98 protein-coding genes and 5 pseudogenes (2 of these 103 running past the window's edge) are annotated in these 115,343 nt (G+C 64.2%); 53 read left to right on the forward strand and 50 right to left on the reverse strand.

What is annotated here, in order from left to right; genetic code table 11:
* The 8 genes and pseudogenes from NX775_RS13120 to NX775_RS13155 all read right to left on the reverse strand — a co-directional run.
* Positions 1 to 360: the 5' end (the start) of an O-antigen ligase family protein gene (locus NX775_RS13120; protein ID WP_258836405.1), read on the reverse strand. It extends 984 nt beyond the left edge of the window; the window shows 360 of its 1,344 coding nt (coding positions 1-360); it begins with the start codon at positions 358 to 360; the stop codon falls past the left edge of the window.
* A complete protein-coding gene (locus tag NX775_RS13125; protein ID WP_258836406.1) occupies positions 350 to 1,552 on the reverse strand; it encodes a glycosyltransferase family 4 protein in 1,203 nt (400 codons plus the stop codon). Before NX775_RS13125 ends, NX775_RS13120 begins: the two co-directional genes overlap by 11 nt.
* Before the next feature lie 17 nt (positions 1,553 to 1,569).
* Entirely contained in the window at positions 1,570 to 2,925 is a 1,356-nt protein-coding gene (gene murJ / locus NX775_RS13130) for a murein biosynthesis integral membrane protein MurJ (protein WP_258836407.1), read from the reverse strand.
* Between the two features lie 267 nt (positions 2,926 to 3,192).
* Positions 3,193 to 4,209: pseudogene (locus NX775_RS13135) on the reverse strand (SDR family oxidoreductase); the annotation flags it as partial.
* Between the two features lie 63 nt (positions 4,210 to 4,272).
* Entirely contained in the window at positions 4,273 to 5,481 is a 1,209-nt protein-coding gene (locus NX775_RS13140; protein WP_258836408.1) for an MraY family glycosyltransferase, read from the reverse strand.
* Positions 5,482 to 5,830: 349 nt separating this feature from the next.
* Positions 5,831 to 7,408, reverse strand: coding sequence for a GNVR domain-containing protein (locus NX775_RS13145; RefSeq protein ID WP_258836409.1), 1,578 nt, complete (start codon positions 7,406 to 7,408; stop codon positions 5,831 to 5,833).
* Complete coding sequence (locus NX775_RS13150; protein ID WP_258836410.1) at positions 7,405 to 8,421, reverse strand: LysR family transcriptional regulator; 1,017 nt, start codon at positions 8,419 to 8,421, stop codon at positions 7,405 to 7,407. Before NX775_RS13150 ends, NX775_RS13145 begins: the two co-directional genes overlap by 4 nt.
* Positions 8,422 to 8,732: 311 nt before the next feature.
* Positions 8,733 to 11,621: an insulinase family protein gene (locus NX775_RS13155; protein ID WP_258836411.1), complete on the reverse strand. Its 2,889-nt coding sequence runs from the start codon at positions 11,619 to 11,621 to the stop codon at positions 8,733 to 8,735.
* Between the two features lie 210 nt (positions 11,622 to 11,831).
* On the opposite strand from NX775_RS13155, the gene NX775_RS13160 reads away from it, so the two are divergent.
* From NX775_RS13160 to NX775_RS13185, 6 genes are all read left to right on the forward strand, one after another.
* On the forward strand, positions 11,832 to 12,179 hold the full coding sequence (locus NX775_RS13160) for an ArsR/SmtB family transcription factor (RefSeq protein WP_258836412.1): 348 nt from the start codon (positions 11,832 to 11,834) through the stop codon (positions 12,177 to 12,179).
* A complete protein-coding gene (locus NX775_RS13165; RefSeq protein ID WP_258836413.1) occupies positions 12,160 to 12,591 on the forward strand; it encodes a YeeE/YedE family protein in 432 nt (143 codons plus the stop codon). The genes NX775_RS13160 and NX775_RS13165 overlap by 20 nt, the downstream gene beginning before the upstream one ends.
* Positions 12,592 to 12,601: 10 nt before the next feature.
* The gene (locus NX775_RS13170) at positions 12,602 to 13,018 is read left to right on the forward strand and encodes a YeeE/YedE family protein (protein ID WP_258836414.1); all 417 of its coding nucleotides are present in this window, start codon (positions 12,602 to 12,604) and stop codon (positions 13,016 to 13,018) included.
* A 22-nt stretch (positions 13,019 to 13,040) separates the two neighbouring features.
* Positions 13,041 to 13,790 (forward strand): MBL fold metallo-hydrolase, encoded by a 750-nt coding sequence (locus NX775_RS13175; protein ID WP_258836415.1) that lies wholly within the window; start codon positions 13,041 to 13,043, stop codon positions 13,788 to 13,790.
* A gap of 117 nt (positions 13,791 to 13,907) precedes the next feature.
* The gene (locus tag NX775_RS13180) at positions 13,908 to 14,606 is read left to right on the forward strand and encodes a dienelactone hydrolase family protein (RefSeq protein WP_258836416.1); all 699 of its coding nucleotides are present in this window, start codon (positions 13,908 to 13,910) and stop codon (positions 14,604 to 14,606) included.
* A gap of 90 nt (positions 14,607 to 14,696) precedes the next feature.
* Complete coding sequence (locus tag NX775_RS13185) at positions 14,697 to 15,938, forward strand: PrpF domain-containing protein (RefSeq protein ID WP_258836417.1); 1,242 nt, start codon at positions 14,697 to 14,699, stop codon at positions 15,936 to 15,938.
* Positions 15,939 to 16,197: 259 nt separating this feature from the next.
* Here NX775_RS13185 and NX775_RS13190 read toward each other — a convergent pair whose 3' ends face one another.
* The 3 genes from NX775_RS13190 to NX775_RS13200 all read right to left on the reverse strand — a co-directional run bounded on the left by NX775_RS13190 (position 16,198) and on the right by NX775_RS13200 (position 18,972).
* Positions 16,198 to 16,458, reverse strand: coding sequence for a hypothetical protein (locus NX775_RS13190; RefSeq protein ID WP_258836418.1), 261 nt, complete (start codon positions 16,456 to 16,458; stop codon positions 16,198 to 16,200).
* A gap of 244 nt (positions 16,459 to 16,702) precedes the next feature.
* Positions 16,703 to 18,295, reverse strand: a complete 1,593-nt coding sequence (locus tag NX775_RS13195; protein WP_258836419.1) for a Na+/H+ antiporter — start codon at positions 18,293 to 18,295, stop codon at positions 16,703 to 16,705.
* Between the two features lie 5 nt (positions 18,296 to 18,300).
* On the reverse strand, positions 18,301 to 18,972 hold the full coding sequence (locus NX775_RS13200) for an HAD family hydrolase (protein WP_258836420.1): 672 nt from the start codon (positions 18,970 to 18,972) through the stop codon (positions 18,301 to 18,303).
* Positions 18,973 to 19,513: 541 nt separating this feature from the next.
* On the opposite strand from NX775_RS13200, the gene NX775_RS13205 reads away from it, so the two are divergent.
* Complete coding sequence (locus NX775_RS13205; RefSeq protein WP_258836421.1) at positions 19,514 to 20,482, forward strand: TerC family protein; 969 nt, start codon at positions 19,514 to 19,516, stop codon at positions 20,480 to 20,482.
* Here the strand turns inward: NX775_RS13205 and NX775_RS13210 are convergent, their stop codons facing one another.
* The 7 genes from NX775_RS13210 to NX775_RS13240 form a co-directional block, all read right to left on the reverse strand.
* Positions 20,483 to 23,173 carry a nitrate reductase gene (locus tag NX775_RS13210; protein WP_258836422.1) on the reverse strand — a complete coding sequence of 897 codons (2,691 nt, stop codon included), beginning with the start codon at positions 23,171 to 23,173 and terminating at the stop codon, positions 20,483 to 20,485.
* Positions 23,174 to 23,184: 11 nt separating this feature from the next.
* Positions 23,185 to 24,414 carry an NAD(P)/FAD-dependent oxidoreductase gene (locus NX775_RS13215; RefSeq protein WP_258836423.1) on the reverse strand — a complete coding sequence of 410 codons (1,230 nt, stop codon included), beginning with the start codon at positions 24,412 to 24,414 and terminating at the stop codon, positions 23,185 to 23,187.
* Positions 24,411 to 24,758 carry a nitrite reductase small subunit NirD gene (gene nirD / locus NX775_RS13220; protein ID WP_258836424.1) on the reverse strand — a complete coding sequence of 116 codons (348 nt, stop codon included), beginning with the start codon at positions 24,756 to 24,758 and terminating at the stop codon, positions 24,411 to 24,413. Before nirD ends, NX775_RS13215 begins: the two co-directional genes overlap by 4 nt.
* Before the next feature lie 11 nt (positions 24,759 to 24,769).
* Positions 24,770 to 27,334 (reverse strand): nitrite reductase large subunit NirB, encoded by a 2,565-nt coding sequence (gene nirB, locus NX775_RS13225; protein ID WP_258836425.1) that lies wholly within the window; start codon positions 27,332 to 27,334, stop codon positions 24,770 to 24,772.
* Between the two features lie 11 nt (positions 27,335 to 27,345).
* Entirely contained in the window at positions 27,346 to 28,653 is a 1,308-nt protein-coding gene (locus tag NX775_RS13230) for an MFS transporter (protein WP_258836426.1), read from the reverse strand.
* 256 nt (positions 28,654 to 28,909) lie between these two features.
* The gene (locus tag NX775_RS13235) at positions 28,910 to 30,061 is read right to left on the reverse strand and encodes a CmpA/NrtA family ABC transporter substrate-binding protein (protein WP_258836427.1); all 1,152 of its coding nucleotides are present in this window, start codon (positions 30,059 to 30,061) and stop codon (positions 28,910 to 28,912) included.
* A gap of 33 nt (positions 30,062 to 30,094) precedes the next feature.
* The gene (locus tag NX775_RS13240; protein ID WP_258836428.1) at positions 30,095 to 30,739 is read right to left on the reverse strand and encodes an ANTAR domain-containing response regulator; all 645 of its coding nucleotides are present in this window, start codon (positions 30,737 to 30,739) and stop codon (positions 30,095 to 30,097) included.
* A gap of 651 nt (positions 30,740 to 31,390) precedes the next feature.
* Here NX775_RS13240 and NX775_RS13245 point away from each other — a divergent pair.
* On the forward strand, positions 31,391 to 33,781 hold the full coding sequence (locus NX775_RS13245) for a S9 family peptidase (RefSeq protein ID WP_258836429.1): 2,391 nt from the start codon (positions 31,391 to 31,393) through the stop codon (positions 33,779 to 33,781).
* A 121-nt stretch (positions 33,782 to 33,902) separates the two neighbouring features.
* The gene (locus NX775_RS13250; RefSeq protein ID WP_258836430.1) at positions 33,903 to 35,609 is read left to right on the forward strand and encodes a vWA domain-containing protein; all 1,707 of its coding nucleotides are present in this window, start codon (positions 33,903 to 33,905) and stop codon (positions 35,607 to 35,609) included.
* A 4-nt stretch (positions 35,610 to 35,613) separates the two neighbouring features.
* Here the strand turns inward: NX775_RS13250 and NX775_RS13255 are convergent, their stop codons facing one another.
* Positions 35,614 to 36,849, reverse strand: coding sequence for a M20/M25/M40 family metallo-hydrolase (locus NX775_RS13255; protein ID WP_258836431.1), 1,236 nt, complete (start codon positions 36,847 to 36,849; stop codon positions 35,614 to 35,616).
* A complete protein-coding gene (locus tag NX775_RS13260; RefSeq protein ID WP_258836432.1) occupies positions 36,846 to 38,090 on the reverse strand; it encodes a urate hydroxylase PuuD in 1,245 nt (414 codons plus the stop codon). Before NX775_RS13260 ends, NX775_RS13255 begins: the two co-directional genes overlap by 4 nt.
* A 162-nt stretch (positions 38,091 to 38,252) precedes the next feature.
* Here NX775_RS13260 and NX775_RS13265 point away from each other — a divergent pair, with 162 nt between their 5' ends.
* From NX775_RS13265 to NX775_RS13275, 3 genes are all read left to right on the forward strand, one after another.
* Positions 38,253 to 39,191, forward strand: a complete 939-nt coding sequence (locus NX775_RS13265; protein WP_258836433.1) for a LysR substrate-binding domain-containing protein — start codon at positions 38,253 to 38,255, stop codon at positions 39,189 to 39,191.
* Positions 39,192 to 39,287: 96 nt separating this feature from the next.
* Positions 39,288 to 41,045 carry an allantoate amidohydrolase gene (locus NX775_RS13270; protein WP_258836434.1) on the forward strand — a complete coding sequence of 586 codons (1,758 nt, stop codon included), beginning with the start codon at positions 39,288 to 39,290 and terminating at the stop codon, positions 41,043 to 41,045.
* Positions 41,046 to 41,128: 83 nt separating this feature from the next.
* Entirely contained in the window at positions 41,129 to 41,851 is a 723-nt protein-coding gene (locus tag NX775_RS13275; RefSeq protein ID WP_258836435.1) for a hypothetical protein, read from the forward strand.
* Positions 41,852 to 41,887: 36 nt separating this feature from the next.
* Here NX775_RS13275 and NX775_RS13280 read toward each other — a convergent pair whose 3' ends face one another.
* Positions 41,888 to 42,379, reverse strand: a complete 492-nt coding sequence (locus tag NX775_RS13280; RefSeq protein ID WP_258836436.1) for a hypothetical protein — start codon at positions 42,377 to 42,379, stop codon at positions 41,888 to 41,890.
* A gap of 130 nt (positions 42,380 to 42,509) precedes the next feature.
* Here NX775_RS13280 and NX775_RS13285 point away from each other — a divergent pair, with 130 nt between their 5' ends.
* From NX775_RS13285 to chrA, 8 genes are all read left to right on the forward strand, one after another.
* Positions 42,510 to 42,878 (forward strand): TetR/AcrR family transcriptional regulator, encoded by a 369-nt coding sequence (locus tag NX775_RS13285; RefSeq protein WP_258836437.1) that lies wholly within the window; start codon positions 42,510 to 42,512, stop codon positions 42,876 to 42,878.
* A 2-nt stretch (positions 42,879 to 42,880) separates the two neighbouring features.
* Complete coding sequence (locus tag NX775_RS13290) at positions 42,881 to 43,261, forward strand: hypothetical protein (protein ID WP_258836438.1); 381 nt, start codon at positions 42,881 to 42,883, stop codon at positions 43,259 to 43,261.
* 114 nt (positions 43,262 to 43,375) lie between these two features.
* A complete protein-coding gene (locus NX775_RS13295) occupies positions 43,376 to 43,939 on the forward strand; it encodes a GNAT family N-acetyltransferase (RefSeq protein WP_258836439.1) in 564 nt (187 codons plus the stop codon).
* A 20-nt stretch (positions 43,940 to 43,959) separates the two neighbouring features.
* On the forward strand, positions 43,960 to 44,574 hold the full coding sequence (locus NX775_RS13300) for a TonB family protein (RefSeq protein ID WP_258836440.1): 615 nt from the start codon (positions 43,960 to 43,962) through the stop codon (positions 44,572 to 44,574).
* Positions 44,575 to 44,735: 161 nt separating this feature from the next.
* Positions 44,736 to 45,014, forward strand: a complete 279-nt coding sequence (locus NX775_RS13305) for a hypothetical protein (protein WP_258836441.1) — start codon at positions 44,736 to 44,738, stop codon at positions 45,012 to 45,014.
* Positions 45,015 to 45,017: 3 nt separating this feature from the next.
* Entirely contained in the window at positions 45,018 to 45,923 is a 906-nt protein-coding gene (locus NX775_RS13310) for a sensor histidine kinase (RefSeq protein ID WP_258836442.1), read from the forward strand.
* 19 nt (positions 45,924 to 45,942) lie between these two features.
* Positions 45,943 to 46,716, forward strand: coding sequence for a LytR/AlgR family response regulator transcription factor (locus NX775_RS13315; protein WP_258836443.1), 774 nt, complete (start codon positions 45,943 to 45,945; stop codon positions 46,714 to 46,716).
* Positions 46,716 to 47,954 (forward strand): chromate efflux transporter, encoded by a 1,239-nt coding sequence (chrA, locus tag NX775_RS13320; protein ID WP_258836444.1) that lies wholly within the window; start codon positions 46,716 to 46,718, stop codon positions 47,952 to 47,954. Before NX775_RS13315 ends, chrA begins: the two co-directional genes overlap by 1 nt.
* 13 nt (positions 47,955 to 47,967) lie before the next feature.
* On the opposite strand, the gene NX775_RS13325 is transcribed toward chrA, so the two are convergent.
* Complete coding sequence (locus NX775_RS13325) at positions 47,968 to 48,861, reverse strand: SDR family oxidoreductase (RefSeq protein ID WP_258836445.1); 894 nt, start codon at positions 48,859 to 48,861, stop codon at positions 47,968 to 47,970.
* 89 nt (positions 48,862 to 48,950) lie between these two features.
* Between NX775_RS13325 and NX775_RS13330 the strand changes: the two genes are divergently transcribed.
* Complete coding sequence (locus NX775_RS13330) at positions 48,951 to 49,775, forward strand: helix-turn-helix transcriptional regulator (RefSeq protein ID WP_258836446.1); 825 nt, start codon at positions 48,951 to 48,953, stop codon at positions 49,773 to 49,775.
* 20 nt (positions 49,776 to 49,795) lie between these two features.
* On the opposite strand, the gene NX775_RS13335 is transcribed toward NX775_RS13330, so the two are convergent.
* Positions 49,796 to 50,467, reverse strand: coding sequence for a DUF2076 family protein (locus tag NX775_RS13335; protein ID WP_258836447.1), 672 nt, complete (start codon positions 50,465 to 50,467; stop codon positions 49,796 to 49,798).
* Between the two features lie 112 nt (positions 50,468 to 50,579).
* Between NX775_RS13335 and NX775_RS13340 the strand changes: the two genes are divergently transcribed.
* Positions 50,580 to 50,990: a VOC family protein gene (locus NX775_RS13340; RefSeq protein WP_258836448.1), complete on the forward strand. Its 411-nt coding sequence runs from the start codon at positions 50,580 to 50,582 to the stop codon at positions 50,988 to 50,990.
* A gap of 91 nt (positions 50,991 to 51,081) precedes the next feature.
* Positions 51,082 to 51,618, forward strand: a complete 537-nt coding sequence (locus NX775_RS13345) for a DUF2058 domain-containing protein (RefSeq protein WP_183557442.1) — start codon at positions 51,082 to 51,084, stop codon at positions 51,616 to 51,618.
* 53 nt (positions 51,619 to 51,671) lie between these two features.
* Here the strand turns inward: NX775_RS13345 and NX775_RS13350 are convergent, their stop codons facing one another.
* The 7 genes from NX775_RS13350 to xapA all read right to left on the reverse strand — a co-directional run bounded on the left by NX775_RS13350 (position 51,672) and on the right by xapA (position 59,433).
* Entirely contained in the window at positions 51,672 to 51,995 is a 324-nt protein-coding gene (locus NX775_RS13350; protein WP_258836449.1) for a hypothetical protein, read from the reverse strand.
* A gap of 124 nt (positions 51,996 to 52,119) precedes the next feature.
* The gene (locus NX775_RS13355) at positions 52,120 to 52,524 is read right to left on the reverse strand and encodes a cytidine deaminase (protein WP_183557437.1); all 405 of its coding nucleotides are present in this window, start codon (positions 52,522 to 52,524) and stop codon (positions 52,120 to 52,122) included.
* 10 nt (positions 52,525 to 52,534) lie between these two features.
* Positions 52,535 to 53,857, reverse strand: coding sequence for a thymidine phosphorylase (deoA, locus tag NX775_RS13360; protein ID WP_258836450.1), 1,323 nt, complete (start codon positions 53,855 to 53,857; stop codon positions 52,535 to 52,537).
* Positions 53,858 to 54,024: 167 nt separating this feature from the next.
* Positions 54,025 to 56,403, reverse strand: a complete 2,379-nt coding sequence (locus NX775_RS13365; protein WP_370660582.1) for an aldehyde dehydrogenase family protein — start codon at positions 56,401 to 56,403, stop codon at positions 54,025 to 54,027.
* A gap of 13 nt (positions 56,404 to 56,416) precedes the next feature.
* On the reverse strand, positions 56,417 to 57,373 hold the full coding sequence (gene deoC, locus NX775_RS13370) for a deoxyribose-phosphate aldolase (RefSeq protein WP_258836451.1): 957 nt from the start codon (positions 57,371 to 57,373) through the stop codon (positions 56,417 to 56,419).
* The gene (locus NX775_RS13375) at positions 57,370 to 58,563 is read right to left on the reverse strand and encodes a phosphopentomutase (RefSeq protein ID WP_258836452.1); all 1,194 of its coding nucleotides are present in this window, start codon (positions 58,561 to 58,563) and stop codon (positions 57,370 to 57,372) included. Before NX775_RS13375 ends, deoC begins: the two co-directional genes overlap by 4 nt.
* A 27-nt stretch (positions 58,564 to 58,590) precedes the next feature.
* Positions 58,591 to 59,433, reverse strand: a complete 843-nt coding sequence (gene xapA / locus NX775_RS13380; RefSeq protein ID WP_258836453.1) for a xanthosine phosphorylase — start codon at positions 59,431 to 59,433, stop codon at positions 58,591 to 58,593.
* Between the two features lie 247 nt (positions 59,434 to 59,680).
* Here xapA and NX775_RS13385 point away from each other — a divergent pair, with 247 nt between their 5' ends.
* The 8 genes from NX775_RS13385 to crtB all read left to right on the forward strand — a co-directional run bounded on the left by NX775_RS13385 (position 59,681) and on the right by crtB (position 68,866).
* Positions 59,681 to 60,787, forward strand: coding sequence for a carbohydrate kinase (locus NX775_RS13385; RefSeq protein WP_258836454.1), 1,107 nt, complete (start codon positions 59,681 to 59,683; stop codon positions 60,785 to 60,787).
* Positions 60,788 to 60,800: 13 nt separating this feature from the next.
* Entirely contained in the window at positions 60,801 to 61,718 is a 918-nt protein-coding gene (locus NX775_RS13390) for a pseudouridine-5'-phosphate glycosidase (RefSeq protein WP_258836455.1), read from the forward strand.
* A gap of 19 nt (positions 61,719 to 61,737) precedes the next feature.
* Positions 61,738 to 62,646 (forward strand): LysR family transcriptional regulator, encoded by a 909-nt coding sequence (locus tag NX775_RS13395; RefSeq protein WP_258836456.1) that lies wholly within the window; start codon positions 61,738 to 61,740, stop codon positions 62,644 to 62,646.
* A gap of 160 nt (positions 62,647 to 62,806) precedes the next feature.
* Complete coding sequence (locus tag NX775_RS13400) at positions 62,807 to 63,808, forward strand: polyprenyl synthetase family protein (RefSeq protein WP_258836457.1); 1,002 nt, start codon at positions 62,807 to 62,809, stop codon at positions 63,806 to 63,808.
* Positions 63,809 to 63,845: 37 nt separating this feature from the next.
* Positions 63,846 to 65,147, forward strand: coding sequence for a glycosyltransferase (locus NX775_RS13405; protein WP_258836458.1), 1,302 nt, complete (start codon positions 63,846 to 63,848; stop codon positions 65,145 to 65,147).
* Complete coding sequence (gene crtY / locus NX775_RS13410; RefSeq protein WP_258836459.1) at positions 65,140 to 66,351, forward strand: lycopene beta-cyclase CrtY; 1,212 nt, start codon at positions 65,140 to 65,142, stop codon at positions 66,349 to 66,351. Before NX775_RS13405 ends, crtY begins: the two co-directional genes overlap by 8 nt.
* Positions 66,348 to 67,874 carry a phytoene desaturase gene (locus NX775_RS13415; RefSeq protein WP_258836460.1) on the forward strand — a complete coding sequence of 509 codons (1,527 nt, stop codon included), beginning with the start codon at positions 66,348 to 66,350 and terminating at the stop codon, positions 67,872 to 67,874. Before crtY ends, NX775_RS13415 begins: the two co-directional genes overlap by 4 nt.
* Positions 67,871 to 68,866: a 15-cis-phytoene synthase CrtB gene (gene crtB / locus NX775_RS13420; protein ID WP_258836461.1), complete on the forward strand. Its 996-nt coding sequence runs from the start codon at positions 67,871 to 67,873 to the stop codon at positions 68,864 to 68,866. The genes NX775_RS13415 and crtB overlap by 4 nt, the downstream gene beginning before the upstream one ends.
* Here crtB and NX775_RS13425 read toward each other — a convergent pair.
* Positions 68,772 to 69,296 (reverse strand): sterol desaturase family protein, encoded by a 525-nt coding sequence (locus tag NX775_RS13425; RefSeq protein WP_183557398.1) that lies wholly within the window; start codon positions 69,294 to 69,296, stop codon positions 68,772 to 68,774. The genes crtB and NX775_RS13425 overlap by 95 nt on opposite strands.
* Before the next feature lie 141 nt (positions 69,297 to 69,437).
* On the opposite strand from NX775_RS13425, the gene NX775_RS13430 reads away from it, so the two are divergent.
* On the forward strand, positions 69,438 to 69,851 hold the full coding sequence (locus tag NX775_RS13430; protein WP_258836462.1) for a DUF2141 domain-containing protein: 414 nt from the start codon (positions 69,438 to 69,440) through the stop codon (positions 69,849 to 69,851).
* 6 nt (positions 69,852 to 69,857) lie between these two features.
* Here the strand turns inward: NX775_RS13430 and pcp are convergent, their stop codons facing one another.
* The 4 genes from pcp to NX775_RS13450 form a co-directional block, all read right to left on the reverse strand.
* On the reverse strand, positions 69,858 to 70,508 hold the full coding sequence (pcp, locus tag NX775_RS13435) for a pyroglutamyl-peptidase I (RefSeq protein ID WP_441295285.1): 651 nt from the start codon (positions 70,506 to 70,508) through the stop codon (positions 69,858 to 69,860).
* Positions 70,509 to 70,510: 2 nt separating this feature from the next.
* Complete coding sequence (locus NX775_RS13440; protein WP_258836464.1) at positions 70,511 to 71,467, reverse strand: DUF979 domain-containing protein; 957 nt, start codon at positions 71,465 to 71,467, stop codon at positions 70,511 to 70,513.
* A complete protein-coding gene (locus NX775_RS13445) occupies positions 71,464 to 72,168 on the reverse strand; it encodes a DUF969 domain-containing protein (protein WP_258836465.1) in 705 nt (234 codons plus the stop codon). Before NX775_RS13445 ends, NX775_RS13440 begins: the two co-directional genes overlap by 4 nt.
* An 89-nt stretch (positions 72,169 to 72,257) precedes the next feature.
* Positions 72,258 to 72,560, reverse strand: coding sequence for a YciI-like protein (locus tag NX775_RS13450; RefSeq protein ID WP_258836466.1), 303 nt, complete (start codon positions 72,558 to 72,560; stop codon positions 72,258 to 72,260).
* Positions 72,561 to 72,770: 210 nt separating this feature from the next.
* On the opposite strand from NX775_RS13450, the gene NX775_RS13455 reads away from it, so the two are divergent.
* The 9 genes from NX775_RS13455 (at position 72,771) to NX775_RS13495 (ending at position 82,169) form a co-directional block, all read left to right on the forward strand.
* Positions 72,771 to 73,709 (forward strand): alpha/beta hydrolase, encoded by a 939-nt coding sequence (locus NX775_RS13455; protein WP_258836467.1) that lies wholly within the window; start codon positions 72,771 to 72,773, stop codon positions 73,707 to 73,709.
* 245 nt (positions 73,710 to 73,954) lie between these two features.
* On the forward strand, positions 73,955 to 74,971 hold the full coding sequence (locus NX775_RS13460; RefSeq protein WP_183557378.1) for a BMP family lipoprotein: 1,017 nt from the start codon (positions 73,955 to 73,957) through the stop codon (positions 74,969 to 74,971).
* Between the two features lie 96 nt (positions 74,972 to 75,067).
* Positions 75,068 to 76,597, forward strand: coding sequence for an ABC transporter ATP-binding protein (locus NX775_RS13465; RefSeq protein WP_258836468.1), 1,530 nt, complete (start codon positions 75,068 to 75,070; stop codon positions 76,595 to 76,597).
* Positions 76,594 to 77,700 carry an ABC transporter permease gene (locus NX775_RS13470; RefSeq protein ID WP_258836469.1) on the forward strand — a complete coding sequence of 369 codons (1,107 nt, stop codon included), beginning with the start codon at positions 76,594 to 76,596 and terminating at the stop codon, positions 77,698 to 77,700. Before NX775_RS13465 ends, NX775_RS13470 begins: the two co-directional genes overlap by 4 nt.
* Before the next feature lie 3 nt (positions 77,701 to 77,703).
* Positions 77,704 to 78,669 carry an ABC transporter permease gene (locus NX775_RS13475; RefSeq protein WP_183557370.1) on the forward strand — a complete coding sequence of 322 codons (966 nt, stop codon included), beginning with the start codon at positions 77,704 to 77,706 and terminating at the stop codon, positions 78,667 to 78,669.
* Between the two features lie 243 nt (positions 78,670 to 78,912).
* Positions 78,913 to 80,526, forward strand: a complete 1,614-nt coding sequence (locus NX775_RS13480) for a methyl-accepting chemotaxis protein (protein ID WP_258836470.1) — start codon at positions 78,913 to 78,915, stop codon at positions 80,524 to 80,526.
* Between the two features lie 383 nt (positions 80,527 to 80,909).
* The gene (locus NX775_RS13485) at positions 80,910 to 81,407 is read left to right on the forward strand and encodes a hypothetical protein (protein WP_258836471.1); all 498 of its coding nucleotides are present in this window, start codon (positions 80,910 to 80,912) and stop codon (positions 81,405 to 81,407) included.
* A 193-nt stretch (positions 81,408 to 81,600) separates the two neighbouring features.
* The gene (locus tag NX775_RS13490) at positions 81,601 to 81,879 is read left to right on the forward strand and encodes a type II toxin-antitoxin system RelE/ParE family toxin (RefSeq protein ID WP_258836472.1); all 279 of its coding nucleotides are present in this window, start codon (positions 81,601 to 81,603) and stop codon (positions 81,877 to 81,879) included.
* Positions 81,880 to 81,893: 14 nt separating this feature from the next.
* A complete protein-coding gene (locus tag NX775_RS13495) occupies positions 81,894 to 82,169 on the forward strand; it encodes a HigA family addiction module antitoxin (RefSeq protein ID WP_258836473.1) in 276 nt (91 codons plus the stop codon).
* 46 nt (positions 82,170 to 82,215) lie between these two features.
* Here the strand turns inward: NX775_RS13495 and NX775_RS13500 are convergent, their stop codons facing one another.
* The 13 genes from NX775_RS13500 to NX775_RS13560 form a co-directional block, all read right to left on the reverse strand.
* On the reverse strand, positions 82,216 to 83,079 hold the full coding sequence (locus NX775_RS13500; protein WP_258836474.1) for a MipA/OmpV family protein: 864 nt from the start codon (positions 83,077 to 83,079) through the stop codon (positions 82,216 to 82,218).
* 101 nt (positions 83,080 to 83,180) lie between these two features.
* The gene (locus tag NX775_RS13505) at positions 83,181 to 84,254 is read right to left on the reverse strand and encodes a S1/P1 nuclease (RefSeq protein WP_258836475.1); all 1,074 of its coding nucleotides are present in this window, start codon (positions 84,252 to 84,254) and stop codon (positions 83,181 to 83,183) included.
* A 16-nt stretch (positions 84,255 to 84,270) separates the two neighbouring features.
* Positions 84,271 to 85,956 carry a bifunctional metallophosphatase/5'-nucleotidase gene (locus tag NX775_RS13510; protein ID WP_258836476.1) on the reverse strand — a complete coding sequence of 562 codons (1,686 nt, stop codon included), beginning with the start codon at positions 85,954 to 85,956 and terminating at the stop codon, positions 84,271 to 84,273.
* Between the two features lie 199 nt (positions 85,957 to 86,155).
* Positions 86,156 to 89,572, reverse strand: coding sequence for a TonB-dependent receptor (locus NX775_RS13515; protein WP_258836477.1), 3,417 nt, complete (start codon positions 89,570 to 89,572; stop codon positions 86,156 to 86,158).
* A 511-nt stretch (positions 89,573 to 90,083) separates the two neighbouring features.
* Complete coding sequence (locus NX775_RS13520; RefSeq protein ID WP_258836478.1) at positions 90,084 to 91,577, reverse strand: amidohydrolase family protein; 1,494 nt, start codon at positions 91,575 to 91,577, stop codon at positions 90,084 to 90,086.
* Positions 91,578 to 91,605: 28 nt separating this feature from the next.
* A complete protein-coding gene (locus tag NX775_RS13525; protein ID WP_258836479.1) occupies positions 91,606 to 91,878 on the reverse strand; it encodes a hypothetical protein in 273 nt (90 codons plus the stop codon).
* Positions 91,879 to 91,896: 18 nt separating this feature from the next.
* Positions 91,897 to 93,201 (reverse strand): guanine deaminase, encoded by a 1,305-nt coding sequence (gene guaD / locus NX775_RS13530; protein ID WP_258836480.1) that lies wholly within the window; start codon positions 93,199 to 93,201, stop codon positions 91,897 to 91,899.
* Positions 93,201 to 94,193: a xanthine dehydrogenase accessory protein XdhC gene (gene xdhC, locus NX775_RS13535; RefSeq protein WP_258836765.1), complete on the reverse strand. Its 993-nt coding sequence runs from the start codon at positions 94,191 to 94,193 to the stop codon at positions 93,201 to 93,203. Before xdhC ends, guaD begins: the two co-directional genes overlap by 1 nt.
* 2 nt (positions 94,194 to 94,195) lie before the next feature.
* Positions 94,196 to 96,529 (reverse strand): xanthine dehydrogenase molybdopterin binding subunit, encoded by a 2,334-nt coding sequence (xdhB, locus tag NX775_RS13540; protein ID WP_258836481.1) that lies wholly within the window; start codon positions 96,527 to 96,529, stop codon positions 94,196 to 94,198.
* A gap of 10 nt (positions 96,530 to 96,539) precedes the next feature.
* Complete coding sequence (gene xdhA, locus NX775_RS13545; RefSeq protein WP_258836482.1) at positions 96,540 to 98,009, reverse strand: xanthine dehydrogenase small subunit; 1,470 nt, start codon at positions 98,007 to 98,009, stop codon at positions 96,540 to 96,542.
* A 204-nt stretch (positions 98,010 to 98,213) separates the two neighbouring features.
* Positions 98,214 to 99,167 carry an allantoinase PuuE gene (puuE, locus tag NX775_RS13550; RefSeq protein WP_258836483.1) on the reverse strand — a complete coding sequence of 318 codons (954 nt, stop codon included), beginning with the start codon at positions 99,165 to 99,167 and terminating at the stop codon, positions 98,214 to 98,216.
* An 85-nt stretch (positions 99,168 to 99,252) separates the two neighbouring features.
* The gene (locus NX775_RS13555; protein ID WP_258836484.1) at positions 99,253 to 100,425 is read right to left on the reverse strand and encodes a sigma-54-dependent transcriptional regulator family protein; all 1,173 of its coding nucleotides are present in this window, start codon (positions 100,423 to 100,425) and stop codon (positions 99,253 to 99,255) included.
* Entirely contained in the window at positions 100,425 to 100,796 is a 372-nt protein-coding gene (locus NX775_RS13560) for a response regulator (protein WP_258836485.1), read from the reverse strand. The genes NX775_RS13555 and NX775_RS13560 overlap by 1 nt, the downstream gene beginning before the upstream one ends.
* 222 nt (positions 100,797 to 101,018) lie before the next feature.
* On the opposite strand from NX775_RS13560, the gene uraH reads away from it, so the two are divergent.
* The 12 genes and pseudogenes from uraH to NX775_RS13615 form a co-directional block, all read left to right on the forward strand.
* Positions 101,019 to 101,372 carry a hydroxyisourate hydrolase gene (uraH, locus tag NX775_RS13565; RefSeq protein WP_258836486.1) on the forward strand — a complete coding sequence of 118 codons (354 nt, stop codon included), beginning with the start codon at positions 101,019 to 101,021 and terminating at the stop codon, positions 101,370 to 101,372.
* Position 101,373: 1 nt separating this feature from the next.
* Complete coding sequence (locus tag NX775_RS13570; protein WP_258836487.1) at positions 101,374 to 103,125, forward strand: DUF4153 domain-containing protein; 1,752 nt, start codon at positions 101,374 to 101,376, stop codon at positions 103,123 to 103,125.
* 213 nt (positions 103,126 to 103,338) lie between these two features.
* Positions 103,339 to 104,577, forward strand: coding sequence for a porin (locus tag NX775_RS13575; RefSeq protein WP_258836488.1), 1,239 nt, complete (start codon positions 103,339 to 103,341; stop codon positions 104,575 to 104,577).
* A 9-nt stretch (positions 104,578 to 104,586) separates the two neighbouring features.
* A complete protein-coding gene (locus NX775_RS13580; RefSeq protein ID WP_258836489.1) occupies positions 104,587 to 104,988 on the forward strand; it encodes a type 2 periplasmic-binding domain-containing protein in 402 nt (133 codons plus the stop codon).
* A 66-nt stretch (positions 104,989 to 105,054) separates the two neighbouring features.
* The gene (locus tag NX775_RS13585; RefSeq protein ID WP_258836490.1) at positions 105,055 to 106,623 is read left to right on the forward strand and encodes a methyl-accepting chemotaxis protein; all 1,569 of its coding nucleotides are present in this window, start codon (positions 105,055 to 105,057) and stop codon (positions 106,621 to 106,623) included.
* 301 nt (positions 106,624 to 106,924) lie between these two features.
* Positions 106,925 to 108,649, forward strand: coding sequence for a type IV-A pilus assembly ATPase PilB (gene pilB, locus NX775_RS13590; protein WP_258836491.1), 1,725 nt, complete (start codon positions 106,925 to 106,927; stop codon positions 108,647 to 108,649).
* Positions 108,650 to 108,669: 20 nt separating this feature from the next.
* Positions 108,670 to 109,902: a type II secretion system F family protein gene (locus NX775_RS13595; RefSeq protein WP_258836492.1), complete on the forward strand. Its 1,233-nt coding sequence runs from the start codon at positions 108,670 to 108,672 to the stop codon at positions 109,900 to 109,902.
* A gap of 202 nt (positions 109,903 to 110,104) precedes the next feature.
* A pseudogene (locus tag NX775_RS24180) lies at positions 110,105 to 110,197 on the forward strand (IS5/IS1182 family transposase); the annotation flags it as partial.
* 44 nt (positions 110,198 to 110,241) lie between these two features.
* A pseudogene (locus NX775_RS24185) lies at positions 110,242 to 110,436 on the forward strand (IS5/IS1182 family transposase); the annotation flags it as partial.
* Between the two features lie 79 nt (positions 110,437 to 110,515).
* The gene (locus NX775_RS13605) at positions 110,516 to 110,932 is read left to right on the forward strand and encodes a hypothetical protein (protein WP_258836493.1); all 417 of its coding nucleotides are present in this window, start codon (positions 110,516 to 110,518) and stop codon (positions 110,930 to 110,932) included.
* Positions 110,932 to 112,095, forward strand: coding sequence for a KfrB domain-containing protein (locus NX775_RS13610; protein WP_258836494.1), 1,164 nt, complete (start codon positions 110,932 to 110,934; stop codon positions 112,093 to 112,095). Before NX775_RS13605 ends, NX775_RS13610 begins: the two co-directional genes overlap by 1 nt.
* A gap of 46 nt (positions 112,096 to 112,141) precedes the next feature.
* Positions 112,142 to 112,333, forward strand: a pseudogene (locus NX775_RS13615) (type II secretion system F family protein); the annotation flags it as partial.
* Positions 112,334 to 112,381: 48 nt separating this feature from the next.
* Here NX775_RS13615 and NX775_RS13620 read toward each other — a convergent pair.
* Positions 112,382 to 112,981: a 4'-phosphopantetheinyl transferase family protein gene (locus NX775_RS13620; RefSeq protein ID WP_258836495.1), complete on the reverse strand. Its 600-nt coding sequence runs from the start codon at positions 112,979 to 112,981 to the stop codon at positions 112,382 to 112,384.
* 8 nt (positions 112,982 to 112,989) lie between these two features.
* Positions 112,990 to 115,343: pseudogene (locus NX775_RS24190) on the reverse strand (Pls/PosA family non-ribosomal peptide synthetase) (it continues 1,677 nt past the right edge of the window).

A 115,343-nucleotide genomic window follows, 5' to 3' on the forward strand; every position in this document is an offset into this window, starting at 1 on the left:
TGCCGCACCGCCAACGTCGGCACTGGCAGGAAAACCCGCCAGATGAATCATGTTCAAGAAAAATAATAATAATGCCCATAAGGCAAATGGCGACACCAGATAATCGCATAGCGCTTGCCACCGTATGATCATCAGCGGCGCGATGAATGCAAAGATGCCGAAATAAATAAATTTGGGCAACAACCGCGTATCGAGCACATATAAATATACCGGCAGGTTGGCGTACATGGCGCCAAGCGCGATCGCCATCAACAGCGTGTGGTACCTGACAAAAAAACGGCGATCAATGCGGGGCGGGGTTCGTGGCGCATGGCAGCTGGGCAGCCTCGCTTCGCTGTCGGCGGCGAGTTCATGGTTCATGGGCAGCGTCCTTCATGACGGCCGACTGGCTGCCTGCATGGCTGCCTGCATGGCCGGTTTCGTGGACCGGCGCCTGACTGCCGCACAGCGCCAGGAACAATGTTTCCCACATTTGCCCGATATTCGCGACCGAAAAGCGCTCCCTTGCTTCCACCGAACGACTCGCCAGCTGTCCGCGCAAGGTAGCGTCGCCCATCACACGGGCCAGCGCGTCGCTCAGGGCGGCGATATCATCTGGCGGGACCAGGAGACCGTCGATACCGTGGCGGATGATGTCGCGCGGCCCTGTATTGCAATCGACGCTGACCGCAGGCACGCCGTGGGCCATCGCTTCGGCCAGAGCGTTGGGAAAGCCCTCGGAACGCGAGGTCAGCGCAAACAGATCAGCCTCGCCATACCAGTACGCAACATTGCCGGCCACGCCGGGCAGGGCCACGCGCTGCACCAGTCCCATGCACCTGATCGTCGATGCCAGGCGGGCGCGCTCGGGCCCTTCGCCAAGAATGATCAGATCCCAGTCGGGAAAGGCACGCGCCAGGCGCGCGAAGGCACGGATCAGGACGTCGAAGTTTTTCACGGGCTCAAGGCGCCCCACGGCAAGCAAAAGTTTGCGCTGAGGCTGGCACAGCCTGGGCAGCGTGCGCCGCGGCGGATTATCCGGCAGCGGCCAGGCGATGGCATTGGGAATGACGACCACCCGTGACGCCGAGGTGTGTGTTTCGATCCAGTGCGCGCACTCGCCCGTCAAGGCCACCATGGCCGACAGCCGGCCGTACAGCGTGCGGCGCAGGACGTGCCACAGGCGACCGAGCGCTGCGTGCGGTGGATAGCAACGCTCTGAACCGATCGTCTGCAGCGTTGGCAGCCACAGGCTGGCAAGCGCCAGCAGCACATTTGGCGTGCTCATCATCGCGAGCGCAATGTCTGGCCGCAGACTGCGCAGCAGGCGCCGCAACGCCACCACACGCTTGACGTTCTGCCACAGGCCATGGAGCGCATGGTGACTGGCCCCGGCCAGATCGAGCGAAATGCGCCCCACCCTGCGATCGAGCGGATAAAAATCGGCGCTGACCGGGGTCAGCGTGACGATGTTTACGTCGCGCCCGCTGGCCGCCCAGAAATTGGCTAACGTGCACGCAGCACGCTCAGCGCCGCCAGCGGACAAGCTATGCATCAGCAACAGGATTTTCACTGGTTGCGCTCCATCGCTCAAAGACATGGCGCAGGGCGCCTTGGTGGTGACTGGCGTCGCAACGCTAGCCAGAAAAACAGCGCGTTGAGCCCGTATATCCCCATTGTCGCCAGCGCGATGCCGTTGACGCCAAGACGTGGCACCAGCAAGAGGTTGCCGAGTACCTTGCCGCCACAGCCGATGGCGCCGGACCAGGCAATCAAGCCATAGCGGCGCTGACTGAGTGCGTAGCTCACCAGCACCATCGACGCAAAATAGAAAGGCAACTGCGGCAAGCCATAACGCAACACCTCGGCCACCTGCGCCGTGTTGGTGGCGTCGAACTGGCCGCGCTCGAACAGAAGCCGTATCGTCCACGGGGCGACGAGGTAGCTCAGCAGCATGACGGCGACCCCACCGGCGAACATCAGGCGCGCCCACGACATGGCGACACGGTAGACCTGCCCGGTGGCATCGGCGCCGGCCTGCGAGAACACCGGCAGCGTGGCGCGCGAGACGGCGATCGCCGCCAGGCCGAGAATCAACGACAGCACCCGGTTCGCGTAGCCCAGCATGGCGAGCGCCCCGGTGCCGAGGCCGACCGCGTAAAACTGATCGATGATCACGGTAAGGCTCATCAAGGCCTGACCAGCGAGCATGATGCCGAAGCCTTGCCAGAACCATTGCCACTGGGCGGAATCTCTGGTGAAGACAGGGGGTTCGAGCTCGCGGCGCATTGACATCGGCGTCAGGAGCGTTAGCAGGTGGCAGGCGCAGCCGGCAATCGTGCCCCAGACAAGGGGGCGGATACCGCCGCCGGCACATAGCAGGACTGCTGCTGTAATGAACAACGTCGGCACGCATTCGAGCAAAGTGTTGACGTGCCGCTGCGCCGCAAGCAACCATGTCGACAGCAGCGCGACCAGCAGGCCCAGGGGCAGCATGAAGATCAGGCCTGGAAGCGCCGCCGCAGCGAGCTGCGCCGAGTGCGCCGGCAAGCCGCTCCCGTCGAACCGCAACAAGGCGCCGATGCCCAACCAACCAAGCAGCGCCAGCGCCGTGCCCAGCACAAGTGTCAAACCGGCCAGTTCGGCGCGAAAGCGCGGGATCGCCTGCGGACTGGACACGCGCATGCGCGCCACCAGCGGCACCAGTACTGCAGTGAGCACGCTGGCCCAGATGCCGAGCGGCCAGGACACCAGGTTGTACACGAACTGATAAGCATCCACCTCCGCAGCCAGACCATAGCGATAGGCGACTGCCATTTCCTTCGCCGCGCTCATCAGCTTGCCGAGCAAGGTGAACAGCGCCACGGTCAGCAGCCCGCGAAAAATCGCAAGATGCTGCGGATCGGCGATGCGGCACCTTGCGCCGAGCGTATCGAGCAGGCTCACTTGCCCCCCGCGTCGCGGCTGAACGGCATCGTCAGCGCCCGTGACAGATGTTTAGCGAACGTGTGCATGGTTCACACCCGCGCTTGTCATGACGTTGGCACTGGTGCCAGTGCTGGCGACAGTGCTGGTGACGTCGCACCCCACAGCACCGGCGACTTCATCCACAGCCGTGCTCACAAGCTCGCCGGCAACGGCGCTGACAACTTCGTTGTCAACAGCGCCGGAAAGTCGGCTGTCAACAGCACCCGCGCCCAACGCCGGATTGCCGAGATGCTTGCGATACCACGGCACAGCCGCTTCGAGGCCGGCATCGATGCGGTATGCCGGCGCATACCCGAGTTCACGCATGGCCTTGCTCACATCCGCCTGAGAATGGCGCACATCGCCGGTGCGAAATGCCGTGTGAAGCGGGTCCATGATTGCACTTACACCGTGTGCTGTGAGAATGGTCTTTAGAGAGGCGAACAACTGGTTCAGCGTAGTTGCTTCGTTCACGGCCACGTTGTAGACCGCACTGCCGGCCTCGACCGGCACCATCGCCGCCAGCAAATTCGCTTGCACTGCATTGTCGACATAGCAGAAGTCGCGGCTCGTGCTGCCATCGCCATGGATCTGCACCTGGCGACCTGCCATCATCGCCGCGATCCAGGTTGGAATCACGGCGGCATAGGCGCCGTTCGGATCCTGCCGCTTGCCAAACACGTTGAAGTAGCGCAGTCCCACGGTGCGCAGCCCGTAGCAACGGAAAAATACATCCGCATACAGCTCGTTGACATACTTTGTCAGCGCATAAGGCGACAGCGGTTTGCCGATGCGCTCTTCTACTTTGGGCAAGCCGGGATGGTCGCCGTAGGTCGAGCTGGACGCCGCATACACGAACGATGTCACCTGCGCATCGCGTGCAGCCACCAGCATGTGAAGAAAACCGTTGATATTGGCGTCGCTGGTGGCGACCGGGTCCGCAATCGAGCGCGGCACCGAGCCCAGCGCGGCCTGGTGCAGGACCTTGTCGACACCGGCGACGGCCTGCCGGCACATGCCCGGATCGCGGATATCGCCATGCAGGAACGTGAAGCGCCGCCATTGGCTGGCGGTCACCAGACTGCGCACTTCATCCAGATTGCGCTGAAAGCCGGTCGACAGATTGTCCAGGCCAACGACGGTCTGGTCGAGTTTTAACAGCGTTTCGAGCAGATTGGAACCGATGAAGCCTGCGCAGCCGGTGATCAGCCATCGCTGGGGATGCGCGCGCAGCGCCTTCTGGAGAGCGTCGAAGTTGGGCATGAACCTGTTCCTGTCAGGGGTGGTGAATGAAATGGATGTGCTGGGTACGCGAGGCCGCATCGGTCAGATCGCTCTGCTTCTGGGCTGGGGCCGCAGACCAAGAATGACGGCGGGATGACGGCAGCGCCCCCAATGGCCCCGCACGAGGCGCATGTAGACCGCCACGTAGACCACCACCTGGGCCATGACCAGCGCCACTGCGGCGGGCACGGTATCACCGAGCAGCACGGCGGCGATCGTCGCGGCGCTGAGCCAGGCGGTGACGAAGCAGGCCACACCTGCATTGCGGCGCCATGCATGGCGGGCGATACGGATCTTGTTGCAGGCAACGCGGCGGTAAAACAGCGAATGCAGATGCAGGCGGTCCGGCGCGCCGACCAGGGCGCTGCGCAAGAACTTCCGGCGATACATGCTGAACAGGACCTCGATCACCGGGTAAGCGTAGATGGCAAGAATCTGCCACGCGTTGATGGCGGGATTGCGGACAATCGTCAGCACTGCCACTTCTGCGGCCCAGAAGCCGATGAAATACGCGCCGCCGTCGCCCATGAACAGGCGGCCCGTCGGGTAATTGAGCAACAAGAATCCGATGGTGGCACCCATCCCGGCCAGGGCCAGCAGGGTGACGATGAGATCCCCTCCCTGCCACGCCAGAAAACCTGTGCCGGCGAGAATGATAACGACGGTGCCACCGGCGACGCCGTGAAAGCCGTCGACGATGTTGATGGCATTGGAGACCCCCGCCACCGCAAACGCGGTCACGGCAAACGACACCGGCAGCCAGTGCAGAACGCCGTCGAGCGCCCAGATATCCAGGCGCGGCAGATGCGCTTCTACCAGCCAGGCAGCGAGCATGGCGCTGGTCAGGATGGCGCACAGGCGGAGACGGACCGACACTTGCTTGGTCAGGTCTTCGGTGATGCCAGCCAAAAACGCAGGCAGCGCTGCCAGCAGCAGCAACAAGATGAGCGCGTTTGTTTCGGTTTGCAGCGCCAGCGGGTAGCCAACCAGACTGCCATAGAACGGCACTGCCAGTACGCCTGCAACCATGGCCACGCCCCCGGTGCGTGAAACCATGTTCTTGTGAACTTTCTGGACACCGTTGACATCGATATCGAATGAAAACCTGCCGTGCCAACGCTCGGTAAGGATATTGAGCATGCAAATGAACAGGCTGAACAATAATGCCAATGAAAACGTTTCGAGAAGCGGGAGCATGACTTCAGGCGGAAACACGGATTCAACACCATTGACATTCTTATTCATCGCCATCACGCCCTCCGTTTTGATCTGACAAACGTCCGACAGGCACAGCACGGTTCGGAATCACGATGCTATCGATCGACCCGATATTCGCTCATGCCGCCTTCACACTGGCGTTTACTCTAGCAAAATAGGGAATAAGAAAACGTTGAAAATATCGATACATCTGACGGCTCAGCTCCGTCATCAGATGCATTTTTATGATTGGTTTCTTTAGCGACCAATCCAATAAAAAATATCGAAAGAAATATGCTCGCGATGGCGGGCTGTCTTAATAAGCAGAAATAGAAATTCGTATGCCAAATTGCCACGGGCGCGATGACAGCGCAACTCAGGCGTAGGGGATCCGCAGGGCAGCTCACGCCTGCGTGCTGGTCGCCGGCGCCTCACCCCTGGCGCTGCGGACGGCACCTTCGCCCTGCCCCGCAGCCGGCGGCGCAGCGTCCTGCGGGGCCACATTGCCTTCGTCCAGCGGCGCCTGCGTACCGATCGCGAGGCGTCGCACACCCCAGGCCGCGCTACCACGGTGTTTGCGCCGCATGAGCGCATTTTTCAATAACGACGCGCCGACACCGCCTGCCAGGCCCATCAGACAAGCCAGCACGAGCATGACCGGCAAGCCGAGCGTGACCGACTGCAGCGGTATCTGCGCCCGGTCGACCACGCGCACGTTGACGTGATTGGACAGCATCAATGCATCGAGCTTGTGGCGCGTATTGAGCAGCTCGAAACTCATCTGGCTGTGCGCCAGCTTGTCGCGATTGACCGCAAGTATTTCTTGCTGGGCTGCACCGAAGCCCTTGCGCCTGCCCTCGATATCGGCCAGGTCACGGCGGATCGAGGCGATGTGCCGCGTCACCACCACCATATCCGGATGCCGGTCACCGAAGCGGCCCGACAACGCGATTTTTTGCTGTTCCTTTGCCGTCAGCTCGGCCTGCAGCACCAGCGATTGCTGGGCCAGGATACGGGCGTCCTCGCTCAGGTCAGAAGCGCCGTGCTGCTGCAGGAGCTCGTTGAGCCTGGCATCGAGTTCACGGATGCGGCGTTGCGCTTGCGCGACTTGCTGGTCGTAAAACACCAGCTGATTTTTCACTTCATCGTTTTTTTGGGTGGTTTGCTGCTGGATATACTGGTCGCCGATTTCATTGAGGATCCGGCTGACCAGCTCGGGCCTGGCACCCTGCAGCGACACGCCGATCACATTCGACAGCCGCCCCTTTTCGGCAATCGCCAATGACCGTTGCAGCCTGTCTACCGCCTGCCCCTGGCGACTGCGATGGAGTGTGAACGCCGCGCCCGGTCTGGCGTGGATATGGGCGACCAGAATCTCCAGCGGGCCCGCGAGCAACCTGGCGTGCAGCCGCTGGCCAACCTTGCCGTGCACCCGTATGCCCGCCTCTTGCTGGATGAGCGTATAGGTAGCCGGGCCGCTGACGACCAGATTGAAGGGCTGGTCCAGCAGCGCTTCAGGTACATTGAAGGTGTCCACCCGCACCTGTTCGTTTCCCCAGACATAGCCGCCGACGCCGAACAGGCCAGGGTCGGACAAGCCTGGATTGCTGCGCGCGATGAAGGCGCCCACGACGGGAAACAGGGTCGGCTCGACGGCGATATCGAGGTGCAAGGCGTTGACGACCCGCGTCAGGATCGAACGCGAACGCAGGATCTCGATTTCGGTAATGGCCGGGGTTTCCGTCTGCACGTCGGCCGACGGCGGCGCATTACGCGTGATCTGGATCAGGATGTTCGATTCATAGACCGGCTTCACACCCAGTGCAACGGCGATGGCGAGGAGAGCGATCGCGCCCCCCACGGCTGCAATCAGCCAGCCGTTGCGCAGCACGTGCCGGAACCCGAGCAGGGCCGCGGACGCATCACCCTCTCTGCTGCGCCGCGACAGCGGCGTGGCCATCGGCTGCAGGGCGCGTTTCATGCCTGGCCCATCCCTGCGTGGTGGCTGCGCGCGCTGCATTCATGCAGCGCATCGGCAAATTGCCTGGCCACCGATCCCGCTGCCACCGACTGTGCGCACATCAGGTACAGGCGTGTGCCGTGATGGGGCGCGCCAGACAGCGGCAAGGCGCGCAAGTGCCGCGCATCCAGCGCCTGTTGGACCTGATACCTGGGCAACCACGCATAACCCACGCCCTGCCGCAGGATACCGATGGCGCGCTCAGGATTGCACACACGCCAGGAACCCGGATGATACGGCGCCGACTCGCCCGTGCTGGCGCCGCCACCGTGTTGCGCCGGGGCGATGACGACCTGGGAATGCGTGTCGAGCTCATCGTGCGTGATGTCACGCTTGCCTGAAAACAGCGGATGGGCGGGATGGGCCACGGCGATGTGCTCGACCTCGAGCAGGAAACTGGCAGCAAAGCCCAGGACTGGTTGCGCGCCGATGACAATGTCTGCCTCGCCTGCATGCAGCGCGCGCCGGGCGCCTTCGGGTGTGACTTCGCTGATGCTCAGGCGCAGGTCGTGTACCGACGGCGAGCACTGCCGCACGGCCTGGATCAACAGGTCGGATGGAAAGCCGGGGTCCATCGCCACACGAACGTCCGGCCCCCAGCCCTGGTGCAGCGTATCGGCCAGCGCCTCAAGTGCATTGGCATGCCTGACCAATTCGCGCGACTTTTCCAGCAAACATTGACCTGCGGCGGTGATCTGCGCTTTGCGCCCTTTGAGTTCCAGCAGCGCGACGCCGAGTTGCTCTTGAAGCTTGGCAACGGCGTGGCTGACGGTGGACTGCGTCACGTGCAATTGATCGGCGGCGCCATCGAAACCATCGTAATCAATTACTGCATGAAACATATTCCACTGCTTGAGACTGATACGTGGCGTCCTTGTTTTACAGCACCGAATAGCGCCGGATGGCGATCTGACGTCAATATCGATCACCTGCGCGACATTCGGAAAAATATCCAATGGTTCAAACAGTTTCATGGCGTATCCCAATTACATTATCCGTGTAGATATTTAATTGAAAAAATCTTTGAAACATCGCGCGCGTACACGCCATACCATTCGATGATATGCAGGACATCCCGAGCGGATTCTGCGTACCGTCAATGCATGGAAATGGCGAAAAAAATAAAACAACGATTCAGGGCTGACTGAACCCGACAGCAGGCATTGCACCTGCCAAATGTGCAAAAAGAAATTCCCTATTAAATATAGTATTTAAACTATTTTAATAGGGAATCAGTATTACCAGCGGCTACCGAAGGCAGCCGTCTGCCATCAACGAACCGCCATCAAGCGCCGGCCAGCACCGACAAATCCACCACGGCCAAGCCGCCCAGATCCTGCTCGGTATTGCCGGCGAACGCCGCGCGGCTCGCCGTACCGTTCTTGAGGTACTTCTGCACGACCGCCTTCACCTGCGCCTGCGTACAACCGAGCACGCCCTTGCGGAAACGCTCGCGCGTGGCCATGTCGGTACCGCGCCGGAACATGCGCCAGCCCAGGCGCACCGCATCCCATGGCGCTTCCGGCTTGTCGAGCTTCTTGATGACGCCAATGATGGCTTCCTCGAGCTGCTCGTCGCTGTAGTCGGACGCCAGGATGGTGTCGACTGCCGCATCGAAATCGCGGTAGGTAGCCGCCAGGCGCGGGTCGCGGAATGACGCCATCGAGAACACGCCCGAATCGCCCGCATATGAGGCGCTGCCGCCATACGCGCCGCCCGCTTCGCGCAGCGCAGTATGCAACACTTGATTGGTGAACAGCTCGGCAGCTACGCTCAGGGCGCCGGCGTCATCGTCGTGCGACATCGGCACTGCCCAGGCGATATTGCAGTGATTGACCTGGCCTGCTGCGTGCAGCGCGACATTCGCCGGGGCTTGTAGTGCGGCTTCTGCAGACTCGTCAGGCGCCGCAGCTGCACCCGTGGTGGCGCCGGACGTCGGCCACGCCGCCGCCAGCAGGCGCGCCAGCTCATGGCCATCGTCGCCACTGCCGGCGCACAGCATGCTCGGACGCTGCGCCACGATGGCGGCGTGGATGCGCGCCAGTTCGGCCGCGACCTGCGCTACGCCTTCCGGCGTTGCAGCCAGGGTTTTGAGGCGGGCGTTGAATGCCAGCGCCGTCGGTCCGGCAATGGCATCCTGGAAGCGCCGCACCTGCGCCAGCGGCGCGCTCACGGCCATGGACGCATAGTGGCTACCAGCCTGCGCCAGGTCGTCCAGCGTGTTTTCCACCTTGCGCTCGAGCAGGTAACGCAGGCGCACGGCCTCGTCGAAACGCGGCCGTGCCATATAGGCGTCGAGCACCGCGACGATATTGGCGTGCTCTTCGCGCAGGGCGTTGGCCGATACCGTCAGGTCGATGCGCAGCGCGCCGTCCGGCAGCTGGAACGGCTGCAGGTCGAAGCCGAACGACGGCACCATGCGCTGGCGCCAGGCGCCGGCCTCGGCGTAGTCCTGGCCCTCCAGACCCAGGTCGTCGCGCAGCTGCGTGTACAGCGCCAGCCATGGCCAGTCGGCGGCCGGGATGGCCGACACGTCATACACGATGCTGGCCGACGAAATGCCGTTGGAACCGATGCTGAACGCGTAGATGTCGTCGGCGGTCGGTGCAAACGCGGGCAAGGCGCGCGGCTGCGTGCTCACGTCACCGGGTCGGATACGCGGCAGCACCTGCGAATCGAAGGCCGTTTTCTGATGCGCTTCGAGGGCCACGGTATCGGCTGCGATGCGCGCACGGTCGGCATCGGTCAGCTGGGCCGAGGCCTGCGCCAGGCGCGCGCTTTCCACGGCGTCGCGGTCGGAGAAATAGGCGGCGTCCGGCACGATGGTCGAGACCAGGCGGCCAGGCGACGTCAACAGGTTACGCACGAGCGCCTTGAAGTAAGCCGGATCGGCGATATCGCTTTCCATCGCCTGCAGGATCGCATCGCTGTCGAAGGCGGTGACGACGTCGCCGTCGCGCATCGCGACCGGCAGCGCGGTCAAGAGGCGCTCGAGCACATTCGGCATGCTGCCGCTGCGGGTATTGCGCTGCTGGTATTTCAGGTCACGCAGCGCAGCCTGCAGCGTGGCATGCTCCACGCCCTGCTCGGCCACCTGCTCCAGCGTGGCCCAGATCAGTGCTTCGGCCATGGGCGCCTGGGCCTCGGTGAGACCCTCCATGCCAACATGGAACAGCATCTGGCGCGCACTGTCGTCATGGCCATTAAAGCCCGACGGCCGGCCATAACCCGCCGTCTCCATCGCCTTCATCAGCGGTGCAGCGGCATCGCCCAGCAGGCCGGCCGACAGCAGGCTCGCTTCAAACGCCACTTTTGGGATCGCCGACTCGCCCATCAGCCACGTCATTTGCAGCCCGAATTCATTGTCGCGGCCCTGCTGCGACGGAATGCGCACGGTATTGCGCTGCGGCGCTGCGAAGGCGCTGGCGAGTTGTGGCACGCGCCGTGCCGAGACATCGATCTGGCGCGCCAGCACGCGCTCGGCAATGCGGGCCTGGACCGCAGCAGCGGGCAATGGCCCGGCCGTCATGAAGACCGCCTGCGACGGATGGTAATGGCTGGCGTGGAAGTCCTTGAGCATCTGGTGCGTGAGCTCTGGAATGGCCAGCGGATCGCCGCCTGAATCGACTTCGTAGGTGGTGCCGCTCAGGATCGTGGAAGTCAGGCCCTTGTACAGCGCGTGCCCCGGGTCGGCGAACGCACCCTTCATTTCATTGAAGACCACGCCCTGGTAACCGAGCACGCCATCGGTGAGCGTGTAGCGCCAGCCCTCTTGCAGGAAGTTCAGGTAATCGAGCTTCGGGAAAAAGGCCGCGTCGAGGTACACGTCGAGCAGGTTGTAGAAATCGTTTTCGTCGGTGCTGACGAACGGATACACGGTGCGGTCGGCATAGGTGAACGCATTCATGAAGGTCGCGGTGGAGCGGCGCAGCATGGCGAAGAACGGATCGCGCACCGGATAGCGCTGCGAGCCGCACAGCGCCAGGTGTTCGAGGATGTGCGCGCGGCCATCGCTGGCGTCGGGCACGGTGGGGAAACCCACCAGGAAGGCCATGTCGGCGCCGCTGGTGGTCAGGTGGATGTGGCGCGCGCCGGAAGCCGGCGCGACATACTCTTCCATCGTGGCCTGGAGTGCAGGAATGGCGTGACTGCGGAGGTGCTCGAAATGACTCATGTACGGTTCTTTCAGAATATGGCAATGGTCGTGGTGGGCCATGAAGACGTTCGACGACGGCATGACGACCACAATGCCCTGAAATTCTACCCCGTGCCGGGCACACGCGTCGGCGCCGCCCAAACCTTCGCCACGAACCCATCAATATATTAAAAGATATTTTGTTTTTCGATATAGTGTGATTCAATGGGGTCTGACGAAAGCGATACCATGAACCATCCTCCAGAACCATTCAACCTGCTTGAGATGCAAGCCGCCGCCGTGCGCGCCTGCGCGTTGCTCAAGACACTGGCCAACCCGGACCGGCTGCTGCTGCTGTGCCAGCTCACGCAGGCCGAATACTGCGTCAGCGAATTGGCAGCGGCGTCCGGCATTGCCCAGCCCACCCTCTCGCAACAGCTGGGAGTGCTGCGCGAGGAGCGCCTGGTCACGACCCGGCGCGACGGCAAGCAGATCTATTACAGCCTGGCCAGCGACGCGGCCAGCGCCGTGCTGCAGGTCCTGTACCAGCAATTCTGTGCACAACCGGGAGGCAGCAATGACCGTAAACTGGACTGACTTCACCCCCTGGACTGCGCTGGGCGGCGGCCTGCTGATCGGCCTGGCGGTCGCCCTGTTCGTGCTGTTCAATGGCCGCATCGCCGGCATCAGCGGCATCGTCGGCGGGCTGCTGCGGCCGGCCCCGGGCGAGCGTGGCTGGCGCATCGCGTTTCTGCTCGGCCTGGTCGCGGCGCCACTTGTGTACACGCTGGCCGCCCCGATGCCCGCCATGCGCATCGATGCCGGCACGGGTACCCTGATTGCCGCCGGGCTGCTGGTCGGCGTGGGTACCCGCTACGGCGCCGGTTGCACCAGCGGCCATGGCGTGTGCGGGCTGGCGCGCGGTTCGGCCCGTTCGCTGGCGGCCACGCTGGCGTTCATGGGCGCAGGCTTTGCAACGGTATTCATTGTTCGCCATCTATTGGCTTGAGGAGAACCGCATGCGCATCCTGATGGCATTGATTACCGGTCTCGTGTTCGGCATTGGCCTGATTGTGGCCGGCATGACGAACCCGGCCAAAGTGCTTGGTTTTTTGGACCTGGCTGGCCGTTGGGACCCGTCGCTGGCGCTGGTCATGGCCGGCGCGATCCTGGTGGCGCTCCCCGCATTCCGGGTTGCTGCCAGGCGCCGGCAATCGCTGCTGGGCGAGCCCATGCGCCTCCCGTCCGCCACCCGGATCGACCGCCGGCTGGTGCTGGGCAGCCTCGCGTTCGGGGCCGGCTGGGGACTGGCCGGCTTCTGTCCGGGTCCGGCGCTGGCTTCGCTCGCGACGGGCGGCGTGCAGCCGCTCATTTTCTGCGCCGCTATGTTGGCGGGCATGGGCATCTTCGAACTGCTCGAACGGCGCAGTTCCTGATCCACCGATCACCGGAGGCACCATGATTTTCAAGCAACTTTTCGAACCGCTGTCGAGCACCTACACCTATCTGCTGGGCGATCCGCAGACCGGCCAGGCCATCCTGATCGACCCGGTAATCGTCAGCATGGAGCGCGATCTTGGCGTCCTGCACGAGCTGGGACTGACACTGGCCTTCACGCTCGACACGCATATTCATGCCGACCACATCACTGCGGCGCTGGCATTGCGCAACGCCACTGGCAGCAAGATCGCCGCGCCCGCGTTCGATTGCCTGCCGTGTGCCGATGTGGCGATCGAGGAAGGTCGCCCATTCGAGGTCAGCGGCATATCCCTGCAGCCGCTGCATACACCCGGCCATACCGATGGCCACTTTTCGTATCTTCTGGGTGGAAGAGTATTTACCGGCGACGCACTGTTGATCGACGGCTGTGGCCGCACCGATTTCCAGAATGGGGATGCCGATGCGCTGTATCGCAGCGTGACCGAAAAACTGTTCGCGCTGCCGGATGACACACTGGTCTATCCCGCCCACGATTACCAGCAGCGCCATGTTTCCTCGATCGCCCAGGAAAAACAGCGCAATGCCCGACTGGGCGCCGGCAAGACGCTGGAGGCGTTCCGCTTGATCATGGCCGAGCTTGCTTTACCCTACCCGACCTTTATCGACTATGCCGTGCCGGGCAACCGGGCGTGCGGGGTGTGCCCAGCGGATCTGCCCGATCATCTTGTCCAGTATTGCCGCCAAATGGGCGTCAGTCTCCAGGGCTGACGTCTGCGCCGCAATCGTGCTGGTGGCAGCATCCCTCCCATTCGTCTTATCATATGTCTCGCTACGGCCGCCCACGCAAGCCGGCCGGCAACTTCCCCGTCAACCTAAAGGAATTCCATGTCCGAAACACTTACCGTCACCACCGCTGAACGCGGTTTCGATTGCTACGTGGCCCGTCCCGACGTCGTCGGTACCTACCCGGTCATCATCGTGCTGCAGGAAATCTTTGGCGTGAACGCCGGCATCCGCAGCATCGCCGACAACTACGCCGCCAAAGGCTACATCGCCGTCGCCCCCGACCTGTTCTGGCGCGAAGAGCCCGGCGTGGATTTGTCCGAAGCAAATGAAGCCGACGTCGCGCGCGCGTTCGCCCTGTACAAGAGCTACGATTTCGACCATGGCGTGCAGGACATTGCCGCCACCATCAGCGCAGCGCGCACGATGGAAGGCAGCACCGGCAAGGTCGGCGTCACCGGCTACTGCCTGGGTGGCCTGATGACGTACCTGAGCGCAGCGCGCACCGATGGCGATGCCTTCGCGGCCTACTACGGCGGCGGCACCGACAATTACCTGTCCGAAGCAAAGAACATCGGCGCGCCGTTCCTGTACCACCTGGCCGGCGCCGACGAATACATCGGCCCGGACGCGCAGGAAAAGATCAAGGCCGCGTTTGCCGACAGCACCGATGCCGAGATCCATGTCTATCCGGGTTGCGACCACGCGTTTGCCCGGCCGGGCGGCGGTCACTACGACCATGATGCGGCCACGCTGGCCAACAGCCGCACCGACGAGTTCTTCGCACGCACGCTGCGCTGATCCGGCGCCCGGCGCTATGTCGTCTGCCGGCGCCATGCCGGCAGACGGCGTTCTGCATGCGATAATCGGCGTTTGTCATTGGAGTTGCCAATGCCGACCGCTTCGTCTTTTCACGACGCATTCCGTCCACGTCTGCAGAACGGTGTCATTGAATTTCCTGTGCACCATATGCGCGGCGGGACTTCGACCGGGCTCGTGCTGTGGGCGGCCAGCGCGCCCCTTGACCCCCACCTCAAAGAAGAATTGCTGCGCCATCTGATGGGCGCACCGCTTGCGGGGACGAACGAGAATAACAAGCAGATCACCGGCCTCGGCCGCGGCGGGCCAACCAGCAATAAAGTATTTTTCGCGGATACGGCAACCGAAAACGGTGCGCCCGTCATCGTTAGTACCCTGGCCCAACTCGCAAGCGATCACGACGGCGTTGATTGGAGCGTGAACTGCGGCAATATGTCGTCAGCGCTGCAGCTGTGGGCCATCGACATGGGCTTGATGGCTGTGCCAGGCGCTGGCAAGACCGAGGTGCGGATCCGCAATACGAATACCGGCGTGATCACGGTGTCCCGGATGGAACGTTGCGCCGACGGGCGTTTCCTCGACGCCAACATCCCCGGCGTCGATGGCGCCTATCCTGCCGTCGACCTGTTCATGCAAGCGCCAACCGGCTCGAAAACCGGCAAGCTGCTGCCGACCGGCGCGGTGATCGACCTCATCGATGGCGTGCACGTGTCGTGCGTTGACGTGGCAGTTCCGATGGTCATCTGCGCAGCCACCGAATTCGGCAAGACGGGGTACGAAACGGTTCGCGATCTCGATGCGGACCCGGTGTTCAAGGCGCGTCTGCGCGCCCTGTGGGTGGAAGCCGGCTTGCGCATGGGCCTGACCCGCCGCGATGGCAGCTTGATGACGGCAGCCGAACTGGAACGTAGCGAAACGATCCCGAAAATCTGCCTCGTCGCGCCGCCGCAGGCAGGCGGCAACATCGCAGTGCGCTATTTCACGCCACAGGCTGGGCATGGATCGATGGCAGTATCCGGCGGTTGCTGCCTCGCGGCAGCGGCGCTGATCCCCGGCTCGGTCGCGCAGCAAGTGGCGCACGGCCTGGCAGCGACGACGGGGACGTTCGCCGATATCGGCGTCTCCATCGAAAACCCGGCCGGAATCCTGGACGCCACTGTCGTCGTGAAACACGATGACGACGGACTCCACGTGCAAAGCGCCGCGTATCGGCGCAGCACGCAAATTCTGCTGCGTGGCTACGTGCCGCTCTACCGCGCATCGCCGCAGCTTACGGATGCCTTGTCCGCATTCAGCCCGCATGTATTTCCCTAAGCATTTCACGCGCGCACGCCGTAGCGACCGTTATCGAGCGGGTGCAGTTTGCCGCGCCCGCTCATCATGTCGCGTAGATACTGCACAAAGCGAGCAAAGCGAGGGTCAGGTCTGACATTTGGACACGGCCTCAGCGTTGCACAATTCCAGTTCGTTCAGAGTTGACGTTTTCATCTATCTCCAGTTTTAGGCGACGGCGTCCGGAACGAGCCCATCCTTCCTCAGCAATGGCGATGGAAGGCGAACACGTTTGACTACGTTAGAGTCCGTGTCCAAATGTCAGACCTGACCCCGAACGACACTGATGGTGGGACCAGTCAAAGGCAGCGACTTCGGACATCGCCGTGCGGGAGGCGCGTAAAATATCTTTGGCCGGATATTCTGACATCGGCGCGGCGCGCAATTTCTGCAACAGCTTGCGACATTTACGTGGTTTAAACAACAAACTCAAATACCTTTCTGCCGAAATATAGTCGTTGTCGACAGGGCTGCTCAGCCAGTTAATTTTCGTTTTTCCCATGGTCTATGTCGGTAATTGGTCAAATGCGCAAGATGGCGGAGACAGAATAATTAACTTACTCTATTAAAATTTTTGAAGGCGCCTCCCCTGCTTGATGGCAGCAAGGCTCATCGTAATGACGTACAACGCATTTTGTTAAACGCAGTAACTCGTCAAGGTATAAGTGGCGGGGCTGGAGATCGCAAAAGCTTCAATATATGCCCTGTATTAAAGCTTTTGCGTAGTGCAGGCTGACACTGACAAGTTAGCTGGATTTGCTCATTGCGCTTCTGATTTGCTGCTCTTCCAGGTCCAATTCGTTTGCCAGTGAGCGGTGCGTCTCCGCATCGACTTGATCTGTGTGCTCGGACAGCTTCTCCCGGGCTGCTTCAATTGCCACCAGCCGCAAGCGTCTTTGCGCATTGAACTGTTCGGCGTTCTCGGGCGATTCAGCTTCTTTCTCGTCAGCTGCCCGCTCAGCCCTGGCTTCGTACTCGTCAACGAGTGCAGACGCTGCTGTTGAATGCTCCGGGCTGGCGTCTGGCTCGAGGTGTTCCTTGACGACTTCAAGCGCGGCGTCAGCAATCTCTGCTCTGGCCAGTGCTTCCGCTGGTTCAGCCGCTTCTTTCTCCGGCTCGATCACTTCGAGTTTTCGTACCAGCCAGCCAAGCGTGGTGCCCTGAACAATCAGCGTCGCGAAAATCGCACAAAATGCCAGGAAAACGATGACATCCCGCGCGGGGAAGTTGGCCGGCAGTGCAAGTGCCGCCGCCAGGCTGACCACCCCTCTCATCCCGGCCCAAGACACGACCGCATGGTGCGTCCAGAGGGGACGCGTCGACTGCGCTGCCTTGCTCCGGGAGAACGCGCCTGGCAGCCAGCCTGTCATGAACACCCAAATGAAACGACTGACAATGAGGGTCACAGACACGGCAAGTGCGAGCAATGCAAGTGAGGTAAGCGCCGTGGCACTCTCACTTGCAAGCCGTTCAACGATGCCGCGCATCTGAAGTCCGATCAGCATGAAGATCAAGCTGGCAAGCAGGAACTCGATGAAATTCCAGACTGCGTGGAGCTCCAATCGGGTACGGGCTGTGAATTCCGCATGCTGTTTCCGGCCCAGGACGAGGCCACAAACTACCGCGCCTAACACGCCCGATGCGTGCAGCGCCTCGGCGCTCAGGTAGGCTGCAAAGCCAGCCAGAATGCTGATCGTGATGTCGAGCATCGTGTCATCGACCTTGCTGAACACCCACATCGCCAAACGACCGGTCAACCAGCCGATGACGATTCCGCCGATTCCCATGCCAAAGAACTGAAACAGGCCGCTCGAATAGCTCACCGAGCTTGCGGCTACTGCCGCGACAGCGAATCGGTAGAGGACTAGTGACGACGCATCGTTGATCAGGCTTTCGCCTTCCAGGACGGTGACGATCCGCTTGGGCAAGTTAAATTTCTTCAAAACCGAGCTGGCGGCAACAGCGTCGGGCGGCGCCACGATGGCACCAAGTGCTGCTGCAGCCCACCAGGGAAGTCCGGGCACCAGCCAGTGCGCCACAACGGCGACTGCAGCTGTCGTAAAGAGAACAGCGCCGATAGCCAGTAAAAGAATGGGCCGAAGATTCGAACGGAACGCAGGCCAATCTGTGCGGTAGGCACTGACCTGCAGGAGCGGTGGCAGAAACAGAGCCAGTGCAAGCTCCGGATCCAGCTCGACCGCAGGCAAACCTGGTATCAGAGCGAGACCCATGCCGCCCAATACCAGGGGGATCGCCACCGGCAAATCCAGGCGCTGTGCCACGATCGCAAGCACGACGCAGAATGCCACCAGGCTAAGAAGAATTTCGAAATTCGCCATCGAATTCAGCCTGCCAGCAGCGAGTCAGGCCAGTGACGCAATAATGTTGCGGGATCATCGAAGATGGCGAAGGCTTCGGACAACGCTGCATCGTCCCAGTACCCGCCGCAGCGCAGTGCAATGCACTTGACCCCGGCTGCCTTGGCCGCCGCAATATCGTAGGGCGTGTCGCCAATCATCACGGCCTCGGTGGGCTGCACGCCGGCCTTTCGCAAGGCAACTTCGATGATGTCACCGTCGGGTTTGGACTCCTTTATCTCATCCGAAGAAACCGATGTGTCGAGCAAATCCTGCAGGCCGGCCTGCGCGAGTAATGCCGGTAGCTCTTCGCCGCTGGATGATGCAATGACCAGACGCAGACCTTCGGACCTCATGTGCTGCACCAACTGCCGGGCGCCGGGTGTCGGGTTCAAGTTCGCCATAAAGCTGCTCAGCAATAGCTGCGTGCGGTCTTTTGTAATCTGTTTCGCCAGAGCCGATTCTGAGTCGATGTCAAGTAGCTCAGCGAAAACCTTGTCCGATCCTTTACCGATCAAACTCCTTATCTGCTCGTAACTGACTACATGGCCATGCCGTTCAAGAGTTTGCATCCACGCTTGCGTATGGGCATCATTGCTATCGATAAGCGTGCCGTCAATGTCAAACAAAACAGCTTTTAGTGCGATTTGATTCATCATATTTATTAATTGAAATGGAGTATTTAATGTTAATTCATAGCTACTATTAAGCTTGAATGACAGACAAATGCGCGTCGTTCGGATCGCGGGCAAATGCCTGGTGCAGTTGTTAGCTAGTTTGCACTTGCTTGCCCGGTTTTGTCGCGCTGTTGATCAAACAGGACGATTCACAGGACAGCACTGCAGATAAACAGCATGAGCCATTTCTGACAAAGCAGAAAATCGGCCGCAAACGACATACCCTCCGAGTAATAACTTGAATAAAACTGATCGTTTTAATGTCGACTTGAAGTGATTTGCGTACCGACTGGGAATCGTGCAACGCCAGCAGTGGTTCGATCCGGGTTGACATTCTGTGTCACCCGACACCTTGCACGATACAGCCGCAACCAGCAGCTGTTTCTCTTGCCGCCACCGTCATCACAAGCCCGCCTCAATGACCTTCATGCATGTAGCATTTCCATAAAATTCATGCTGTAATGACAGCGCGTGCCGGTCAGCACGCTCCCACCAGCGGCCACTGCTACTGCACGGAGGACACATGCTCGAATCGGTCGGCACACCCACGCTCTATCTTTCCTTCACCGCGTTCGTCGTCGTCATGCTGGCCATCGACTTCTTTGGCCTCAAAACATCAGGCGATCACAAAATCAGCACGAAAGAAGCGGCCATCTGGTCGCTGATCTGGATCTCGGTGGCCCTTGCCTTCGGTGGCTGGTTCTACTGGTATCTCGAAGGCATTGCCGGCCCGGTCGTGGCCAAGGAAAAGGCACTTGAATACATCACCGGCTACCTGATCGAAAAATCGCTGGCGGTCGACAATGTGTTTGTCTGGATCACCCTCTTCAGCTTTTTCAGCGTGCCGGCGCAATACCAGAAACGCGTGCTGCTGTATGGCGTGCTGGGTGCGATCGTGCTGCGCGCGATCCTGATTTATCTGGGCGCGCTCCTGCTGGCCCAGTTCCACTGGATCCTCTACATCTTCGGGCTGTTCCTGCTCTACACCGGTATCCAGATGCTGATCTCGGCCGACAGCGAACCCGACCTGGCGGACAACAAGCTGCTGAAATGGCTGCGCGGTCATATGCGGATCACTGACGAATACCACGGCGAGAAGTTCTTCATCATGCGCGACGGCCTGCGCTATGCGACGCCGATGTTGGTGGTGCTGATCATGGTCGAAATCACGGACGTGATCTTCGCGGTCGATTCGATTCCGGCGATCTTTGCCGTCACGAGCGACCCGTTCATCGTGTTCACGTCGAACGTGTTCGCCATTCTCGGCCTGCGCGCGATGTACTTCCTGCTGGCCGACATGGCGGACCGCTTCCACCTGCTCAAATACGGTCTGGCCGCAATCCTGATCTTCATCGGCGTCAAGATGCTGCTGCTCGATATCTACAAGATCCCGACCGGCATCGCGTTGGGGGTGGTCGGGGTGATCCTGGCCGGGTCGGTAGTGGCAAGTCTGCTCACCTCCAAACCCGTCCCGAAAACGCCGCCGGGCTGATTACGCGGCGGCAGCGGCGAAGCGCACCTCGTGCAGCAGCGACTTGATTTCGGGGATGCACGAGCCGCAGTTGCCGCCCGCCTTCAGGCAGGCCGTCACCTGGCCGGGCGTCTGCAAGTCCCCGGCCCGGATTGCGGCGCAGATCGTGTTGCGGCCAACGCCGAAGCATGAGCAGACCGTCGGTCCGGGATCGGGCCCGGCTTGCACGGCGCGGCCGGCCAGCAGGGTGGCCCGTTCGCGCGGGCCCAGTTCGGGGGCTGCGAACAGCCCGCCCAGCCACGCGCGCGCCGGCAGATCGGGCACGCGCGCCACGAACAGGCAGGCTTCCAGACGGCCGTCGACCAGCAGCGCGGCGCGCAGCATGCCTGCGGACTGGTCCTGGTACTCGATCCAGTCGGCGTCGGCGTCGGCGTCGTCACCGGCGCCCAGCAACGCGCGCGCCATGTCGGGCGTGACCGGTGCGCGCCCGGCCAGTTCATAGCGAATGAAGCCGCTGCCGCGCACACGCGTCCAGTGCGCGACAGCCTCAAGGCTCAGATCGTGCCGGCTCATGATGAAGCCATACCAGGCCACGCCGAACGGCTCGATCCGCACCGGTGTGTGCTTGAATTCCGGCTCGCCCGACACCGGGTCGACGGCCGGATTGACCAGCGCCCCCACCCGCGCATCGGACGCCGTCTGCCCGTTCCAGTGGATCGGCACGAATGCAGCGCCGCGCGCGATACCGCCGCCATGTGTCACGCGCGCCACCATCGCGCCCCAGCGTGAGCTGATGCGGGCCAGCTCGCCCTCACGCACACCGGCCAGCAGCGCATCGTGCGGGTGCAGGTCGACGAACGGCTCGGCCGCGTGGCCGGCCAGGCGCGGGGACTTGCCGGTGCGCGTCATCGTGTGCCACTGGTCGCGCAGGCGCCCCGTGTTGAGCACCAGCGGGAATTCGCTGCAAGGCAGGTTGGCCGGTGCGCGCACGCCCGTCGCGATGAAGCGCGCCTTGCGGTCCGGGTAAGAAAAGCCGCCGCTGCCAAACAGGCGCGCGGTGCCCTCCCCCACCTCGTTCACCGGCCACTGCACCGGTTGCAGCTCGTCATACGCTGCGCGGCTCATGCCCACCAGCGGATCGAGCCGGAATGCGCGGCGGTGGCCATCGTCGTCATTCTTCCAGGCCGACAGGCGCGCGTGTTCGTCGAAAATCGCATGCGCGCTGTCGAAGTCAAAACCAGCGTAACCCATGCGCTGCGCGACATCGCACAGCGCGCGCCAGTCGGCCCGCGCCTCGCCCGGTGCCGGCAAAAAGGCGCGCTGGCGCGAGATGCAGCGCTCGGAATTGGTGACCGTGCCATCCTTCTCGCCCCAGGCCAGGGCCGGCAACGCCACATGCGCATACGGCGCCAGGTCGGTGCCCGCCACGACGTCCGACACCACCACCAGCTCGCAGGCAGCCAGCGCGCGTCTTACCTGGTCAGCGTCCGGCATGCTCACGACCGGATTGGTCGCCATGATCCACACCGCTTTGACGCCCCCCGCTTCGATCGCGCGGAACAGGTCCACGGCCTTCAGGCCCGGCTTGTCGGCGATGCGCGGCGCATCCCAGAACGTACGCACGGCGTCGCGGTGCCCGAGGTTGTCCAGGTCCAGGTGCGCCGCGAGCATATTGGCCAGGCCGCCCACTTCGCGCCCGCCCATCGCATTGGGCTGGCCGGTCAGCGAGAACGGGCCCATGCCGGGACGGCCGATGCGACCGGTGGCCAGGTGGCAGTTGATGATCGCGTTGACCTTGTCGGTGCCGCTGCTGGACTGGTTCACGCCCATCGAGAATGCAGTAACCACTTTTTCGGTGCGGGCGAACAGGTCGTAGAACGCCTGCAGGTCATCCGGATCGAGGCCGCAGACACGTGCCACGTCGTCGCCTGCATTGGCAACATCGAGCGCTGCATCCAGGCCGGTCGTGTGCGCTGCGACGTAGTTCGCATCGAACGCATCGCTGCGCGCCAGGTGCGCCAGCAGCCCGTTGAACAGCGCCACGTCGCTACCGGGTTTGAGCGTCAGGTGCAGGTCCGCCAGCTCGCAGGTGGCCGTACGGCGCGGGTCGAGCACGACGATCTGCATCGCGGGGCGCGCTTCCTTGGCGCGCACGATGCGCTGGAACAGCGTCGGATGGCACCAGGCCGCGTTCGAGCCGACCAGCACGATCACATCGGCCAGCTCGAAGTCCTCGTAGCAGCCCGGCACCACGTCTTCACCAAAGGCGCGCTTGTGGCCGGCCACGGCGGACGACATGCACAGGCGCGAGTTGGTATCGATATTGGCGCTGCCGACATACCCCTTCATGAACTTGTTGGCGACGTAGTAATCCTCGGTCAGGATCTGGCCCGACACGTACAGCGCCACCGCGTCCGGCCCGTGCTCAGCGATGATGCGGGCGAAGCCTTCTGCCACAGTATCCAGCGCCTCGTCCCAGCTGGCGCGCACCAGCGTCCCTCCCTGCCGCACGGCCGGATGCAACAGGCGGCCATCCAGATCGAGCGTCTCGCCCAGCGCCGAGCCTTTCACGCACAGGCGGCCGCGGTTGGCGGCATGCTCAAGGTCGCCTTCGATCGTCGCGCCACCGCCGGGCAATGCGGTCGCTTTCACGCCGCAGCCGACGCCGCAGTAGGGACAGGTGGTACGCACAGCGTGAATCGGGATGGTCATGGGATCTCTTTCTAGGCGGCCTGCGCGTCGCACAACGCGGGGCCGAACAACAGGCGGTCGCGCAGCGCCGAGATGTCAACGCCGCGCCCGATCAGGTCGAAATACCAGGGGCCGTCGGCCACGTCGCCATACAGCACGGCGCCCGTGAGGCGATTGCCATCGAGGACCAGACGCTTGTACATGCCGGAGCGGCGGTCGCGCAGCACCAGGTCTTGCGTGCCCGGACCGCCGACGATGTCGCCGGCCGAGTACAGATCGATCCCCGTGACCTTGAGTTTGGTGGCAACGGCCTGCTGCACGTAGCGGCGGTGCCCGAAGCCGGCCAGGTGCGCCGCGCAGACGCGCGCCTGTTCCCAGATCGGCGCGACCAGGCCGAAGGTCGCGCGGCGGTGCTGGACGCATTCGCCCACCGCATACACGCGCGGGTCATAGCTTTGCAGCGTGTCGTCAACGACGATCGCGCGCTCAACATGCAGGCCGGCGGCGCGCGCCAGTGCCACGTTCGGGCGTACGCCCGCCGCCATCACCACCAGGTCGGCCGGCAGCGTGACGCCGTTCGAGAGGCGCACCGATGCGACCTTGCCGTCACCCAGAATGGCCTCGGTCTGCACGCCCAGCAGGATGCGCAAGCCGCGCCGCTCGAGCGCGCCCTTGAGCAGCAGCGACGCATCGCCATCGAGCTGCTGGTTCAGCAGGCTGCCAGTCAGGTGTACAACCGTCACGTCCATCCCGCGCCGCAGCAGGCCATTGGCCGCTTCCAGTCCGAGCAGGCCGCCGCCGATCACCACCGCGTGCCGGCCATCGCGCGCCGCCTGCAGCATCGTGTCCACGTCGTCCAGGTCGCGAAAACCCACCACGCCCGGCAGGTCCGCGCCCGGTACCGGCACGATGAATGGCTGCGAACCGGTGGCCAGCAGCAGGCGGTCGTACGCCACCTCGACGCCCGATTGCGAACGCACGCTGCGGCGACGGCGGTCGATGGCCACGACCGGGTCGCCCGTGTGCAGCGTGATGCCATGTTCGGCGTACCACGCGCGCGGATGCAGCACGATGTCGTCCTGCGTCTTGTCGCCGGCCAGCACGGGCGAGAGCATGATGCGGTTGTAGTTCACGTGCGGCTCGGCGCCGAACACGGTGATGTCGTACATGCCAGGGGCCAGCGCGAGCAATTCCTCCACTGTGCGCATTCCGGCCATGCCGTTACCGACCACCACCAGCGCGGGCCTGTGCGCCGTGTTCATGCGGCCACCCATACAGTGTCGCCATCGATCCGGGCCGGATAGCTCGCCACCGACTGCGCCGGCGCTTCCAGGCACTCGCCGCTGGCCAGATCGAAGTGCTGCTTGTAGATGGGCGAGGCCACGACGATGCGCTCGCCGATGCTGCCCACCAGCCCGCGCGAGAGCACGGCGGCCTGCGAATTGGGATCGTAGTTATCGATGGCGAACACGCCCGGCGCAATGTCGCCGATGCGGAACACGGCTACCTGGCGGCCGTTCAGCAGCGCGCATACGCCGGTGTCGGGAACGATCTCGTCGAGCCGGCAGACGGCCGTCCAGTTGGCAAGTTGGGGGTCACGATGCATGGTCATTCTCCTCAAGCCACGGCAATGGGAATCGTGCGGCGGCGTTCATCGAACGTGGCCGGACGCACCTGGCCGCGCTCGGGCACGAACACCACGTTGCTGTCGGTTTCCGCGCTGTTGACGAAGTGGCGGAAGCGGCTGCGCACGGCCGGATTGGTGATCGCTTCCTTCCATTCGCAGGCGTAGGTGTCGACCACGTGCTGCATCTGCGCTTCGAGTTCGTCACCGATGCCCAGGCTGTCCTCGACCACCACTTGGCGCAAATACTCGAGGCCCCCTTCGAGGTTTTCGCGCCAGGTCGACGTGCGCTGCAGGCGTTCAGCCGTGCGCACGTAGAACATCAGGAAGCGGTCGGTCAGGCGCACCACCTCGGCTTCGGTCAGATTCGACGCGATCAGCTCCGCATGGCGCGGCTTCATGCCGCCGTTGCCGCACACGTACAGGTTCCAGCCCTTGTCGGTGGCGATCAGGCCCACGTCCTTGCCCTGCGCCTCGGCGCATTCACGGGTGCAGCCCGACACGCCAAACTTGATCTTGTGCGGCGCACGCAGGCCCTTGTAGCGGTTTTCCAGTTCGATGGCAAAGCCCACGCTGTCGCCCACGCCAAAGCGGCACCAGGTCGAGCCGACGCACGATTTCACCGTGCGCAGCGACTTGCCGTAGGCGTGGCCCGACTCGAAGCCGGCGTCGATCAGCTCTTCCCAGATCGCCGGCAGCTGGTCCACGCGCGCGCCGAACAGGTCGACCCGCTGGCCGCCCGTGATCTTGGTGTACAGGCCGTACTTCTTGGCGACCATGCCCACCGCGATCAGGCCGTCGGCCGTGACTTCGCCGCCCGGCATGCGCGGCACGACCGAGTAGGTGCCGTCCTTCTGGATGTTGCCGAGGAAGTAGTCGTTCGAATCCTGCAGGCTGGCGTGCTTCGGTTTGAGCACGAAATCGTTCCACACCGAGGCCAGGATATTCGCTGCAGTCGGCTTGCAGACGTCGCAGCCAAGGCCACGGCCGTGGCGCGCCAGCAGTTCGCCGAATTCCTTGATGCCTTCCACGCGCACCAGGTGGTACAGCTCCTGGCGCGAGTAAGCAAAGTGTTCGCACAGGTGATTGTTGACGGCCACGCCCAGTTTTTTCAGTTCCGCGTTCAGCACCTGCGTCACGAGCGGCACGCAACCGCCGCAGGCCGTACCGGCCGTGGTGCAGCTTTTCAGTGCGCCGATCGTCGTCGCGCCGCCCGCCACCGCCTCGCACAGCGCGCCCTTCGAGATGTCGTTGCACGAGCAGACCTGCGCCGTGGCCGGCAGCTTGTCCACGCCCAGCGCGGGCCGCACGGTATTGCCGCTCTCGGGCAGGATCAGGTATTCCGGCGCTTCGGGCAGCTCGATCTTGTTCAGCATCGTCTGCAGCAGCGCGCCGTACGATGCGGCGTCGCCCACCAGCACGCCACCGAGCAGGTACTTGCCGCAGCTCGAGACGACGATCTTGCGGTAGGTCTGGCGCCGCTCATCCAGGAACTGGTAACTGCGGCTGCCCGGCGTGGTGCCATGCGCGTCGCCCAGGCTGGCGACGTCCACGCCCATCAGCTTGAGCTTCGTGCTCATGTCTGCGCCCGCAAAGCCACATTCGGCGCCCAGCACATGGCGCGCGGCGGTGCGCGCCATGTCGTAGCCCGGCGCCACCAGGCCAAACAGCTGGCCGCTCCACAGCGCGCATTCGCCGATCGCGTAGATGTGCGGATCGGACGTCAGGCACTGGCCGTCGATGACGATGCCGCCGCGCGCGCCTAGCTCAAGGCCCGCCTGGCGCGCCAGTTCGTCGCGCGGGCGGATGCCGGCCGAGAACACGATCATGTCGGTGTCCAGACTTGTACCGTCGGCGAACTGCATGCGATGGGTCGTCGCATCGCCATCGACGATGGCCAGCGTGTTCTTGCCGGTGTGGACGCCCACACCCAGTTCTTCGATGCGGGTGCGCAGCACGCGCGCGCCTGCATCGTCGACCTGCACCGCCATCAGGCGCGGCGCAAATTCGACGACGTGCGCCTGCAGGCCCAGGTCGCGCAGCGCCTTGGCGCACTCCAGGCCCAGCAGGCCGCCGCCGATGACGACGCCGATGCGCTGGCGCGTCCCGTCGCCGCGGGCAGCGCATTCCTTCATCTTCTCGAGGTCTTCGATCGTGCGGTACACAAAGCAGTCCTTGCGCTCGGCGCCTGGCACGGGCGGCACGAACGGGTACGAGCCGGTGGCGAGCACCAGGCGATCGTAGGAGACGGCGCTGCCGTCGCCCAGCAGCACCGACTGCGCGGCGCGGTCGATGGCCACCACCTTTGCGTTCAGGCGCAGCACGACGCGCTCGGCCAGTTCCGCGCGTTCGAAGTAGCCCGGCGCGACCAGCGACAAATCGTCTGCGCTTTTACCGGCAAAGAATTCCGACAGGTGCACGCGGTCGTAGGCCGGACGCGGCTCTTCGCCCAGCACCGTGACCCGCAGCGGTGTCGCCGGATCGAGCATGCTGCTGGCAGCGAGCGTTTCGAGAAATTTGTGGCCCACCATTCCGTGGCCGATGACGACGATATGCATGACGTTCTCCTTTATGCTGCAACGGTTGCGGACGGGGTGCTGGACGGGATGCGGGACGTGCTGCCGAAGCGCGCGCCGAGCGCGCACAGGCTGGCCACCACCACCAGGCCGCTCAGGATCGTGAGCGTGCTCTGGATGTCACCCGTACCCTTCATCAGGAAGCCCGCGGCGACAGCGCCCACATTGCCCCCGGCGCCGACGATGCCGGCCACGCCACCCAGCGCCTTGGGCGCCACGAACGGCACCAGCGCATAGGTCGCGCCGCAGGCCATGTGCGTGAACAGGCCGAACCCCAGCATGGCCACCACGGCGAACACGACGCCGTCGGCCTGCGCGAACCACAACAGGCCCAGTGCTTCGCCGATCATCAGGACGAACAGGATGGTCACGCGGCGATTGACGTCACCGCTCCGCGCTGCGCGGTCTGACAGCCAGCCGCCCAGGGCGCGGGCGAACAGCGCCAGCAGGCCAAAGCTGCCGGCCGCCATGCCGGCCTGGCCCAGGGTCAGGTCGAAATGATCGACGTAGTAGACGGCGGCGATGTTGTGGATGAAGATCTCGATGCCGAAGCAGGCGCCGTAGGTGACGAACAGGAGCCAGGCGCGGTGGTTGCGGCAGCCTTCGGTGAAACTGGCCCAGCCGCCCTTGCCGGCGCTGGCCGGCAGGTTGCCGGTCTTGCGCAGGTCATCGTAGTTACCGGCCGGGCAATCCTGCGTGTAGCGCCAGTACACAAAGGCCATGATGATCATCATGACGCCCGGGACCACCAGCGCCACGCGCCAGCTCATCGACTGGCTCACGCCCAGCATCACGACGGCGGTGAGCAGCAGCGGCATCAGCGCCTGCGCCGCGCCGCCGCCCGCATTGCCCCAGCCGGCAGCGGCCGCGTTGGCGGTGCCGACCACCTTCGGCGAGAACATCACCGACGTGTGGTACTGGGTGATCACGAAGCTGGCGCCGACCGCGCCGATGCCCAGGCGGGCCAGCAGGAAGGTTTCGTAGCTCTGCGTCATGGCCACGCCCAGCACGGGAATCGCGCCGATCAGCAGCAAACCTGTATAGGTCTTGCGCGGGCCGTAGCGATCGCACAGGGGCCCGACCAGCAGGCGGACAAAAATCGTGATTGCCACTGCCGCAATATTGATATTGGCGATCTGCTCCATCGAGAGGCCGAATTCGCCTTTGATGACGGGCATCAGCGGCGCGCAGGCGAACCACGCGAAGAAGCAAATGAAGAAGGCCACCCAGGTCAGGTGGAAGGCCCGCATCGGCGCGCCCTGGAACGAGAAGAGGTTGATGTTGTCTGCTTTGCCGGTCATGATTTTTCGTCCTTGGAAAACAAAAAGGCGTCCGCGCTGCTGCCTGGGGCAGAAGCTGCGGACGCCGTTGTCCTGGTGCCGGCCCGTCGTTGGGCTGGCGTTATATGAAGGAGATCGTCATTGATCCTGTGCTCTGTATCAGCAAGAGGCGTGCCACGCGCGGTTCAGGGCGGGGCCGGCAGCCGGCGCCTGCTCGACGCTGCATCGCGGTGCACCATTCCCCAAGATGATGCACCGGCGTGCACCGCAACTGGCGTCAAGCCGGTGCGAAGTCTTGAGCGAAAGCGTGCGGATCGGTGCCGTCCCAGACCCGCCCGTCCATCAGCGTGGACGTGCGCAGCGTCGTGCTAGGCAGCGGCGTGCCGGTGCGCTCGGCCGCTTCGCGATACAGGTCGATGCGGTTGACCTGCTGCGCCAGCGCCAGGTAATCGGGATCGGTACGGAGCAAGCCCCAGCGGCGGTGCTGCGTCATGAACCACATGCCGTCGGACAGCCATGGGAAGTTCGCTTCGCCGCCAGCGTAGAAACGCAGGCCGTTGTGGCTACGCCAGGCCGCGCCTTCGTCCGCGCCGGCCAGGCAGTACTGCAGCGTCTCGCGGCTGGCATTGACATATGCGGGACTGGCCAGCACCTCGGCTGCCGCTTCGCGGTTGGCGCGCGAGGCGTCGAGCCAGCGCGCGGCCTGCAGCAACGCAGCGATCATCGCGCGGCAGGCATTTGGATGGGTCGCGGCAAAGGCGGCGCGCGTGCCCAGCGCCTTGCCGGGATGGTTCGGCCATACCTGCTCGCTCGACGCGGCCTGTACACCGGCGCCGTCGCGCAGCGCGCGCTGGCCCCACGGCTCGCCCGCACAGAAGCCATCCATATGGCCGGCTGCCAGGCTGGCCGCCATCTGCCCCGGCGGCACCGTCACCACCCGGCAGTCCTTCAACGGATCGACGCCCTGCGCGGCCAGCCAGTAATACAGGAACATTGCGTGGTTCCCGGTCGGGAAGGTGTGCGCGAGCGTCAGGCGCTGCCCGGCCTGTACCAGGCGCGCCAACCCGCCCGGTTCTGCTGCTGCGTCGGCCCAGGTGCGCGAGAGCGTGATGTTCTGGCCATTCTGGTTCAGGTTCATCAGCACCGCCATGTCGCACTGGCCGGTGCCGATGCCGTTCTGGATCCCGTAGACCATGCCGTACAGCGCTTGCGCCGCATCGAGCTGCCCACCCACCAGGTGCTCGCGCATGCCGGTCCAGGATTGTTCGCGGCTCAGTGCAAAGCGCACGCCGTACAGTTCATCGAAGCCCAGCACCGACGCCATCACCAACGGCGCGCAGTCGGCCAGTGGCATGAAGCCGATGCGGATGGTCTCGATCTCGGGACGGTCGGTACCGGCGATCCATGCGCCCTTGCCTGCCAATGTCATAGATATCCTGATGTTCTTGTTAGCTGCGGGCGTTCAGCCCAGCAGGTCTTCCACGTCGATCAGGCGCTGCGCGACGTCGACCAGCTTCATGTTCTTGTTCATGGCCAGGCTGCGCAGGCGCTGGTAGGCCTGGTCCTCGGTCAGTTGGTAGCGCGTCATCAACATGCCCTTGGCGCGGTCGAGCACCTTGCGCTCAGCCAGCTTTTGCCGGGTATCGCTCAATTCATCGAGGAGCCGCTGCTCGCGCCGGAAGCGCGCCAGCGCGACGTCGAGCACCGGCTTGACGCGCTCGGCCTGCAGGCCGGCCACGATGTACGCCGATACGCCCGCTTCCAGTGCGGCGTCCATGCTGGCCGGGGCATCGTCCTCGGTGAACAGCACGATGGGCCGGCGCGCATCGCGGGTGGCAATCACGATGTGTTCGAGCACGTCGCGCGCGTCGGACTCGCTGTCGAGGATGATCAGATCGGGCTGCAACTGCGCGATGCGCTCGGGCAGGAACACGTCGGCCGGAAGCGATGCGACCAGATCGTAGCCCGATTCGAGCAGGCCAATGCGCAGCGCGGTGCTGCGCCGGGTCTGCGCTGCGTGGGCCGCATCGGGGTCGGCACCGGGTGCTGTTGCAGACAGCACCACAACAATGCGCAAATGTGGGGTTGTTGTGTCTCGCGGTTTCATGCAGTTTTTGCATGCAAGAATCGTACCGTGTTGCCCGATTGCATTTAATCCTTGCCCTTCTTATGCGTGTGCCGATTGTCGAGATATGCGTCAAGCGCATATCTTTCCAGTGAGCAACTAAACAATTATTCGTTTTATGAATCGCGGGAATCACGAATGAAAAGTTTTCTTATGACTCGATGACTCCTATACTGCAACGCAACATGACAGTATTTAACCAGGAGCGCAACATGACTGCAGCTATCCAGCAAACCAATTTCTTCGCGGCAGCGATCGCCGCCATCCGTAGTTTTTCGCAAGACCTGTACATCGCCCACGGCGGTTACGCTCCATCGGTGCGGGGTTAATCATGCATCCACTCGAATACCTGACCATCGCCCTGGCCGTGCTGACCGTTGCCGCCCGCGTCTCGATGTATCTGCCACGTCCGCCAAAAGGCCCGTTCAAGGCAATGTAAGCAAGGGGGCAAACGCCCCGATCAAGGCAGAATAATCTGCCTGTAATACCGAACGCCGGCCGTATTGACATACTGCCGGCGTTTGTATTTATAGTAAAAAAACCTTCTCCGATCCGCGCGCCGTGGCAAGTGGCTGCGCTAGAATGCATTCGCATTTCTGGCCAGAAAGCCCTTCTTTCACTTACCACATACCCATGCGCACACCTGCACTCACCCTCTTTGCGGCCTCGTTCGCGGCCTCGCTGGCATCGATCGCACTGCCGGCAGCAGCAGCACCGACACCCATCACCCTCGACCAGGCCATGAGCCATCCCGACTGGATCGGCACGCCGGTGGAAGACGCCTGGTTCAGCTGGGACAGCAAGCAGGTGTACTACAAGCAGAAGCGCACCGGCTCGCCGCTGCGCGACACGTTCCAGGCCGGCGCGAACGCCGGCAAGGCGCAGATGGTGAGCGACGCCGACCTGCCAAAGATCGACAGCGCCGACGTGGTCTATAACCGCAACAACACGCGCATGCTGGTCATCCGCAACAACGACCTGTTCGAGCGCGACCTGAAATCGGGCCAGCTGGTGCAGGTCACGCGTGGCGCGACCCGCATCGGCAACGCACAGTACGCGGCCGACGAGCGCTCGGTGCAGTACCGCATCGGCACCGACTGGTATGTGTGGGACCGCGTCACCCGGGTTACCGGCCCGGCCGCACTGCCGCGCGCGGCGAAGGATCCGAACGCGCCGGAAGACGACGCCTACCGCGCGACCGAGCTGCGCCTGATCGAGCACCTCAAGCGCCAGAAGGATGACCGCGACGCGCTGCGCGCCCGCAACGACGAACTGCGCCGGGTCGATGCCTCGATGGCGCCAACGCCCGTCTACCTGGGCGACAAGGTCACGCTGGAGGCCAGTTCGCTGTCGCCGGATGGACGCTGGCTGCTGGTCGTCACTGCCGCCAAGAGCGCCGACAAGGGCCGCGTGGGCAAGATGCCGCGCTACGTGAACGAATCGGGCTACGAAGAGACCGAAGACGTGCGCACGCGCGTGGGTCGCAATATGCCGCCCGCGCATTCGCTGAAACTGGTCGACCTGCGCACGAATACCATCAAGGACATCGGCTTCGACACCCTGCCCGGCATCACCGTCGATCCGCTGGCTGCGCTGCGCGCCGCCGCCAAGAAGGATCCACTCAAGGGCAACCGGCCAGTCGTCGTCTCGGGTGGCCGCAACGCGATCGACTGGAGCAGCAACGGCGCCAACGTCGCCGTGATGCTGCGCTCAGTCGACAACAAGGACCGCTGGATCGCCAGCGTCGACCTGCGTGACGCCAGGCTCAAACCCCTGAACCGCGTCACCGACGGCGCCTGGGTCAATTACGACAATGCCGAATTCGGCTGGCTGCCGGACAACCGCACGCTGTGGTACCTGTCGGAAGAATCGGGCTACTCGCACCTGTACACGCTCGATAGCATGGGAGCAGCCGCGCCACGCGCGCTGACCTCGGGTAAATGGGAAGCCAGCGACGTGCGCTGGAGCGCGGATGGCAGCACCGCCTACATGCTGTGCAACCACGAAGCGCCGGGCGACTACGAAGTCTGCGCCGTGAGCGCCAAGGGTGGCGCGGTGCGCGAAGTGACGAAGCTCGACGGCGTCGAACGCTTCAACCTGTCGCCGGACCAGAACAAGCTGCTGGTGCACTGGTCGTCGAGCTACACGCCAATCCAGATCGCGACCGTGCCCGTCTCGGGCGGCGCCGCCACCAAACTGACCGACACCCGCACGCCCGACTTCAAGGCGCGCGAGTGGATCGAGCCGCAATACGTGGCCGTGCCATCGAGCGCCGGCGGCGATCCGGTGCACGCCAAGCTGTATCGCCCTGCCCAACTGGAAGCCGGCAAGACCTATCCGGTCGTGATGTTCGTGCACGGCGCCGGCTACCTGCAAAACGTCAGCAAGCGTTATCCGGTCTACTTCCGCGAGCAGATGTTCCACAACCTGCTGGTGCAGCAGGGGTACATCGTGCTGGACATGGATTACCGCGCCTCGAAAGGCTATGGCGCCAAATGGCGCACCGCGATCTACCGCCAGATGGGCCATCCGGAACTGGACGACTACCTCGACGGCGTGAAGTACCTGGTCGGCCAGCAGCAGGGCGACGCCAGCAATATCGGCGTGTATGGCGGCAGCTACGGCGGCTTCATGACCTTCATGGCCCTGATGCGCGCACCAGACGTGTTCAAGGCCGGCGCCGCGCTGCGCCCCGTCACCGACTGGACCAGCTACAACCACGAGTACACGGCCAACATCCTCAACACGCCGGACATCGACCCGGAAGCGTACAAGAAATCGTCGCCGATCGAGTACGCGCAGAACCTGAAAGGCCACCTGCTGATCTCGCACGGCATGATCGACGATAACGTGCTGTATCAGGACTCGGTGCGCATGGCGCAGCGCCTGATCGAGATGAAGAAGGACCACTGGGAGATGGCGAGCTACCCGCTCGAACGCCACGGCTACGTGCAGCCCGAAGCTTGGTACGACCAGTACCGCCGGATCTATCAGCTGTTCGAGCGCTCGCTCAAGCAGAAGTAATCCCGCGCCGGCAGTCGTTGCGCATATCCTTTTTGCATAGGCATTACAGGATGTAAGCGCGATTGCCGGCGGCGCGCGGCTGGTGCACCTTATGACAACAATCACCTCATGAGGTCCTGCCATGCCACGCTCGCGCGCCGCCGCCCTGCCCGCCTTGTCCCTCATTGCCGCTACCCTTCTGCTGGCCGCTTGCAGCGCGCCCCAGCAACTGCAAGCGGATAATGCCATAGCGCCGCCGCCGCCGCCGGCGCCCGGGAAGCGGGTCGAGGTGACGGGCAGCGCGATCTCCCCGTATTCGGGCTACACCCGCGTGCCGCCGACGACCTTACAGCGTAGCGTCGCGACGATGCCTTATCCGATGCCTTACCCGTCCCCGAGCTACGCACCCGGCGCCGAGCGCTTCCCCGACGCCCAGGCCAACCGCGCGGTGCTGGTCGAAGAGCAACCAGTGTCCACCTTCAGCAGCGATGTCGACACCGCGTCGTATGCGTACGTGCGGCGCCAGCTGAGCGCCGGGCGGATGCCGCCACCGGCCGCCGTGCGGGTCGAGGAAATGGTGAACTACTTCCCCTATGCCTATGCCGCACCTGGCAAAGCCAGCCAGCCATTCGCGCTGACCACGGGCCTGATGCCCAGCCCGTGGAATGCGGACAACCAGCTGCTGCACGTGGCCGTGCGCGGCTACGATCTGCAGCGCGCCGAGCGGCCGCCGATGAACATCGTGCTGCTGGTCGACGTGTCCGGCTCGATGGCCCCGCAGGACCGCCTGCCGCTGCTCAAGCAGGGCTTTCGCCTGTTCGCACAGGGCTTGCGCGAACAGGACCGGGTGGCGATCGTCACCTACGCCAATGGCACGACGGTTGCGCTCGAACCAACCACGGGCAGTGACAAGCAGAAGATCATCGACGCCATCGATGCGCTGCAGGCAGCCGGCGGTACGGCCGGCCGCGATGGCCTGGAGCGCGCCTACGCGATGGCCCAACGCCACTTCGATACGAAAGCCGTCAACCGCGTCATCCTGGCCACCGACGGCGACTTCAATATCGGCGTGAGGGACCCGCGCCAGCTCGAAACCTTCATCGCCGACAAGCGCAAGAGCGGCGTCTACCTGTCGATTTTCGGCGTTGGCGACGGCAACCTGAACGACGCGCTGATCCAGCGCCTGACGCAGTCAGGCAATGGCAATGCCGCCTATATCGACTCGCTGCTGGAAGCGCGCAAGGCGCTGCAAGCTGAACTTGGCTCGACCATGTTCCCGATCGCGAACGACGTCAAGATGCAGGTCGAGTTCAACCCGGCGCGCGTGGCGGCCTACCGCCTGATCGGCTACGAGACGCGCATGCTGGCGCGCCAGGACTTCAAGGACGACAAGGTCGATGCGGGCGACATGGGCGCCGGCCACACGGTCACCGCGATCTACGAGATCACGCCGGCGGCGGGTGCTGCCAAACTGGTGGACCCGCTGCGCTACGGCGCCGGCAAGAAAGCCGCACCTGGGGGCAAGAATGACGAGCTGGCGTTCGTGCGGGTGCGCTACAAGCTGCCGGGCGAGAACACAAGCCGCCTGGCCGAGCAGCCGGTGCGCCAGGCGACGGCACGCGCCACGCTGGCCGCCGCGCCGGCCGACCAGCGCTTCGCGGTGGCCGTGGCCGCGTTTGGCCAGCGCCTGCGCGGCGAGCCGCAGGTGAGCGACTACAGCTATGCCGACATCGCCACGCTGGCGAACGACGCACGGGGCGCCGACGCTGACGGCTATCGCGCCGAGTTCGTGAAGCTCGTGCGGATGGCGGAATCGCTGGGCCAGGCCGCGACAACCGGGCGGCCTTGACCGTTTACGGCGCACCCAGCATATCCAGCAGCGTCAGCGCCACCACCTTGGTGGCGCGGCGCAAGTCTTCCAGCGCCAGCCGCTCGTCGGCCTTCTTCGCATTGGCCTCCGTGACCGTGCGCGGCCCGGCGCCATACAGCACGGCCGGAATACCGCGCTCGCCATACAGGCGCGCATCCGCATACAGCGGCGTGCCGACAGCGGGAATCGCCTCGCCCAGCACGGCGTGTGCGTTGCGGCGCAGGCTCTCGACCAGCGGCTGCGCGCCGGGTAGCGGCCGCAGCGCCTGCGACAGCAGCAGGCGCCGGATCTCGAGCCGGATGCCGGGCATGCCGGCCACTGCGTCGTTGATCAGTGCGCGCACCTGCGCTTCGACCGCAACCGGGTCTTCTTCGGGAATCATGCGCCGGTCGAGCTTCAACACCACCTTGCCCGGCACCACGTTGGTATTCGTGCCGCCGTCGATGCGCCCGACGAGCATCGTCGGCGAATCGATACCGGGCACGCCCGACTTGATGGTCTTGAGCCGTGGCAGGTCGCCGTAGATCGCATTCAATACCCGCGTGGCTGCCTGCAGCGCATCGACCGCTGTGTCGGGCATCGCGCCGTGGCCGGCCTTGCCGTGCACCGTCACTTCCAGCTGCAGGCAGGCGTTGTGCGCGGTGATGATGCTGTAGCCAAAACCGGCGGCGATCACGTAGTCGGGCTGCGTCAACTCCTGTTCGAGCAACCAGCCCGGCCCCAGCAGGCCGCCGAATTCTTCGTCATACGTAAAGTGCAGCTCGACGCCGCCACGCAGCGGCGCGCCCAGGGCTTCGAGCGCGCGCACCGCGAATACATAGGTGGCAAAGTCGCTTTTCGATACCGCTGCCGCGCGCCCGTACAGGTAGCCATCTTCGATGACGGCGCCATACGGTGGATGGGTCCAGCCTTCGCCCGGCGGCACCACGTCGCCATGCGCATTGAGCGCCAGTGTCGGCCCGTCTGCGCCATACGGCCGGCGCACGATCAGGTTCGTGATGCTTTCCAGGCCGTAGTCGACGACCTGCTGCGCTGGCACCGCGTGCCGCTCGACCGGCCAGCCGGCGCCCTCCAGCATGTCGGCCACGGCCTGGGCGTGTGGCGCGTTGTTGCCCGGCGGCGTATCGGTGGGAATCCGCACGACGGCCTGCAGGAAGCCCACTTCGTCATCGAAGTGCGCGTCGATCCAGTCGGTCAGGCGTGTCTGCAATGCGTTCATGGTGTGTTTCCTGTGTTGGCGCCGGCCTCGAACCAGGCCTTGACCACGGCGCGTTCGGCATCGGTCATGTGCGTCAGATTCGCCAGTGGCATGGCCCTGGTCTGGACTGTCTGCTGGTAGATGCGCGCGGCGTTCTGGCCGATCTGTTCGGGCGTTTCGAGCATGACGCCCAGCGGCGCGACCGCAAAGCCGGGCTGCGTCGGTTGCGCCGCATGGCACGAGACGCAGCGCGCGCCAATGATCGCGCGGACCTCGGCAAAGCGTGCGGCGTCGGCCGCAGCGGTAGTGACCACCGGATCGACGCGCACCGGCCGGGCTGGCGCCAGCAGCACGCCAAGTCCCAGCAGCAGCGCGGCGCCCGCCACAGGGTACCGCCATTCGATGCGGCCCTTGTGGCGCAGATTGAAGAAGTGGCGGATCAACACGCCGGCCAGCATGATCACGCCCAGCACCGCCCACGCATGCGGGTGGTTGTAAGTCATCGCGTAGTGGTTGCTGATCATGATGAACAGCACCGGCAGCGTGAAGTAATTATTGTGGACGCTGCGCTGCTTGGCCCTGATGCCGTGGACCGGATCGGGCTTCTGCCCCGCCAGCATGGCATTGACCATCTTGCGCTGGCCGGGAATGATCAGCATCGCCACGTTTGCCACCATGATCGTGCCGATCATCGCGCCCACGTGCAGATACGCCGCGCGGCCGCTGAGCAGGTGCGTGAGCACCCAGCTGCTGCCCACCAAAAACAGGAAGATCGTCGCGCCAAACGCCAACGGGCGCTGCACCAGCGGTGAGCGGCACAGCAGGTCGTAGACGATCCAGCCCACGACCAGGCTGCCGATGCCGATACCGATCGCCTGCCCGCTCGACAGATCGGCCACGCTGCGGTCGATCATCATCGCTTTCGCATTCATGTAATACACGATGCTCAGGAGCGCAAAGCCCGACAGCCAGGTGGAATAAGCTTCCCACTTGAACCAGTGCAGCTCCTTCGGCAATTCAGCGGGCGCCACCAGGTATTTTTGCGGATTGTAGAAGCCACCGCCGTGCACGGCCCACAGCTCGCCGGCGACACCCTTGCGCTCGAGGTCCGAACCGGGCTCCGGCGGCTTGATCGTGTTGTCGAGCCAGACGAAGTAAAACGATGCGCCGATCCAGGCGATGCCGGTGATGATGTGCAGCCAGCGCACCAGCAGATTGAGCCATTCGAGAACGTAGGGGGCCAGGTATCCGGGGTCAAACATGGGCGTCCTTCAGGGTCGCAGATTCAAGGGAACATACGCGAGCGCGCCAGTGCAACCATGGCGACAGACGGCTTGACGATACGCTGATTTCCATTTCTGCAACAACAAAATCGGCGTATATTCGACATATCCGACTCGATATACAACGAAGATTTCACGGCCATGTCCAGCCTGCCCCGCAACCTCGACCTGCACCTGATCCGCATCCTCTACCTGCTGCTGGTGGAGAAAAACGTCTCACGCGTGGCGCTCAAGCTGAACCAGCCGCAGCCCTCGATTTCGGCCTCGCTGCGCAAGCTGCGCGAGTTGACGGGCGATCCGATTCTCGTGCGCGGCGCACGCGGCATGGTGCCGACGCAGCACGGCGAAGGTCTGCTCAAGCCCGCCAAGCGCATTCTGGACGAAGCCGAGAGCCTGTTCGTGCGCAAGGCACCGTTCCAGCCCGAAGACGCCGCGCGTACCTTCCACATCGCCGCGCCGGATTACCTCGATGCGCGCTTCCTGCCCAATGTGGTAGCGCTGCTGCGCCGCGGCTCGCCCGGCAGCAAGGTCGTGATCCACGCACTGGGGCCGGGTCAGGATTATCTGCGCATGCTCTCCGACGGCGACATGGACCTGGTGATCGCCAACTGGGACGAACCGCCGGCGCACCTGCACATCTCGAAGCTGTTCGAAGACCCGATCATCTGCACGATGCGCGCCGACAGCCCGTACGCGCGGCGCACGGCGCCGGACGCGATGACGCTCGAGGATTATCTCGACCTGCCCCACGTCGCCCCGACCCAGATGCTGCCCGGGTACCACGGCGTGATCGACGCGCATCTCGAGCGCCTCGGCCTGCAGCGCCGCGTGGCGGTGGAGTCGCCCTACTTCGGCGTGATTCCGTACATGCTCACGCAAAGTGACCTGGTCCTGACCACCGGCCGCCAGTTCATCCGCGCCTTTGAGAAGACGCTGCCGTTGAAAAGCTTCACGGTGCCAGTGAAGTTTCCGCCGATGCGCTTTTACCAGTTGTGGCACCAGCGCGTGCACCAGTCGACCGAGCACAAATGGCTGCGCGACCAGGTCAGCAGCGCCGCGCGCGCCCTGGTGCAGGCCTAGACTATATGCGCCGGCTGCTGGCAGCCATCCGCGGGGCGATATGGGCGCCCCCACCGCCAGCCCGTATGATCGACCGCCTGACACCATGGAGCGCACATGACCACGATCGCGACGCTGAACGCATGCGAGGCCGCCGGCTTTGTCGAGGCCCTGCGCGGCATCTACGAACACTCGCCGTGGATCGCGGCGCGCGCAGCGCAGGCCCGCCCGTTCGCCAGCCTGGCCGCGCTCAAGCGCGCCTTGCAGTCGGTGGTGGACGCGGCCAGTATCGACGAACAACTGGCGCTGCTGCGCGCCCACCCGGAACTGGCCGGCAAGGCCGCGATCGCCGGCGCCCTGACCGCCGAATCCACGAGCGAGCAAGCCAGTTCGGGACTGGACCGGTGCACGCCGCACGAATACGCGCAGCTGCATGCGCTCAATGCCGACTACAACGGCCGCTTCGGCTTTCCGTTCATCCTCGCGGTCAAGGGCCCGACCGGCCAGGGCCTGTCGCGCCAGGCCATCATCGCCACCTTCGAGCGGCGCATCGGCAACGCGCGCGGCGACGAGCTGCGCGAAGCGCTGCGCCAGGTACACCGGATCGCGGAGATCCGGCTGAATGCGCTGCTGGGCGTGACGCCGTCGCTTGGCGCGCGCGTGATGGACTGGTGCGAAACGCTGGGCGCCATCAGCGACGTTGAGACGAACCTGACCTGCGCCTACATGACGCCGGCCCACCAGCGCACCGCCGCGTGCATCGCCGGCTGGATGCGCGAGGCCGGCATGACGGTCCACATCGACGCGGTGGGCAATGTCGTCGGCCGCTACGCCGCTGCGCAGCCGGGCGCAAAAACGCTGGCGACCGGCTCGCACTACGACACCGTGCGCGATGGCGGCAAGTACGACGGGCGCCTGGGCATCCTGCTGCCGATCGCCGTCGTCGCCGACCTGCACGCGCGCGGCCAGCGCCTGCCGTACGACCTGGAGGTGATCGCGTTTGCCGAAGAAGAAGGCGTGCGGTATCAAAGCACGTTCCTGGGCAGCAGCGCGGTTGCGGGCAGCTTCGACATGGGGTTGCTGACCGCTGTCGACAGCGACGGCGTCACGCTGGGCGACGCGCTGGCGCAGGCTGGCCACCACCATTCTGAGATAGCTGGCATCGCACGCGATCCTGCGCTGCTGCTCGGCTTTGTCGAAGTCCACATCGAGCAAGGCCCGGTGCTGCTCGAACGTGGCCTGCCGCTGGGCGTGGTGAACGCGATTGCCGGCAGCTCGCGCTACATCGTCGAACTGCGCGGCGTGGCCAGCCACGCCGGCACCACGCCGATGGGCATGCGGCGCGATGCGGCCGCCGCCGCCGCCGAGATCGTGCTGCTGGTGGAAGCGCGCTGCCACCAGGGCGCAGCGCTGGTCGGGACGGTCGGCCAGCTCGAGGTGCCGGGTGGCTCAGTCAACGTGATCCCCGGCGCCTGCCGCCTGTCGCTCGACATCCGCGCCGCCGACGATGCGGTGCGCCTGGCCGCAGTGGCCGATATCCTGGCCGGCATCAGCACCATCTGCGCCGCGCGCGGCATCGGCGAACGACTGGTCAAGCTGCTGGAGATTGACGCCGTACCATGCGCGCCGCGTCTGATGACGCAGCTGGGGGCCGCGGTGGAACGGGCCGGCCTGCCCCATTTCGACCTGCCATCCGGTGCCGGCCACGACGCGATGCGCATGGCTGAGTTGACTGACGTGGCGATGCTGTTCGTCCGCTGCGGCAACGGCGGGATCAGCCACAATCCGCTCGAGACGATGACGGCCGATGATGCCGATATCGCGGGGCGGGTGCTGCTGGACTTCCTGGAACAGGTCAGCAACACGCACGGGTAAGAACGTTCCAACAGCGATGAACTTGCCTCGCATGAATGCGCGTTTGCTCCTATTTTTTGAATCGTCACATCCGTCAGGATTACATGCGCACATCTGCTTTGTACTGCTCCCTCCTCATGGGATTGCCATTTTCCACGCTCGCTGCCGAAGTAGAAACGACGCAGGTCTTTTACAGCAACGGGCAACTCGAATATATCGGCTCTGTCGACAGTGACGCGAATCAGCGGCTCTTCACGCTGTATGAAAAACTGGTGAAAAAGCCGACGACCCTGTCGATCCGCAGCCTTGGCGGCGACATCAATCCCGGCATGGAACTGGGCGCCTGGGTGCATGCGCACAAGCTGAATATCAAGGTCATGGAATTCTGCTTTTCTTCCTGCGCCAATTACGTGTTCCCGGCCGCAGTAAAAAAGATCGTCAGCAACTTCGCCATGGTCGGCTATCACGGTGGGCCCGGTGGTCCGTTACAGATTGGGCTGGACGACGCGCTAACCGCTGCCCAGCGCAAGGCTTTGCTGGATGACATCGAGAAACAGCGCGTCCAGAGTGGCCGCCGTGAAGCTGAATTTTATAGAATGATCGGCGTGCGCACCGATCTCAGCACACTCGGGCAAGGTGACCAGTACAAACCGTATTACGACAAAAATCCGGACGCACTCGGCTGGACCTATTCGCTCGACGACTTTACCCGGCTGGGCGTACGCGATATCAAGGTGATCAATCCGCCCTGGAAACCCGGCAGCGCGTCCGGACAAACGCCCGTGGTGACCATACCGATCGACGTCAAGCCTGCGCCCGCATCTTGAGCGAGCCACCAGCGCGTTCTGCGTGCAGCGCCGTGCTCAAGACGTCCCGAAACTGACGAGGTTGCGTTGCGACTGGTCGCGTGTCACCAGCACGCGGGCCAGTTCCACCGGCACACATGCTTGCTGCGTGAATGTTTGGGACTGCGCCTTGGCAGCCTGCGCAACGCGTTTCTCTTCCGTTACCACGTCATAGTTCCCACGTTTGAAGATCAGATGCTCGATGCCATCGTCGCCAACTGGTGCCGGCTTGACGACGACCAGCGACCAGTGACCTTCATCACCAACAAATTGCTTGCGCTTCAAGAAGTCATTCACGCGCGCCGCCGCGAGAGCACCGTCGGGCACTCTATCCTGGTACGGCGTCAGCGGACACAGCAAGGTACCAGCAGGCCACTCCAGACCCACCAGCGGTACGACGGTGTCGGGACGCATTTGCGACAGCTGCCGATCGATCGGGTGCCGATCCTGGGTACAGGCGCCGAGCGCCAACAACGCGAGGATGCCGATGGTGCGAAATGATTTCGTCATTTGAAGCGTGCCTGTTCGAGGTAACAATGAATCGACCGGTAAGGCACGATCCGTTGATGATTCTTGACTGATCGTTCAAGTATCCTTACATTGTGATTATCTTATAACCTTTCAGCACCGATCCTGTCCCATGGCCCGCCCGAGAAATTTTGTTGAAGAAGATGTCATCGACAGCGCGGCGGCGGTGTTTGGCCGCCTCGGCTATACAGCGTGCTCGATCGACGATCTCGTCGAAGCGACAGGGCTGCAACGGGGCAGCCTCTACAAAGCCTTCGGTTCCAAGCGGGGTCTCTTTGAAAAAGTATTGCGAAAGACGCTGGCCGGCAACTGGGCTAGCGATGGTGCATCCCTGGATCTGATGATCACGGCGTTGCGGGAACTGGCGAGCTTCGACCTCCCCGTCGCCGAACTGTGTCGTTGCGCACTGGCGGCACATGCATCAAACGCAGCAGAATTGCTCGGCTCCCGTTTACTCGACCATCTACCACGCAAGGAATGACAATGCCACGACTGGAACTGACCGACAGTGAGCTCATCGTCCATCTGGGCAAATGGGAAAAACTGATGGCACTGCACCCTGACGTACGCATTCCCCTCCAGCAGGTACGCGGCGCGACCGAAGACCCCAATTTTGGTGGAGCAAGCGGGTTCAAGCTGGGCCTGCGCCTCCCTGGAACGCATATTCCCTATGTCGTCGCGGCCGGGACTTTTCTCAAGGCAGGCGACAGGCAGTTCGTTTTCACGCGGCGCAAGCTGCACACCATCGTCATCGAACTGGCGGACCATGAATGGACGCGCCTCGTGATCGGCGTGCCCGATGCCCACGCGGCCGCCGCCCACATCAACGCTGCGGTCGCCTGCCTTCGCACCGATGCAGGCTGACCCGCTGCCTGCCTCGATCGCACCGGTAGATGGTGACGTTAAACAGCATGGCGCTTGTCTGCACGCCCCGAGTCGATGGTATGCTAACGCTTACAACTATGACAATGCAAACCCATGTCGACTTATAGCACCCCTGTCCTGACCACCCAACGCCTGATGCTGCGCCCGCTGGCCGCCACCGATGCACGGGCCTTGTACACCATTTTTTCCGACCCTGCCGTCGTGCGCTACTGGAGCGCCGAGCCGTGGACCGACATCTCGATGGCTGACACCGCCATCGCACGCGCCCTCGAAGCCTACCGCGACGAGACCGAGCTGCGCTTTGCCATCGAGCTGGCGGGCAGCCGCGAAGTGATCGGCACCGTCGCCCTGCACCACTTCTACAACCAGTACAACCGCTGCGAACTGGGCTACGCCATCGCCAAGGGCCACTGGGGCAATGGCTATGCCAGCGAAGCGATCGAAGCCGTGCTCGATCACGGCTTCAACGAAGTTGGCATCAACCGGGTCGAGGCCGACATCGACCCGCGCAACGACGCGTCCGCCCACGTGCTGGAAAAGCTCGGTTTTCGCAAGGAAGGCTTCATGCCGCAGCGCTGGCGCGTGCACGGCGAATACGCCGACACCGTGTTCTACGGCTTGCTGCGCGATTACTGGAACGAGCGCAAGGCGTCCTGACGACGATGCAAAGGCCTCCCATGAAAACCATCGCAGCGTGTTCGACCCTGGCGCTTGGGGTTCTTGGGCTGGCCCCGCAATCGGTCGCGGCCCAGGCCACGGTGCCAGCCTGGCGCGAGATCACGATTTACGCCAGCGACGCCAGCTATCCGCAGGCACTCGTGCGGCGCGGTGTCCAGGGCATGGTCACGATCGAACTCACGCCCGGCACGCGGGGCCGCAAGGCCGCAGCGACGGTGCGCGCTTCGTCGCGCTCGGCCGATCTCGATGCGCTGGCCCTCGGCATGGCCAGGCAACTCGACATCACAAGCGTGGATGACGCCCCCAGTGGCACGGTCACGTACCGCTTCCGCAAGGATCACACCGGGACCATCGCCACCAAGACTTGTGCTGACCTGAACGTCGATGTGGCCTACCATATTGCGACGTTCCCGGAGCGCAGCCTGCGCGAACTGCCGGTGTTCTACGAGAGCGTCGGCAAACTGATCTACAGCTTTCAACGTGAAGGCGAACGCCGGACATTCCCGCCGGCCGACACGCTGTTCGAGGCGACACTGGCCGGCTGCGCGCGCACGCCGCAGGCAGGCATGCTCGACGTGATGCGCCAGGAAGCGCTCAAGCTCATCGCGCCGTAGCACCCATCGTGCAGCGCCGCCGTATTGACACGCAAAACCGTGCCCCGCTCATCCACGCTCACGACCGCTCGCCCCGAAATTCGCACCGTTCGTCGGATCGCCCTTGGCCTGCACGGGCTGCATCCCTACAGTAGGGTCATCACTCTTTGAAAGGACTGCACGTGAAAACCATTCATACGTCCGCCAGCCGTTTCCAGTCGATCCTGCGCAATGCCGAAGTGGCCGGCCGCACCACCTGGCGCCTGGCCAAATCCAGCGCGCGCTACCTGACCCGCATGCCGTGGCCGGTGCTGCTGGTGCTTGCCATCGCCCTCGCCGCGCTGGTCACCATCGTGCCGATCGTGCTGGCCCTGTTCGTTGGCCTGCTGGTACTGAAGTTCGTCGCCGTGGCCGTGTTTGGCCGCCCACAGCGCCGCCTGCGCCACACGAGCGGGGAGTAAGCCATGGCGGCTGTCCAGATCAACCGCGCGCTCGACTTCGTGCGCGACGCCATGCGCGAAGCGGGCGCCCTGTGGTGGCGCTTCTTCGATTGGCTCGCGCTGATCGAATGGCGCCAGCTGTACCTGGTCTGGTTCCTGGGCTTTGTCGCCGGCCTGTTCGTCAACCTGGTCGAACCGGCGATCTGGTTCATCCTGGTGTCGTTCGGCGTCAAGGTGCTCGCCGGCGGCAAGCGCCGCGCCGAACTGCTGGCGCGCGATGCGTCGAGCAAGGCCGACGTGGCCAATCTCGAACGGCGCCTGACCGAGGCGCAGATGGCCACGCTCCAGGCCCAGGTCGAGCCGCACTTCCTGTTCAACACGCTGGCGCTGATCGGCCAGCTGATCGAAACCGATCCGAAGGAAGCCGCGCGCGTGCACGGCCACCTGATCGAGTACCTGCGCGCGTCGCTGCCGCAGATGCGCGGGTCCATGGGCAAAGGCGGCACCGGCGGCACGCTCGGCAAGCAGGTCGAACTCTCGCGCGCTTATCTCGCCATCATGCAGGCGCGGATGAAAGAGCGGCTCCAGGTCCGCTTTGAGGTGCCCGATTTTCTCGGCAGCGCGCCGTTCCCGCCGATGATGCTGCAGACGCTGATCGAGAACGCGATCAAGCATGGGCTCGAACCCAAGGTCGCGGGCGGCACGATCGTCGTGCGTTCGCGGGTCGAAGGCGCCACGCTGCATGTCGATGTGCTGGACGACGGCGTCGGCTTCAACCTGCATGCCGGCAGCGGCGTGGGCCTGGCGAATATCCGCGAACGCCTGGCGCTGTTGTACGGCACATCAGCCGAACTCGTGATCGAAGCGCCTGCAACTGGGGGCGCGTGCGTGTCGATTCGCCTGCCGTACCGGATGACCGAAGACGGCTGATATTACGATGCACTCCGCCATGCCCACTGCCCTGATTGCCGATGATGAAGCCCTTATGCGCGACCAGTTGCGCTCGCGCCTGCACGAGGCGTGGCCCGAGCTGCGCATCGTCGCCGAAGCCGCCAACGGGGTCGAGGCGGTAGCGCTGGCGGCGCAGCACAAGCCGGACATCGCGTTCCTCGACATCCGCATGCCGGGCATGGGCGGCATCGACGCGGCACGGCAGTTGTACGCCGACTGCCACATCGTGTTTGCCACCGCTTACGACCAGTACGCGGTCGAGGCATTCGAGCATGGCGCGATCGATTACCTGCTCAAGCCCGTGACGCTGGCGCGGCTCGACACCACGGTGGCGCGCCTGCGCCGCCAGCTCGAACACAAGCCGCAAGACATCGGCGCCCAGCTGGCCCGGCTGGCGCAACTGGGCGACCAGCTGCTGGGGCGCGCGGCGCCCTCGTCAAAACCATCGTATCTGCGCTGGATCCAGGCCCAGTCGGGCACGAGCCTGCGGATGGTCGCGACGTCCGAGGTGCTGTTCTTCCAGTCCGACGACAAGTACACGCGGGTGCAGACCGCCACCGCGCAGCACCTGATCCGCAAGACACTCAAGGAACTTGAAGAAGCGCTCGACCCCGACGAATTCTGGCGCATCCACCGCTCGACGCTGGTGCGGGTCGATGCGATCGCCGAAGTGCGGCGCGACCTGCGCGGCCGGCAGATGCTCACGCTGCACGGCTACCCCGAGGCGCTCGAAGTGAGCCGCAATCACAGTACGCTGTTCCAGCAGATGTAATGTTGCACGATCAAACCGCCCCAACGACCGACGCTGCTGCCAATGGCGCAGGCGCCAGTTCTCTGTTCGCCATCTTCGGGATATTCCTGCTGCTGGGCCTGCGCTCGTTCGGTGGCCCGATCGCCCACCTGGGCTACTTCCGCAATGAATTCGTCGTGCGCCGCCGCTGGCTGGACGACGCACGCTATGGCGAGCTGGTCGCGCTGTGCCAGTTCCTGCCCGGGCCAGCGTCGAGCCAGGTCGGCTTCGCGCTGGGCGTGCTGCGCGGCGGGGGCGTACTGGGTGGCTGCGCCGCGTGGCTCGGTTTTACTTTGCCGTCAGCGCTGCTGATGCTCGCCTGGGCGCTCGGGGCCGCCGTCACGACCGGTCCGCTGGCCACCGGCGCGGTGCACGGGCTGAAACTGGTGGCGGTCGCTGTCGTCGCGCAGGCGGTGTGGGGGATGGCGGGCACGCTGACGCCCGACTGGCAACGCAAGGTGATTGCCCTGGCCGCCATCGCGATCGTCGTCGTTGCTGCCGGCCCCGGTGGCCAGTTGATCGCCATCGCGGCCGGCGCAGTGGCGGGCTGGGCCTGGTGCCGCGGGGAAGCCCCGCACGGCGCTGCCCCGCTCGCGTTCCCGGTGCGCGTGGCGGGCGGCGCGGCCGCGCTGGTCCTGTGTGGTGTGCTGTTCGTGCTGTTGCCCGTCGCCGCCGCTGCCACGCAGTACCGACCGCTCGCTTTATTCGACGCCTTCTACCGTTCAGGCGCGCTCGTGTTCGGTGGCGGGCACGTGGTGTTGCCGCTGCTGCAGGCCGAAACCGTTGCCAGCGGCTGGATCGGCAGCGAAACGTTCCTGTCGGGGTATGGGATGGCCCAGGCGCTGCCCGGGCCGCTGTTTGCGTTCGCCGCATTCCTTGGCGCACAGGCCGGGATGAGCGCCACCGCCGTGGGCGGCGCCTGCGTGGCGCTGGTAGGGTTGTTCTTGCCGGGGCTGCTGCTCGTCTACGGCGCCCTGCCGTTCTGGGCCCGACTGCAGCGCCAGCGCGCGCTGCGCCATGCGGTCATGGGCGCCAATGCCGCCGTCGTGGGCATCCTCGGCGCGGCGCTGTACGACCCGGTCTGGATGAGCGCAGTGCTCGACCTGCGTGACGCCGCCGTGGCGCTGGCCTGTTTCATGCTGCTGGTGACATGCCGCGCGCCGGCCTGGCTGGTCGTGGCCCTGGCCGCCACAACCGGCGTACTGATGACGCTGGTCTGACGAGCGTCTCCGGTCAAGCCGGGAAATAACGCGTGCTGTCGACATCCTCCATCAGTGTGCCTTGCCGCGGATGCCAATCTAGCACCTCGCGCGTCCAGCTGCACGCTGCCGGCACGTTCATGCCGGCGAAATGCGCCAGTGCGCCAAAGTGCTGTGCTGCTGCAGCGCGCGCGATGCTGGTTACCGGCACGCCCAGGCGCCGACCGATCGCCGCTGCGATGTCGTGGAACGGGACGCCCTCCTCGGCCACGGCGTGATACCGCGCGCCCGGGGCGGCGCGCTCAAGCGCCAGACGAAACACGCGCGCGGCGTCGAGGCGATGCACCGATGACCAGCGGTTGGCGCCATCGTCGACAAACGCCGCTACTCTTTTTGTGCGGGCGAAACCGATCATCATCGGCACCAGACCATGGTCGCCCTCACCATGCACGGATGGCGGCAGGCGCACGACCGAGGCATTCACACCACGCGCGACCAGCACGCTGGCGGCATGTTCCGATGCGCGCGGATAAGCCGGGCTGAGCGGAAACGTCACATCTGCCTCGGTCGCCGACCGGCCCTGCACATCGAGCACCATCCCAGAGGTGACAACCAACGGACGATCCGAGCCTTCAAGCGCCGCGCCCAGCGCCTCGATGGCGTGCCGGTCCTGCTGGCAGTTGGCGGCGTACCGTGAAAAGTCGTGATCGAATGCGGTATGGATCACGCCATCGGCCGCCGCGACCGCATCGCGCAGTCCTTCCACATCATCGAGCGTGCCGCGCCACGCCCGCACGCCAAGCGCGGCCAGCGCCGCCGCGCCGGCTTCCGACCGCGTCAGGCCAGTGACGGTGTGGCCGGCAGCGAGTAAATCCTGTACCACGGCAGTGCCGACAAATCCGGTCGCACCGGTAATGAATACATGCATGACATCCTCCTGTTGGGTAGATGTCCACTATCGACGGGCTGCGTATCCGGGTAAAGTAGTGACTTTATACGGGTATAAGAGGTAACAGGATGGATGGGGCAACGAGCCGCGACAATCCGCTGGGCAGCTACCTCAAAGACCGCCGCGCCCGCCTCGACCCGGCAGCGCTCGGCCTGGGCAGCACGCGCCGCCGCACGCCTGGCCTGCGGCGCGAAGAAGTCGCGCAGCGCGCCAGCATCAGCACCACCTGGTACACCTGGCTGGAACAGGGCCGGGGCGGCGCCCCGTCAGCCGAAGTGGCCGGACGCATCGCGCGGGCGCTGATGCTCACTGGCGCCGAGCGTGAGCACCTGTTCCTGCTGGCGCTGGGCCGTCCACCCGCACCGCACCATGCACCGCACGCGGCAATTTCGCCGCGCATTCAGCGCGTGCTCGATGCATTGCCGGCCAGCCCGGCCTTCATCAAGACCGCCAGCTGGGATGTGGTTGCCTGGAACGGCGCTGCCGCAGCGGTGTTCGGCTACGACAGCGCCACGCCCGAGCAACGCAATATCCTGCGCCGCATCTTTTGTGATCCTGCTACCCGCGCCGCCCAGCGCGACTGGGACAGCGTAGCACGGTTCGTCGTTGCGGCATTCCGGGCCGACATGACGCGCGCTGGCGTCGACGTCCAGTCGGACCCGCTGGTCCGCGAGCTGCGCCAGCGCAGCCCGGACTTCGACGCGCTGTGGCAAAGCCGGGATGTCGGCACCTACGGCGAAGGCACGAAGCAGTTGCATCATCCGGTGGCCGGCTGGCTCGCGCTGGAATATTCGTCGTTTGCGGTGGATGCTCGCCCGGACCTGTCGATGGTCGTCTACAACCCGGCGACACCGGACGATGCGGCGAGGATCACAGCACTCGTGACCGGCTGAGCTTGCGCGTGCCGGCCTGTTCAGCCGAACACGCCCTCGTCCGACCCGTCGCCATCGAAGAACCCGCTCGGCTCATCGCCATGGTTGCTGTCGGCCAGTGGATCGTCGGCCGCGCCTGGTTCGTCGATGGCGCCGATGCCTGCCTGGTCGGCGAGCGCGCCGCCGCTGTTCGCCTCACCCGTCCCGGCATCAGCCAGCAAATGATTGGCGCCACCTTCCGCGCCGGCTCTCGCACCATCGTGATCGAGCAGATTGCCGATACCATGGAACAGGAAACTGCCCGCCGCCACACCGGCTGCCGTAGCCGCGATCGTGCCCAGCATGCTGCCGCCAGCACCACCCAGGAAACCCCCGCTGCGTGCCGGTGCTGCCGTACCCTGTGCTGCGCTTTGCGCTGGTGCCGGCGCTGGTGACGATGGATTACTTTGCGCCGAATTGCCCCACGTATTCGCGTCGAGGAACCCGCCGCTGCCCTTCGTGGTCTGACGTTCCAGCTCGGCGATGCGCGCCTTGGCATTGCCCAGCGCCTGCTCGACCAGCAGCGCGCGCTGCACCAGCAGGTAGGCGGCGTCCGGCTGCTCGGCCACGGCGCGCTGAATCAGCGCATCGGCTTGCGGATCTTTCGTTACGCCACGGGCCTGGACCAGCTGGCCCAGGAAGTCCTGCAAGGTTTTTTCGTCTGACGGGTTCATGATGGTCTCCGGTTGGAAGGTACGATATGCTTACATTGTGGGCCCGTTGTCGAAATTTCAAGCATCTTTGGATTGTCTTCGCTGTTCCGACCAACCGAACCGGGAGCGTTTCATGCCTTCCACCGTCGTCCCCTGCCTGCGTTACCACGACACCCCCGCCATGCTCGCCTGGCTGTGCACGAATTTTGGCTTTACGATACGGCGTTGCATCCCCGGCCGGCAGGGCGAAGTAGCCCATGCTGAGCTCACACTGGGGGATGGCATGGTGATGATTGGCACCCATTCGGAAGATGACTATGGCCGCTTGCTGGCGACACCGGCACAGGCTGGCGGCTTGCTGACGCAGACGATCTGGCTCCACGTGGCTGATGCCGACGCCGTGCATGCCCGCGTGCTCGGCAGTGGCGCGGTGATCACCCAGCCGATCGGCGACGCGCCGCAGGGTGGGCGCGCATTTGCCTGCCGCGATCCGGAGGGCCATCTGTGGCAGGTCGGCACCTACGATCCCTGGGGCGTCGCCTGATGCTGGCTCGGCCTGGCGCTTGTTTGCTATGCTAGCGCCCTTGCGCCGCCCTCGTGATCGGGCGGCCCGTCATATTTAGGGAAAGCACATTATGGTTTCGCTGCAAGAGCAGTTACTCAAGGCCGGCCTGGTCGACAAGAAGAAGGTCAAACAGGTCACCCAGGCAAAAAGCAAACAGCACAAGCACGAGCTGCGCACGGGCGTGGAGTCGGTCAACGAGGCGCGCGAAGCGGCGCTCGAGCTGCAGCGCAAGAACGCCGAGCGTGCGCGCGAGCTGAATACCCAGCGCGATGCGGCCGCGGCCCAAAAAGCCATCCTGGCGCAGATCGCGCAGATGGTGCAGAAGAACAAACAGCCCAAGGGCAAGGGTGACGTGCCCTACAACTTCACGTTCGGCACGAAGATCGAGCGTATCCACGTGACGTCGCAGATCGTCGAGCACCTGGTGGCGGGCCGCCTGGTGATCGTGCACATGAACGGCAGCTTTGAGCTGGTGCCACGCATCATCGGCGAGAAAATCGCCCAGCGCGATGCGTCGATCGTCGTGCAGATCAAGAAGAAAGTACAGGAAGTGGAAGAGGACGATCCGTACGCGGACTTCAAGATTCCGGACGATCTGATGTGGTGATGCGGGGCTAGAACGGGGTTGGAACGGCGTTGTGACGCCGTTCCAGTACTACATTATTTCTTGGTCTTGTCTTCGATGTTCTGCGTCGCTGAGCCGGTCCGGCTCGCGCTCGAGGTACGCTCGGTCTGCTTCTTCGGCTGACCCATGCCTGCCGCCGTGGTTTCCTGCTTGCTGGTGCCCTGGAAATCGGTCGACACCGAGTTCGCGCTGTCTTCCGGCTCTGCCGCCGGGTTGGCGCGCTTGTCTGCGCTACCCATCACAGGCGCTTTTTGCTGGGCAGCCCCTGCTTTGGCTGGCTGCGGCGTGGTCGGGGTGGTCTGGGCTGCGGCACTTGCCGCGATGACGACGCCACTAAGCAAGACGACCAATTTTTTCATAATAAGCTCCAAGTCGATGTGTATATATCATCACTTTGTGATCAACCTGGCGATTACAAGAGCTGATTGACCGAAGCTGCAATCATGGCGCGCAGACGTTTCTGCGCGCCATGAACACTTTCTGTCAGGACTGCAGGTCCTGTCCACCAAATGCATTCGGCAACTGCGCAGCTGCCGTGGTCTCGAAGATGGCACCGGTCAGGTTGGTCAGGATCACCGGCAATTCATTGCCACCCAATTCCAGGATCACTTGCCGGCAGGCACCGCATGGCGCGATCGGGCCTTCGGTCTGGCCGATCACGGCCAGCGCTGCGAAGTCGCCTGGCTTGTAGCCGTTGGCAATGGCGCTGAAGAACGCCGTGCGCTCGGCACAATTACACAGGCCGTAGGCGGCATTTTCCACATTGCAGCCGCGGAAGATGCGGCCATCCTTGCATTCGAGCGCTGCCCCCACCTGGAAGTTGGAATACGGCGCGTACGCCAGCTCGCGCGCGGCGCGCGCTTCATCGATCAGTTTTGTGTAGGTCATGGTGTTTCTTTCAAGGACGGACGATGCGGTGAATCATTGGCTCGGCAGCGGGCTGCGTGTCGCCGATCTGGTAAGCCGCCTGCACCTGGCGCACGGCGCGTTCAGCGGCCTCCGCCGAACGTGCATGCACCATCGCCAGCGGCTGGCCGACGGCGATCTGAGCACGCAGTTCAACCAGGCCCGTCAGGCCCACCGCGAAGTCGATGCTGTCCTGTGGCCGCACACGGCCGCCGCCTAGCGCGACAACCGCCAGGCCCAGGCCACGGGTGTCGACCGAGACGGCGTAGCCGGCCTGCAGGGCTGGCGCCGGCACGATGACGGGCGCCGTTTCCAGGTGCGCGTCCGGCTTGTCCATCAGGTCGGCTGGGCCGCCCAGCGCCGTGACCATGCGCGCGAAGCGCTCGGCCGCTTCGCCCGAATCGAGCGCAGTTTGTAGTTTGGCGCGCGCTTCGGCGTCCGTGCCTGCCAGGCCCGAAATCACCAGCATCTCGGCGCACAGCGCCATCGTGACTTCGTGCAGGCGTGCCGGGCGCGCCTTGCCGGTCAAGTAATCGATGGCGACGCGCACTTCGACCGCATTGCCGGCTGCGTGGCACAGCGACTCGTTCATGCCGGTCAGGATGGCCGAGGTGCGGGTGCCGGCGCCATTGCCGACGCTGACGATCGACTCGGCCAGTTCCAGCGATTTCTCCGCCGTCGGCATGAAGGCGCCGCTGCCCACCTTCACGTCCATCACCAGCGCATCGAGCCCTGCCGACAATTTTTTCGACAGGATCGAGCCGGTAATCATGGCCACCGATTCGACGGTCGCCGTGGTGTCACGGATGCTGTAGAAGCGCTTGTCGGCCGGCGCCAGCTGGGCGGTCTGGCCGATGATGGCGACGCCCACGTCCTTGACGACACGGCGGAAGGTGTCCGGGTCGGGCACGGTGCTGTAGCCGGGGATCGCGTCGAACTTGTCGAGCGTGCCGCCGGTGTGGCCCAGGCCCCGGCCCGAGATCATCGGCACAAAGCCGCCACAGGCTGCGATCATCGGGCCGAGCATCAGCGAGACAACGTCGCCGACACCGCCGGTCGAGTGCTTGTCGACGACCGGGCCTGGCAGGTCCAGTGATGTCCACTCCATGACCTGGCCCGAGTCGCGCATCGCCAGCGTGAAGGCGACGCGTTCATCCATCGTCATGTCGTTGAAGTAGACCGCCATTGCCAGCGCGGCGATCTGGCCTTCGGTAACGCTGCCGTCAGGGATGCCGCGGACAAAAAACTGGATCTCTTCGGCCGACAGGATGCCGCCATCGCGTTTTTTGCGGATGATTTCTTGGGGGAGGAACATATTGGTGCTTTCGCGTTGTAGGGTGGGCGGGTTCCCCGCCCACGCGGTGATGGTTGGCTTGTGCCAGCCCGCGCACGAGAGCGGCGCCGCTACCGATCACCGCGTGGGCGGCATAGCCGCCCACCCTACGTCGTCAAGAAGTTAAGGGTTGAAGAAGAGTCAGGACGTCAGACGCCGTATGGAATCCAGACGTTCTTCACCTGGCTCGCATGCTGCAGCACGACACGGCCGCCAGCCTGCTTCGGATCGAACCAGTCGCGCCCTTTCGCGCCGCCGGTCCAGGTGCGCTTGAGCGTCTCGCTCGACAGGCGCTCGACTTCGGCACACCCCTCGGCGGAACCGTCGTGGCGCCACACGGCATCGATCTCGCCGTGCGAAGCCAGCGTGCGCGCCAGTTCGTCGCTTGATCCGGTGACGATATTGAGCGCCCCACCCGGCAGGTCCGACGTATCGAGCACCTGGTACAGGTCGATCGCCGACAGCGGATGCTGCTCCGACGGCACCGCCACCACGCGGTTGCCCAGCGCCAGCGCCGGGGCGACCAGCGAGATGAAGCCCAGCAGCGGGTTCTCGTTCGGGCACACGATGCCGATCACGCCTACTGGCTCGTTCAGCGCCACGGTGATGCCGTGCATCGGCGGCTGGTGCACCTGGCCGTCGTACTTGTCGGCCCACGCGGCCCAGTAGAACAGGCGCTCGACCGAGGCCGCCACTTCGCGCGCGGCGTCGTTCGAGCCGGTCTGCTGCGCAATGCGCGCGGCAAATTCGTCGGCGCGGATCGCCAGGTTCTCGGCGATGTAGTACAGCACCTGCGCGCGGTTGTGCGCGGTGGCCTTGGCCCAGCCAGCCGCCTTGTGCGCTGCTTCGACGGCGTTGCGGATGTCCTTGCGGCTGCCTTCGCCGATATCGGCCAGGAACGCGCCGTTCGTGTCATTGATCGCGCGGCTGTAGGCGCCGTCAGGGCGCGCCTGCTTGCCGCCGATGTACAGCTTGGCGGTGCGGTCGATCGCGAACGGGCTGTCGGCATCCGCCGCTTTTACGGCGCCCTTGGCAGCAAACACCGGCGCGGCAGGCCGTGCATCTTCCGACAGCGGCGTCAGGTATTCGTACATGCCTTCCTTGCCGCCTTCGCGGCCGTAGCCCGATTCCTTGTAGCCGCCGAAACCGCAGCCTGCATCGAACTGGTTCGCCGTGTTGATCCAGACCACGCCGGCCTTGATCTGCGGGACAACGTCCAGCGCCAGGCTGATCGACTCGCTCCAGACGCAGGCAGCCAGGCCGTAGACGGTGTTGTTCGCCAGTTGCACGGCTTCAGCCGGGGTGCGGAAGCTCATCGCCACCAGCACCGGCCCGAAGATTTCGGCCTGCGCCACGGCGGCTGACGTCGACGCGCCCGTGATCAGGGTTGGCAGGTACCACGAACCGGACGTCGACAGCTCACCGGCCGGTTGCCAGACTTCGCAACCTTCGGCGCGGGCCGATTCCACCAGGCCGTGGATGCGCTGCTGCTGCACCGGGTCGACCAGTGCGCCGATGTCGTTCGACTTGTCCAGTGGCGAACCGACGCGCAGGGTTTCCATGCGCGCCTTGACCTTCTTGATGAAACGGTCGTACACCGATTCCTGCACCAAGAGGCGCGAACCGGCGCAGCAGACCTGGCCCTGGTTGAACCAGATCGAGTCGACCAGACCTTCGACGGCGGCGTCCAGGTCAGCATCGTCGAACACGATGAACGGCGACTTGCCACCCAGTTCGAGCGACAGCTTCTTGCCGCTGCCCGCGGTCGACTTGCGGATCAGGCGACCGACTTCGGTCGAGCCGGTGAACGCGATCTTGTCGATGCCCGGATGATTGACGATCGCCTCGCCCACACGGCCGTCGCCCGTGACGATGTTGACGACGCCAGCCGGCACACCAGCGCGCTGGCAGATTTCGGCAAACAGCAAGGCGGTCAGCGGCGTGTACTCGGCCGGCTTGAACACCACCGTGTTACCGGCAGCCAGCGCCGGCGCGATCTTCCACGCCAACATCAGGAGCGGGAAGTTCCACGGCACGATCTGGCCGACGACACCGACGGCGCGGTAATCCGCGAATTCTTCGGCCTGCAGCTGCGCCCAGCCAGCGTGATGGTAGAAATGACGGGCCACGAGCGGCAGGTCGGCGTCGCGCGTTTCGCGGATCGTCTTGCCGTTGTCGAGCGTTTCGAGCACGGCGAACAGGCGCGCATGCTTTTGCAGCAGGCGCGAAAGCGCGTACATGATCTTGGCGCGGCCATGGCCACCCAGCGCGACCCAGCCCGGCTGCGCGCGGCGCGCAGCTGCCACGGCGCGTTCGACATCGTCGTTCGTCGCCTGCGTGACCTGCGCCAGTTCGACGCCATCGGCCGGATTGGTCGTGGCGAACGTTTCGCCGGCGTCGCTCCAGGCGTTGTCGATGAAGAGGCCAAAGCGGCGCTCGTGACCGTCCAGCCATGCTTGCGCTTCCTTGGTGGTCTCGAGAGCGGGGCCGTAGTCCATGGTCTGAAGAATCTCTTTAATTGTTGGCATGACGTATCCGGATTTAAGGTTGCGCGTGACGATGGGCGGCCGAGTAGTTCCCGGTCACGTAGTGCTCAAGCTGGCGTTCGATGTCGGTCAGCAGGCTCGATGCACCGATGCGGAACAAGTGCGGCTGCAGCCAGTCGTTGCCCAGTTCTTCCTTCATCACGGTCAGGTATTGCAGCGCCGACTTCGCCGTCGAGACGCCGCCGGCCGGCTTGTAGCCGACCTGGAAACCGGTCAGTTCGTGGTAGTCGCGAATCGCGCGCACCATCACCAGCGAGACCGGGATGGTGGCGTTCACGCCTTCCTTGCCGGTCGAGGTCTTGATGAAGTCCGCGCCAGCCATCATGCAGACCCACGAGGCCTTTGCTACATTTTCCAGCGTGACCAGGTCACCGGTGGCCAGGATGGCTTTGACGTGCGCGTCGCCGCAAGCCTGGCGGTACGCCACCATCTCGTCATACAGCGCCTGCCAGTTGCCGAGCAAGACGTGCTGGCGCGTGATGACGATGTCGATTTCGGTGGCGCCGGCAGCGACCGACAGTTCGATCTCGCGCAGCTTGGTTTCCATGCTCGACAGGCCGGCCGGGAATGCGGTGGACACCGCGGCGATCGGCAAGCGGCCCTGCAACACCTTGACGGCTGGCGTGATCATTTCGTGGTACACGCAGACGGCGCCCGTGCTCAGGGTCTCGAGACCCAGTGCCTGCATCAGGTCCGCGCGCAGCGGGCGCATCGCCTTCATGCACAGGCGCTCGACGCGGCCTGGCGTGTCGTCGCCCGACAGCGTGGTCAGGTCCATGCACTCGATCGCGCGCACCAGCCATGCGGCCTGGTATTCCTTCTTCACCGTGCGGCGGTTCGCCAGGCTCGCGGCGCGGCGGTCGGCTGCGTTGCGGTTGACCTTGAGACTGTTGATCAGGCCAAGGTCCAGGTCCATGGCGACGTTGCGTTTGAAGTCCAGCGGCTGGCTCATAGCTGTGCGATTCCGTTCGAGAGTGGTTTGACGCCAAGGTGCTTGGCCAGCGTGGCGCCGATATCCGAGAAGGTGTCTGCCACTGGCAGCTCCTGCGGCGCGACGTTCGGGCCGAAGAAGATCATCGGGATGTATTCGCGGGTGTGGTCCGAACCCGGCGCGGTTGGGTCGCACCCGTGGTCGGCGGTGAGTACGACCAGGTCGCCGTCCTTCAGCTTGGCCATGAATTCTGGCAGGCGCGCGTCCAGTTCGTGCAGCGCGTTGGCGTAGCCGGCGACGTCGCGGCGGTGGCCGAAGTGCATGTCGAAGTCGACGAAGTTGACGAACGTGAGCGACTTGTCGCCCGCTTCGTCGGTGACTTCGAGCAGGCGGTCAAAGAGCGCCATATTGTCCGGGCCCTTGATCAGGCGCGTGACGCCCTGCCCTGCATAGATGTCGCTGATCTTGCCGAGGGCGAAGACGTCGCCGCCCGCGTCCTTGACGTGATCCAGCAGCGTCGGCGCGACTGGCGGCACCGCGTAGTCGTGGCGGTTCGATGTGCGCTTGTAGTCGCCGTTGGCGCCCGTGAACGGACGCGCAATCACGCGGCCGATGTTGTACGGCTTGACCAGTTCATAGGCCGCTTCGCAGACGGCGTACAGGCGCTCGAGGCCAAAGTGCTCTTCGTGCGCGGCGATCTGCAGCACCGAGTCGGCCGACGTGTACAGGATCGGCTTGCCGGTGGCGACGTGTTCATCGCCGAAATCGTTGATGACGGTGGTGCCCGAGGCGTGGCAGTTGGCCAGCCAGCCCGGCACGCCGGTCAGTTCCTGCAGCTTGTCAGTGAGCTCCTTCGGGAACGACGGCACGGTCTTCGGGAAGTAACCCCAGTCGAACAGCACCGGCACGCCGGCGATTTCCCAGTGGCCGCTTTGCGTGTCCTTGCCGGTCGACTGTTCGCGCGCGATGCCCCAGGCGCCGGTGAAACCGTCGCGCTGGCTGAAACCCGGCGCCCATTCGCCGCTGGCCTTATGGCCGGCCGCGCCCAGGCCGAGGCGCTCGAGGTTCGGCAGCGCCATCGGCTTGCCTTCTTTCGCGGCCCATTCGGCGATGTGGCCGAAGGTGTTGGCATCAAGATCGCCATATTTGTCGGCGTCGGGCAGCGCGCCCAGGCCGAAGGAGTCCAGCAGGAGGATGAATGCACGGGACATTGGATCGCTCGCTTTCGGTAAGTGTGATTAAGCGTCTGCGCGTGGGGTCGAACCAAGGCGCTCGATATACGCATGGATCAGCGTGACCATGTCCTTGGCCGCGATCGCCGCGTACTTCAGGGTCTGCTCGTGCGACAGCGCGAACGGCGACAGGCCTTCGGCCAGATTCGTGATTGCCGAAACGGCCGTCACTTTCAGGCCGCAGTGGCGCGCCGCGATCACTTCGGGGATCAGCGACATGCCGACGACATCGGCGCCCAGCGTCTTGAAGGCGCGGATTTCGGCGACGGTCTCGAAGTGCGGACCGGCGGCGGCCAGGTACACGCCTTCGTTCAGCACGATGCCCTTTTCTTTGGCGACGGCCTTGACCTGCTCGCGCGTCTCGGCATCGTAGGCATTGGACATGCTGAAGAAGCGCGGGCCGAAGCGCTCGTCGTTCGGGCCCGACATCGGGCTGCCCGGCAAGAAGTTGATGTGGTCGGTGATCGCGACCAGCGAGCCGGCATCGGCTTCGATGTTCAGCGAGCCGGCGGCATTGGTCACGAACAGCAGTTCGCAGCCGATCTGCTTCAGGGTACGCACGGCGTTGGTCATCACGCCCGGACCGTAGCCTTCGTAGAAGTGGCCGCGGCCTTTCATGCAGGCGACCGGCACGCCGGCCAGTTCGCCCAGCACCAGTTCACCGGCGTGACCGTGCACGGTGCTGATCGGGAAGCCCGGCAGGTCGGCGTAGCTGATCGACACGGCATCCGTCATCTGTTCGGCCAGCACACCCAGTCCGGAGCCGAGGATCAGCGCGACGCGCGGTGCAAAGCCCGGCTTGCGGGCGCGGATGATGTCGGCGGCGTCGAACGGGAGATTGCTGGACATGTTATTCCTTGTGAGGTCTGGTGATGTGGGGAGATGGGGGTAAGGCTGGAGCGGCCTTCGCAGGCGCGGCGGCATCTGGTCAGCTGAATATTATAACTATGCATGAATGCCGATATGTATGGCAAATACACTTTTTCTTCCCGATTTATATGTTTTCGCGATAAATTAGCAGGACCACGCCAACGTTGACGGCGCCATGACAAATGTCTAGCATTGCCGGACATAAGTTTAAATCATTTGCCGAGCGATGCCCAAAAAAGACCAGTTGTACGAGCTGATCCGCGCCAACCCGTTCATCTCCCAGCAAGACCTGGCGGCGCGCCTCGGCCTGTCGCGCTCGGCTGTCGCGAACTACATTGCTACGCTCGTGCGCGAGCGGCGCATCCTCGGCCGCGCCTATGTGCTGCCGGATCACCGCCCCGTCGTCTGCATCGGCGCGTCGAATCTCGACCGCAAGCTGCGCTCGCTCGGCCCGCTCGCCTTGGGCACGTCGAATCCGGCGCGCCAGACCGAGTCGTTCGGCGGCGTGGCGCGCAATATCGCCGAGAACCTCGCGCGCCTCGGCGCTCCCACCAGCCTCATCACCGCAGTCGGCCCGGACGCCTCGGGCCGCGCGCTGCTTGCGCATGCCGACGAAGCGGGCATCGACACGCGCAGCGTGCTGCTGGTCGACGGCGCGGCCAGCGGCACCTACACGGCGGTGCTCGATGAGGATGGCGAGATGCGCGTCGCGCTGGCCGACATGGCGATCAACGACGCGCTCACGCCCGCATTCTTCGCCAGCCGCGCGCCGCAGCGCGCCGGCGCCGCGCTGATCGTGGCCGACCTGAACCTGCCGCAGGATGCCGTGGCCGGGTTGCTGGGCGACGCGCTGGCGGGCGGCGTGCCGATGGTGGTCGTCGCCGTGTCCGAACCGAAGATCAACCGCCTGCCGCGCGACCTGCGTGGCCTGCGCCTGTTGATCCTGAACCTCGGCGAACTGGCAGAACGCGCCGGCCGCGCGATGGACAGCGAGGCCGCGATCTCGCGCGCCTGCCTGGATTTGCAGGCCGACGGCGCGCAGGACGTGATCGTCACGCGCGGCGCGCAGGGCGTCATGTTCACGACACCCGACGGCCTGCGCAGCCTGGCAGCGCCGGCCGTCGACGTGGTCGACGTCACCGGCGCCGGCGACGCGTTTGCCGCCGCCGTCTGCTGGAGCCTGTACAGCGGCGCTACTTCGCTCGACCTGGCCTGCCGCCGCGGCCTGGCCCTGTCCGCCATGACCATCGGCTGCGCGCAGACCGTCTGCCCCCAACTTGCGCCCGGCTTGCTCGATCAACCGGCCGACAGCCAACTCCTTATTACTGATTAACCAGAGACCTCCCATGCACAACTTCCTCCTGCTCTCGCCCGAAGTGGCCGCCGCCCGCACCGCTGGCAAACCGATCGTCGCCCTCGAATCGACCATCATCTCGCACGGCATGCCGTACCCGCAGAACGTGCGCACCGCGCGCGAGGTCGAACAGATCATCCGCGACGCCGGCGCCGTGCCGGCCACGATCGCCGTCATCGCCGGCAAGATCTGCATCGGCCTGTCGGACGAGCAGCTCGAACTGCTCGGCGCTTCGCCGGACGCGATGAAAGTGAGCCGGCGCGACCTGGCCTACGTGCTGGCGCAGGCGCGCCTGGGCGCAACCACCGTTGCCGCGACGATGATCTGCGCGCAGCTGGCCGGCATCGAAGTGTTCGTCACCGGCGGCATCGGCGGCGTGCACCGCGGCGCCGAAACGAGCTTCGACATCTCGGCCGACCTGCAGGAACTGGCGCAGACCAGCGTGGCCGTCGTCTGCGCTGGCGTTAAATCGATTCTCGACATTGGCCTGACGCTCGAATACCTCGAAACGCACGGCGTGCCGGTGCTGAGCGTTGGCCAGCCGGGCTTTCCGGCCTTCTTCACGCGCGAGAGCGGCTTCCAGGCCGACTTCCAGATCGACTCGCCCGAAGACCAGGCGGCGTTCATCCGCACCAAGTGGCAGCTCGGCCTGGCCGGCGGCGTCGTGGTGAGCAATCCGGTGCCGGCCGACGCCGCAATGGCGCCCGCCGAGATCGATGCCATCATCACGCAGGCGCTGGGCGAAGCGGCCAGCCAGAACGTCACCGGCAAGAAGGTCACGCCGTTCCTGCTGGGCCGCATCAAGGAGCTCACCGAGGGCCGCAGCCTGGCCACCAATATCGCGCTGGTCAAGCACAACGCGCTGATCGGCGCGCGCCTGGCCGTGGCGCTGAACCACCGCGCGGCCTGAGTCGTTAGCGTAGCCGCCCATGTCGATCGACCTGAAACAACTGAAGTACTTCCTGGCGGTGGCTGAAGAAAAGAGCTTCAGCCGCGCTGCCGAGCGCCTGCACATTTCGCAGCCGCCGCTGTCGCAGCAGATCATGAAGCTTGAAAGCGAACTGGGGGTGCGCCTGTTTACCCGCACCACGCGCAGCTTCGAGCTAACAGTGGCCGGGCGCGCGCTGATGGTCGAGGCGGCCGACCTGCTGGGCCGGATGCGCATGACGATCGACACCATCCGCCAGATCGACCGCGGCCAGGTGGGCCGGCTGCGCGTGGGCATCGTCGGCTCGGCGATGTGGGGCCCGATCCCCGGCCTGCTCGAACGCTTCCAGACCGATTTCCCGCGCGTGACGTGGACGATCCACGAGCTGGGGCCGAACGACCAGTGGGAGGCGCTGCGCAACAAGCAGATCGACGTGGGCTTCTGGCGCGAGCCGCGCATCGAGCCGGACGTGCTGAAGGCCGCCAACCTGCGCCAGGAGCTGTGCTTCAAGGAGCAGTTCTGCGTGGCAGTCAATGCGCGCCATCCGCTGGCGGGCCGCGATGCGATCTCGCTGCTCGACATCGCCGGCGAGCCGATGCTGACGCTGCACCTGGACCAGTCGGCCGAGCCGCGCTACCTGATGCAATGCTGCGTGAACGCGGGCTTCGAGCCGACCATCTTCCAGGAAGCGGCCGAGCCACAGACGCTGCTGGCGATGGTCGGCGCCGGCCTGGGCGTGGCCCTGATGCCGGAAACGACGAGCCGCATTGGCTGGCCGGGGGTGCGCTTCCTGCCAATTAATGCGCATGCGCCGTCGGCCAACCTGTATATCAGTTACCCGGCGCAGGACGATGCGCCGGTGGTGCGGGCGTTTCTGAAAATCCTGTTCCCGGATTCACCAGCCGAGTAAACAATCGAACCGTTTTTGTCCCGTAAAGCATTGCCTTTCTGCACACATGGGTATAATTTCTAGGCAGAAAACTACGCACGATTGAGGCCAATTAATTATTTTTTAACTTTGGGTCCGGTATGATAGTTATCAAGACCATCAATTTTCCAGAGGAGCTCGTATGACTACAGCAACGCCGCGCTACGACGGGCTCCGCCTGAAAAAATTCGACGACGCCGTGTTCGATGACATCGACACGCTGCGCTCGGCGATCGACGACCGCATTGAACAACTGCTGAGCGCGAACGGCCAGTCCGACAGCCTGGCCAAGGCCATGCGCACATCGGCCCTGTCGGCCGGCAAGCGCATGCGTCCGCTGCTGGTCATGCTGGTGGCGCGCGACCTCGGCTGCGCCTCACCAGCTCTGATCGACGTGGCCTGCTCGGTCGAACTGGTGCATGCAGCCTCGCTGATCCTCGACGACCTGCCGTGCATGGACGACGCCAGCCTGCGCCGCGGCAAACCGGCGATCCACATCCAGTTCGGGCAGGACGTCGCCATCCTGGCCTCGGTTGCCCTCCTTAGCCGCGCCTTTGGCGTGCTGTCGCAATCCCAGGATATCCAGCCGGCCACCCGCGCGCGCCTCGTCGCGACGCTGGCGCAGACGGTGGGCGACCAGGGTCTCGTGCGCGGCCAGTTCGAAGACCTGCACGGCGGCGCGCGCTCGCCCGAGGCGATTGCCACCACCAATGAACTCAAGACCGGCCTGCTGCTGGGCGTTGCCGTTGATATGGCGGCGATCATGTGCCACGCCGACGAAAGCGTGTCGCAGCAGTTGCGCGCCTTCGCGCTGGCGGCGGGCCAGGCATTCCAGATCAAGGATGACTTCCTCGACGGCGCCGGCAACGACAGCGCGATCACGGGCAAGGACACAGGCAAGGACATCGGCAAGGCCACCCTGATCAATACGCTCGGCTTCGACGAAGCGCAGCGCCGCCTGTCGGCCTGCCTGATCGAGGCCGACCGCTGCCTGGGCGCCGCCGTCGGCGGCAAGGGCCGCACGCGGCATTTCATGGGCGCGCTGTTCGCCAAGGAAGCCAAGGGCACGCGCTTCGTCGCAGAACCCGCCAAACCGCGCGAACTGCGCCCGAGTCACCAGCTGGCCGAATTGCGCCTGAACTGAATCCCTGAACTGCATCCCTGATCTTACCAACCCTCGCATGACGCACTTCGCGGTCGTGGCTCCGGCCCTGTATAGCCACTTCAACACGCTGATGGTGCTGGCGCGCGAACTCGTCACGCGCGGCCACCGCGTCACCTTCATCCATCGCCCGGATGCTGCTGCCTACGTCAAAGATGCGCGCGTCGGCTTTCACGCCATCGGCGCGGCCACCCATCCGGCCGGCTCGCTGCCTGCGATGCTGGCACGTGTGGCAAATCCCGGCAGCCCGCTGGGCCTGCGCCGCGTGATCCTCGACATGGCGGCCAGCACCGAAATGCTGTGCCGCGAACTGCCGGCCGCGCTGAAGGCGCTGCAGGTCGACTGCGTGCTGGCCGACCAGATGGAAGCGGCCGGCGGCATGGTGGCCGAAAGCATCGGCATGCCGTTCATCTCGATCGCATGCGCCCTGCCCGTCAACCGCGAGCCGGGCATCCCGTTGCCGGTGATGCCGTTCGTGTACGAGGACAGCGAGCGCGCCTTCAAGATCGTCGAAGGCAGCACGCGCGTCTATGACTGGATGATGGGTCCGCACCACCGTGCGATCGCGGCAGAAGCCGAACGTCTTGACCTGCCGCCACGCAGCATGCTGCACGAATGCCTGTCGCCGCTGGCGCAGATCGCGCAGATTGTGCCGGGCTTTGATTTCCCGCGCCGCGAACTGCCGGCGCATTTTCACCATGTCGGGCCGCTGCACGCGGCCAATGTGGCGCCGGCCCTGAGTCCCCAAGAGCTGGCGCCGTTCCTGCCGCCGGCGTCCAGCACGCGCCCGTTCATCTACGCGTCGCTCGGCACGCTGGTGAGCGACCGCTACAGCCTCTTCAAGCGCATCGCCAAGGCCTGCAAGCAGCTCGACGCCGACCTGTTGATCGCCCACTGCGGCGGCCTGAATGACGCGCAGGTGCGCTCGCTCGAAGCCATCGGCGCCACGCGCGTGCACGCCTACGTGCCGCAGTTGGCCGTCTTGGCGCGCGCCGACGCGATCGTCTCGCATGCGGGCGCGAACACCATCATGGAAGCGGTGGCGGCGCGCACGCCAATCCTGGCGCTGCCGATTGCCTTCGACCACCCGGGCGGCGCCGCGCGTGTCGAGTACAGCGGCGTTGGCCTGCGCGCCTCGCCGCGCATGAGCAGTGTGGCCGACCTGGTCCGCAAGCTGCGCCGGCTGCTGGCCGAGCCCGATTTCGCGGCACGCATGGCGCCATTGTCCGACGCGATCCGCGTTGCCGGTGGCGCGCCGCGCGCAGCCGACATCATCGAGGCTGCACTGCACCTGCCGACGGCGGTGGCCAGCCATGGATGAGCGCAGCAACGGTGGCCGCGACCGCATCGACCACGACCTGATCCTGGTCGGCGGCGGCCTGGCCAACAGCCTGATCGCCTGGCGCCTGCAGACCGAGCGCCCCGAATTGCGCATCCTGCTGCTTGAGCAGGGCCGGCATCTGGGCGGCAACCATACTTGGTCATTCCACGACAGCGACCTGAGCGCGGCCCAGCTGCGCTGGATCGCGCCGCTCGTCTCGCACCGCTGGCCGGGTTACGACGTCGTGTTTCCCGAACACGCGCGCGCCCTGAATGGCGGTTACGCCAGCATTGCCTCGCCCGATTTTGCGCGCACGATCGAAGCCGCCCTGGGCCCGCTGCTGCGCACCGGCGTGCGGATCGACGCCGTCACGCCCACGAGTGTGCGCCTGGCCGATGGCACGCTGCTGCATGCGCATGCCGTCATCGACGGGCGCGGCCCCAGCGCCAGCCCGCACCTGGCGCTGGGCTACCAGACCTTTCTGGGCCAGGAAGTGCGCCTCCATGCGCCGCACGGCTTGAGCCAGCCGGTGATCATGGATGCGAGCGTGGCCCAGCAAGGCGGCTACCGCTTCGTCTACCTGCTGCCGTTCGGCCCCGATCGCGTACTGATTGAAGACACGCATTACGTCGACAGCGCCGTCTGGGAACCGGAACGGCTGCGCGCCAACATCGCCGCCTATGCGGCCGGGCGCGGCTGGCAGATCCGTGACGTGCTGCGCGAAGAACAGGGCTCGCTGCCGATCGTGCTGGCCGGCGACTTCGACCGCTTCTGGAATGCCCTCGATGGCCAGCCCACCGTCGGCCTGCGCGCTGGCCTGTTTCACCAGACGACCGGCTATTCGCTGCCGGTGGCCGTGCGCCTGGCCGAACGTATCGCGGCCCTGCCCGACCTGGCAGCGCCGTTTGCGGCACAATCACTGTTTGCCGCGATCCGAAAAGAAGCGCGCGACGAATGGCAGCGCCAGGGCTTTTTCCGCATGCTCAACCGCATGCTGTTCATGGCCGGCAGCCCCGACCACCGCTGGCACGTGATGCAGCGCTTTTACCGCCTCGGCGCGCCGATGATCGCGCGCTTTTACGCCGGCCGCCTGACATTCGCCGACAAGCTGCGCCTGTTGACCGGCAAGCCGCCGGTCCCGGTCATGGAAGCCTTCGTCGCCGTCCGCAAGACACAACCCCATCAGATCAGGAATCCCGAATGAACCAGATGAAAATCGAACCCAAACGCGCCGTCGTGATCGGCGCCGGCTTCGGTGGCCTGGCCCTGGCCATCCGGCTGCAGGCCGGCGGCACGCAGACCACCCTGCTCGAAAAACGCGACAAGCCGGGCGGCCGCGCCTACGTCTACGAAGACCAGGGCTTCACGTTCGACGCCGGCCCCACCGTCATCACGGATCCGACCGCGATCGAAGAACTGTTCACGCTGTGCGGCAAGAAGATCGGCGACTACGTCGAGATGCTGCCGGTCACGCCGTTCTACCGCCTGTGCTGGGAAGACGGCACCTTCTTCGACTATGCGAACGACCAGGAAGCGCTCGACCGCCAGATCCATGCCCTCAATCCGGCTGACGTGGCCGGCTACCAGCGCTTTCTCGCCTATTCGAAAGCCGTGTTCGACGAGGGCTACCTGAAGCTGGGTGCCGTGCCGTTCCTCTCGTTCCGCGACATGATCAACGCCGGCCCGAAGCTGGCGCGCCTCGAAGCATGGAAGAGCGTCTACAGCATGGTCTCGCGCTTCGTGAAGAACGAGCACCTGCGCCAGGCCTTCTCGTTCCATTCGCTGCTGGTGGGCGGCAATCCATTTGCCACCAGCTCGATCTACACGCTGATCCACGCGCTGGAACGGCGCTGGGGCGTGTGGTTCCCGCGCGGCGGCACCGGTGCGCTCGTCAATGGTCTCGTGCGCCTGTTCCAGGACATGGGCGGCAAGCTCGAACTGAACGCCCCCGTGGCGCGCATCGAAACCGTCGGCAACCTGGCCAGCGGCGTGCGGCTGGAAGACGGCCGCTGGTTCCCGGCCGACGCCGTCGCCTCGAATGCCGACGTCGTGCACACCTATGCCAATCTGCTGAGCAACCACGGCCGCGGCAGCAGCCAGGGCGAAGCGCTGCGCAAGAAGCGCTGGAGCAATTCGCTGTTCGTGATCTACTTTGGCCTGAACAAGCACCATGAGCAGCTGCAGCACCACACGGTCTGCTTCGGCGCGCGCTACAAGGACCTGATCACCGAGATCTTCAAGAGCGACAAGCTGGCCGACGACTTTTCGCTGTACCTGCACGCGCCGTGCGTGACTGACCCGTCGCTGGCGCCACCAGGCTGCGGCAGCCACTACGTGCTGGCGCCGGTGCCGCATCTGGGCAATGCGCCGATCGACTGGGACGTCGAAGGGCCGCGCTACCGCGACCGCATCTTCGACTACCTCGAGAAGCGCTATATGCCGGGCCTGCGCAGCCAGCTGGTCACGAGCCGCATCTTCACGCCGAACGACTTCCGCGATGAGCTCAATGCGCACGTGGGCTCGGCCTTCTCGCTCGAGCCGATCCTGACGCAAAGCGCCTGGTTCCGTCCGCACAACCGCGACGCCGAACTGCCGAACCTGTACCTGGTCGGCGCCGGCACCCACCCCGGCGCGGGCGTGCCGGGCGTGATCGGTTCGGCCAAGGCTACCGCCGGCCTGATGCTCGAAGGTGTCAACGCGGGAGCGCATGCCGGAGGGCTGCGATGACGACAGAGGCCGGCCAGAACCTGATGGCGCACGCGACCCAGACCATTGAGGTCGGGTCGAAGAGCTTTGCAGCGGCGGCCAAACTGTTCCCGCCGGCCACGCGGCGCGCCGTGCTGATGCTGTATGCGTGGTGCCGCCACTGCGACGACGTCGTCGATGGCCAGGAGCTGGGCTTTGCCAGCGCCCCGGTAGCGCAGGCCACGCACAATGCGCCGTTCGAACTCGACCGGCTGTACGACAACACCCGCCGCGCCTATGAGGGCGAGCCGATGCGCGATCCGGCCTTTGCCGCGTTCCAGGAAGTGGCGCTGGGCCACGCGATCGCGCCGCGCTATGCGTACGATCACCTGGCCGGCTTTGCGATGGACGTCAACGAGGCGCGCTACCGCACGATCGACGACACGCTGCGCTACTGCTACCACGTGGCCGGCGTCGTCGGCCTGATGATGGCGTCGATCATGGGTGCGCGCGATGAAGCAGTGCTCGACCGCGCCTGCGACCTGGGGCTCGCGTTCCAGCTGACGAATATCGCGCGCGACATCATTGACGACGCCGCCATCGGCCGTTGCTACGTGCCGGACGCGTGGCTGATCGAGGCCGGCATCCAGCCGGATCTGGTCGCGCTGCCGCGCCACCGGGCCGCGCTGGCGACAGTGGCTGCGCGCCTGGTGGACCATGCGGAGCCGTACTACGCGTCGGCGTCGATCGGTCTGGCGGCGTTGCCGCTGCGCTCGGCGTGGGCGATTGCCACGGCGCGCAATGTGTATCGGCAGATCGGGGTGGAAGTAAAACGGCGCGGACCGCGCGCGTGGGACAAGCGGGTCGGCACATCGAAGGCGACCAAGCTGCGCCTGCTCGCGCTGGGCGGCCTGCAGGCGCTGGCCTCGCGCCTGCAGTCTAGTCGCGAGCTGCCGGCGCGGCGTGGTCTGTGGCAGCGGCCTGGCCGCGCGGACCCCGCAACTGGTTCTGCTGGGCCTGCAACTGCTGCTTGAGTTTGGTGACGGGCGGCGCGTACAAAAAGCCGAATGACACGGCGCCCTCCTTGCCCTCGACCGCATGGTGCATGCGGTGGGCCTGGTACAGGCGCTTGAAGTAGCCGCTGCGCGGCACGTAGCGGAACGGCCAGCGCTGGTGCACCAGGCCATCGTGGGCGATGAAATACAGCAGGCCGTAGCCGGTCATGCCGGCGCCGATCCATTCGATGCGCCCGTAACCGCGCGTGCCGAACCAGATCAGGGCGATGGCGATGCCGGCAAAGACGACGGCGTACAGGTCGTTCTTTTCGAACCAGCCGGTGCGCGGCTCGTGGTGCGAGCGATGCCAGCCCCAGCCGAAGCCGTGCATGATGTACTTGTGCGCGACGATGGAAAACAATTCCATGAAGGCGATGGTGGCGATAACGATGAGCGCGTTGAGCAGCATAATGAAGTAAGCGCCTTGATGGGATGGCGGGCATGGAAGCGGATGCCGACAGCCTAACATGCGACCGCTCCGCACGGTAGCGCAGCAACGGCGGCAGGCGGTCAAACACGATACACCAACAATTGAATCATTGGAGAATACATGCAATCGACTTTCCGTACTTTAGTGCTCGCCGCAGCATTCTGCGCCGCAGGCAGCGCCTCGGCCGCATCGATCGAAGTACGCGTCCAGGGCGTCACGGCCAAGGGCAAAGTGCTCGTCGCCGTGTGCGACAAGACGACCTTTTTAAAAGATTGCGCGTATTCCGGCTCAGCGCCGGCCAAGGCAGGCGAGACGGTCGTCACGGTCGATGGCGTGCCGACCGGTTCGTGGGCCGTGCTGTCGTATCAGGACGAGAACGACAACGGCAAGCTCGATCGCAACGTACTGGGCATCCCGAAAGAGCCGTACGCATTCAGCCGCGACGCCCGTGGCCGTTTCGGTCCGCCGAGCTTCGAGGATGCCGCGTTCGAGCTGCGTGACGAAAAAGCCGTTACGACGATCAAGCTGCGCTGATCGCTGTCAGTGCGTCGCACCGCCCGCTTCGCGCAGGTCGGTGTCGACGCCGAGCGTGACTTCCACCGCCAGTTTGACCCCGGCGATGATGTCGTCCAGCGCCATCGACGGTGGCGCGTCAAGCCGCGCGGCCGCCTGCTCCGGCAGAAACGGCACGTGAATAAACCCCGCCTTGATCGGTTGCGGCTGCGTCGCCGCGTGGTGCATCAGGCCATAGAACACGTGGTTGCAGACGAACGTGCCGGCCGTCTGCGAGACACCCGCCACCAGCCCCCGTGCGCGCAGCGCGTGCACGATCGCCTTGATCGGCAGCGTCGAGAAATACGCGGCCGGACCGTCGGCGGCAATCGCCGTATCGACCGGCTGCTGCCCGCCGTTATCCAGGATCGACGCATCGTCGACATTGATCGCCACCCGCTCGACCGAGATATCGGGCCGCCCGCCCGCCTGGCCGACCGCGATCACGACGTCCGGATGCAGCTCGTCGATCAGCGCCGTCAGGTCCTCGATGGCGTCGCCGAACACGCACGGCAACTGGCGCACCTCGACCTGAAAACTGTCGCCCTGCCACCCTTCCAGCGCGCGCACGGCCTCCCAGGCCGGATTGATGGTGGCGCCATTGAACGGCTCGAAGCCCGTCAGCAACACAGTCTTGATCATCACAGGTTCATCAAAAAGTAGAGCAAAAAGATATTGGCCACCAGGATCGGCAGCGCACTCGGGATCTGGGCCCGGATCACGGCGTTCTTGTCGGGCAGTTCCAGCAGCGCGGCCGGCACAATATTGAAGTTGGCCGCCATCGGCGTCATCAGGGTACCGCAATACGCGCTGAACATCCCGATCGCCGCCATCACGGCCGGGTTGGCGCCGTACACCCCCACCAGCACCGAGATCCCGACGCCGCCCGCCATGACGGGAAAGGCGGCAAAGCCGTTGCCCATCACGATCGTAAACAGCGCCATGCCGAGGCAGTAGACGGCCACCGCGATGAACGCGGAGTCCAGGCCGATATAGGTCGTCGTCAGGTGCGCCACCGCCTTGCCCACTCCCGCTTCGGAAAACAGCAGGCCCAGCACCGCCAGGATGTGCGGCAGCACGACGGCCCAGCTCATCGCGTCGACCAGGCGCCGCGCTTCGCGCACGCCCTGCAACGGCGTGGCGCGCGTGAGCCAGCACGCGGCGATCAGAGCCACGACTGCGCCGCAACCCATGCTGACGATCGTGATGTGGGCCGGGTCGAGCAGCGGCAAGCCGCCCAGCTGCACGTCCTTCAGTAAAGTCGCGCCGATCACGGTCACCAGCGGCAGCAGCAGCGCCGGGATGAACAGGCGGTTGCCCAGCCGCGCAGCGCTGGCCTGGCGCGCTTCCGGCGCCAGTGCTTTCGGCTGACCGGCTTTCACGCCACCAAAACCGGCCAGCAGCGCCATGCCGATCATCAGCGCGCCGACCGCCGCCAGCGGCAGCGCTTCGCCCGCCAGATACAGCAGCGCGTACAGGCCCCAGAACAGGGCCGTCGTGACCCGGCGCGGATTGCTGCGGTCCACCAGGTTCATGATGGCCACGGCCGCCAGCAGCAGGCCGACGAGAATGTAGAAGTGATCAATCGAGAGCGTCATGCGGCGCCCTTCTCGTCCAGCACGGCGCGGGCAATCTCGACGTCCAGGCGCCGCAGGTTCCAGGCGTGGATGACGAACGCCGTGATCGCCGTCGGGATGCCCCACAGCGCGATGTGCAGCGGATTGACCTCGATGCCTTCGGCTTGCAGGATCGTGTGCATCAGGACGATGGCGCCGAACGCAACGAAGATGTCTTCGCCGAAGAACAGGCCGATATTGTCGGTGGCGGCCGACATCGCGCGGATGCGGTAGCGGATGCGCTGGGGCAGCGGACCGTGTTGCGCTTCGGCCGCTGCTTCGGCCATTGGCGCGACCAGCGGGCGCACCATCGTCGGATGGCCGCCCAGGCTGGTCAGGCCCAGCGCCGCGGTGCTCTCGCGGGCAAACAGGTAGACGATCAGCAGGCGCCCGGCGGTGGCCGAGCGCACCTTGCCGATGGCGGACTGGGCGCGGTCACGCAGGCCGAAGCGCTCGAGCAGGCCGATGGCGGCCAGCGGCAGCAGCAGGATGAGTGGCAGGTTGCGGGTCTTGAGGAAGGCGGCGCCAAGCGTTTCGAGCAACGTCATGACCGACATCGCGGCGGCAACGCCCGTCACGCCGCAGGCGGCCACCGCGACCAGGACCGGATTGGCGCGCAGCACAAACCCGACCACGATGACGGCCACGCCGAGCAGTGGCCACAGATTCACAGCAGATTGCATTGCATTCCCCGGCGGTGATAAACGCGGGCAATCTTACCCGATGTTCATGGGGCGCCGAGGTGAATGTCGGACGGGATCAGCTGCAATGATCAGCCGGGCCGGACGGGATTGGTCGCGAGGTCACCGACGACCGTGTTCCACTGGCGCACATGGAAGGCGCGCACGAGGCCATTGAGCACGTACGGATCGCGCGCCGCGAACAGCTGCACCAGCTCTGCGGTCTCGCAGTTGAACACGAGGACCGCCTTGTCGGCCGGCTCGGCCATGGCGCCGGCAAGAATCAGCTCGCCGCGTTCCTGCGCTTCCCACGCCAGCGCCAGGTGGGCGTCGCGAAATTCGCCGCGGCGTTCGAGATAGTCGGGGGCCAGATCATAGGTCAGAAGAAAATGCACGAAGACTCCAGGAGATGGCGCGTGGCCGGATGCATCAATCCTACCGGAAAGCCGAACAAGTGGCGCAAGCGTGCTGTCCGGCATCGCTACCACGGGGCAGGCTCTTCCATGTTGGAATAAAACAACTTTTTGGCTGCCAAAACGTCATGGAACATGCATAGAAGAATGCCTCTAAGAACAAAACTCGACAGCAGGCGTAGACTTGCAAGCATGGACAGGTCGAAAAAAATGGCGGCGGGACTCACTGGACTGGCCAGCATGTTATGGCTGGGCCTGACCGCTGCCGTCGCGGCCAACCAGCGCCGCCTCGTGTTCAATCCGACGCTCGAACGCGAAGTCAAAAGCCCCCGTTCGAGCGGTCACCGCACCCGCCCCGTGGTCTTGCGCGCCAAGGACGGCACGCGTCCTGCCGGCTGGCTGATGACGCCCGTGATTCCCGGTCCGCGCCCGGCCGTGCTGTACTTTGGCGGGCGCTCAGAAGAAGTGTCGTGGGTCGCGCGCGACGCCGGCAAGCTGTTCCCCAACATGACCGTGCTGGCGATGAATTACCGCGGCTATGGCGACTCGCAAGGCATCCCGGCCGAAATCCACATGATCGAAGACGGCGCCCTGCTCTACGACTGGCTGGCCACGCGCGGCCAGGTCGACCCGCAGCGCATCGCCGTGGTTGGCCGCAGCCTGGGCTCGGGCGTTGCCGTGCAAGTGGCCCGCGAACGCCCCGCGCATTCGGTCGTGCTGATCACGCCGTACGATTCGATCCTGGCGATTGCCAAGCGGCGTTTTCGCGTGATGCCCATCGAATACATGCTGCGCCACCGCTTCGAGTCGATCAAGTACGCACCGATGCTCAAGGCGCCTACCTACGTGCTGCGCGCCGCCAGCGACGATGTCGTGCCCCACTTCCACACAGACCTCCTGGTGGCCAAGCTGGGCGCGCTGGTGGCCGACGAGGTGGTGCCGGATTCCGATCATATGACCATCCCCTACCTGCAAGCGACGCATGACATGGTTGCCGGTTTCCTCACGCGCCAGTTCAGCGCGCCAGTCACGCCGGCTGCTGCAGCCGCCGTGGCCGATGCGGTGGCGAATGCCACGCCACCGGTCGAAACGACGGCGGCAGCGCCCGATCTGGCCCTTGCTACAAAATAATCGCTGAATTTGTCAGCATTTATATTTCCAGCGAATAAATTGGGAAGTAAAATCGTATTTGTCATCAACTTGCAGCTTGATGCATATTTGACAGCTTGTGCCCGAAGGGCGCGGGCCTGGCCCCAACGACCCTCCCCAGATACAAACCGTAACCACTTGCACGGCGCCGTGCTGCGACAATCGCGCAGCCGATCCCATCGCAAGGCATGCGGCGGGTACAATATCGCTATTCCAGGAGCTCAACCATGAAATTCAAGCAACTCAGCATCACCGTGGCGGCCATGTGCCTTGCCGGCAGCGCGCTGGCAGCGCCATCGACCGCACCGATCGCCGCGCCGAAATTCGGCATGGTCTACGATGCGGGCGGCAAGTTCGACAAGTCGTTCAACCAGTCGGCCTTCGAGGGCCTGCAGCGCTTCTCGAAAGAGACCGGCGTGAAGGTGTTCGAGGTCCAGGCCAATAGCGATACCCAGGCCGAGCAAGTCATGCGCGGCCTGGCGCGCAAGAAGGTCGACCTGATCGCCGCCATCGGTTTCTCGCAGACCCAGGCCGTGCAAAAAGTCGCGCGTGAATTCCCGAACGTGCGCTTCATCCTGATCGACAGCGTGGCGCAAGGCCCGAACATCGAATCGGTGATGTTCAAGGAGCAGGAAGGCGCGTACCTGGTCGGCGTGGCGTCGGCCATGGCGTCCAAGACCAAGAAGCTCGGCTTTGTCGGCGGCATGGACATTCCGCTGATCCGCGCATTCGCCTGCGGCTACGGCCAGGGCGCCAAGGCGCAGGCACCGAAAGCTGAAATCATCCAGAACATGGTCGGCACCACGGCAGCAGCCTGGAACGATCCTGCCAAGGGCGGCGAGCTGGCACGCGCGCAATTTGACCGCGGCGTGGACGTGGTCTTCGCCGTGGCCGGCGGCAGCGGCATGGGCGCGCTGCAGATGGCCAAGACCAAGGGCAAGCTGGCCGTGGGCGTCGACTCGAACCAGAACTATCTGCACCCGGGCACGATGCTGACCTCGATGGTCAAGCGCGTCGACGTGGCCGTGTATGACTCGTTCATGGCCGTCAAGAAAGGCACCTGGAAAGCAGGCGTCACCTACAAGGGCCTGAAAGAAGGCGGCGTCGACTGGGTGCTGGACAAGGATAACCGCGCGGTCGTCACGCCCGAAATCGAAAAGCGCGTGAACGGCGTACGCCAGGACATCATCAACGGCAAGATCAAGGTCATCGATTACCGCGCCGGCAGTTCCTGCCCGGTCTGATCACCTTCATTCCATTCGAAGCGCGCCGCGCCGGTTGATTACCGGTCCGGCGCGCTTTTGAATGATAAGCACACTTCCTTTTTACGACAGATCGCAATGCAGCCAGCCGTAGAATTTCGCAACGTGAGCAAGGCCTTCGGGCCGGTGCAGGCGAACGCCGACGTCAGCTTCTCGATCGCCAAGGGTTCGATCCATGGTGTGATCGGCGAAAATGGCGCGGGCAAATCCACCCTGATGAGTATCCTGTACGGCTACTACCATGCCGACAGCGGGCAGCTCGTCATCAACGGCAAGGAGCAGCAGATCCGCTCGAGCCAGGAAGCCATCGGGCTCGGCATCGGCATGGTCCACCAGCACTTCATGCTGGTCGAGAACATGACGGTGCTCGACAACGTGATGCTCGGCGCCGAAGGCGCCTTCAAATTGTCGAAGAAACGCCGCGAAACCGAAGTGAAGCTGCGCGAGATCTGCGCGCGCTACCACCTCGACGTCGATCCGCTGGCCGTGATTTCCGATTTGTCGGTGGGCGCGCAGCAGCGCGTCGAAATCCTCAAGCAGATCTACCGCAGCGCCGAGATCCTGATCCTGGACGAGCCGACCGCCGTGCTCACCACGCAGGAAATCGCGTCGCTGTTCGACATCCTGCGGCTGTTCAAGGAACAGGGCAAGACCATCATCCTGATCACCCACAAGCTGGGCGAGATCATGGACATCACCGACCAGGTGACCGTGATGCGCGCAGGCCGCCTGGCCGGCGCCGTCGCCACGGTCGACACCAGCAAAGAGCAGCTGGCCAACATGATGGTCGGCCGTCCGATCGAAGGCAACCTGCCGCGCAAACCGTATGCACCAGGCGCGCCGGTGCTGCAGGTCGAGAACCTGCAACTGAAGGACGCGAACGGCGTGCAGCTGCTGGGCGACATTGCCCTGTCGGTGCGCGCTGGCGAGATCGTCGCCATTGCCGGCGTGTCGGGCAATGGCCAGAGCGAGCTGATGCACATCCTGTCGGGCATGCGCCTGCCGACGTCCGGCACCGTGGCAGTGGAAGGCAAGCCCCTGCCCTGGGCCGGCCGCTCGAACGCCGACGGCCTGCCCGCCGAACTGCGCGACATGGGCATCGGCCACGTGCCGGAAGACCGCCTGCGCGACGGCGTGATCAAGGATTTCTCGGTCATGCAGAACACCGTGTTCGGCTACCAGGAGCGCGTCACGAAGGGCATGGGCCTGTTCGATTTCGACGCCATCGCCAAGCGCTGCGCGCATTTGCTCGAGGCTTTCGATGTGCGCCCGAAAGACCCCAACGTGCGCATCGGCCTGCTCTCGGGCGGCAACCAGCAGAAGGTCGTGATCGCGCGCGAAGTGTCGGGCTCGCCCAAGCTGCTGCTGGTGGGCCAGCCCACGCGCGGCGTGGACATCGGCACCATCGAGAGCATCCACACGCAACTGCTGCGCCTGCGCGACGAGGGCGTCGCGATCCTGCTGGTCTCGACCGAGCTGGAAGAAGTGCGCGCGCTGGCTGACCGCATCATCGTGATGTCGGGCGGGCGCATTACCGGCGAATTGCCGATCGACGAATTCGACACGACCCGCATTGGCCTGTTGATGGGCGGGATGCACAAATCATGAAAACCACTGAACTCCCACGCTGGGCCTCGGGCTTTGTCCTGCCGGTCCTGAATCTGCTCTCTGCCCTGCTGGTCGCGGCGCTCGTGATCCATCTGCTGGGCGAAAGCCCGGTCGAGTCGCTGCAGATCCTCGTCAACAGCGCCGTCATCAATCCGGAAGGCCTGTCGTACACGCTGTTCTATGCGTCGACTTTCGTGTTTACCGGCCTGGCCGTGTCGATCGCGATGAAGGCGGGCCTGTTCAACATCGGCGCCGAAGGCCAGATGTATCTGGGCGGCCTGGGCCTGACGCTGGCGATGCTGGCGTTCGACGCGACGCTCTCGCCGTGGCTCCTGATTCCGCTGGCGATCGTCGCCAGCGCCGTCTTCGGCGCAGCCTGGGCTTTCCTGCCGGGCTACCTGCAGGCCAAGCGCGGCAGCCACGTGGTGGTCACGACCATCATGTTCAACTTCATCGCCGCTGGCCTGATGAACTTCATCATCGTCAAGTACATGATCCCCGAGGGTGACCAGAACCCGGCCAGCCGCACCTTCACCGACGCTGCCGCGATCCCGCTGCTGTCGAACTGGCTGCCGTTCTTCGGCGAGAGCACGCCCCTGAACCTGGCCTTCCTCCTGGCCCTGGTCGCGCTGGTGGTCTACTGGGTGGCCGTGTCGCGTTCGAGCTGGGGTTATCGCCTGCAGGCCACCGGCCTGAACGCCCACGCCGCGCACTATGCGGGCGTGCGCATCAGCCGCACGATCATCATTGCGATGCTGATCTCGGGCGCCCTGGCGGGCCTGGCTGCAGTGAATTCGATCCTCGGCTCGACCCACTACCTGAGCCTGAACTTCCCGGCCGGCGCCGGCTTCATCGGCATCGCGATTGCGCTGATGGGCCGCCAGCATCCGGTGGGCATCCTGCTCTCGTCGATCCTGTTCGGCGCGCTGATCCAGGGCGGGTTCGACCTGTCGCTGGAAAAACCAAACATCCCGCAAGAGACCTTCATTTTCATCCAGGGCCTGATCATCCTGTTCTGCGGCGCCATGGAAAACATGTACGCGCCGGCGGTACTCAAACTGATCAACGCAACACGCTCCAACAACGGCGCAAGCAAGGGATAAGCCATGGAAGACTTCCAGTTCGCCAGTATCGTCGTCTCCACCATCCGCAACGCGCCGGTGCTGATGTTCGCGGCCATGGCCGGCCTGTTCGCCGAGCGCAGCGGCGTGGTCGACATCGGCCTCGAAGGCAAGATCCTCGCGTCGGCCTTCGTGTCGGCCGGCGTTGCCTACACCTACCAGGATCCGTGGCTGGGCATCGCGGCTGGCATCGTGGCCTCCGTCGTGCTGGCGCTGATCCAGGCATTCGTCTCGATCACGCAAAAGGGCAACCAGCTCGTGGCCGGCATCGCGATCAATATCGCGATGAGCGGGCTGACGTTCGTCGTCGCCCAGTACTTCTTCCAGCAGGGCGGGCGCACGCCCGACCTCGGTGAGGCGCGCCTCGCGAGCGTCATCCTGCCCGGGACCGAACTGGTGGCCGACGTCCCGGTGCTGGGCTGGGTCTATGGCAGCCTGATCGGCGGGCATTCGGTGCTGGTGTACCTGGCCTTCGCCCTGCTCCCAATCGTGCACTGGGTGCTGTTCTACAGCCGCTTCGGCCTGCGCCTGCGCGCCTGTGGCGAAAACCCGCATGCGGCTGACGCAGCCGGCATCTCGGTCCAGCGCACCCGCTATACGGCAATGATCATCGCCGGCGTGCTGTGCTCGTTCTCGGGCGCCTATCTGTCGATCGTCCAGAGCGGCTTCTTCTTGCGCGACATGTCGGCCGGCGCCGGCTACCTGGCGCTGACAGCGCTGGTGTTCGGCAACTGGCGCCCCGTGCACACGGTGCTCGGTTGCATGATGTTCGGCTTCTTTGCCGCGGTGCAGATCCAGATCGAAGGCGTTGACCTGCCGGTCGTGGGCCGCATTCCGGGTTCGCTGATCCAGATGATTCCGTACATCGTTACCGTGGTCGTGCTGGCTGGTTTGATGGCCAAGTCGGTGGCGCCCAAGGCGCTGGGCAAGCCGTTCGTCAAATCGCGCTGATCGTTTGCCGGCCTCTGACCGAACCGTGACGCTGCCGCCCTGGCAGCGTCAAACGTTTCAGGGGTGCGCGTACTGCGAAAACTTCGTCTGTACAACGCGTGACCATCGCGCGACATTTCGGAAAAGTCATTGTGCTTCGCACAATTTTTCCGGATTTTCTGTTCCGAATCTGTGAGAATGCAATGCCTTGTGGCAATACTTTGTATGCCACGAATTTTGCTTTTCACCGATAGACGGAATTTCATGAACTTTCAAAATCTCAAGATCCGCACGCTGATCCTCGGCGGCTTCGCTACCATCCTTGCCGCGATGGTGCTGCTGGTTGGCATTGGCCTGTTCCAGATGCAGAAAGCGGAAAATCTGACCGACGAGCTGACCGGCGAAAGCCTGCACCGCCTCGCCCTGCTGCAGGAATGGCAGGCCATCATCGAGACCAACGCCGCGCGCACGATCGCCGCAATCAAGATGGCCGATGCGAACGATGAAAAATACTTCCTCGACGCGATCGCCGAATCGTCCAAGCGTTCGGACGTGGTGCACAAGGAACTGACCACGAGCCTGGCGAACAACCCCGCCGCAATGGCCCTGTTTGCCAAGGTCGACGAGCAGCGCGAAGGCTACCGCAAGGCGCGCAAGAGTGTGATGGCGCAGAAGGCGGCCGGCGACGATGCGGCCGTGCGCAACTTCCTCAATACCGACATGCTGCCGCGCGTGCAGTCGTATCTCGACAGCCTGCGCGCCATCGTCAAGTTCCAGAAGGACGTCGTGGCCGCCGATTCGGTGAAGATCGACGAGAGCTTCGCAACGAGCCTGAAGCTGCAGGTCACGCTGGCCGCCCTCGCGCTGGTCTGCGGCGGCCTGTTCGCCTGGTGGATCGGCCGTCGTATCACGACCCCGCTCGAAGAAGCCGTGCTGGTCGCGCAGACCGTCGCCACCGGTGACCTGAGCAGCCAGATCGTCGTCCAGGGCAGGAACGAGACGGGCGCGCTGATGGGCGCCCTGAAGGACATGAACGACAACCTGGTCGGCATCGTCAGTCAGGTGCGCAGCGGCACCGAAACGATCGCCGAAGCGGCCGACCAGATCTCGGCTGGCAACCTCGAACTGTCGGCCCGCACCGAGCAGCAGGCCGGCGCGCTGGAAGAAACCGCATCGTCGATGGAAGAGTTGACCTCGACCGTCCGCCAGAACGCGGACAACGCCCGCGAAGCCAACACGCTGGCGCAGAACGCCTCGCAGGTGGCCGGCCGCGGCGGCGACACCGTCGGGCGCGTCGTCCAGACGATGGACGCCATCACCGATTCGTCGAAGAAGATCGTGGACATCATCGGCGTCATTGATGGCATCGCGTTCCAGACCAATATCCTGGCGCTCAACGCGGCAGTCGAAGCAGCACGCGCCGGTGAACAGGGCCGCGGTTTCGCGGTCGTGGCCTCCGAAGTGCGCAATCTGGCGCAGCGTTCGGCCGCAGCAGCGAAAGAAATCAAGACCCTGATCGGCGACTCGAGCGCCAAGGTCGAAGAAGGCAGCCGCCTGGTGTCGGATGCCGGCGCGACGATGCAGGAAATCGTCGACAGCATCGGCCGCGTGACCAGCATCATGTCGGGCATCGCCATGGCCAGCCAGGAGCAGTCGGCCGGCATCGAACAGGTGAACCAGGCGATCGCGCAAATGGACCAGGTGACGCAGCAGAACGCGGCGCTGGTCGAAGAAGCCGCCGCCGCATCGACATCGATGCGCGAACAGGCGCAAGCACTGTCGCAGCTGGTGTCGACGTTCCGCTTCGAAGCGCAGCAAGCGCGTCCCGCGCTCAAGAGCGTGGCGCGGCCAGCGCTGGGGATGCGCGAGACTGCGTAACGCAGGGTACCTTCTCCACCACATGAAACGCCGGGTTCGCCCGGCGTTTTTTTTGATGTTAAGGAAATCTTAGCTAGCAGTCAGAACAGCCAGGAACAGCCAGGGTCAGGTCTGACATTTGGACACGAACTCTGCCTTGATCAATTCATCAGGGCATTCATAAATAGACTTTTGTCGAGCTCGTGTCTGAATGCCAGACCTGACCCTGTTTATGAGACCTGACCCAGTTCAGGCTGTGCCCCTGTCGTGCCCTGTTCTTAACCGCTTCCGCGTGTGGGCAACCTGCAACAACGTTAAAAAATGGAATCGTGCGCGCAAGAGGATTTCTTCTCTTATCTTAGTATGTGCAATATCATTTTTTTAACAGCCAAGGAATTATTGTAATGAAGACTGTCTCCGTACGCCTCCTGTCCAGCCTGGTCCTGATGGCCGCCTCGTTCTCGGCCTCGGCCGGTCCGAACGTGGTCAAGGCGCTTGAAGTCAACGGCGTATTCAATGAAAAAGTGGGACCTGCGCCGCAGTGTGCGTCCACCCTCGGCGGCAAGCTTGCCGGCCACGGTGAGACGGCTGAAGGTACGCCAGTCGCGTTCGTGGGCGGAGATTGCTTCGCCCAGTCCGGCACCACGTTCACTTTCAGCAATGGCAAGTTCATCCTGCTGTATCCAAACGGCGACCAGATTTTCGCCGACTACAGTGGCCAGTTCGTTCCTACCGGCGCAGGCACTGCCTACGTCATGAACGGCGGCACCTTCACCATCACTGGCGGCTCCGGCACCTATTTTCACGCAACCGGCGGCGGCTCGCTGAGCGGCACTGAAGACTTGTCGAACGGCGCCGGTACGATCGGCTTATCGGGTCGTGTTTCTTACAAGCCGAAGTAATCGCTGTAACAGCGCCGAGCGACGCTGACACTGCGTCGTGACAGCGTGGGGCAAAAAGAGCGGCATGTAAAAAGAGCGGCGTGTATCCCGCTCTTTTTACATGCCTCTCTTTTTCTTGACCATGCCTGATGATGTGATTGACAGGTCATGAAAGTGATTGTATCTTGTAGCGATACAGGATACTATAAATTGCATGATCAGGACCTTCAGGCACAAAGGGTTGCAACGCTACTTCGAGACCGGAAGCAAAGCCGGGATCCAGGCTTCGCACGCAGCAAGACTGCGCCTTCAATTGGCCGCCCTTGATCAGGCAACCCGGCCGGAAGACTTGTCGGCGCCGGCATGGGCACTTCACCCACTGAAAGGCGATCTCAAGGGGCATTGGGCCGTGACAGTCAGCGGTAACTGGCGAATGATTTTTGCATTCGATGGCACCGACGCCATCCTCGTTGACTACCTTGATTACCACTAACTTTAGGAGAAAAAATGACTCGTATGCATAATCCGCCGCATCCGGGAGAGGTGCTTCGAGAGTACCTGGGAGAGATGACGATCACAGAGGCGGCGGCGCGGCTGGGAGTCAGCCGTGTCATCTTGCAGCGTGTTGTCAACGGCGCAGCAGGTGTATCGCCCGATATGGCCTACCGGCTCGGCAGCGCACTGAATACCAGCCCCGAACTTTGGGCAGGCATGCAGCTGCAATACGATTTATACCAGGCCGGAAAAATCGAACGGACCAACGTCCAGCGCATTGCAGCGTAAGACGTGCACCACACATTCACCAAACACCGGCCTTGCGCGCGTTACGTCATGGCGTGACCGGATCGACCGGCTCGAAGCCCGCCGCGCGCCGGCTCGAGCGCGCCAGCGTCCAGGCAAAGCCGATGCCGGCCGACGTGCCCGAATTCTTCAGATGCAGCGGGCTGTCGCGGTTGGCGCTGCCGGCGTACGACTCGTAGCGCACGTAGCCGAACAGGCGCACGTCGGGATTGAGCTGGCGCGTCGCAAACAGCCCCACGCGCGCTAGTACCAGGCCGGCGTCGGCGCTGTAGGCATCGCGGCTGGCGGTTGCATACTGCGGCGCGACCTCATAGAAATAGCGGTTGATGCGCTTGTCACCGAACACCACCGACGTATTCGCTTCGAACGACCACAGGCCGCGCTCGCCGCGCGTCTCGTAGGCCAGCTTCGGCTCGAACGTCCAGCCCTGGCGGCGCAGGCCGCCCCGCGCTTCAATCACGGCGCGCAGTGGCAGTTCGGCACGCAATCGGCTCGTCGCGTCGATATCGGCCACGCGGATTTTCAATCGCGGACCGAATTCGAACAGCGCGCCCAGATCCGGCATGCCGGCACGTGCCTCGACGTCGTCGGAGTCGGACGGCAAGGCGCCTGACAAGCCGACGTCGAATTCAAGCCGATCGGAGCGGAACAGGCGCGCACCGATACCCGACTGGTCGGCGCGCAGCACTTCCCCGCGATAGAGCAGAAACGGAATGGGCAGGATACGGGCGGTACGGTCGTCGGCGCCGGGATACGCCGGCGTGCTCAGGGCAGCGGCGCCAAGGCCGAATTCCCACAGCGGCAGGCTGGCGCCCGCTGGCGATTGTGCGTGAGCGTGGAGTGCGGGGAACAGGCAGGCTGCCGCGATGGCAGCCTTCAATGGAACATGCATGGGGCCTCGGGAGTCTGATCGGGGGATGACCGGATTCTATCCGAGGCCGTGCCAAAAGTGCACCGCGCGCGCGAACAATCCGCGCGCTGCATACCGTGGGCTTACGGCCAGATCGCCTGCAGCATCGCGGCCAGGTTGTACCCGCCCTTGATCAGCTGGGTCTTGGCGATTTCGGAGCTCGGCACCGGATAGTTGGCCGGCACTTCGAGCGCGAAGGTGTAGTAGGTCTCGCCCTTCTTGCCCGTCTGCGGCGTCAGCTTGCCCGGCACCACGTCGGCATACGCCAGCTTGGCGGATTTGAGGCCGTCTTCCACCCACTGCACGGGCCAGGTCGCCACGTCGCCTTTGGCTTTCGCGACCAGCGGCGCGCTGGCGATCGCCACGTCCGCGAACTGCTCCGGCGTGCGCGTCTTGATGCGGCGGAAGGCGTAGTCGACCGTCGTGCTGTCCCAGTACGAGTGGAACGGCTTGGTCAGCGCCTTGGGCACGCCTTCCTTGACGACGACCGGCGCATCGCCCGCTTCTGCAGCAGGAATCACCCCTTTCGACAGCGCTGCCAGTTTCTCGTCATCGAGCAGCAGGTTGTTGCCGCCGCGCGAATCGAACACGAGCGCGTCGTCGATCTCGGCGCGCGATTTCGGCACGATGAACTTGCCGTCCTTGCTGACGAACGCCGAACCGACGTGCAGCGGCTGGTGGATGTCGCCGGCAAAGTGCGCCAGCAGGATCAGGGCCTGGCGCTTGGTGAATTTGTGAGGGTTCAGCGCGGGATCGGTCTTGCCCTGCAAGACAGCGATGCACTGCTCCAGCGTCTGCACGATGTCGACATCGCTCGTGCCCACGCCATGCTCGTGATAGTGATCGAGCTGGAACGGCACGTTGGTGTAGTGGTATTCGCTGTGGCGCGGATTGCCTTCGACGTATTCCACCATCTCGGGCGTCTGCGGGCCGCAGTACGTGCCCTTGACGCAGTCAGCCCAGTTGGCGACCGACGCCAGCGATTCACCCGGTTGCAACAGCAGCGCGATCTGCTTTTGCGCGTTGGTCCCCTTGAGCAGCTTGTCGGCGATCGAGCCGACAGCGCGGTGGCCGTCGCGGCCCCAGGCGGCGGCGTCCGATGCGCCCAGTAATCCAAAGGCGCCGGTCAGCGCCAGCACGCATGCGAGTTTTTTCATGATGGTTTTGATGTACTTAATTGAGGCGCACGATGCGCGGGGTAGCCGGGGCCAGCGCGGCGCCCTGCCCTTCGAGTTTTTTCAGGTAGGCGATGAAGCCGTCCAGGTCGCGCAGGCCGGTATCGATGCGCTGCGTGCCCAGTGCGAATTCCGGATAGCCATCGCTGCCTTCGGCCAGGAAGTTATTCAGCGCCAGGCGATACGTTGCGGTATCAACCAGCGGCTTGCCATCGAGCTTGATGCTGCCCGGTACCAGGCGGGTGCCGGCCGGCCGCTTCGCGTCCCACGTGTAGGTGAAGTTTTGCGAGACCTGCAGCACGCTGGACGTCACGTTCGGGCCTTCGGGCCACTGGCGTTCGAGCAGGTTGCGGATCTGCGCGCCGGTCATGTTCATTACGACGGTCGTGTTTCCGAACGGAAGCACGGCCTGGGCCTGGCCGAAGTTGACGGTCTTGTCGGCGCCTGCTTCGAGGTCGCGCCGCACGCCACCATTGTTCATGAACGCGAACTGCGCGCCCAGGCTGCGGGCCGAGTCCAGCGCCGCATCGGCAACCAGGTTGCCAAGGGGCGATTCACCCGCGTCGTTATTCTTGCGCAGCAGTGGCGCGGTCGCGATCTTCGCGATCGGGCGCGTCAATGCGGCTTCGCTGCGTTCTTTTACTTGCGCGACATACGCGACGATCTTCGGATCGGCCGGATACTCGCCCGGCTTCATCACCACGTTGGCGACGGTCAGGTTCGAGACCGCGCCGGTGGTCGGTTCGACCTGCATCGACACGCGCGTAAGCAAGTGGCCGGCCGTATCGGCCTGGGTCACGACGCGGCCATCGACGTCGCACAGATAGCCCTGGTGCGAGTGCCCGGTCAGAACCAGCTTGACCGACGGGTCGATCTTCTGGACGACCGGGACGATGTCGCCCGTCAGCTTGCTGCAACCGGTTTGCAACGGCGACTCGACCGTGCGGCCGCCCTGGTGCACGAGGGCCACGATGACCTTGGCGCCAGCCGCGCGCATGGCCGGCAGCGCGTTGTTGATCGCTTCGGCTTCGTCGCCGAACGTCAAGCCCGCGATGCCCGATGCGACGACCATGTTCGGCGTATCGCGCAGCACCACGCCGACCAGGCCGACCTTGATGCCCTTGACGGTTTCGATGGTGAAGCCCGGGATGATCGGCTTGCCGGTGACCTTGTCGATCACGTTCGCGCCCAGGTACGTGAATTTGGCGCCGCCGAAATTCGGGGTCAGCTTGCACGCCTTGGTCGGGTGCGGCGAATCGCAGCCGCCGTTCTGCTGGCGCAGCAGTTCCTTGCGGCCGCCATCGAATTCATGGTTGCCCACCGCGCTCGCGCGCAGGTTCAGCATGTTCATCACTTCGATCGTCGGCTCGTCGGCCCACAGCGACGACAGCGCCGGGCTGGCGCCGACGATGTCGCCGGTCGAGACGAGCAGCAACTCCTTGTCTTCCTTGCGCCAGGCCTGCAGGGCTGCAGCCACGGCTTCGGCGCCGCCGGCGCGCATGACCTGGTCCTTGCCGTCGGCGCCCTTGAGCACGTAGCGGCTTGGTTCCAGATTGCCGTGGAAGTCATTGAGCGACACGAGGTTGATGGTGACCGGGCCCTGGGGCGCGGTCACGCAGCCGGCCAGCAGCAGCGCAACGGTGAGTGTGGACAGACGGGCGCTTGCGCGACGCGAGACGATCATGAAAAACACCTTTTATGGAATCGGGCCGGGGTGGCCGGCGCTCGAACAGCGGGGGCTTGGATAAGCGCAACAGCAGGCATTATCCCATGCCGCCTGTGCGCAGGAAATCCTTACAGCAGCAGGGCTGCCGACTTTTTTGATGAAAAAAACGGCCGGTGTTTCCACCGGCCGTTTTGGCTACGTCATTGAACCCAAGTACTTAGAATTCGTACTTGACGGTTGCCTGGATGGCCCACTGCGACTCGCCCTTGGCCTGACGCAGATCCTGCGATTCGACCTGTGGACGCACTGCGTACACATAACGTCCCTGCGCATCGATACCTGCGTAGTCAACGAAGCTGCGCGCCGTGCCGCCGTTACCCTGGAATGGCACTTCATAGATACGGCCCCACTTCTTGTTCAGCAGATTGCCGAAGTTCAAGATGTCGAGCGAGAAGGTACCCTTGTTACGTTCGAAGATGCCCGGGATTTCCTGGCTGATGCGCACGTCGAAGCTGTTGGTCCACTTGGCAAAGCTGCCGTTGCGTTTCACGCTGCCACCAGCGGCGTTCTTGAGCTGGTCGTTCGAATTGACGATATCCCAGAACTTCTGCTCGTTCGCCTTGTTGGTCGCGGTGTCGCCGTAGAACACGACTTCGCCAGAACCGAACGCGGTCGGGATGTACATCAGGTCATTGCCGGCCAGATTGTCGCCGTTCATGTCGTTGTTGAACGTCCAGCTGTACGGCTTGCCTTCACGGCCTTCGTAGAAGATGCCCAGACGGGTGTTGTATTCGCCGAAGAATTTCTTCTGGAAGTTCATCAACGCGCTGACACGGTTCTTCACCAGATAGCTCGAGTTGGCAGTGACTTCTTCGTTCGGGTTGAACACCGAGCGGCCGGAATAGTTCGAGCTCGAGGTCGACGAGGTCAGTGGCGACACTTCGGTCGCATCGGTGTAGCTGTAAGCAACCGACCAGCCAAAGCCCTTGGTCAACGGACGCGACAGCGACAGGGTGACGATGTTCGCATCACCCTTGTCGGTGCCCTTGGCCAGCAGCACATTGTTGTAGCTCAGGTTGCTCAGAGCGCGCGACGTCACGCAGCCCGTACGGGTCGAGACGGTGCCGTTGGCAACGCTGAAGCAGCTGGCGTCGCGGCCACCGGCGTTCCAGAACAGTTGACGACCATCCGAACCGGTCGCAGTTGCGGGGCCCAGATTCAGGTTTTCGTAGTAGATGCTGTCTTTGTTCTTGGTGTACAGGTACTCCGCACCAAAGACAACGCCATACCATGGCAGTTCAGTGTCGAACGCCACGTTGGCCTTCCAGATCGACGGCTGCTTGAAGCTTGGATCGAGAATGTCGACGTTGGCCGCAGGGGTCACGCCTGGCACGTTAGGCTGGTTGTTCGGATTGATGCTGAACAGGCCATCGGCGGTCGGGCAGTTGACAGCAGCGGTCGTCGAGCAGCTCACGAAGCGCGTTGCAACGCCCGGGTTCGAGAACGGATTCGACATCCACACCGTTGCTGCCGCGCCCTGGAACAGGCCGAAGCCGCCGCGCAGCTGGGTTGGCCGTGGCGCGTTGCTGAAGCGGTAGTTGAAGCCAACGCGCGGCTGGATCAGGTCCTGACCATCGATGGTGCGGGTGTTGTCGTAGCCGAAGCCGCCGCGCTGGCGTACGTTGGTTGCCGGGTTGCCTGCGATGACAGCCTGAGCCACGGCAGCATTGGCCAGAGGACGCCCGCCAACGTCGTTGCGGTCATAGCGCACGCCGTAGGTCACGGTCAGGTCTTCACTGACGGTCCAGGTGTCTTGCAGGAACAGACCGGTGTTCTTGACTTCGAACTGGGCGATCGCATTGTTCAGCGAGCCGCCGGCGACTGGCGTCTGCACATTGTAGAAGCTCGGACGACCGCGGCGGAAGTTCTCCAGCACGGCTGCTTCAAGCGTTGCCTGGCTTGCGGTCGAGCAGTTCGGCAGCGCGCCGAAACCGTAGAACGTGGCACTGGTGCTGGCGATACATCCGAAGGTGTACTGGCCATACACGCCCTGCAGGAACGCGTTGTAGACCTTGTTCTTGGTCTGGTCGACGCCGCCCTTGATTTCGTGGTCGCCCACGATCCAGTTGGCGCCGGCGTAGAAGTCCTTGGTGTCGGTGCGCAGCACGTTGTTTTGACGGCTGTATTCGGTACCGAAGTTCAGGAAACGGTTACCAGTCGGCACGCCGGCTGGGGCGCCGGCCGGCAGCGCGCCCTGGAACTGCAGCGAGATGGCTGGCATCGCGGTTGCGTTCTGCGGGATCGAATCGTAATCGCGGGTCGAGAAGCGCAGTTCGGTCGAGAAGTTCGGGGTCCAGTCCGAGAACAGCTGGGCCACGACGGTCTCGATCGACTTGCCCTGATTGTAGAAGCCCGACGACAGGCCGACGCCGGTTGCCGAGAAGCCCGGGTAGAACGGCTCGTTCTGCTCGGTCTTCGCGTAGCGCAGGTTGGCGCGGTGTTCGTCAGTAATATTCCAGTCGAACTTCACCATGCGCTCTTTCGAGGTCAGCATGGAACCGGCAGGCACTTCCGTGCTGCCGATGTTGGTGCCATAGGTCGTCTGAGCGATGTTCTGGGCAGCAGTGATGGCCGACTGGGTAATGCCGACGGTGGTACCAGCACCGCTGCCAATCGGACCAAAGGCAGGGCTCGAACGCGAACTTTCGAAGTTCTCGGCCAGCGCGTAGATGAACAGCTTGTCCTGGATCAGCGGGCCGCTGGCCCAGATACCCTTGGTCGTTTCCTTGGACTTCGGCGCATCGCTATAGGTGTCGTCCGTCGGGTTGTAACGGTCGCCCGACATGGTGTCATTGCGGAACACATAGTACAAACCACCCTTGTAGGTGTTGGTACCCGACTTGGTTACGGCGTTGATGTTGCCGCCGGTATAGCCTTTTTGGGTGACATCGTAGTTGGCGACGTTGACCTGCACCGACTGGATCGCTTCGATCGAAATCGGCTGGCGCGCGGTCGGGCTGCCGTTCGCTTCCAGGCCGAAGGTGTCGTTGATCGCGACGCCGTCGATGGTCAGCGAGTTGTAGCGCGAGTTCTGGCCGGCGACCGAGATTTCGCCGCGTTCCTTGTCGGTCTGCGACACACGGGGGTCAGCGCGGGCATAGTCCTGCAAGTTGCGGTTGATCGACGCCTGGGTCTGCAGCTGGGTATTGCTGATCGCGGTACCCGCACCCATGTTGTTGTTCGAGAAGATCTCCGAACGCTGTGCGGTGCCAGCGATCGTCACGGTCTGCACGCCCAGGGTAGCGTCGACTTCGGCGGTCTGCGCCAGATCGAGGAAGACGTTGTTGCGGGTTTGGGTGATGCCGTCTTTGGTGATAGTGATGGTGTAAGGACCACCCACGCGCAGGCCACGTGCAACGTAGCGGCCTTCAGCGTCGGTTACGACATTGCTGACAGAACCCGACTCGGTGTGCAGGATCTGCACTTGCGCACCGGCAGCCGGCTGACCCGAGACGTTCGAGATACGGCCACCGACGGCCGAAGTGGTGTTCTGTGCGAACGACGGCGAAGCCGCCAACGCAACTGACAAAGCCAGCGCCAACTTGGTGAGCCGGATCTGCTGCTGAGTGATCATTGATTACCCCAAAAAGAACTTCAAAGTTGTTTGTTGGACGTCCGACGGACGTCCTCCCCTGCTTTACTGCTTGTTGTATTCGTCGTGCCGCGCCAGTGATTCAGCCGGCAAGCGGCTGCGATTGTATCGGTACAATGTTTCAACAAAATGACACGATCTGTGGTTTGATTTACACCAGAATTGCGCCAATATGCATCAGCGTTTTCAGCCCGACAAATTCAATTTGGCTTGGCTATTCAGAGCTTTCTCGTATAAATCACCCCGCCGGCGTTGTCGTTACGCGACAGAAATCGTGTCATTTGGCGCGCTTTATGACATGGCGGAATTATATGCGTGGCATTCCACGGCGAAATTTTTTCGGCAAAAAATCAGTAGAACCAGCGGTGCAACACAGAATTGTGTAGCGAGAAGACGACAAACCTTTCTTCTCGGTTAACTTAGTGCCGAAAAGTCGAAGGTTGTTTATGACAGGCAGGCGATCCGGCGGGCGCCGGATCGGGGATGACACACTTTATTTCGCGCGCGCAGTCTGGGTCGCCATGGCAGCGACCTGCGCCTCGAATCGGGCGTAACGCCCGTCGAGCTGTTTTGTTAAGCGTTGCTTTTCTGCCACAGACAGGAAGGCGTAGCGGATGCTGTTGTACGACGCCTTCTTGATTTCCGCGTAAGTAGGCTTGAACTGGCTGGCAAATTGCATGTACTCGTGCGACAGCGTGTGACGGGTCACGCCGGCGTCGTCAGTCGAAATCACGTAGGGCACGCCATACTTGCGGTACAGGTGGATCGGATGATCCGCGCCTGCCACGCCGCTGATGAACGCGTTTGAGGTCAGGTTGATCTCGACCGGAATATCCTTCTCGCGCATCGTCTTGATGATGGCCGGTGCATTGGCTTCATGCGCCAGGTCCAGGCCATGGCCGATGCGGTCGGCGCCGGCAATGCCCAGGGCGCTGTCGATGTGGAACTTCAGGCCTTCGGGCGGCACTTCACCCAGTGCCAGTTCGCCCGCATGCATCGCCACTTTAACGTCCGGATACACCGTTTTCAGGAAGCGGAACATCTTCATGTGCAGCAGGTAGTCGCGCATCGACACGTTCAGGCTTTCCTGGCCGACGATGTTCACGCCGACGATGCGGCCGCCCTTGGCGGCGGCCTTGAAGCTCGACAACATCGCCGAAAACACCTGCGACGGCGCCAGGAGGCGCAGCGTGTAGTTCTGGTAGCGCATCGTGAAGCGCTCGTCGTCGATGCCTTCCGATGCAGCATTGATCTGCGCGACGAAGGTGTCGATCGACGTGTTGTAGGCGGCGTTGGCGTCCAGCGCGGCCAGTTCGGCGCGCAACTGGGCGCCCAGCGCCGCGTCGTCGTTCACGCTGGCGCGGGTGCTGGTGTCGAACGCGGGGTTGGCCACGAACGGCGAGAGCAGGAACATCGTTTCGATGTAGCCGACATTTTCGGCAATGGCGCGCGCCTTGATCTCCTGCAGGCCTTCGCGCAAGTTGTCGTTGGCCACCGGGCCGAAGTAGCCGAAGGTGCCGAAGAACAGGCGGTCCGGCGCGGGCTGGATGGCGACGTGGTTGCTGAAATCCTTGTTCGACCAGCGCTTGACCAGCTCGCGCCAGGTGTTTTCGTCGGCATTGACCTCTGCGCCCGACAGGCAGGTGCGTTCAGCCGCAGGTTTGGCGCGCTGCGCAGCGATCGTCGCCTTGTCGGTCTCGATGCGGTAGGTGGTCTTGTCGATGCAGAAGCCCTGCTTGTCGACGAAATCGACATAGGTCTCGGCATAGATCGCGCCCGAATAATGGTGGTGCAAATCGCCGCCCTTGGGCATCTGCGTGAAGAACATCGTCAGCTCGGACAGGCGCGGCGTGCTGCCCTCGATCAGGCTGGCGTAGTGTCGCGCGGTGGCCGCTTCGTTGGCGGTGACCGATGGCGCCCGGGCCAGGACGGGCGAAGCGACGACGGCCAGCGCCAGCAGCGCACTACCGGGCAAATACTTGTGCATGTGATACTTTCAGGATGGATGGCAAGCGTCAGACTCTAACGCCTTCGCCCAGGGTTGGCAATATTGCAGCTTGGACCGCCGCCGTGACGTCTCTGCCAACCATCACCGCGTGGACGGCACCGGTAACGATCAACGCGTGGAAGGCAGAGCCTTCCACCCTACGCAGGACGCGGTGATGGTTGGCAGCCAGATCACCCCGCACGAGAACGGCGCCGTTATTCGTAGGGTGGACGGCTCCGCCGTCCACGCGGTGGTGGTTGGCAGCCAGATCATCCGGCACGAACACGTCGCCGGCAACCATCAACACAGTCCGGACAAATCAGCGTACATGCAGCAGGCGACCATACGAATACGTCGCGGCTACTGTACGGTCATCCCCCAGCAGCGCCAGCGCGAACAGCAGCTCTTCGAGCGAGTGGCTGTGACTCGTGCGGCGCGCCATCAGCGGCGTGGCTTCGCGGTCCAGCACCACGAAGTCGGCTTCGAGCCCGGGCGCGAAGCTGCCGATCGTGTCGTCCAGTCCCATCGCGCGCGCCGCGCCCAGCGTGGCGAGATAAAACATGCGCAGCGCCGTGAGGTAGCTGCCTTTCATGCGCGCGACCTTGTACGCTTCGTTCATCGTCTGCAGCAGCGAGAATGACGTGCCGGCGCCCACGTCCGTACCCAGCGACAGCAGCATGCCGGCCTTGTCGGCGCGTTCGAAGTCGAACAGGCCGCTGCCCAGGAACAGGTTCGACGTGGGGCACACGGCGGCGGCCGAGCCGGTAGCGGCCATGCGCGCCATATCTTCGTCGTCGAGCCAGATGCAGTGGCCGAACATTGCGCGCGGGCGCATCAGGCCATAGCTGTCGTACACATCGAGATAGCTGCGCGCCTGCGGAAACAGCTCGCCCACCCAGGTGCACTCGTCGCGGTTCTCGGCCACGTGGGTCTGGATGAAGGTGTCCGGGTACGCCGCCGCCAGCTCGCCCGTCAGGCGCAGCTGGGCTTCGGTCGACGTCGGCGCGAAGCGCGGCGTGATCGCATACAGCGCGCGGCCGCGCTTGTGCCAGCGCTTGATCAGCGCTTCGCTCTCGCCAAGCTCACCTTCGAGGTCGCGCAGGAAGTCCGGGCAATTGCGGTCCATCAGCACCTTGCCCGCCACCATGCGCAGGTTGCGCGCTTCGCTCGCGGCAAAGAACGCGTCGACCGATTGCGGGTGCACGGTGCAGTAGACCATGGCCGTGGTGGTCCCGCAGCGCAGCAGCTCGTCGAGGAAAAAGTCGGCCGTCGAGCGGCCGTCTTCATGATCTTCGTAGCGGCGCTCGGTCGGGAAGGTATAGGTCTCGAGCCACGGCAGCAGGCCCGGGGCTGGCGAGGCGATCATGTCGGTCTGCGGGTAATGCAGGTGCGTGTCGATGAAGCCGGGGACGATCAGCTTGCCGCGATAGTCGACGGGTTCGAGGTCCGCCGGCAGCGTTGGCGCGAGCGCGGCGTAGTCGCCGGCGGCCAGGATGCGGCCATCCTCGACGATCAACAGGCCGTCTTCATGAAACAGCGCGGCGCCGTCGTCGAACGCCGGATCGGCGCGAAAGTGCAGCAGGCTGGCGCGATAGGCCTGCACATTGGGTGATGCAGTGGGCATTACAAAAATTCCGGTTGAGGTTCGGGGTGGTGTGCAGCTTCCCACACGGCCAGCAATTGCGCCACACTCGATGCGGCGATCACGGCCGGGGCCTTGCCGGCAATATCGGGCAGGCCGATCGGGCAGACCATATTGGCCAGGCGCGCATCGTCGATGCCGCGCTCACGCAGACGTGCTTCGAACTGGCTGCGCTTGGTGCCTGATCCAATCAGGCCAAACCAGTCGGGCATGGCCGGATGCGCGGGGCGCGCCAGGATCGCGTGGCACAGGCGCAGGTCGAGCGCGTGGCTGTGGGTCATGACGAGAAAGCTCGTGCCGGGCGCGGCGTGTTCTACCAGCGCCTCGGGCGTATCGGTCGCCTCGATCGTCACGTTCGGGGGGATGGATGCCGGGAACATGGCGTCGCGTTCGTCGACCCACGTCACGCGACATGGCAGCTCGGCCAGCGCGCGCACGATGGCGGCGCCCACGTGGCCTGCTCCGAACAGCATCAGGTGCGCGCAAGGCGCCAGGACCGGGTCAAGCAGCCAGCGGCGACCGCCCTCGCCGTCCAGCACCCGGGCTTCGGGTGCGCGTTCAAATGCTGGCGCGTCCGGCGTACCCGCGAGGGGCGCCGCGTCGTCGAACAAGGCCCACTCGCACGCGCCGTCGAGGGCGACGAGGCGCCATGTGTCGACGTTGCGGCGTGCGCGAAGAATCTCGACCTGCGCGGCATCGACGCGTTCGAACGCCAGCCAGGCGACGCCGCCACAGCACTGGCCGAGGCTCGGGCCCAGCGCAAAGCGTTCGAAGCGGCGCGCTTCGCCAAGTTCCAGCATCGTGCGCGCAATCTCCAGCGCGCGGTGTTCGAGATGGCCGCCGCCGATGGTGTCGTCAAAATCGTGCGCGCGCACCAGCATCTTCGCGCCCGGCTCGCGCGGCGCCGAGCCCTTCACGGCCGCTACCGTGACCAGCACGGACGGCACATCGCCCTGGGCGCGCAGCCAGTCCATCGTCACGCGCGCGCGCCGGCGGCGCCCTCGACAAATGCGATCGCATCCAGAATGGCTTCGCTCGTTGCGGGGGCATTTAGTGGTGGATTGACCCGGTGCCCGCCCACGCTCGAGATAGCGTCGCGGATCGCGAAGAAGACCGAGAACGGCAACAGCAGCGGCGGCTCGCCCACGGCCTTGGAGCGGTGGATACTGTCTTCGACGTTGGCGTTGTCGAACAACGCGATGCGGAAATCCTCGGGGCAGTCCGAGACTGCCGGGATTTTGTAGGTCGACGGCGCATGCGTCATCAGCTTGCCGGCCTGGTTCCACCACAGTTCTTCGGTGGTCAGCCACCCCATGCCCTGGATGAAGGCGCCTTCGACCTGGCCGATGTCAATCGCCGGATTGAGCGAGCGGCCGGCATCGTACAGCGCATCCACGCGCAGCAGCTTCCATTCGCCGGTGAGCGTGTCGACCACCACTTCGGACACGGCCGCGCCGTACGCGAAGTACGAAAACGGGCGGCCCGTCATCGTCTTCGGGTCCCAATGCAGGCCCGGCGTGGCATAGAAGCCATCGGACCACAGCTGCACGCGCGCCAGGTAGGCTTTGGCGACGAGCTCCTCGAATGGCAGCGCCAGGCCCGCGACGAACACGGTGCCGGCCGCGAAGCGCACGTCGCTGGCCGCGCCGCCGTACTGCTGCGCCGCGAATTGCGCGAGGCGCGCGCGGATCTTGCCGGCGGCATCCTGCGCGGCCTTGCCGTTCAGGTCCGCGCCGGTCGAGGCGGCGGTGGCCGACGTGTTGGAAACCTTGCTGGTGTTGGTCGCGGTGGCGCGCACGCGACCGAGTTCGACACCCAGCTCGTGCGCCACGACCTGCATCACCTTGGTGTTGATGCCCTGCCCCATCTCGGTGCCGCCGTGGTTGACGAGGATGGAGCCGTCCACATAGACGTGCACCAGCGCGCCGGCCTGGTTCAGGTGCGTGACGTTGAACGCGATCCCGAACTTGAGCGGCGTGAGCGCCAGCCCCTTCTTGAGTACGGGGCTGGTGCGGTTGTAGTCGTCCACGGCCGCGCGCCGCGCGCGGTAATCGCTGCCCGTTTCCAGTTCGGCCACCAGTTCGGGGATCACGTTGTCGACAATCGTCTGGCCATAGGGCGTGACGTTGCACTCCTGCTTTCCGTAGAAATTCAGGCGCCGGATGTCGAGCGCGTCGCGGCCCAGGTTGCGTGCGATCTCATCCAACACGTATTCGATGGCAATGGCGCCCTGCGGACCGCCGAAGCCGCGAAATGCGGTGTTCGATTGCGTGTTGGTCTTGCCGCAGGCGGCGCGAATATCGACGTCGGACAGGTAATACGCATTGTCGAAGTGGCAGACGGCGCGCGTGGCGACAGGCCCGGACAGGTCGGCCGAGTAGCCGGCGCGCGTGACCATGTCGACCCGCGCGGCCAGGATGCGGCCCGCGTCGTCGTAGCCGACTTCGTACTCGTAATGGAAGCAGTGGCGCTTGCCGGTGACGAGCATGTCGTCGTCGCGGTCGGCGCGCAGCTTGACGGGGTGGCCCGTACGCACTGCGGCGATGGCGGCCGCCGCGGCCCACAGCGCGGACTGCGATTCTTTGCCACCAAAGCCGCCGCCCATGCGGCGGCACTCGACCGTCACGTGGTGCGAATGCAGGCCGAGCGCATGGGCGATCACGTGCTGCATCTCGCTCGGGTGCTGGGTCGACGAGTACACGTGCATGCCGCGGTCTTCGCCGGGAATCGCATACGCGATCTGGCCTTCAAGGTAGAACTGCTCTTGCCCGCCCACGTACAGCTGGCCCTTGACCGTGTGCGGCGCGCGCGCGAACGCTGCTTCGGCGTCGCCACGCGTCAGGCGCATGGGCGGCAGCACGTACGATTGCGCAGCGCGCGCTGCCTGCGGGGTCAGGATCGCCGGCAGGTCCTCGTACGTCACCTGCGCCAGGCGCGCGGCGCGCCGTGCGTTGTCGTGGCTGTCGGCGACGACGATGAAGATTGGCTGGCCCACGTACTGCACGAGGCCATCGGCCAGGATCGGGTCGTCGTGGATGATCGGACCGCAATCGTTCAGGCCCGGGATGTCGGTCACGGTCAGCACGGCGACCACGCCGGCGCTGGCCCGCACCGGCGCCAGGTCGATGGCGGTGATGTGCGCATGCGCATGCGACGACAGGCCGAGCGCCGCATGCAGCGTGCCGGCCAGCTCGGCGATATCGTCGGTGAAGGTGGCGCCGCCGCGCACGTGCAGCTCGCTCGACTCGTGCTTGCGCGCGCGGCCCACTTCGGCCCAGGCGTCCAGGTTCTTGATGCCGCCGTCGTTCATGGTCGTCTCCTCAGGCGCCGGCAAAGGCATTGACTGCCTGCGCGGGCAGCGGGTCGTGCAGGCGCGTCTCGAGCCAGAAGCGGCGCAGCAGGTTCTGCGCTGTGCGCATCCGGTAGCTGCTGGAAGCCCTTGCGTCAGTGAGCGGCGCATAGTCGCGGCCCAGCGCCGCCATCGCCGTGGTCAAGACGGCTTCGGTCCATCGCTGGCCGAGCAGCGCGGCTTCGGCCTGCGCGGCGCGCTGTGGCATTGCGGCCATGCCGCCAAACGCGATGCGGGCGTCGACGATCGTCTCGCCGTCGAGCACGATGGCAAACGCCGCGCACACGGCCGAGATGTCCTGATCGAAGCGCTTGGCCAGTTTATAGGTGCGAAAGCGCAGGCCCGGACGCGACTGCGGCAGCGGCACGCGCACGGCCTGGACGAATTCACCGGGCCGCAAATCCTTCTTCTGGTAGCCCAGGTAAAAGTCGTCCAGCGCCAGCACGCGCGTACCGGTGCTGCTGGCCAGGACCACCTGGCTGCCCAGCGCAATCATCCACGGCATCGAGTCGCCAATGGGCGAACCGTTGGCCACGTTGCCGCCTAGCGTGCCCGCATGGCGGATCGGCAGCGACGCGAAGCGCTGCCAGAGCTCCGTCAGTTCAGCGGGATAGCGCGCCGCCAGTGCCTGGTAGGCGTCCTGCAACGAAACGCCGGCGCCGATCTCCAGCATGCCGCCCTGTTCGTGCATCGTTTTAAGTTCGGCGACCTGGCCGAGATAGATCACGTCGCCCAGCTCGCGCAGGTGCTTGGTGACCCACAGCCCAACGTCGGTCGAACCGGCCAGCAGCACGGCAGCCGGATGGTCGGCGCGCAGCGCCGCCAGCTCGGCCACGGTGCGCGGCACGTGGAAGTGCTGTCCATGCGCGGCGTACGTGAAGCCGTGGCTGCGCTGCAGCGCGCGCAGGCGCTCGGCCAGTGCAGCGCGGTCGAAGGCGACCGGCGGCAGTTCGACCATGCGGCGCGCGGCGTCGATGATCGGGCGGTAGCCGGTGCAGCGGCACAGGTTGCCGGATAGCGCATCGTTGATCTGGCAGCGCGATGGCGCGCGCCCTTCCTGCTTCAGGTACATGCCAAACAGCGACATCGCAAACCCCGGCGTGCAAAAGCCGCATTGCGAGCCGTGGCATTCGACCAGCGCCTGCTGCACGGGATGGGGCGCGCCGTCGGGCTGCGCCAGGTCTTCCACCGTGAACAGCGCCTTGCCGTCGAGCGTCGGCGTGAACTGGATGCAGGCGTTCACCGCGCGCAGTGCCAGTTCGCCATCTTCCAGCGAACCGATCACGACGGTGCAGGCGCCGCAATCGCCCTCGGCGCAACCTTCCTTGGTGCCGGTGCAGCGCAAGTCCTCCCGCAGGTGCTGCAGGATGGTTTGCGTGGGCTTCACGTCGCGTAGTTCGCGCAGCTGGCCCTGGTAGAGGAATCGGATCGGTTCTGACATGCCTGTCTTTGGTGAGTGGATTGCTGGACGCCAAAGGCGGAAGGCTACCATTCAGCGCCCGCCAACCTATAACCAATATGTGATATCGCTCATATCGAAAAGCATATACGTAGGGTGGACGGCTATGCCGTCCACGCGTCCGACTTGCCGTCGCACACCACAGAGCATGGTTGGTTTGAACGCGTGGGCGGAAATCCGCCCACCCTACTTGTGGTCAAGGCAAGGATGCACGATTTTCCAGTGATTGGCGATATCGATGCGCCGCGTGACCCAGACCTTGTCGTGCCGGCCCACATAATCGAGGAAGCGCGCCAGCGCCGCCGTGCGGCCCGGGCGGCCCGCCAGGCGGCAATGCAGACCGACCGACAGCATCTTGGGCTGGTTCAGGCCATCCGGATCGCCCTCGGCGTACAGCACGTCGAACGCATCCTTCAGGTAATCAAAGAACTGCGTGCCCGAATTGAAACCGCCGGCCGAGGCGAAGCGCATGTCGTTGGTGTCGAGCGTGTACGGCACCACCAGGTGCGGCGTGCGGCGCACCAAGCCGTCCGGCCCGGCCGCGTCGACCTGCTGCCAGAACGGCAGGTCGTCACCGTAATGGTCGGCGTCGTAGGCAAAGCCACCATGCTCGACCACGAGGCGGCGCGTGTTGGGCGAGTCGCGCCCCGTGTACCAGCCCTGCGGCGGCGCCCCCGTCAGGTCGCGGAAAATCGCCACGGCTTCGCGCAGGTGGGCGCGCTCGGTGGCTTCGTCAACGTTCTGGTACGAGATCCAGCGCAGGCCGTGGCAGGCGATCTCGTGCCCCAGTTCCTGGAACGCGGCCACTGCCTCGGGATGGCGCGCCAGCGCCTGCGCCACGCCGAACACGGTCAGCGGCAGCTTGCGGTCCTCGAACAGGCGCAGCAGGCGCCACAGGCCGGCGCGCGAGCCGTATTCGTAGAGCGACTCCATGCTCATGTGGCGCGCGGGAAAGGCGCTGGCGCCGACGATCTCGGAAAGAAAAGTTTCGGACGCCGCATCGCCATGCAGCACATTGTTCTCGGCGCCTTCTTCGTAGTTGAGCACGAACTGCAGCGCGATGCGCGCCGCGCCCGGCCATTGCGGATGAGGCGGCGTGCGGCCGTAGCCGGCCAGGTCGCGCGGGTAGGAGGTCGGCATGAGCATTCCAGAGGGAGTTTGTCCACTTACATCGTGCCATGCCATGCCCGCAGCAGTCCAGTGTGGATGCCCGGTCTGTCGTTCTCTACGTCACTCGCAACGATTCAACCACCGGTCCCGGGCGCACCCGGCCATCGATGCAGCGTTCCTTGAGCACAGTGCGCCCGCGCTCCCCAACCGCCCCGACCTCGACGACCAGCGTCGAGCCGGGCGCTGCCTTCTGCAGGGTCGACAGAAAGCCACCGAGCAGGCGGCGCGTCAGCGCCTGCTGATCGTCCAGCACTCTCACGCGTTCGGCGGCGCCCCACTCGAACTGCACGCCTGTCAACCGCGCTTCGGTGGCAAGCAGGTCGAGCAGGTCCTGCACGATGTCCGCAAGCGACAAAGGCTCGGGCTGGGCCGTGCCAGTGCGCTCGAGCGCCAGCAACCGCCAGGTGCGCGCCTGGCGGGCGAACTGCGCACTCATCGCCTTGGAAGTCTGCACCATGGAGGTGACGTCGGCGCCGGCAGCGATCCGGCGCGCCGCGACCTCCATGCGCAGACGGGCGCTCGTCAGGCGTTGCAGCATGTCCTGGCGCAGGCGTTCCAGCGTGTGCTCCATCTCCTGGCCGCTGATGCCGGAGAGCCACTTGGCCAGCAACTCGCATTCCACCGCTTCGGTGGCGCAGAACAGGATGTCGCGCACGCGATCGGCCGTGGCCAGCGTCCGCACCGACATGCTCAGCACGCCCATCGGCCCTTGCGGCCCGGTGATCGGTACACCCTGGCACGTGAAGGCATGGAAGCCCTCGATGAAATGCTCGGGGCCCACCAGTTCCACATAGCCGTTCTCGGCGATGGCGGTGCCAACGCCGTTGGCGCCGGCATGCGCTTCATCAAGCAGGGAGCCCGGCCGCGGGAAGTTTTCATCGGCCATGGTCTCAGGATCGCCGGCCAGGCACAGGAGCCGGCCGTCGGTGTCCGCCAGCATCGCCGCGTGCCGGTTCTCACCTGCCGCTTTGGACAAAGCACCGAGAAACGGCGCTGTTGCCGTGATGAGTTCGTGACGCTCTGCGAGCAGCTGCTGTGTATCGTGTTCTCCCAGCAGGTCGGCGCGGCCGAGGCGAGGATTGCACCCACTGGCGCGTGCGCGGTTCCATGCTCTGAGCACGTACGGCCGCAGCGTGTCCGGCGCCAGTTCCTGGTGCTGCACGTAGCGTTCCCACACGGCGCGCACCTGCTCGACATCGGGATGCCGGACGTTGGACAGAAAGAGCATCAGGCCATTCCTGTACCTGGCCCGCGCGCACCTGGCAGCAGGCGCCGCATCAGGCGGACCATCTGGTCGAGCTCGAATGGCTTCGACAACGACTCATCAAAGCCGTCAGCGGTCGATTCAGCGGCCAGGCTCGCCATGGCCGACACCAGCACTGCAGGCGCCGTCAACCCGCAGTCCCGCATCTCCTTGAGGGTCTGCGAGCCGTTCAACCATGGCATGCGATAGTCGAGCATGACCAGATCCGGGCTCAACCCATCACAGATGGCGGCCACGGCTTGCCGCGGGTCGTCGTGCGTTGACACCCGAAAACCTTCAGTTTCAAGGAGCCACGCGACGCTCTCGAGCAAATCCAGCTCGTCGTCTACGATCAATACGTGCCATTTGCCTGTCATCCCTCATGATACACCCGCTCGCCTCACCGGTTCACCGTTCATACCAACAAGCGGTATTGCTGCGCTATGCGTGCGGCCGGCGCAGCCCCGGCAGCGCAGCAGGTTTCGTCACCGACTTCGTTCACGAGAATGCATCTGGCAATGCGGGCACAGGACTTTGTGCGCGTTATGATGAGCTACCAAAAGAACGGGAGGACATCCATGGGCAAACTCACCACCCACGTACTCGACACCGCGCACGGCTGCCCCGGCGCCGGGATCACCGTCGAGCTGTACGCGATCGATGCGGCGGGCCGCACACTGCTCAAGGCCGACGTGACGAACGATGACGGCCGTTGCGCGAGCCCGCTGCTCGAGGCAGCAACGATGCGGCCCGGCCAGTACGAGCTGGTGTTTCATGCTGGAGATTATTACGCGGCGCGCGGCGTGGCCTTGTCCACCCCGCGCTTTCTGGACCGGATCACGCTGGGCTTCGGCATCGCGGCCACGGACCAGAATTACCACGTGCCGCTGGTGATGACGCCCTGGTCGTACTCGACCTACCGGGGCAGCTAGCTTGGCGCCGCAACGGCTCGGCCCCGCCCGCATCGGGATTGGCCTGATTCAGGGCGTGCTGCTCTACCTGCTCTACACGGCGTTGCAGGATACATTATGGCCCGCAACCGCTCCCCTGCTGTTCGCGCCGCTGGTGATGCTCGGCGTGCTGCTGCCGGTGATCCTGATCAGCGCTCTCGGGCATCTGCCGCGCCGCACGCTGGCAGGCTGGGTGAGCGCCGCGGCCCTCGCGATCGTGCTGCTGGCGGTCTACGACATGTGGCGCCGATCGGGCGGCGCCGCAGACATGCGCCCGACCCCGTCCAGCCCCCTGACGGTGTGCCTGGCGGCCGCTTGCTTCATCGCCCACGCGCTGGTGCTCGCCGGCGCGCGCGAGCGCCGGCGCATCGCATCGTACGCCACGTATTTCGACGTGGCCTGGACCCTCGGCTTGCAGCTCGCCTTCAGCGCCCTGTTCGTCGGCGCGACCTGGCTCGTGCTGCAACTGGGTGCATCGCTGTTCGACCTGATCCAGCTCGACTTCCTGAGCCAGGCCATGCGCAAGGCCTGGTTTTCCATTCCCGTTACGGCGTTCGCCTTTGCCAGCGCAATGCACCTGACCGACGTCAAGCCGGCCATCGTGCGCGGGATCCGCAATCTGGTGCACGTGCTGCTGTCGTGGACGCTGCCGGTGCTCACGCTGCTGGTGGGCGGCTTCCTGGCCAGCCTGCCATTTACCGGGCTCGAGCCGCTGTGGGCCACGCGCAGCGCCGCCGGGATGCTGCTGTCGGCGGTGGCCTGCTTTGTAGTGCTGATCAATGCTGCCTGGCAGGATGGCAGCGAGCGCCCGGCGCGCATCATCGCCGTCTCGGCGCGCGTGGCGAGCCTGCTGCTGGCGCCGCTGACGCTGCTCGCCGCCTACGCCCTCGCGCTGCGCGTGCTCGACCATGGGTGGTCGACCAGCCGCGTGATCGCCGCCGCCTGCCTGCTGGTGGCGGTGTGCTATGCCAGCGGCTATGCGGCGGCAGCCCTGCGGCGCGGTTGGCTGCCCACACTGGCTGGCGTCAACATCGCCGCCGCCTTCACGGTGCTCGGCTTGCTGGTACTGTTGCTCTCGCCGCCTGGCGATCCGGGACGCATCGCCGTGGCCAGCCAGCTGGCGCGCCTGGATGCCGGCCGGATCACGTTACGGCAACTGGACGTGGCCTATCTGTGGCAGCACGGCGCGCGCTACGGCCGCGCTGCACTGGCCCGGCTGCAGGGCAGCACCACCGGCCCGGATGCCGCGTGGCTGCAGACCGAACTGGCGCGCCTGCGCCAGCCTGCCCCGGACACCGGCGTCACGAATATGGCCGGGCAGCTGCGCGTGTGGCCGACCGGCGCCACGCTCCCTGCCAGTTTCGTGCAGACCGACTGGCGCCGCACGCAGCAATGGGCGCGCCTGCCCCAGTGCATGCGTAGCCAGAACGCGGTGTGTGACGCATTTGTGCTCGACCTGGGCGGCGACACCAGGCCCGAGGTCGTGGTGGTCGGCGCCGAAGGTGATGGCGGGGCCGTGTTGCACCAGGACGCAGGCGGCGCGTGGGGACTGGCTGCCAGCCTGCCTGTACTGCTCGGCGATTGCACGTCGCTGTTCAACGCCATGCGTGCTGGCCGCTTGCGCGCCGCGCCGCCGGTGCTGGCGGACCTGGAGATCAATGGCCGCCGGATTCCCTTGCAAAGCGAACCCGGGCACCTGGATTGCGGCACGCCACCGGGCAGCGCTACTCGTTAAATTGTCAGCCTGGAATGTGTTCTGATGACCTTGTGTGTCAGTCAGACCACATTCCATCCAGAAATATCTCCGATACTCTCCAAATGTCATAAAACTGTTGCCGTAAATATTGCCGTCTGGATAGAATAAATTCCAGTATGTACCGGCGCTCCTGCCTGCTGCCCTTGTCAGCGCCGTCGTTCCCAGCAGCTTACGTTTCAGCACACCCCTATTATGAAAAAAACAATGATCGCCAGTCTGCTGGCGCTGCCTCTGTGCGCGTCGGTCGCACAGGCACAGGAGAACGCCGTCAAAATCAGCGGCTTCGGCACCGCTGCCGCCACCTACGCGGATGACGACCGCGCCGAATTCGCCCGCCCGAACCAGGCCAGCGGCAGTGCGGGCGACTTCCGCACCGGTATCGATTCGAACCTCGGCCTGCAGGCTGACTACACCGTCAACGACTGGCTGTCGCTGACCGCGCAGGGCCTGGTGCGCAAGGATGCCGAAGAGGGTTATGGCGCCGAACTGAGCTGGGCCTTCGCCAAGTTCCGCATCTCGGATGAACTGAGCGTGCGCGTGGGCCGCGTCGGCCTGCCGATTTTCATGATCTCGGACTACCGCAACGTCGGCTATGCCAACACGATGCTGCGTCCGCCGTCGGAAGTGTATTCACAGGTGCCGTTCAACAGCGTCGATGGCGCCGACATCACCTGGCGCCATGAGTTCGGCAACACCAGCCTGACGACGCAGTTCGCCGCCGGCAGCACCAAGTCGCCGGTGACGAGCTTCCACGTGCGCGGCAAGGACATCCTGGCGCTGAACCTGGTGGCCGAAAACGGCCCGTTCACGCTGCGCGTCGGCCACGCCCGCACCAAGGTCACGCTCGACGACCTGCCATCGCTCAATACGCTGGTTGGCTCGCTGCGCGCGGCCGGCGCCGGCTATCGCCTGCCCCAGCTGACCGCGCTGGCAAGCGACGTGGAAGCCAAGGGCGACAAGGGCACGTTCAATTCGATCGGCCTGACCGCCGACTGGAACAACTTCGTGCTGCAGAGCGAATTTGCCAAGCGCAAGACCGAGACCTACATCAACGACACCACGTCGTGGTACGTGATGGGCGGCTACCGCATCGGCAAGTTCCTGCCGTACTACACGCGCTCGGAACTGAAGATCGACAGCACCATCAACAACACCGTGCCGACCGCCTGCCCTGCCGGCTTCCCGGCTGCCTGCACCCCGACCCTGCAGGCGCTGCGCGCCGGCGTGAACCGGATTGCCGTCTCGGGCGTCGGCCAGGGCGAGCAGACCACCGACACCATCGGCGTGCGCTGGGACTTCTACAAGTCGGCCGCGCTGAAGGTGCAGATCGACCGCATCAAGCCAACCGGCAGCGGCCTGTTCATCAATGTCAAGCCAGGCTTCTCCGGTCCTGTGACCGTCGGCGCCGTCGCCCTCGACTTCGTGTTCTAAGGAGCGACCATGAAAAAAATCATCATCGCTGCCTGCCTGAGCACCGTTTTCGCTGCATTGCCGGCCCTGGCCGAAGTGGTTGTCGTCGTCAATCCGAAGGCCGCCGAAAGCGCGCTGACCAAGGACCAGGTCGCCCAGTTCTTCCTGGGTAAATCGACGTCGATGACGCCGATCGACCAGCCCGACAACGCCCCGGTGCGCGCCGAGTTCTACAAGAAGGTCGCGGACAAGGACGCGGCCCAGGCCAAAGCACTGTGGTCCAAGCTGGTGTTTACCGGCAAGGCCACGATGCCGAAGGAAGTCGCCGACAGTGCGGGTGTCAAGGCCGCCGTCGCCGCCAACCCGAAGGCCATCGGCTACATCGACAAGAGCGCCGTCGATGCGAGCGTCAAGGTCGTCCTCACCCCATAAGCAAGCACTAACCACGCCCGCCACCGGCTCTGCGCCGCGTGGCGGGCGTTGTATCTGGAGACAAGCATGAGCATCAAGCGCAGGATCTGGGCACTGCCCATCATTTCCGCCATCATCTTCGGCCTGGGGGCCGGCATCAGCGCGACCATCGCGAACGGCGCCCTGAAGTCGATCACCACCACCGAATCGGTGGACTATCCGCTGATGGACACCGTCAAGGTCCTGTCGCTCGACATCGGCGCCGTCACCGTCATGCTGACCGATGCCGTCACCGAGAACGACAAGGCGCTCGTCGACCAGGCCAACAACCAGGCCGCCAAGGTGCGCACCGCACTCGACCAGCTCGCCAAGATCCCCGGCCAGCAAGCCACCAGCGCACGCCTGAATACCGAATTCACTGCTTACTACACGCCGGCACTGTCGTCGGCCCGCATCATGCTCGAGATGGAGCAAGGCGACCCGCAAGCCACCGTCGGCGCCATGCAGAAAGCGCTGGCCGCGCTCAATGCCGACCTGGCCAAGACGGCCGATCTGGCCCAGCGCCAGTTCGCGGCCGGCATCGAGGCCAGCCAGAACAGCGTGCGCCAGACCGTGATCGCGATGGTGCTGTCGGCCCTGATCGTGATCGCGGTGCTGGTGGCGATCTCGTGGTTCATGGTGCGCACCATATGGCAGCAGCTGGGCGGCGAGCCGGCCTATGCGCGCACGATCGCGCAGGCGGTGGCCGCCGGCGACCTGTCGATGGAGATTCACACAGACGCGGGCGACAGCAGCAGCCTGCTGGCCGCGCTGAAGGAAATGCGCAACCGCCTGTCGACGCTGGTGGGCGACATCAAGGCCTCGGCCGACGCCATCGCCAGCGCCAGCAGCGAGATCGCCAGCGGCAACGCCGACCTGGCCAGCCGCACCGAATCGCAGGCCTCGAACGTCGACCGCACCACGCGCGCAATGGCCGAGCTGACGGGCGAAGTGCGCCAGAATGCCGCCAATGCCAGCGAAGCCAGTGCGCTGGTGGTCACGGCCAACGAGATCGCCTCACGCGGCGGCGACGTCGTCGGCGGCGTGGTCACGACGATGGGCGACATCAGCGCCTCGTCGAAAAAGATCGTCGACATCATCGCCACCATCGACGGTATCGCGTTCCAGACCAATATCCTGGCCCTGAATGCAGCCGTCGAAGCGGCCCGCGCCGGTGAGCAGGGCCGCGGCTTTGCCGTGGTGGCCAGCGAAGTGCGCACACTGGCGCACCGCTCGGCAGCGGCGGCCAAGGAAATCAAGGAATTGATTGGCGACTCGGTCGCCAAGGTCGGCGCCGGCAGCGCGCTGGTGGACCAGGCGGGCGTGACGATGGCGCAGATCGTCGAGGCCGTGGGCAAGGTGCAAACCATCATGCTCGAGATCCGCGATGCTGGTACGCGCCAGAACGCAGGCATCGAAGACATCGGCCTGGCCATCGGCAGCATCGACGAGATGACGCAGCAGAATGCGGCACTGGTCGAGGAAGCGGCCGCCGCCGCCGAATCGCTGACCGGCCAGACCGACCACCTGACCGATGCGCTGGCCGTGTTCAAGCTTGCGCATGCGCCTGGCGTGACCGGCCCGGCATCGAGCACGCGCCTGGCGCTCACGCACTGACACGCATGCAATATCAGCGGGCTGAAGTGTTGCGAAAACCCAGCTTTGCAAGGCGACCACAACCGTAATAGCTTTACCAAGAGTGTTTCATCGCCGCCAAGACGGCTCACTCTGTAGCGCAACCGATGCGCGCAGCACCATGTGGACGATCCGGCATGCCATGCCAGATTGTCCACATGCCCGTCTTGCTGCACGTCACACCAAAACCTTTACAAAATTAGTGCCCATAGGCATCATCCATTGATCCGCCGGTGACTCTGGCGTCCTGGTCACTTTCCTGAGGTACCCACACCCGGCTCATATGGCAGCAGTCCTCCCTCATCCGACCACCGGCACACCGTTGTCGGGCCTTGCGCGCGCGCTCGTCCAGGCCAACCGCCTGAGCGCCGTGCAGGCGGACATGCTGCACAAGAAAGCCGCGCAGGAAAAGATTGCGTTCATCGATGCCCTCTTGGCCAGCGGCGCCATCGATGCACGTACGCTGGCTGCGTTTTGTGCCGAGACCTTCGGCTATCCGCTGCTCGATCTGTCGGCGTTCTCGGTGGGCGTGCTGCCCGCCAGCGCCATCGACGCCAAGCTGATGCAGGCCCAGCGCGTGATCGCGCTGGCCAAGCGCGGCAACAAGCTGTCGGTCGCGCTCTCCGACCCCACCAACAGCCAGGCACTGGACCAGATCAAGTTCCAGAGCGAGGCCACGGTCGAACCGGTGATCGTGCCGCACGACGCCCTGCTGGCTCTGCTGGCAGCCATTGCCAAGGGCGCCGAGCAGGACCTGAGCGACCTGGCCGGCGAAGAAGCTGCGATCGAGTTCGCGGACGACGACAAGGAAACCGCGCCACTCGAGGCGGCCAACGATGTCGAGGACGCGCCGATCGTGCGCTTCCTGAACAAGATCCTGATCGACGCGGTGACGATGGGTGCATCGGACATCCACTTCGAGCCATTCGAGAAGTTCTACCGCATCCGCCTGCGCGTGGACGGCGTGCTGCGCGACCACGCGTCGCCGCCGCTGGCGATCCGTGAAAAGCTGGTCTCGCGCATCAAGGTGCTGGCGCGCCTGGACATTGCCGAACGACGCGTGCCGCAGGACGGCCGCATGCGCCTGATCATGTCGGCCACGCGCACGATCGATTTTCGCGTCAGCACGCTGCCCACGCTGTTCGGCGAAAAGACCGTCATGCGTATCCTGGACGCGACGCAGGCCCAGATGGGCATCGACGCGCTCGGCTACGATCCCGACCAGAAGGCGCTGCTGCTCGACGCCATCGCCCGCCCCTACGGCATGGTGCTCGTGACCGGCCCGACCGGTTCCGGCAAGACCGTCTCGCTGTACAGCTGCCTGAACCTGCTCAACAAGCCGGGCATCAATATCTCGACCGCGGAAGACCCGGCCGAGATCAACCTGCCCGGCGTGAACCAGGTCAACGTCAACGAAAAAGCCGGCCTGACCTTCCCTGTCGCGTTGAAGTCTTTCCTGCGCCAGGATCCCGACATCATCATGGTCGGCGAGATCCGCGACCTGGAAACGGCCGACATCGCGATCAAGGCCGCGCAGACGGGCCACATGGTGTTCTCGACGCTGCACACGAACGATGCGCCGTCGACGCTGACGCGCCTGATGAACATGGGCGTGGCGCCGTTCAACATCGCCTCGTCGGTCATCCTGATCACGGCCCAGCGCCTCGCGCGCCGCCTGTGCACCTGCAAGCAGCCGCTCGAGACGAGCCACGAAGCGCTGCTTGCCGCCGGCTACCGCGAGACCGACATCGACACCACTTGGCAGCCGTACGGCCCGGTCGGCTGCGACCGCTGCCTGGGCTCGGGCTACAAGGGCCGGGTCGGCATCTACCAGATCATGCCGATCTCGCCCGCGATTGAGGCACTGATCCTGGGCAACGGCAACGCGATGGAAATCGCGGCCCAGGCCGAGAAGGAAGGCGTCAACTCGCTGCGCCGCTCGGGCCTCATGAAAGTCAAGCAAGGCCTGACCAGCGTCGAAGAAGTCCTCGGCTGCACCAACGAATAAGACCCTGAACAGGAACTCCCATGGCAACTTCCCTATCCCCCAAGAGCCGCGGCGCACAGGTCAAGGAGAACGTGTACGCGTGGGAAGGCAAGGACAAGACCGGGCGCACCGTGCGCGGTGAAGTGCGCGCCGGTGGCGAAGCGATCGTCAACGTGACCCTGCGCCGCCAGGGCATCATGGTCACCAAGGTCAAGAAGAAGGTCTACCGCAGCGGCAAGAAGATCACGGACAAGGATCTGACCATGTTCACGCGCCAGCTCGCGACCATGATGAAAGCCGGCGTGCCGCTGCTGCAATCGTTCGACATCGTCGGCAAGGGCCACGGCAACCCGTCGATGGCCAAGCTGATCCAGGACCTGCGCAACGACGTCGAGACCGGCACGAGCCTGAACCGCGCGTTCCGCAAGTTCCCGCTGTACTTCGATCCGCTGTTCTGTAATCTGGTCGGGGCCGGTGAACAGGCCGGTATTCTGGAAGACCTGCTCACGCGCCTGGCGATCTACAAAGAGAAAACGCTCGCGCTCAAGGGCAAGATCAAGTCGGCGCTGACCTATCCGATCGCGATCCTGGCCATCGCCTTCATCGTCACCGCCGTGATCATGATCTGGGTCGTGCCGGCCTTCAAGCAGGTGTTCGAAAGCTTCGGCGCCGACCTGCCCACGCCGACCCTGGTGGTGATGGCAATCTCGGACTTCTTCGTCACCTGGTGGTATTTGATTTTCGGCTCGATGTTCGCCACCGGCTACTTCTTCTTCCAGGCCTGGCGCCGCTCGCTCAAGATGCAGCAGGCGATGGACCGCCTGCTGCTGCGCCTGCCCATCTTCGGCCCCGTGATCCGCAAGGCCACCATCGCGCGCTGGACCCGTACGCTGGCCACGATGTTCGCAGCCGGCGTGCCGCTGGTGGAAGCGCTCGACTCGGTCGGCGGCGCATCCGGCAATGCCGTCTACCTGGAGGCGACGCGCAAGATCCAGAACGAGGTCAGCACCGGCACCAGCCTGACGGCGTCGATGCAGAATGCCGACGTGTTCCCGAACCTGGTGATCCAGATGGTGCAGATCGGCGAAGAATCCGGCTCGCTCGACGCCATGCTGGGCAAGGTCGCCGACTTCTTCGAGGAAGAAGTCGACGAGGCTGTCGCGGCGCTGTCGTCGCTGATGGAGCCGTTGATCATGGTGATTCTGGGCGTGCTGATCGGCGGGCTGGTGGTTGCCATGTATTTGCCGATCTTTAAGCTGGGGTCTGTGGTGTAGGTGATGCCTGCTCCAGGTGGCTTTTTTGCAATCGACCGACAGCTCACCGGTCGATTGCAGGCCCGGGCCAAACTGACGGCATGAGTGCACCAGCAAAACCGAAGTACAGAACGACTAACCCTCGAACACGACAACACCGCGATGAAGGCGCGGGGCTTCCTGCCTGTCTGGTTAAACAAGAGCATGTACTGTCCTGCAGACAGAGATCGTCGCCAGCATCAGCGGCGATGGCGCCTGCGACAGCAAGGGTTGTCACCAAGCCATTGCGAAACGTGGAGCGCAGGCGATCATCCTGCTCGCAACAGCGCCAAGTCACGCACGGACAGCGCCTGGCAGGAAATCCCGAAGAAGTGGCGCGCCTGTCACCAGTGAAGCTGTGTCGCGACCAGGATACGATGCTCCAAGCTGCTGGTTGAACGCCTGGTGGCGCGTGACTTCGACCACCAGATGGCCGATTGGCAGGTCCATGCAGCTATCCTCAATCGGTTCCTCAGGTTGGGCACACCCACAACTGCGAACGTGACCATGCCATAATTCCAACTGGGTTCCGGCAATGACGAACTCGGCTAGTTATGCACGAATGCCTTTGCGATCCTATAACAAGATTGGAAAAATGATGAGCTTTATCCGTGAAAATATTTCAGAAGCTGATATTGTTGCCTATGGATTGAGGGAAATTAACGAAGATTTATTTGTTGTAGGATTCGGGAATGGATGGGTTATTGACCGGGAACGCAATATTTATCTGCGCTGGATACGTCTTGATAAAGAAAGTCCATCCACGATGACCTTTACGTTTTTCTGGAAGGGTGTTTTACTTGAAATTGATTTAATTTCCAGCTCTCCGAATGACGCGACGTTTGAGGACAACACGACCTGGACACTTGCCCACCCGCCGCTCGACTTGCCGCCGGCGCTGGAAATGCACCGGCAAGAAATTCTCGCGGATTTGCGCAGCGCGCTCTCTGCCTACGGTAGTTTCGGAATGTCGTCACGCAGCACACATCACCACGCAACGATTGCATTCTAATGCAAAGCCGTACCCAATACTCGGCAGAGACCGCTATAGAGAATCTGAGCAAGTATCCTGAACGTTTCAATAATCCGGAAGCGTTCAGGGACTTGGCTCGTGGAATTTCCGTGGACACGCCAGGCAACGTCACCTTGCTCTACAGTGGCATGCTGAATGCCGACGTCTCAAGCAATAATCTTGCTTTAGCTCTTGCGAGGCAGCACAAGGACGTGCGTTTGATTGACAAGACGGAAGCAGCGAAATTTCTCGCATCCGATGAATGCATCAATGCAGTGGCCAATATACATGGAACTACGCCGAAGAAAGTCCGTGAGGATTACAGCGATCCAGGTAACAAGTTTTTATTTGACGGCAAGGAAGGCCTGTGGGCTGCCACATCAGAGCGCTTCGTGAAAAATACTGCTACGGAACTCGTTACAGCAACGCCCTATGCGCGAGGTGATCGAGTATTCGCACAAGTTGAATTAAAAGAAGCTTTGAGTAACAAGCGGGTTCCGTCCATTAATGGCATGCCAATGGAGTTATTCAAAGAGATTCATAGAACTACAGGATCATTGGAAGAAGTAAATAGGGCAGTTGCTGCGACGTCATATGATCGGATGCAAGGAGTGCAGGTGGCGGTACTGAACGCCAGGGTTACCGCAGTCCATACCGGTTCTTTTATCGACCGTCCCACGCCCACCCTTACTGCTGACCAGCAGGTGAAATTGAAGCCTCTCCTCGATCCAGCAAGGGCGATAGAATTTGCGGAAGGGCGACAACTGATGATCGATGCCAAGCTCAAGCTGAAAACCGTGGAGCGCAAGGATAATCGAATCGATTCCCTTGCTAAAGATCTATTGCAGACGTCCGCAAAAGCGGCGGCACAAGTCGGCGCAGACGGCAAAGTAAGCGTCACATTATCGAATACGACGTACAACCTTTCAAATGCGGAAAAGCCGGCGAAATCAGGCGTCACCAGATCCTTTGAAGGAACCGTCGTGCATGTCGATAAAAAACATGCTTATCAAATCCAGGAAAATGAAAGAGGAAAAGCGAGTCTGATTCGTCATGACTTGACACTTTATAATAATCCGCCTGCGCCTGGCATGCGGACGCGGGTGGATTATGTACGAGGAGTCGGGGAAGTTAAGGGACGAGAACAAGATTTGCAACGGTAAGCACAAGTTTTCTTTGGTGGACGGAACCTGTGCTGACCAATGGCGCGGCGAAGCATCCGGCTTGCTCGACGCCATGCTGGGCAAAGTCGCCGACTTCTTCAAGGCAAAATTCGACGAGGCCACGGCGGCGTTGTCGTCGCTGATGGAGCCGTTGATCATGGTGATTCCGGGCATGCTGACCGGCGGCTTGGTGGTCGCGATGTATGTGTCGATCTTTAAGCTGGGTTCGGTGGTGTAGGCAAGTTGAGCGATGACTTCTGCCAAAAGGTCAGCAGAATCAATGCCATTAAACCGATGCTACTGCCGGCAGCGCGACATAACCCATATAGCCTTCCGGCAGCGCCAGCGCAAAGCAGCGGCACGCCTGCAGCGCAACGGCGCGCTCGTCGCACCACTCGCTTAGCTGCAGGCCGAGGCACTTCAGGCGGGCCTCGTGTTCGCTCCATGCATGCGCAAACGCGGCATCCCGCTCGCCATTGGGTCGGGCTGCCAGCTTACGGGCTGCTTCCGGCCCCAGATAATCGCGCGCCACGGATTCCCAGTCCGGCACCGGCACGATGGACATCACGTCGATGCCAACCGCACCATTGAAGGAATACGCCGCTACCGAAATGTCGCCGTCATGGCTGATCGACAGCGCAACCCGCTGATCCCCCGCGTCCAGCGCCACCACCGCCCAGGGCGCTACGCCCTGCGGCGAATGCAGTGCGATTCGGCCAGCATCGATGCCGAAATGCTCGGCCAGCGCCATTGTCAGCGCGGCGCGGATGCGCAGCCGGGCCGCTTCTCGGTCTGACTGCCCATGTACGCCCAGCAACGCCAGGCCAGGTGGTACAGCAAGTGGGAAACCGCTGGCGTCGCCGTCCCAGCAAATAGCCAGCGGCATCACCACGCTCACCCCGCAGCCCGCAAGGGCGCCGCAGGCAGACCAACCCAGCTCGTTGCGGCCGGAATATGCTCGCCTTTCATCACCAAGGTGAGGGGTCCCAGGCGCGCGTTATCCCCCACCCGCGCGCTGTACAGCACTGCGCTGCGCGGGCCGAGGTAGACCTTGCTGCCGATATCGACGCGGTCGATCTTCATCACCCGGTCTTCGAACAAGTGGGTCTGCGGACAGGACAGCGCATTGAGTTCGCTATGGTCGCCAATGTGCACGCAGTCGAACTCCGTGATGTCGGTGGTGTCCATGTACACGCCCTTGCCGATGTGGCAGCCGAGCAGGCGGAACGCGACCGGCAGCCATGGCGTGCCGCGCAGGTAGCGCATGAAGTTGGGCACCGCAATGCCTTCGTACATATTGGTGACGCCTTCGGACAGCCAGACGAACGGCGTCCACATCGGCTCCGCGCGCTTCTCGTAGCGGCCCAGTAACAGCCACTTGAAGGCCAGCACGAACAGGTAGTTACCGATGCCGTAGGCCAGCCCGATCAACGCCAGGTAGGCAATGACGGCGCCCCAGTGCCCTGCCCCCGCGATCGGCATCAGATCCAGCACCACCGTGTAGCCGACCGTAATCACCATGGCATGCGGCGCCACGATGCGGAAGGCTTCCACCAGCGAGCGGCCCAGGCGGCGTAGTAGCGATGGCTTGTAGGTCAGGTGCTCCGGATAACCGCCGACCTGCTCGCGCGCCGGCAGGCGGATCGGGGGCGAGCCGAGCCACGTGTCGCCGGCCGTCATGCGCTCGTTGTCCGGGGCGTGGGTGTGCACGCCCACCAGCACGCCCTCTGGCAGGATGGTGCCGTCCGGGATGTAGCTGCCGTTGCCGACGAACGAGCGGTTCGACACCACCGTAGGTTGCATCGTCATCCAGCCGCCATCGACATGTTCGTCGCCCAGCATCACGGCGTCGGCAATGAAGGTTTCATCGCCCAGCGTCAGCATGTCCGGGACCACGCCCAGCGCGGTGGAAATCTCGGCATCCCGCCCGACCTTGGCGCCCAGCAGGCGGTACCAGAACGGCGCATACACGGTAGCGTAGATGCCGTGCAGGACGTTCAGGCTCGACTCCTGGATGTGGCTGACCAGCCACTTCTTGCAATAGGCGTTCGAGTGGACAGCGTAGCGGCCCGGCTGGATGCGCGGCAGGAAGCCCCAGCGGATCGCCGCCGACACCAGCATGGTCAGGAACACCAGCACGGCACTGGCCGGCAAGGCCAGCACGAAATAGCGTACCAGCTGCCCTTCGATGGTGCTCGCCTGCAGCCAGGCCAGCGCACCGCGCTCGTCGAACCAGTCGATCAGCACGAAGCTCGGGAACACCGGCATGAAGAACAGCGTCGCCACCAGCAGGATGCCGAAGACGAAGAACAGCGCTTCGCCTGCGCGGCGCAGCTGGCCCGTGTGCGGGCGCGGCGGTAGTGCCGATGGATCGAATGCGTGGGCATCGCGTGCCGGAGAGCCCTTCCAGACGCGGTTCGCGGGCACGACACCACCGTCCTGCAGCGCCGACTGGCCCTCCAGATGGCCATGCCGCTCCACGAGGGTGTTCCCTTCCAATATGGCGTACGACGACACGAAGGCATCGTCTTCGAGCGTGACACGCCCCAGAAGCAGGCGGCCGCGTTCCACGCGCGCGTTCTCGATATTGACGGCATTGCCGATGCTGACGTTGTCGCCGAACTGCAGCAGTTCGGGCGCGCGCACCGTCATCGAGCCGATCACGACATCGTCGCCATTTTCGCGCCCAAGAGGCGCAACCACCAGGTGTACAGCGACGACCCGGCCAGCAGGTAGGTGGGCGCCCCATCGATCAGGCGGTCGGCCAGCCACCAGCGATAGTACGTCATGCCCCACAGCGGGTACGAGCCAGGCTTGAGCCGCCCGGCGACGAGCCATTTGCCGCCAATCGCCAGCACGAACTCCATGACCGTCGCCAGCAGGAACACGCCGATCGCTGCCGCAACTGCCCGGGGGACGCTGTCGCCGGGCGCGCCGGTCATGGAGTGGTACGCGAAGAACGGCGCTAGCCATTGCGCCATGCGCAGCGTCACCAGCAGCGGAAACACCGCCAGCTGGGCCAGGCCGCAGACCCAGCGTCGCACTGCGGGCGGCGGGGTCCAGTCGGCCTCCATCGCCGCCGTTCCCGCGCCCTGATCGATGCTGGCCGCGATCGCGCCAACCTGGCGCTTCTGGTAGATGTCGCCCACCGTCATGTGGGCAAAGCGCGGATCCTGGCGCAAGGCGCTTGCCAGGCGGGCGGCAAAAAACGAGTGGCCGCCCAGGTCGGAGAAGAAATCCTGCTCGCG

The sequence above is a fragment of the Massilia aurea genome, from assembly GCF_024753205.1.
Classification (GTDB): domain Bacteria; phylum Pseudomonadota; class Gammaproteobacteria; order Burkholderiales; family Burkholderiaceae_D; genus Telluria; species Telluria aurea.

What these genes read in the sequence shown, in the direction of transcription:
- NX775_RS13140 (WP_258836408.1), bottom strand. Translation starts at nt 5,481, where the DNA reads ATGGCGATGAATAAGAATGTCAATGGTGTTGAATCCGTGTTTCCGCCT.
- NX775_RS13145 (WP_258836409.1), bottom strand. Translation starts at nt 7,408, where the DNA reads ATGAAACGCGCCCTGCAGCCGATGGCCACGCCGCTGTCGCGGCGCAGC.
- NX775_RS13150 (WP_258836410.1), bottom strand. Translation starts at nt 8,421, where the DNA reads ATGAAACTGTTTGAACCATTGGATATTTTTCCGAATGTCGCGCAGGTG.
- NX775_RS13155 (WP_258836411.1), bottom strand. Translation starts at nt 11,621, where the DNA reads ATGAGTCATTTCGAGCACCTCCGCAGTCACGCCATTCCTGCACTCCAG.
- NX775_RS13160 (WP_258836412.1), top strand. Translation starts at nt 11,832, where the DNA reads ATGAACCATCCTCCAGAACCATTCAACCTGCTTGAGATGCAAGCCGCC.
- NX775_RS13165 (WP_258836413.1), top strand. Translation starts at nt 12,160, where the DNA reads ATGACCGTAAACTGGACTGACTTCACCCCCTGGACTGCGCTGGGCGGC.
- NX775_RS13170 (WP_258836414.1), top strand. Translation starts at nt 12,602, where the DNA reads ATGCGCATCCTGATGGCATTGATTACCGGTCTCGTGTTCGGCATTGGC.
- NX775_RS13175 (WP_258836415.1), top strand. Translation starts at nt 13,041, where the DNA reads ATGATTTTCAAGCAACTTTTCGAACCGCTGTCGAGCACCTACACCTAT.
- NX775_RS13180 (WP_258836416.1), top strand. Translation starts at nt 13,908, where the DNA reads ATGTCCGAAACACTTACCGTCACCACCGCTGAACGCGGTTTCGATTGC.
- NX775_RS13185 (WP_258836417.1), top strand. Translation starts at nt 14,697, where the DNA reads ATGCCGACCGCTTCGTCTTTTCACGACGCATTCCGTCCACGTCTGCAG.
- NX775_RS13190 (WP_258836418.1), bottom strand. Translation starts at nt 16,458, where the DNA reads ATGGGAAAAACGAAAATTAACTGGCTGAGCAGCCCTGTCGACAACGAC.
- NX775_RS13195 (WP_258836419.1), bottom strand. Translation starts at nt 18,295, where the DNA reads ATGGCGAATTTCGAAATTCTTCTTAGCCTGGTGGCATTCTGCGTCGTG.
- NX775_RS13200 (WP_258836420.1), bottom strand. Translation starts at nt 18,972, where the DNA reads ATGATGAATCAAATCGCACTAAAAGCTGTTTTGTTTGACATTGACGGC.
- NX775_RS13205 (WP_258836421.1), top strand. Translation starts at nt 19,514, where the DNA reads ATGCTCGAATCGGTCGGCACACCCACGCTCTATCTTTCCTTCACCGCG.
- NX775_RS13210 (WP_258836422.1), bottom strand. Translation starts at nt 23,173, where the DNA reads ATGACCATCCCGATTCACGCTGTGCGTACCACCTGTCCCTACTGCGGC.
- NX775_RS13215 (WP_258836423.1), bottom strand. Translation starts at nt 24,414, where the DNA reads ATGAACACGGCGCACAGGCCCGCGCTGGTGGTGGTCGGTAACGGCATG.
- nirD (WP_258836424.1), bottom strand. Translation starts at nt 24,758, where the DNA reads ATGCATCGTGACCCCCAACTTGCCAACTGGACGGCCGTCTGCCGGCTC.
- nirB (WP_258836425.1), bottom strand. Translation starts at nt 27,334, where the DNA reads ATGCATATCGTCGTCATCGGCCACGGAATGGTGGGCCACAAATTTCTC.
- NX775_RS13230 (WP_258836426.1), bottom strand. Translation starts at nt 28,653, where the DNA reads ATGACCGGCAAAGCAGACAACATCAACCTCTTCTCGTTCCAGGGCGCG.
- NX775_RS13235 (WP_258836427.1), bottom strand. Translation starts at nt 30,061, where the DNA reads ATGACATTGGCAGGCAAGGGCGCATGGATCGCCGGTACCGACCGTCCC.
- NX775_RS13240 (WP_258836428.1), bottom strand. Translation starts at nt 30,739, where the DNA reads ATGAAACCGCGAGACACAACAACCCCACATTTGCGCATTGTTGTGGTG.
- NX775_RS13245 (WP_258836429.1), top strand. Translation starts at nt 31,391, where the DNA reads ATGCGCACACCTGCACTCACCCTCTTTGCGGCCTCGTTCGCGGCCTCG.
- NX775_RS13250 (WP_258836430.1), top strand. Translation starts at nt 33,903, where the DNA reads ATGCCACGCTCGCGCGCCGCCGCCCTGCCCGCCTTGTCCCTCATTGCC.
- NX775_RS13255 (WP_258836431.1), bottom strand. Translation starts at nt 36,849, where the DNA reads ATGAACGCATTGCAGACACGCCTGACCGACTGGATCGACGCGCACTTC.
- NX775_RS13260 (WP_258836432.1), bottom strand. Translation starts at nt 38,090, where the DNA reads ATGTTTGACCCCGGATACCTGGCCCCCTACGTTCTCGAATGGCTCAAT.
- NX775_RS13265 (WP_258836433.1), top strand. Translation starts at nt 38,253, where the DNA reads ATGTCCAGCCTGCCCCGCAACCTCGACCTGCACCTGATCCGCATCCTC.
- NX775_RS13270 (WP_258836434.1), top strand. Translation starts at nt 39,288, where the DNA reads ATGACCACGATCGCGACGCTGAACGCATGCGAGGCCGCCGGCTTTGTC.
- NX775_RS13275 (WP_258836435.1), top strand. Translation starts at nt 41,129, where the DNA reads ATGCGCACATCTGCTTTGTACTGCTCCCTCCTCATGGGATTGCCATTT.
- NX775_RS13280 (WP_258836436.1), bottom strand. Translation starts at nt 42,379, where the DNA reads ATGACGAAATCATTTCGCACCATCGGCATCCTCGCGTTGTTGGCGCTC.
- NX775_RS13285 (WP_258836437.1), top strand. Translation starts at nt 42,510, where the DNA reads ATGGCCCGCCCGAGAAATTTTGTTGAAGAAGATGTCATCGACAGCGCG.
- NX775_RS13290 (WP_258836438.1), top strand. Translation starts at nt 42,881, where the DNA reads ATGCCACGACTGGAACTGACCGACAGTGAGCTCATCGTCCATCTGGGC.
- NX775_RS13295 (WP_258836439.1), top strand. Translation starts at nt 43,376, where the DNA reads ATGTCGACTTATAGCACCCCTGTCCTGACCACCCAACGCCTGATGCTG.
- NX775_RS13300 (WP_258836440.1), top strand. Translation starts at nt 43,960, where the DNA reads ATGAAAACCATCGCAGCGTGTTCGACCCTGGCGCTTGGGGTTCTTGGG.
- NX775_RS13310 (WP_258836442.1), top strand. Translation starts at nt 45,018, where the DNA reads ATGGCGGCTGTCCAGATCAACCGCGCGCTCGACTTCGTGCGCGACGCC.
- NX775_RS13315 (WP_258836443.1), top strand. Translation starts at nt 45,943, where the DNA reads ATGCCCACTGCCCTGATTGCCGATGATGAAGCCCTTATGCGCGACCAG.
- chrA (WP_258836444.1), top strand. Translation starts at nt 46,716, where the DNA reads ATGTTGCACGATCAAACCGCCCCAACGACCGACGCTGCTGCCAATGGC.
- NX775_RS13325 (WP_258836445.1), bottom strand. Translation starts at nt 48,861, where the DNA reads ATGCATGTATTCATTACCGGTGCGACCGGATTTGTCGGCACTGCCGTG.
- NX775_RS13330 (WP_258836446.1), top strand. Translation starts at nt 48,951, where the DNA reads ATGGATGGGGCAACGAGCCGCGACAATCCGCTGGGCAGCTACCTCAAA.
- NX775_RS13335 (WP_258836447.1), bottom strand. Translation starts at nt 50,467, where the DNA reads ATGAACCCGTCAGACGAAAAAACCTTGCAGGACTTCCTGGGCCAGCTG.
- NX775_RS13340 (WP_258836448.1), top strand. Translation starts at nt 50,580, where the DNA reads ATGCCTTCCACCGTCGTCCCCTGCCTGCGTTACCACGACACCCCCGCC.
- NX775_RS13345 (WP_183557442.1), top strand. Translation starts at nt 51,082, where the DNA reads ATGGTTTCGCTGCAAGAGCAGTTACTCAAGGCCGGCCTGGTCGACAAG.
- NX775_RS13350 (WP_258836449.1), bottom strand. Translation starts at nt 51,995, where the DNA reads ATGAAAAAATTGGTCGTCTTGCTTAGTGGCGTCGTCATCGCGGCAAGT.
- NX775_RS13355 (WP_183557437.1), bottom strand. Translation starts at nt 52,524, where the DNA reads ATGACCTACACAAAACTGATCGATGAAGCGCGCGCCGCGCGCGAGCTG.
- deoA (WP_258836450.1), bottom strand. Translation starts at nt 53,857, where the DNA reads ATGTTCCTCCCCCAAGAAATCATCCGCAAAAAACGCGATGGCGGCATC.
- NX775_RS13365 (WP_370660582.1), bottom strand. Translation starts at nt 56,403, where the DNA reads ATGCCAACAATTAAAGAGATTCTTCAGACCATGGACTACGGCCCCGCT.
- deoC (WP_258836451.1), bottom strand. Translation starts at nt 57,373, where the DNA reads ATGAGCCAGCCGCTGGACTTCAAACGCAACGTCGCCATGGACCTGGAC.
- NX775_RS13375 (WP_258836452.1), bottom strand. Translation starts at nt 58,563, where the DNA reads ATGTCCCGTGCATTCATCCTCCTGCTGGACTCCTTCGGCCTGGGCGCG.
- xapA (WP_258836453.1), bottom strand. Translation starts at nt 59,433, where the DNA reads ATGTCCAGCAATCTCCCGTTCGACGCCGCCGACATCATCCGCGCCCGC.
- NX775_RS13385 (WP_258836454.1), top strand. Translation starts at nt 59,681, where the DNA reads ATGCCCAAAAAAGACCAGTTGTACGAGCTGATCCGCGCCAACCCGTTC.
- NX775_RS13390 (WP_258836455.1), top strand. Translation starts at nt 60,801, where the DNA reads ATGCACAACTTCCTCCTGCTCTCGCCCGAAGTGGCCGCCGCCCGCACC.
- NX775_RS13395 (WP_258836456.1), top strand. Translation starts at nt 61,738, where the DNA reads ATGTCGATCGACCTGAAACAACTGAAGTACTTCCTGGCGGTGGCTGAA.
- NX775_RS13400 (WP_258836457.1), top strand. Translation starts at nt 62,807, where the DNA reads ATGACTACAGCAACGCCGCGCTACGACGGGCTCCGCCTGAAAAAATTC.
- NX775_RS13405 (WP_258836458.1), top strand. Translation starts at nt 63,846, where the DNA reads ATGACGCACTTCGCGGTCGTGGCTCCGGCCCTGTATAGCCACTTCAAC.
- crtY (WP_258836459.1), top strand. Translation starts at nt 65,140, where the DNA reads ATGGATGAGCGCAGCAACGGTGGCCGCGACCGCATCGACCACGACCTG.
- NX775_RS13415 (WP_258836460.1), top strand. Translation starts at nt 66,348, where the DNA reads ATGAACCAGATGAAAATCGAACCCAAACGCGCCGTCGTGATCGGCGCC.
- crtB (WP_258836461.1), top strand. Translation starts at nt 67,871, where the DNA reads ATGACGACAGAGGCCGGCCAGAACCTGATGGCGCACGCGACCCAGACC.
- NX775_RS13425 (WP_183557398.1), bottom strand. Translation starts at nt 69,296, where the DNA reads ATGCTGCTCAACGCGCTCATCGTTATCGCCACCATCGCCTTCATGGAA.
- NX775_RS13430 (WP_258836462.1), top strand. Translation starts at nt 69,438, where the DNA reads ATGCAATCGACTTTCCGTACTTTAGTGCTCGCCGCAGCATTCTGCGCC.
- NX775_RS13440 (WP_258836464.1), bottom strand. Translation starts at nt 71,467, where the DNA reads ATGACGCTCTCGATTGATCACTTCTACATTCTCGTCGGCCTGCTGCTG.
- NX775_RS13445 (WP_258836465.1), bottom strand. Translation starts at nt 72,168, where the DNA reads ATGCAATCTGCTGTGAATCTGTGGCCACTGCTCGGCGTGGCCGTCATC.
- NX775_RS13455 (WP_258836467.1), top strand. Translation starts at nt 72,771, where the DNA reads ATGGACAGGTCGAAAAAAATGGCGGCGGGACTCACTGGACTGGCCAGC.
- NX775_RS13460 (WP_183557378.1), top strand. Translation starts at nt 73,955, where the DNA reads ATGAAATTCAAGCAACTCAGCATCACCGTGGCGGCCATGTGCCTTGCC.
- NX775_RS13465 (WP_258836468.1), top strand. Translation starts at nt 75,068, where the DNA reads ATGCAGCCAGCCGTAGAATTTCGCAACGTGAGCAAGGCCTTCGGGCCG.
- NX775_RS13470 (WP_258836469.1), top strand. Translation starts at nt 76,594, where the DNA reads ATGAAAACCACTGAACTCCCACGCTGGGCCTCGGGCTTTGTCCTGCCG.
- NX775_RS13475 (WP_183557370.1), top strand. Translation starts at nt 77,704, where the DNA reads ATGGAAGACTTCCAGTTCGCCAGTATCGTCGTCTCCACCATCCGCAAC.
- NX775_RS13480 (WP_258836470.1), top strand. Translation starts at nt 78,913, where the DNA reads ATGAACTTTCAAAATCTCAAGATCCGCACGCTGATCCTCGGCGGCTTC.
- NX775_RS13485 (WP_258836471.1), top strand. Translation starts at nt 80,910, where the DNA reads ATGAAGACTGTCTCCGTACGCCTCCTGTCCAGCCTGGTCCTGATGGCC.
- NX775_RS13490 (WP_258836472.1), top strand. Translation starts at nt 81,601, where the DNA reads ATGATCAGGACCTTCAGGCACAAAGGGTTGCAACGCTACTTCGAGACC.
- NX775_RS13495 (WP_258836473.1), top strand. Translation starts at nt 81,894, where the DNA reads ATGACTCGTATGCATAATCCGCCGCATCCGGGAGAGGTGCTTCGAGAG.
- NX775_RS13500 (WP_258836474.1), bottom strand. Translation starts at nt 83,079, where the DNA reads ATGCATGTTCCATTGAAGGCTGCCATCGCGGCAGCCTGCCTGTTCCCC.
- NX775_RS13505 (WP_258836475.1), bottom strand. Translation starts at nt 84,254, where the DNA reads ATGAAAAAACTCGCATGCGTGCTGGCGCTGACCGGCGCCTTTGGATTA.
- NX775_RS13510 (WP_258836476.1), bottom strand. Translation starts at nt 85,956, where the DNA reads ATGATCGTCTCGCGTCGCGCAAGCGCCCGTCTGTCCACACTCACCGTT.
- NX775_RS13515 (WP_258836477.1), bottom strand. Translation starts at nt 89,572, where the DNA reads ATGATCACTCAGCAGCAGATCCGGCTCACCAAGTTGGCGCTGGCTTTG.
- NX775_RS13520 (WP_258836478.1), bottom strand. Translation starts at nt 91,577, where the DNA reads ATGCACAAGTATTTGCCCGGTAGTGCGCTGCTGGCGCTGGCCGTCGTC.
- NX775_RS13525 (WP_258836479.1), bottom strand. Translation starts at nt 91,878, where the DNA reads ATGGTTGCCGGCGACGTGTTCGTGCCGGATGATCTGGCTGCCAACCAC.
- guaD (WP_258836480.1), bottom strand. Translation starts at nt 93,201, where the DNA reads ATGCCCACTGCATCACCCAATGTGCAGGCCTATCGCGCCAGCCTGCTG.
- xdhC (WP_258836765.1), bottom strand. Translation starts at nt 94,193, where the DNA reads ATGGACTGGCTGCGCGCCCAGGGCGATGTGCCGTCCGTGCTGGTCACG.
- xdhB (WP_258836481.1), bottom strand. Translation starts at nt 96,529, where the DNA reads ATGAACGACGGCGGCATCAAGAACCTGGACGCCTGGGCCGAAGTGGGC.
- xdhA (WP_258836482.1), bottom strand. Translation starts at nt 98,009, where the DNA reads ATGTCAGAACCGATCCGATTCCTCTACCAGGGCCAGCTGCGCGAACTA.
- puuE (WP_258836483.1), bottom strand. Translation starts at nt 99,167, where the DNA reads ATGCCGACCTCCTACCCGCGCGACCTGGCCGGCTACGGCCGCACGCCG.
- NX775_RS13555 (WP_258836484.1), bottom strand. Translation starts at nt 100,425, where the DNA reads ATGCTCTTTCTGTCCAACGTCCGGCATCCCGATGTCGAGCAGGTGCGC.
- uraH (WP_258836486.1), top strand. Translation starts at nt 101,019, where the DNA reads ATGGGCAAACTCACCACCCACGTACTCGACACCGCGCACGGCTGCCCC.
- NX775_RS13575 (WP_258836488.1), top strand. Translation starts at nt 103,339, where the DNA reads ATGAAAAAAACAATGATCGCCAGTCTGCTGGCGCTGCCTCTGTGCGCG.
- NX775_RS13580 (WP_258836489.1), top strand. Translation starts at nt 104,587, where the DNA reads ATGAAAAAAATCATCATCGCTGCCTGCCTGAGCACCGTTTTCGCTGCA.
- NX775_RS13585 (WP_258836490.1), top strand. Translation starts at nt 105,055, where the DNA reads ATGAGCATCAAGCGCAGGATCTGGGCACTGCCCATCATTTCCGCCATC.
- pilB (WP_258836491.1), top strand. Translation starts at nt 106,925, where the DNA reads ATGGCAGCAGTCCTCCCTCATCCGACCACCGGCACACCGTTGTCGGGC.
- NX775_RS13595 (WP_258836492.1), top strand. Translation starts at nt 108,670, where the DNA reads ATGGCAACTTCCCTATCCCCCAAGAGCCGCGGCGCACAGGTCAAGGAG.
- NX775_RS13605 (WP_258836493.1), top strand. Translation starts at nt 110,516, where the DNA reads ATGATGAGCTTTATCCGTGAAAATATTTCAGAAGCTGATATTGTTGCC.
- NX775_RS13610 (WP_258836494.1), top strand. Translation starts at nt 110,932, where the DNA reads ATGCAAAGCCGTACCCAATACTCGGCAGAGACCGCTATAGAGAATCTG.
- NX775_RS13620 (WP_258836495.1), bottom strand. Translation starts at nt 112,981, where the DNA reads ATGCCGCTGGCTATTTGCTGGGACGGCGACGCCAGCGGTTTCCCACTT.